Annotated in this window: 94 protein-coding genes; 39 read left to right on the forward strand and 55 right to left on the reverse strand. The window is 66.6% G+C overall.

Annotation, left to right across the window (positions count from 1 at the left end; all coding sequences use genetic code 11):
- The 3 genes from FG95_RS01920 to FG95_RS20425 all read left to right on the forward strand — a co-directional run.
- The coding region (locus FG95_RS01920) for a hypothetical protein (RefSeq protein ID WP_235211423.1) at window positions 1-998 on the forward strand (998 nt) is incomplete at its 5' end.
- Window positions 995-1,312 carry a hypothetical protein gene (locus FG95_RS01925; RefSeq protein WP_037553580.1) on the forward strand — a complete coding sequence of 106 codons (318 nt, stop codon included), beginning with the start codon at window positions 995-997 and terminating at the stop codon, window positions 1,310-1,312. The genes FG95_RS01920 and FG95_RS01925, both read left to right, overlap by 4 nt.
- Window positions 1,255-1,779, forward strand: coding sequence for a hypothetical protein (locus tag FG95_RS20425; protein WP_152567553.1), 525 nt, complete (start codon window positions 1,255-1,257; stop codon window positions 1,777-1,779). Before FG95_RS01925 ends, FG95_RS20425 begins: the two co-directional genes overlap by 58 nt.
- A 5-nt stretch (window positions 1,780-1,784) precedes the next feature.
- On the opposite strand, the gene lepA is transcribed toward FG95_RS20425, so the two are convergent.
- From lepA to FG95_RS20705, 7 genes are all read right to left on the reverse strand, one after another.
- On the reverse strand, window positions 1,785-3,608 hold the full coding sequence (gene lepA / locus FG95_RS01930; protein ID WP_037553581.1) for a translation elongation factor 4: 1,824 nt from the start codon (window positions 3,606-3,608) through the stop codon (window positions 1,785-1,787).
- 274 nt (window positions 3,609-3,882) lie between these two features.
- Window positions 3,883-6,066, reverse strand: a complete 2,184-nt coding sequence (locus FG95_RS01935; RefSeq protein ID WP_152567554.1) for a DEAD/DEAH box helicase — start codon at window positions 6,064-6,066, stop codon at window positions 3,883-3,885.
- Entirely contained in the window at window positions 6,067-6,432 is a 366-nt protein-coding gene (locus FG95_RS19755) for a hypothetical protein (RefSeq protein ID WP_052181998.1), read from the reverse strand.
- Window positions 6,422-7,825 carry a site-specific DNA-methyltransferase gene (locus tag FG95_RS01940; RefSeq protein ID WP_052181999.1) on the reverse strand — a complete coding sequence of 468 codons (1,404 nt, stop codon included), beginning with the start codon at window positions 7,823-7,825 and terminating at the stop codon, window positions 6,422-6,424. The genes FG95_RS19755 and FG95_RS01940 overlap by 11 nt, the downstream gene beginning before the upstream one ends.
- Window positions 7,826-7,896: 71 nt before the next feature.
- Window positions 7,897-8,781 carry a transposase gene (locus FG95_RS01945; RefSeq protein WP_200880129.1) on the reverse strand — a complete coding sequence of 295 codons (885 nt, stop codon included), beginning with the start codon at window positions 8,779-8,781 and terminating at the stop codon, window positions 7,897-7,899.
- On the reverse strand, window positions 8,769-9,845 hold the full coding sequence (locus FG95_RS19760) for a HEAT repeat domain-containing protein (RefSeq protein WP_052182000.1): 1,077 nt from the start codon (window positions 9,843-9,845) through the stop codon (window positions 8,769-8,771). Before FG95_RS19760 ends, FG95_RS01945 begins: the two co-directional genes overlap by 13 nt.
- 52 nt (window positions 9,846-9,897) lie before the next feature.
- Complete coding sequence (locus FG95_RS20705; protein WP_161786524.1) at window positions 9,898-10,044, reverse strand: hypothetical protein; 147 nt, start codon at window positions 10,042-10,044, stop codon at window positions 9,898-9,900.
- A 173-nt stretch (window positions 10,045-10,217) separates the two neighbouring features.
- Between FG95_RS20705 and FG95_RS01955 the strand changes: the two genes are divergently transcribed.
- Window positions 10,218-11,267, forward strand: coding sequence for a YncE family protein (locus tag FG95_RS01955; RefSeq protein ID WP_037553582.1), 1,050 nt, complete (start codon window positions 10,218-10,220; stop codon window positions 11,265-11,267).
- Window positions 11,218-11,634, forward strand: a complete 417-nt coding sequence (locus FG95_RS20070) for a DUF4279 domain-containing protein (RefSeq protein ID WP_081932964.1) — start codon at window positions 11,218-11,220, stop codon at window positions 11,632-11,634. Before FG95_RS01955 ends, FG95_RS20070 begins: the two co-directional genes overlap by 50 nt.
- A 43-nt stretch (window positions 11,635-11,677) precedes the next feature.
- On the opposite strand, the gene FG95_RS01960 is transcribed toward FG95_RS20070, so the two are convergent.
- The 4 genes from FG95_RS01960 to argH form a co-directional block, all read right to left on the reverse strand.
- Window positions 11,678-12,457, reverse strand: a complete 780-nt coding sequence (locus tag FG95_RS01960; protein ID WP_037553583.1) for a precorrin-2 dehydrogenase/sirohydrochlorin ferrochelatase family protein — start codon at window positions 12,455-12,457, stop codon at window positions 11,678-11,680.
- A gap of 157 nt (window positions 12,458-12,614) precedes the next feature.
- On the reverse strand, window positions 12,615-13,880 hold the full coding sequence (gene lysA, locus FG95_RS01965) for a diaminopimelate decarboxylase (protein WP_037553584.1): 1,266 nt from the start codon (window positions 13,878-13,880) through the stop codon (window positions 12,615-12,617).
- 122 nt (window positions 13,881-14,002) lie between these two features.
- Window positions 14,003-14,251, reverse strand: coding sequence for a hypothetical protein (locus tag FG95_RS01970; RefSeq protein ID WP_052182001.1), 249 nt, complete (start codon window positions 14,249-14,251; stop codon window positions 14,003-14,005).
- The gene (gene argH / locus FG95_RS01975) at window positions 14,248-15,657 is read right to left on the reverse strand and encodes an argininosuccinate lyase (RefSeq protein ID WP_235211424.1); all 1,410 of its coding nucleotides are present in this window, start codon (window positions 15,655-15,657) and stop codon (window positions 14,248-14,250) included. Before argH ends, FG95_RS01970 begins: the two co-directional genes overlap by 4 nt.
- 37 nt (window positions 15,658-15,694) lie before the next feature.
- Between argH and FG95_RS01980 the strand changes: the two genes are divergently transcribed.
- On the forward strand, window positions 15,695-16,279 hold the full coding sequence (locus tag FG95_RS01980) for a TlpA family protein disulfide reductase (RefSeq protein ID WP_037553585.1): 585 nt from the start codon (window positions 15,695-15,697) through the stop codon (window positions 16,277-16,279).
- Between the two features lie 58 nt (window positions 16,280-16,337).
- Here FG95_RS01980 and FG95_RS01985 read toward each other — a convergent pair whose 3' ends face one another.
- The 11 genes from FG95_RS01985 to zwf form a co-directional block, all read right to left on the reverse strand.
- Window positions 16,338-16,676 carry a hypothetical protein gene (locus FG95_RS01985; RefSeq protein WP_037553586.1) on the reverse strand — a complete coding sequence of 113 codons (339 nt, stop codon included), beginning with the start codon at window positions 16,674-16,676 and terminating at the stop codon, window positions 16,338-16,340.
- A gap of 118 nt (window positions 16,677-16,794) precedes the next feature.
- Window positions 16,795-17,796, reverse strand: a complete 1,002-nt coding sequence (locus tag FG95_RS01990) for an NAD(P)H-dependent glycerol-3-phosphate dehydrogenase (protein ID WP_037553588.1) — start codon at window positions 17,794-17,796, stop codon at window positions 16,795-16,797.
- A gap of 202 nt (window positions 17,797-17,998) precedes the next feature.
- Window positions 17,999-18,931: an alpha/beta fold hydrolase gene (locus FG95_RS01995; RefSeq protein ID WP_037553590.1), complete on the reverse strand. Its 933-nt coding sequence runs from the start codon at window positions 18,929-18,931 to the stop codon at window positions 17,999-18,001.
- A gap of 46 nt (window positions 18,932-18,977) precedes the next feature.
- The gene (locus FG95_RS02000) at window positions 18,978-19,826 is read right to left on the reverse strand and encodes an alpha/beta hydrolase (protein WP_037553592.1); all 849 of its coding nucleotides are present in this window, start codon (window positions 19,824-19,826) and stop codon (window positions 18,978-18,980) included.
- Between the two features lie 2 nt (window positions 19,827-19,828).
- Window positions 19,829-21,277, reverse strand: a complete 1,449-nt coding sequence (locus tag FG95_RS02005; RefSeq protein WP_037553678.1) for a DUF3336 domain-containing protein — start codon at window positions 21,275-21,277, stop codon at window positions 19,829-19,831.
- 23 nt (window positions 21,278-21,300) lie between these two features.
- Window positions 21,301-22,869 carry a wax ester/triacylglycerol synthase family O-acyltransferase gene (locus FG95_RS02010; RefSeq protein ID WP_037553594.1) on the reverse strand — a complete coding sequence of 523 codons (1,569 nt, stop codon included), beginning with the start codon at window positions 22,867-22,869 and terminating at the stop codon, window positions 21,301-21,303.
- Between the two features lie 115 nt (window positions 22,870-22,984).
- Window positions 22,985-25,327: a glycerol-3-phosphate 1-O-acyltransferase gene (locus FG95_RS02015; RefSeq protein WP_037553596.1), complete on the reverse strand. Its 2,343-nt coding sequence runs from the start codon at window positions 25,325-25,327 to the stop codon at window positions 22,985-22,987.
- 3 nt (window positions 25,328-25,330) lie between these two features.
- Window positions 25,331-26,896 carry an HAD-IB family hydrolase gene (locus tag FG95_RS02020; RefSeq protein WP_037553598.1) on the reverse strand — a complete coding sequence of 522 codons (1,566 nt, stop codon included), beginning with the start codon at window positions 26,894-26,896 and terminating at the stop codon, window positions 25,331-25,333.
- 61 nt (window positions 26,897-26,957) lie between these two features.
- Entirely contained in the window at window positions 26,958-27,581 is a 624-nt protein-coding gene (gene eda, locus FG95_RS02025; protein ID WP_037553600.1) for a bifunctional 4-hydroxy-2-oxoglutarate aldolase/2-dehydro-3-deoxy-phosphogluconate aldolase, read from the reverse strand.
- A 123-nt stretch (window positions 27,582-27,704) separates the two neighbouring features.
- The gene (gene edd / locus FG95_RS02030; RefSeq protein WP_037553602.1) at window positions 27,705-29,546 is read right to left on the reverse strand and encodes a phosphogluconate dehydratase; all 1,842 of its coding nucleotides are present in this window, start codon (window positions 29,544-29,546) and stop codon (window positions 27,705-27,707) included.
- Window positions 29,547-29,743: 197 nt separating this feature from the next.
- Window positions 29,744-31,147, reverse strand: a complete 1,404-nt coding sequence (zwf, locus tag FG95_RS02035) for a glucose-6-phosphate dehydrogenase (RefSeq protein WP_052182008.1) — start codon at window positions 31,145-31,147, stop codon at window positions 29,744-29,746.
- Between the two features lie 184 nt (window positions 31,148-31,331).
- On the opposite strand from zwf, the gene glpD reads away from it, so the two are divergent.
- The gene (gene glpD, locus FG95_RS02040; protein WP_052182009.1) at window positions 31,332-32,882 is read left to right on the forward strand and encodes a glycerol-3-phosphate dehydrogenase; all 1,551 of its coding nucleotides are present in this window, start codon (window positions 31,332-31,334) and stop codon (window positions 32,880-32,882) included.
- Between the two features lie 6 nt (window positions 32,883-32,888).
- On the opposite strand, the gene FG95_RS02045 is transcribed toward glpD, so the two are convergent.
- Window positions 32,889-33,626: an SDR family oxidoreductase gene (locus tag FG95_RS02045; protein ID WP_037553605.1), complete on the reverse strand. Its 738-nt coding sequence runs from the start codon at window positions 33,624-33,626 to the stop codon at window positions 32,889-32,891.
- 93 nt (window positions 33,627-33,719) lie between these two features.
- On the opposite strand from FG95_RS02045, the gene FG95_RS02050 reads away from it, so the two are divergent.
- Window positions 33,720-34,682 (forward strand): AraC family transcriptional regulator, encoded by a 963-nt coding sequence (locus FG95_RS02050; RefSeq protein ID WP_081932966.1) that lies wholly within the window; start codon window positions 33,720-33,722, stop codon window positions 34,680-34,682.
- Between the two features lie 75 nt (window positions 34,683-34,757).
- Here the strand turns inward: FG95_RS02050 and FG95_RS02055 are convergent, their stop codons facing one another.
- The 3 genes from FG95_RS02055 to FG95_RS02065 are packed head-to-tail and all read right to left on the reverse strand — an operon-like array spanning window position 34,758 to window position 37,670.
- The gene (locus FG95_RS02055; RefSeq protein WP_037553686.1) at window positions 34,758-35,417 is read right to left on the reverse strand and encodes an MOSC domain-containing protein; all 660 of its coding nucleotides are present in this window, start codon (window positions 35,415-35,417) and stop codon (window positions 34,758-34,760) included.
- Between the two features lie 40 nt (window positions 35,418-35,457).
- Complete coding sequence (locus FG95_RS02060; RefSeq protein WP_037553606.1) at window positions 35,458-36,621, reverse strand: MFS transporter; 1,164 nt, start codon at window positions 36,619-36,621, stop codon at window positions 35,458-35,460.
- A 14-nt stretch (window positions 36,622-36,635) separates the two neighbouring features.
- Window positions 36,636-37,670 (reverse strand): aldo/keto reductase, encoded by a 1,035-nt coding sequence (locus tag FG95_RS02065; RefSeq protein ID WP_037553688.1) that lies wholly within the window; start codon window positions 37,668-37,670, stop codon window positions 36,636-36,638.
- A gap of 89 nt (window positions 37,671-37,759) precedes the next feature.
- Here FG95_RS02065 and FG95_RS02070 point away from each other — a divergent pair, with 89 nt between their 5' ends.
- From FG95_RS02070 to FG95_RS02080, 3 genes are all read left to right on the forward strand, one after another.
- Entirely contained in the window at window positions 37,760-38,674 is a 915-nt protein-coding gene (locus tag FG95_RS02070) for a LysR family transcriptional regulator (protein ID WP_037553607.1), read from the forward strand.
- 369 nt (window positions 38,675-39,043) lie between these two features.
- A complete protein-coding gene (gene fdhD / locus FG95_RS02075; RefSeq protein WP_037553608.1) occupies window positions 39,044-39,847 on the forward strand; it encodes a formate dehydrogenase accessory sulfurtransferase FdhD in 804 nt (267 codons plus the stop codon).
- Complete coding sequence (locus FG95_RS02080) at window positions 39,844-40,362, forward strand: molybdenum cofactor guanylyltransferase (protein WP_037553609.1); 519 nt, start codon at window positions 39,844-39,846, stop codon at window positions 40,360-40,362. The genes fdhD and FG95_RS02080 overlap by 4 nt, the downstream gene beginning before the upstream one ends.
- Window positions 40,363-40,503: 141 nt before the next feature.
- Here FG95_RS02080 and FG95_RS02085 read toward each other — a convergent pair whose 3' ends face one another.
- On the reverse strand, window positions 40,504-42,774 hold the full coding sequence (locus FG95_RS02085) for an FdhF/YdeP family oxidoreductase (RefSeq protein ID WP_037553610.1): 2,271 nt from the start codon (window positions 42,772-42,774) through the stop codon (window positions 40,504-40,506).
- Between the two features lie 30 nt (window positions 42,775-42,804).
- A complete protein-coding gene (locus tag FG95_RS02090) occupies window positions 42,805-44,481 on the reverse strand; it encodes a carboxylesterase/lipase family protein (protein WP_235211425.1) in 1,677 nt (558 codons plus the stop codon).
- An 87-nt stretch (window positions 44,482-44,568) separates the two neighbouring features.
- On the opposite strand from FG95_RS02090, the gene FG95_RS02095 reads away from it, so the two are divergent.
- Complete coding sequence (locus tag FG95_RS02095; RefSeq protein WP_037553612.1) at window positions 44,569-45,858, forward strand: hypothetical protein; 1,290 nt, start codon at window positions 44,569-44,571, stop codon at window positions 45,856-45,858.
- Window positions 45,859-45,861: 3 nt separating this feature from the next.
- Here the strand turns inward: FG95_RS02095 and FG95_RS02100 are convergent, their stop codons facing one another.
- From FG95_RS02100 to pip, 7 genes are all read right to left on the reverse strand, one after another.
- A complete protein-coding gene (locus tag FG95_RS02100) occupies window positions 45,862-47,535 on the reverse strand; it encodes an MFS transporter (RefSeq protein WP_037553613.1) in 1,674 nt (557 codons plus the stop codon).
- 73 nt (window positions 47,536-47,608) lie between these two features.
- Window positions 47,609-48,508, reverse strand: coding sequence for an SDR family NAD(P)-dependent oxidoreductase (locus FG95_RS02105; protein WP_037553614.1), 900 nt, complete (start codon window positions 48,506-48,508; stop codon window positions 47,609-47,611).
- 223 nt (window positions 48,509-48,731) lie between these two features.
- Complete coding sequence (locus FG95_RS02110) at window positions 48,732-49,424, reverse strand: TetR/AcrR family transcriptional regulator (RefSeq protein WP_037553615.1); 693 nt, start codon at window positions 49,422-49,424, stop codon at window positions 48,732-48,734.
- Between the two features lie 55 nt (window positions 49,425-49,479).
- Window positions 49,480-51,135 (reverse strand): AMP-binding protein, encoded by a 1,656-nt coding sequence (locus FG95_RS02115; RefSeq protein ID WP_327195716.1) that lies wholly within the window; start codon window positions 51,133-51,135, stop codon window positions 49,480-49,482.
- The gene (locus FG95_RS02120; protein WP_037553616.1) at window positions 51,072-52,706 is read right to left on the reverse strand and encodes a carboxylesterase/lipase family protein; all 1,635 of its coding nucleotides are present in this window, start codon (window positions 52,704-52,706) and stop codon (window positions 51,072-51,074) included. The genes FG95_RS02115 and FG95_RS02120 overlap by 64 nt, the downstream gene beginning before the upstream one ends.
- 25 nt (window positions 52,707-52,731) lie before the next feature.
- Entirely contained in the window at window positions 52,732-55,008 is a 2,277-nt protein-coding gene (locus tag FG95_RS02125; RefSeq protein WP_037553618.1) for a TonB-dependent receptor, read from the reverse strand.
- Window positions 55,009-55,192: 184 nt separating this feature from the next.
- Entirely contained in the window at window positions 55,193-56,284 is a 1,092-nt protein-coding gene (gene pip / locus FG95_RS02130) for a prolyl aminopeptidase (protein WP_037553619.1), read from the reverse strand.
- Window positions 56,285-56,513: 229 nt separating this feature from the next.
- Between pip and FG95_RS02135 the strand changes: the two genes are divergently transcribed.
- The 3 genes from FG95_RS02135 to FG95_RS02145 all read left to right on the forward strand — a co-directional run bounded on the left by FG95_RS02135 (window position 56,514) and on the right by FG95_RS02145 (window position 60,311).
- A complete protein-coding gene (locus tag FG95_RS02135; RefSeq protein WP_037553620.1) occupies window positions 56,514-56,762 on the forward strand; it encodes a hypothetical protein in 249 nt (82 codons plus the stop codon).
- Window positions 56,762-58,078: a L,D-transpeptidase family protein gene (locus tag FG95_RS02140; RefSeq protein ID WP_081932967.1), complete on the forward strand. Its 1,317-nt coding sequence runs from the start codon at window positions 56,762-56,764 to the stop codon at window positions 58,076-58,078. The genes FG95_RS02135 and FG95_RS02140 overlap by 1 nt, the downstream gene beginning before the upstream one ends.
- A 79-nt stretch (window positions 58,079-58,157) precedes the next feature.
- Complete coding sequence (locus FG95_RS02145) at window positions 58,158-60,311, forward strand: S9 family peptidase (protein ID WP_037553622.1); 2,154 nt, start codon at window positions 58,158-58,160, stop codon at window positions 60,309-60,311.
- A gap of 127 nt (window positions 60,312-60,438) precedes the next feature.
- Here the strand turns inward: FG95_RS02145 and FG95_RS02150 are convergent, their stop codons facing one another.
- Window positions 60,439-61,152 carry a 2OG-Fe(II) oxygenase gene (locus tag FG95_RS02150; RefSeq protein WP_037553694.1) on the reverse strand — a complete coding sequence of 238 codons (714 nt, stop codon included), beginning with the start codon at window positions 61,150-61,152 and terminating at the stop codon, window positions 60,439-60,441.
- 193 nt (window positions 61,153-61,345) lie between these two features.
- On the opposite strand from FG95_RS02150, the gene FG95_RS19765 reads away from it, so the two are divergent.
- From FG95_RS19765 to FG95_RS02170, 4 genes are all read left to right on the forward strand, one after another.
- Window positions 61,346-61,870, forward strand: coding sequence for a hypothetical protein (locus FG95_RS19765; protein WP_052182003.1), 525 nt, complete (start codon window positions 61,346-61,348; stop codon window positions 61,868-61,870).
- A gap of 124 nt (window positions 61,871-61,994) precedes the next feature.
- Complete coding sequence (locus FG95_RS02160; RefSeq protein ID WP_037553623.1) at window positions 61,995-63,656, forward strand: M20/M25/M40 family metallo-hydrolase; 1,662 nt, start codon at window positions 61,995-61,997, stop codon at window positions 63,654-63,656.
- Window positions 63,657-63,920: 264 nt separating this feature from the next.
- Window positions 63,921-64,496, forward strand: a complete 576-nt coding sequence (locus FG95_RS02165; protein WP_037553625.1) for a phosphoribosyltransferase — start codon at window positions 63,921-63,923, stop codon at window positions 64,494-64,496.
- Window positions 64,489-65,514, forward strand: a complete 1,026-nt coding sequence (locus tag FG95_RS02170; protein WP_052182004.1) for an adenosine deaminase — start codon at window positions 64,489-64,491, stop codon at window positions 65,512-65,514. Before FG95_RS02165 ends, FG95_RS02170 begins: the two co-directional genes overlap by 8 nt.
- A 6-nt stretch (window positions 65,515-65,520) precedes the next feature.
- On the opposite strand, the gene FG95_RS02175 is transcribed toward FG95_RS02170, so the two are convergent.
- From FG95_RS02175 to FG95_RS02210, 8 genes are all read right to left on the reverse strand, one after another.
- Complete coding sequence (locus tag FG95_RS02175; RefSeq protein ID WP_037553627.1) at window positions 65,521-66,561, reverse strand: rod shape-determining protein; 1,041 nt, start codon at window positions 66,559-66,561, stop codon at window positions 65,521-65,523.
- Between the two features lie 171 nt (window positions 66,562-66,732).
- Window positions 66,733-67,221 (reverse strand): hypothetical protein, encoded by a 489-nt coding sequence (locus tag FG95_RS02180; RefSeq protein WP_037553629.1) that lies wholly within the window; start codon window positions 67,219-67,221, stop codon window positions 66,733-66,735.
- Window positions 67,222-67,302: 81 nt separating this feature from the next.
- Window positions 67,303-67,680: a reverse transcriptase-like protein gene (locus tag FG95_RS02185; RefSeq protein WP_037553631.1), complete on the reverse strand. Its 378-nt coding sequence runs from the start codon at window positions 67,678-67,680 to the stop codon at window positions 67,303-67,305.
- A gap of 17 nt (window positions 67,681-67,697) precedes the next feature.
- A complete protein-coding gene (locus tag FG95_RS02190) occupies window positions 67,698-69,791 on the reverse strand; it encodes a TonB-dependent receptor plug domain-containing protein (RefSeq protein WP_037553632.1) in 2,094 nt (697 codons plus the stop codon).
- A complete protein-coding gene (locus FG95_RS02195) occupies window positions 69,791-70,537 on the reverse strand; it encodes a hypothetical protein (RefSeq protein WP_152567555.1) in 747 nt (248 codons plus the stop codon). Before FG95_RS02195 ends, FG95_RS02190 begins: the two co-directional genes overlap by 1 nt.
- 114 nt (window positions 70,538-70,651) lie before the next feature.
- Window positions 70,652-72,376 (reverse strand): M56 family metallopeptidase, encoded by a 1,725-nt coding sequence (locus FG95_RS02200; protein ID WP_037553634.1) that lies wholly within the window; start codon window positions 72,374-72,376, stop codon window positions 70,652-70,654.
- Window positions 72,376-72,750 (reverse strand): BlaI/MecI/CopY family transcriptional regulator, encoded by a 375-nt coding sequence (locus FG95_RS02205; protein ID WP_037553635.1) that lies wholly within the window; start codon window positions 72,748-72,750, stop codon window positions 72,376-72,378. Before FG95_RS02205 ends, FG95_RS02200 begins: the two co-directional genes overlap by 1 nt.
- Before the next feature lie 210 nt (window positions 72,751-72,960).
- Complete coding sequence (locus FG95_RS02210) at window positions 72,961-73,689, reverse strand: Bax inhibitor-1/YccA family protein (RefSeq protein WP_037553637.1); 729 nt, start codon at window positions 73,687-73,689, stop codon at window positions 72,961-72,963.
- 166 nt (window positions 73,690-73,855) lie between these two features.
- On the opposite strand from FG95_RS02210, the gene thpR reads away from it, so the two are divergent.
- Window positions 73,856-74,470, forward strand: coding sequence for an RNA 2',3'-cyclic phosphodiesterase (gene thpR / locus FG95_RS02215; RefSeq protein WP_037553698.1), 615 nt, complete (start codon window positions 73,856-73,858; stop codon window positions 74,468-74,470).
- Here thpR and FG95_RS02220 read toward each other — a convergent pair.
- The gene (locus FG95_RS02220) at window positions 74,380-74,868 is read right to left on the reverse strand and encodes an arsenate reductase/protein-tyrosine-phosphatase family protein (RefSeq protein ID WP_037553638.1); all 489 of its coding nucleotides are present in this window, start codon (window positions 74,866-74,868) and stop codon (window positions 74,380-74,382) included. The genes thpR and FG95_RS02220 overlap by 91 nt on opposite strands.
- Window positions 74,869-74,974: 106 nt before the next feature.
- On the opposite strand from FG95_RS02220, the gene FG95_RS02225 reads away from it, so the two are divergent.
- Window positions 74,975-76,573: a spinster family MFS transporter gene (locus FG95_RS02225; RefSeq protein ID WP_037553639.1), complete on the forward strand. Its 1,599-nt coding sequence runs from the start codon at window positions 74,975-74,977 to the stop codon at window positions 76,571-76,573.
- 36 nt (window positions 76,574-76,609) lie between these two features.
- Here the strand turns inward: FG95_RS02225 and FG95_RS02230 are convergent, their stop codons facing one another.
- From FG95_RS02230 to FG95_RS02240, 3 genes are all read right to left on the reverse strand, one after another.
- Window positions 76,610-77,182: a superoxide dismutase family protein gene (locus FG95_RS02230; RefSeq protein WP_052182005.1), complete on the reverse strand. Its 573-nt coding sequence runs from the start codon at window positions 77,180-77,182 to the stop codon at window positions 76,610-76,612.
- 240 nt (window positions 77,183-77,422) lie between these two features.
- Window positions 77,423-80,317: a M16 family metallopeptidase gene (locus tag FG95_RS02235; RefSeq protein WP_037553640.1), complete on the reverse strand. Its 2,895-nt coding sequence runs from the start codon at window positions 80,315-80,317 to the stop codon at window positions 77,423-77,425.
- 43 nt (window positions 80,318-80,360) lie between these two features.
- The gene (locus tag FG95_RS02240; RefSeq protein WP_235211426.1) at window positions 80,361-81,506 is read right to left on the reverse strand and encodes a GGDEF domain-containing protein; all 1,146 of its coding nucleotides are present in this window, start codon (window positions 81,504-81,506) and stop codon (window positions 80,361-80,363) included.
- Window positions 81,507-81,677: 171 nt separating this feature from the next.
- Here FG95_RS02240 and FG95_RS02245 point away from each other — a divergent pair, with 171 nt between their 5' ends.
- Entirely contained in the window at window positions 81,678-83,666 is a 1,989-nt protein-coding gene (locus FG95_RS02245; RefSeq protein WP_052182006.1) for a lipoxygenase family protein, read from the forward strand.
- A gap of 90 nt (window positions 83,667-83,756) precedes the next feature.
- Here FG95_RS02245 and purC read toward each other — a convergent pair whose 3' ends face one another.
- The gene (gene purC, locus FG95_RS02250) at window positions 83,757-84,536 is read right to left on the reverse strand and encodes a phosphoribosylaminoimidazolesuccinocarboxamide synthase (protein ID WP_037553641.1); all 780 of its coding nucleotides are present in this window, start codon (window positions 84,534-84,536) and stop codon (window positions 83,757-83,759) included.
- Window positions 84,537-84,813: 277 nt separating this feature from the next.
- Between purC and FG95_RS02255 the strand changes: the two genes are divergently transcribed.
- Entirely contained in the window at window positions 84,814-85,737 is a 924-nt protein-coding gene (locus tag FG95_RS02255; protein WP_037553643.1) for a crotonase/enoyl-CoA hydratase family protein, read from the forward strand.
- A 42-nt stretch (window positions 85,738-85,779) separates the two neighbouring features.
- Here the strand turns inward: FG95_RS02255 and FG95_RS02260 are convergent, their stop codons facing one another.
- The 5 genes from FG95_RS02260 to FG95_RS02280 form a co-directional block, all read right to left on the reverse strand.
- The gene (locus FG95_RS02260; RefSeq protein WP_037553644.1) at window positions 85,780-85,998 is read right to left on the reverse strand and encodes a membrane protein; all 219 of its coding nucleotides are present in this window, start codon (window positions 85,996-85,998) and stop codon (window positions 85,780-85,782) included.
- A gap of 73 nt (window positions 85,999-86,071) precedes the next feature.
- Window positions 86,072-86,494 carry an SRPBCC family protein gene (locus FG95_RS02265; protein ID WP_037553645.1) on the reverse strand — a complete coding sequence of 141 codons (423 nt, stop codon included), beginning with the start codon at window positions 86,492-86,494 and terminating at the stop codon, window positions 86,072-86,074.
- Entirely contained in the window at window positions 86,491-86,814 is a 324-nt protein-coding gene (locus FG95_RS02270) for an ArsR/SmtB family transcription factor (protein ID WP_037553646.1), read from the reverse strand. Before FG95_RS02270 ends, FG95_RS02265 begins: the two co-directional genes overlap by 4 nt.
- A 55-nt stretch (window positions 86,815-86,869) precedes the next feature.
- The gene (locus tag FG95_RS02275) at window positions 86,870-88,498 is read right to left on the reverse strand and encodes an alkaline phosphatase D family protein (RefSeq protein WP_235211427.1); all 1,629 of its coding nucleotides are present in this window, start codon (window positions 88,496-88,498) and stop codon (window positions 86,870-86,872) included.
- Between the two features lie 55 nt (window positions 88,499-88,553).
- Complete coding sequence (locus FG95_RS02280; RefSeq protein ID WP_037553702.1) at window positions 88,554-89,705, reverse strand: DUF3667 domain-containing protein; 1,152 nt, start codon at window positions 89,703-89,705, stop codon at window positions 88,554-88,556.
- 79 nt (window positions 89,706-89,784) lie between these two features.
- On the opposite strand from FG95_RS02280, the gene FG95_RS02285 reads away from it, so the two are divergent.
- From FG95_RS02285 to FG95_RS02335, 11 genes are all read left to right on the forward strand, one after another.
- Window positions 89,785-91,071 (forward strand): glutamate-5-semialdehyde dehydrogenase, encoded by a 1,287-nt coding sequence (locus tag FG95_RS02285; RefSeq protein ID WP_052182007.1) that lies wholly within the window; start codon window positions 89,785-89,787, stop codon window positions 91,069-91,071.
- 31 nt (window positions 91,072-91,102) lie between these two features.
- Entirely contained in the window at window positions 91,103-91,375 is a 273-nt protein-coding gene (locus tag FG95_RS02290) for a CopG family ribbon-helix-helix protein (RefSeq protein ID WP_037553651.1), read from the forward strand.
- The gene (locus FG95_RS02295; protein ID WP_037553652.1) at window positions 91,372-91,659 is read left to right on the forward strand and encodes a type II toxin-antitoxin system RelE/ParE family toxin; all 288 of its coding nucleotides are present in this window, start codon (window positions 91,372-91,374) and stop codon (window positions 91,657-91,659) included. The genes FG95_RS02290 and FG95_RS02295 overlap by 4 nt, the downstream gene beginning before the upstream one ends.
- Window positions 91,656-92,309: a nicotinate-nucleotide adenylyltransferase gene (locus tag FG95_RS02300; RefSeq protein WP_037553654.1), complete on the forward strand. Its 654-nt coding sequence runs from the start codon at window positions 91,656-91,658 to the stop codon at window positions 92,307-92,309. Before FG95_RS02295 ends, FG95_RS02300 begins: the two co-directional genes overlap by 4 nt.
- Window positions 92,306-92,716, forward strand: a complete 411-nt coding sequence (rsfS, locus tag FG95_RS02305; protein ID WP_136173357.1) for a ribosome silencing factor — start codon at window positions 92,306-92,308, stop codon at window positions 92,714-92,716. The genes FG95_RS02300 and rsfS overlap by 4 nt, the downstream gene beginning before the upstream one ends.
- 141 nt (window positions 92,717-92,857) lie before the next feature.
- Window positions 92,858-93,286 (forward strand): 23S rRNA (pseudouridine(1915)-N(3))-methyltransferase RlmH, encoded by a 429-nt coding sequence (locus tag FG95_RS02310; RefSeq protein ID WP_037553657.1) that lies wholly within the window; start codon window positions 92,858-92,860, stop codon window positions 93,284-93,286.
- Window positions 93,283-94,500, forward strand: coding sequence for a murein hydrolase activator EnvC family protein (locus FG95_RS02315; protein ID WP_037553658.1), 1,218 nt, complete (start codon window positions 93,283-93,285; stop codon window positions 94,498-94,500). The genes FG95_RS02310 and FG95_RS02315 overlap by 4 nt, the downstream gene beginning before the upstream one ends.
- Window positions 94,501-94,752: 252 nt before the next feature.
- Window positions 94,753-96,141, forward strand: coding sequence for a S41 family peptidase (locus tag FG95_RS02320; RefSeq protein WP_052182014.1), 1,389 nt, complete (start codon window positions 94,753-94,755; stop codon window positions 96,139-96,141).
- Between the two features lie 127 nt (window positions 96,142-96,268).
- A complete protein-coding gene (locus tag FG95_RS02325) occupies window positions 96,269-96,751 on the forward strand; it encodes a disulfide bond formation protein B (RefSeq protein ID WP_037553660.1) in 483 nt (160 codons plus the stop codon).
- The gene (locus FG95_RS02330) at window positions 96,748-97,263 is read left to right on the forward strand and encodes a demethoxyubiquinone hydroxylase family protein (protein WP_037553661.1); all 516 of its coding nucleotides are present in this window, start codon (window positions 96,748-96,750) and stop codon (window positions 97,261-97,263) included. The genes FG95_RS02325 and FG95_RS02330 overlap by 4 nt, the downstream gene beginning before the upstream one ends.
- A gap of 80 nt (window positions 97,264-97,343) precedes the next feature.
- The gene (locus FG95_RS02335) at window positions 97,344-97,952 is read left to right on the forward strand and encodes a hypothetical protein (RefSeq protein ID WP_037553707.1); all 609 of its coding nucleotides are present in this window, start codon (window positions 97,344-97,346) and stop codon (window positions 97,950-97,952) included.
- Here the strand turns inward: FG95_RS02335 and FG95_RS02340 are convergent.
- Window positions 97,949-99,211, reverse strand: coding sequence for a SulP family inorganic anion transporter (locus FG95_RS02340; protein WP_037553663.1), 1,263 nt, complete (start codon window positions 99,209-99,211; stop codon window positions 97,949-97,951). The genes FG95_RS02335 and FG95_RS02340 overlap by 4 nt on opposite strands.
- A gap of 286 nt (window positions 99,212-99,497) precedes the next feature.
- Between FG95_RS02340 and FG95_RS02345 the strand changes: the two genes are divergently transcribed.
- The 5 genes from FG95_RS02345 (at window position 99,498) to rpsK (ending at window position 103,279) form a co-directional block, all read left to right on the forward strand.
- Window positions 99,498-99,896, forward strand: a complete 399-nt coding sequence (locus FG95_RS02345) for a hypothetical protein (RefSeq protein WP_037553664.1) — start codon at window positions 99,498-99,500, stop codon at window positions 99,894-99,896.
- A 51-nt stretch (window positions 99,897-99,947) separates the two neighbouring features.
- Window positions 99,948-101,291 carry a TldD/PmbA family protein gene (locus FG95_RS02350; protein ID WP_037553665.1) on the forward strand — a complete coding sequence of 448 codons (1,344 nt, stop codon included), beginning with the start codon at window positions 99,948-99,950 and terminating at the stop codon, window positions 101,289-101,291.
- A gap of 12 nt (window positions 101,292-101,303) precedes the next feature.
- Window positions 101,304-102,095 (forward strand): inositol monophosphatase family protein, encoded by a 792-nt coding sequence (locus FG95_RS02355; protein ID WP_037553666.1) that lies wholly within the window; start codon window positions 101,304-101,306, stop codon window positions 102,093-102,095.
- Window positions 102,096-102,418: 323 nt separating this feature from the next.
- Window positions 102,419-102,787, forward strand: a complete 369-nt coding sequence (gene rpsM / locus FG95_RS02360) for a 30S ribosomal protein S13 (protein ID WP_037553668.1) — start codon at window positions 102,419-102,421, stop codon at window positions 102,785-102,787.
- A gap of 102 nt (window positions 102,788-102,889) precedes the next feature.
- Window positions 102,890-103,279, forward strand: a complete 390-nt coding sequence (rpsK, locus tag FG95_RS02365; RefSeq protein ID WP_003040416.1) for a 30S ribosomal protein S11 — start codon at window positions 102,890-102,892, stop codon at window positions 103,277-103,279.
- The last annotated feature ends 76 nt before the right edge of the window (window positions 103,280-103,355 follow it).

A 103,355-nucleotide genomic window follows, 5' to 3' on the forward strand; every position in this document is an offset into this window, starting at 1 on the left:
TGTGGAGGGATAGGGCGGGCAGGGGGAGGCGCGAGCCCACCACGCGGGGGGGAGAGGTCATCCTCGAGCGCCGCCGCCCGCACATCCGCGCGATGCACCATATCGCCGCGCGCCGCTTTCCCGATAATTTCGCCGGCGTCGATCCCGTCGACGGCCGCCCCGCCAGTGCGGTGCCGCACGCGATCCGCCGCCTGCGCGAAAAATGGCGCGCCGAGTGGGAGGCCGAGCGGCAGGCGAAGCTGCTCGAACATCAGCAGCGCGCGAACCGGCAGGAGGGCGACCTCGACGACCGCCTGCGCATCATCCGCACCGCCTATCAGCGCCAAATCTCGCACGATCCGGTCAAGCGCGCCGCATGGGACATGCTCACCGGCCCCGGCACCGACTGGGACGCGGTGCGCCGCGAGGACGCCTATACCAACCCGCAAAAGCATGAGTGGCACATGCACCACCCCGACATGATCGTGCCGCTGGCCGCGGGCGCGGGCAATATCGACTGGGAGGCGCAGGAAGGCGGCGACCTGTCGAACCCGAGCCCGCCCCCCGCCGATCATGTCCCGTGGGCCGAGGGCGGCCGCGAGGACGAAATCTGGTTCGAACGCTACGAGGATTTCATGGTCGCGGGCGAGGCCGGCGAAAGCGACATTGCCGCCGGAAAAATCGCCCGTGGCGACATGCGCGCCGGCGCCAACCGCCTCCGCGAACGCGCCGAGGCCTGGCAGCAAGCGCGCCAGCCGGTGTACCGGCACCCCCACGGCTTCCTCGCCGACAAGCGCCTTCGCGGCGGCGGCACGGGAAGCGAACGCGACACCACCCGCCGCCGCATCGAACGCACGATCGCCGAGCTCGAACGCGAATGGAACGCAGCGTACAGCGAGGAAAGCTGGGCGGCGTGGAAGGCAGCGAAGCAGGCGCGGGAAGCCGAAGCCGCCGGCACCGCCGAAGCGGACGCGGACGCGACCGGAGCAAACCAGCCGCGGGCGGGAGGCGAAGCATGAGCCTCCCGGACGACATCCGCGCCAACCGCATCGCGGCCCGCTTCGGCCGCACCGTCGCGATCGAATGGATCCAGCCGCGCGAGCCCGAAGGCGGCTGGACCAGCTACGCCGACTTCGATCCCGGCGAGACGCAAGTCTGCCTGTCGGTCGGCCGACTGATCCACGACGACGATTGCGTGAAGGTCCTCGCCGGATCGGCCATGCTCGTCGGAGACGAGCATCTGTGGCTGAGCGGGATCATCGAGATTCCGGCGCGGTGCGTGGTGCGGATCGTGCGGTTGGAGGAGGAAAGAGAGAAAGAACCGCTCAGATAGATAGAGTCGCTCTTGCTTACACCTGTCACTACATTCCCAAGGATACAGGGAGCGATACGGTCGAACATTTTACGCCAAAGAGCGTAAATCCGGCACTTGCATATGAATGGAGCAACTTCCGACTAGTTTGCGGACGCTTAAATGGTCGGAAAGGAGATCATCAAGATGTCCTCGACCCCGCCAGCATAACGGCAAGTCCTTTTCAGATCGACTTCCCTTCTCTACAGCTTAAAATATCCGAAAATTTAAATAAAGATATTATCGATTTAGCAGAATCGACAATTGTCAGACTAAAGCTTAACGAGGAAAGATGCATAGAATCGAGACAAGAATACGTAGAAAATTACTGCAATGATATTGTCTCTTTAGCAGGCCTGCAGCGATATGCTCCATTTCTGTATTACGAACTAAATAGACAAGATTTGTCCAAGGACGAACTTAGAAAAATTATGTCTTACAGCTCTTAGCATAACTACGCATCATCCCCCATCCGCAGCGCGGCGATAAACGCCTCCTGCGGAATGTTCACATTGCCATACTCCCGCATCCGCTTTTTGCCCTCTTTCTGCTTTTCCAGCAGCTTTTTCTTGCGGGTCGCGTCGCCGCCGTAGCATTTGGCGGTCACGTCCTTGCGCAGCGCGGCGATGGTTTCGCGGGCGATCACCTTGCCGCCGATCGCCGCCTGGATCGGGATCTTGAACATGTGGCGCGGGATCAGGTCCTTGAGGCGCTCGCACATGCCGCGGCCGCGGCTTTCGGCGCTGCCGCGGTGGACGATCATGCTCAGCGCATCGACCGGCTCGTTGTTGACGAGGATGCTCATCTTGACGAGGTCGCCGGCGCGGTGGCCGATCTGGTGATAGTCGAACGACGCATAACCGCGGCTGATGCTCTTCAGCCGGTCATAGAAATCGAACACCACCTCGTTCAATGGCAGCTCATAGGTGATCTGCGCGCGGCCGCCCACATAAGTGAGGTTCTTCTGCACCCCGCGGCGGTCCTGGCAGAGCTTCAGGATCGGGCCGAGATAGTCGTCGGGCACGTAAATGACGGCCTCGATCCACGGCTCCTCGATCTCGTCGATGCGGTTGGGGTCGGGCATGTCGGCGGGGTTGTGGAGCTCGATCTCCTTCGCCGCCTCATTCTTCGTGTGGCCGAGCTTCAGCTTGTAGACCACCGACGGCGCGGTGGTGATGAGGTCGAGGTCATATTCGCGCGTCAGCCGCTCCTGAATGATCTCGAGGTGGAGCAGACCGAGGAAACCGCAGCGGAAGCCGAAGCCAAGCGCGGCCGAGCTTTCCATCTCGAAACTGAAGCTCGCGTCGTTGAGGCGGAGTTTCTGGATGCTCTCGCGCAATTTCTCGAAATCGTTCGCGTCGGTCGGGAACAGGCCGCAGAAGACGACCGGCTGGACTTCCTTGAACCCCGGCAGCGGCGCCGCGGCGGGCTTTTTCGCGTCGGTCACGGTGTCGCCGACGCGCGCCTGCGCGACGTCCTTGATCTGCGCGGTGATGAAGCCGATCTCGCCGGGGCCGATCTCGGTCAGCTCCTCGCGCTTCGGCGTGAAGCAGCCGACGCGGTCGATCAGGTGGGTGGTGCCCGCCTGCATGAACTTGATCTGCTGGCCCTTCTTGAGCACGCCGTCGACGACGCGGACGAGGATGACGACGCCCAGATAGGGGTCGTACCAGCTGTCGACGAGCATCGCGAGCAAGGGCGCGGTCGGATCGCCCTTCGGCGGCGGGATTTTGGTGACGATTGCCTCGAGACATTCCTCGATGCCGATCCCCGACTTCGCCGACGCGAGCACCGCGTCGTCGGCGGGCAGCCCGATGATATCCTCGATCTCGGCCTTCACCTTGTCGACGTCGGCCGCGGGCAGGTCGATCTTGTTGATCACCGGCACGATTTCGTGATCATGCTCGATCGACTGATAGACGTTCGCGAGCGTCTGCGCCTCGACCCCCTGCGCCGCGTCGACGACGAGCAGCGCACCCTCGCACGCCGCGAGCGACCGCGACACTTCATAGGCGAAGTCAACGTGCCCCGGCGTGTCCATCAGATTGAGCTCGTAGGTTTCGCCGTCCTTCGCGGTATATTTGAGGCGCACCGTCTGCGCCTTGATCGTGATCCCGCGCTCCTTCTCGATGTCCATATTATCAAGGACTTGCGCCGACATCTCGCGCGCGGTCAGCCCGCCGGTGAACTGGATCAGCCGGTCGGCGAGCGTCGACTTGCCATGGTCGATGTGCGCGATGATTGAAAAATTGCGGATATGCGAAAGGGGAGTCGTCATCGGGCGCCGTTAGCAGGGGTTTGCGGCGCTGTCAGCAGGGAGTGACGCCTTCCCGGCCGCACGGCGGAAGTTGACGAAGTTGACGCCCCATCGCGTGCGAGGGACGGCTGGGCCAAGATCGCAAAGATTGCCCACGGTGCGGACGGGCGAAAGATCGCAAAGGTCGCACGCGGGCGCGATGTTTCGCGCGGGCGGCGGGGCAGCGGTTGCGGACGAGTCAAAGAGCCGGAAACGCGAGGCTGGCATGGCGGGATAATGTAGGAAAGGGGTTTGTTCAGGCCGTCGCCTGCCGAAGCTTCGTCCGCCAGTCGGCCTCCTGCATCAATATACGAAAACGGATACTGTCGGCCGCATCGTCGAACAGGTCGACCTCGCCGGGCGCGGGTTTGGTGTAAGCCCTTTCTAGCAATTCCATCAGGTCGCGCTTGAACGCCGTATCGAGATTATCGAGCTGCTTACCCTTGGTTTCGAGCAGCATGAGCCGCTGCCCTTCCCCATCGAGACGCAACAGGAAGTCGGGATAGACCCTGTGCCGGCGCCAGCCCTGAACACCCCATGCCCCGCGCGAAGCGAGCCGCCACCACCATGCGATCGCATTTTCGCCGTCGAGATAGAGCGCGACATCGCGCTCGAAGCCGTTGAGATCGCCCTGCTTGATCGCATCAACGAACAGGCTCCGCTGCAGATCGTGATCGTCGTTGTTACGCTGCCACAGATCATGGCCGGGCCGGAACTCGATCTCCTCCCACTGCGGCATATCCCAATCGGCCTTGCTGCCGGTCAGCCTGAAGGCGATGGTGCCGTCAGCCACCTTCGCCTCGAACACCGCGCGCGCCAGCGCGTCGATCTTTGCTTCCAGCTCGGTGCGCATCGAATCGAGCAGATCGAGCCGCCCCTTCGCAATCTCTTCGTCAGCGATTCCGCGCGCGCGCAATGCCACAAGGCCCTCGTCGACGAGGCGGATTCCGATCCACGGATTGGGAATGAGGCCGAGCAAGCGCCGCGCGAGGTCGGGCCGGTCGATCGCATTGGCGAGTTCTTCGCGCATGACGGCGCCACGGCGTTCGATCGTTTCGGCCGCGCCATAATCGAAGCTCGCGCGCGCGCGCCGCGCGCCGGCGGCGTCGAGGTCGAGCGCCGCGCCGCCGTCATAATGCAAGGCGTCCCAATCGAGCGCACCGAGAATGTCGGCGTCGAAATCGAGCGCGCGGCGTCCGCCCCTGCCATCGTCGTGCGTGACGCTCGGGATCAGAATGCGTTCGCCCTTGAAGGCATCGCGCCGGTCGGCGCGGCGGATTTCGGCCACGACCTCGTCGCCTGCGCGGACCGAGGATCTGATATCGCCCATCCCCTCTTCGTCGAGCCCCTTGCGCACGCCCTCGACGGCATCCTTGACCGACAGGTCGGAGCAGAAGACCCACGCACTGTCGAGATCGTCGACACCGGTGCGCTTCGCGCCCGGCTGGCGCAGCACGCGCCCGATCATCTGGGTGAGCGCGGTCTTTGCCTGCGTCTTCGACAGCAGCGCGAGGACGTAGGCGAAGGGACAGTCCCAACCTTCGCGCAGCGCATCCTTGGTGATGATGACGCGCACCTGACTGGTTTCGTCCATCAGCGTGTCGTCGAGTTCCTTTTCGGTCGCGGTCTGGACCTTGATCCAGTCGGCCTGCATGCCGGGCTGGCTGAGCAGTTCCTGTCGCACATCCTCGGTATGGATATGGACACCGTCGCGCTGATCCTTGCCGGTCCGCTCGACGCGGACGAGCAGGATCGGGCGAATGAAGCGGTCGGTGCGGGCGTGATGTTCGCGCGCCTGCGCCTCCAGTTCGGCGCGCTTGTCGAGCGCGGCCTTGAGCGTGTCCTTCCAGTGCGCCCGTTCATCCGAAACGAGCTGGATCGGCAGCTTGATCATTTCAGCATCGCGCAGCCGCCGCCCGCCGACCTTGACGAGGATATTGGACTGTTCGCGATCGGGCGTCGCGGTGAGTTCGAGCAGGAAGCGCGGATTCATGCCGCCGAGTGTGCTCCTCTGCGTCTCGCTGTACGCCCGGTGGCCTTCGTCGAGGATTATCAGCGGGCGGACGAGGCGGAGCGTGTTGCCTAGACTCTGCCGCACCGAACCGGGGGTGCCGTCGGCGAGGTCGTTGGTTTCGAGATTGGGAACGCGCGCCAGCAGCGCCTGCGTCGCGGTGAGGTCGTCGGCGTCGGGATAGAAGGTCGCGTAATTGCCGCTGTCGCGGAACACTTTCAGCGTTTCCTTGTCACGGCGGCCTGCCGACTGGAGCATCAGCGTCATCACGACGAGGCCGTGTTCGATGTCGGCGCGGGTGAAATCATTCGCCTTTTCGGCGAGCTTGAGCCGCCCGCCGCTCGCGACTTCGAGCGCCTGTCGCACCGCGCTGCCGCGATCGCGAAGCTGCGCGCGCGTCTGTTTGTAGATCGCGTCGGACGGCATCACTCAGAGGACAAAGCCCGTCATCGCGCCGTCGAGACCCGACAGGATGCGGCCGACGGCATGGCCGGCGATCAGCGTCTTGCCCGAACCCGTCGGCAGGTTCAGACAGACGTGTGGAACCTGCGCGCCGTGTCCGTCGGCCAGTTCGCGCCACGGGTCGGGCGAGACGGCGATATCCTGTTCCTGCGCCTTTTTCCATGCCGTGATGGCGGGATCGACCTGCCCCTCCATCAGTTTTTCGCGCATCGCTTCCGGTGCGCTGGCGATGAAGGCGCGCGTGGCGGCCTCTTCGGCGCGTTCGGCCGCGAGCAGCGCGACGAAGGCGTCGAGCTTGTCCAGCGTTTCGAGCTGATACTCCTTAAGCCGCATCGACGCCCGCCACGCCCTCACTCCCGTCGCCCAGGATGCGGTGCACCGAGTAAGGCAATTGGCAGAAGGTGATGCCGAGATCGGTGAGCGCGCGCTGGCCCATCAGCTTGCCCGCGGCAAAGACAAGCACGGGCTTGCCGCCATCGGCCTGTGCCGCCGCCGCGATGCGTTCAGCGGTGGTGAGGTCGAGCATCGCGTCGTTCGAGCGCATCCATTTCGGGTCATCGCGGTAGAGGAGGTGCAGACGGTAGGGACCGGCATGGCCGGCGAAACCATCTTCGCCTTCCGCGCGCGTGAGCGTTTCACCCGTTGCGGTATAGGCGACATAGCGCGCGACCTGATCCCACGACGGCGCCTTCCCATCCTCGGCAAAGAAGCGCTCCATATCCATCGGTTCGCCGAGTTCGCAAAAGGTGAAGCTACCGCCGAGCCCGTCCTTCAGCGCCGCATCCTTCGCCCCCGGCACGCCCTTGATCACGCGGCGCACGCGCTCGGCGGTCAGCGCGTCGGCATAATCCTCGGTCTCGACGAGGATGAATTTGCGGTTGCCGCCGTCGGCCTTGTTGAGCGCGAGAACGGCGTGCGCGGTGGTGCCCGAGCCGGCGAAGGAGTCGAGAACTAAAACATTAGCATTGTCCGTCGGGTGAAACTTCGCTTCCAGAATCGTTGACAACAACGAAGATGGCTTGGGATAGGGAAACGCGTCTGGCCCCAAAATTGACCTCAATTCTGCGGATCCAGTCTGCGTATCATCAGTCCACTTATAGTAGCGCTCGATTTTTTCTGGCGTCAGTGGCCTGTCTATTTTCGTAATTACAGACTTTGATTTAGCATAAACCAAAACATACTCATGCAGATTTACAAAGAATTTTTCCTTTGGCCCTCCTCCATAGCGCTTCTTCCAAATAATATTCTCAAACCGGTTATCGCTACCGAATATTTCATCCATAGCACTGTAAAGCAGAGAGATTTCAGTCTCATCCATACTTACAAGAATAACACCGGTTTCGCTCAACAACTCCCGCAGCAACTGCAACCGCGGCCACATCATGCACAGCCATTTATCGTGGCGTTCCATATCGTCGGCGTCGACGGTCTTGCCGAGCCATGCCTTGAGCTGCGGGGCGTTGACATTGTCGTTATAGGCCCAGCCTTCGTTGCCCGTATTGTACGGCGGGTCGATATAGATGACATCGACCTTGCCCGCGTAGCGCGGGAGCAGCGCCTTCAGCGCCTCCAGATTGTCGCCGTGGATGATGAGATTGCCGTCGAGGCCGGGCGCCTCGCCCGCGGGCGGCACGCTTTTGCTCGCGTCGACCACCAGTTCGCGGAAGGGCACCGACAGATGGTGCGAATAGACAAATGGCTTACCCTTGAAATCGAGCGTGGGCACGCTTCACTCCTCCCGCGACGTGGTCCGCATCCTTGGCGGATGCCGTCGCGGGGCGCAACAGGGGGGCGCGGCTAAATCGCAAGCCATCTTAGGCAATCATCGCGCACCCGCGCGTCGCTATCCCCCATCCCCCGTTCCAGCACTGTCGCCCTGCCCTTGCCTTCCTCCACCGCCGCCAGCGCGGCGATGGCGTTCGCGCGCACGCGGGGCATCGGGTGCGCCTTCGCGAATTGCTCGGCCACGTCCCTTCCATTGTCGGTCAGATGCACCGCGCAGCGGAGCAGCATTTCGCCGCTGGTCAGCGTCGGGCGGCGGGCGATCGTGCCGCCTTCGAGGTCGACGATATATTGGTCGCGCCAGGGGACGTGCTCGCCCTCGTCCATGATGTTGAGGCTGACCGACAGGCTTTCGGGCGGGAGCTGGCTGTGGATGTCGCGGTGGGCGCGGTAGAGGAGCATTTTGCCTTCATCGAGCTGGCTGCGCTCGACGAATTGGAGGTTCAGCGGTTCGCCGAGGCGGCCGTCGACGGCCTCCGCGTCATAGTCATAATAGTCGCTGACATAGCCGGGGCCGAAATAGCCCGTCGTGAGGAAGCTGAAATTATGGTCGTGCGGGACGCCGTAGGAGAAGGCGGCGGCGCCGCTCGCGGAATAGACCGCGTCGGTCGCGGCGGGCCAGAGGTTGGCGCGGAGGTAGAAGCCGCGCGTGCCGCGATGGAGGAGGAAGACCTGCGCCGAATGGCGGTTGATTTCGAGCTGGTCGGCGTGGCTCGCCTTGAGCGCGGCGATGACGCGGTCGGCTAGAAACAAGCGGTTGCGCCCGAGCCCGGCGAGGAGCGCGGCGCAATGCGCGACGCTTGCTTCGTCGGCGAGGTCGACGCCGCTTTCGTCGAGGCGCGCGGCGACTTCGGCGAGGTCGAGCGGCGGGCCGGCGGGCGGGTCGATCAGGCGGGGCATGGCGCGCTTAAGCCCCCCCCTTCAGGGGAGGGGTTGGGTGGAGCATGTTCGCCGGCATGGACCGAAACAGGCCCTCCCCCAACCCCTCCCGCCAGCGGGAGGGGGGTTAAGAGCGTCAGCGTTGACGCGGCGGCGCGGCGCACTTCGGGATGCGGATCGCTCGCCGCCATCGCCGCGAGATGCGGGCGCGCGGCGGCGGGATCGAGGGCGACCAGTTCGCGCATCGCGTGCCAGCGCGCAGCGAAATCGCCGGCCGTGGTTTCGGCGGCGAAAAGCGGCGCGGCGTCGGTGCGGCCGAGGTGGCGGAGCAGGGTCAGCGCCATGGCGCGAAAGCTGCTGTCGCGGCGCGAGGCGCTGATATGGATCAGCCGGCCGCTCGCGACGTCATAGGCGCGGATCGGAAGCGGCGACGGCGGCTGGACGGCGAGTTCGAGCAGCAGCACGTCGCGGCGGGCATCGGCGAGGCTGTAGCTTTGGCGCGCGGTGTCGAGCTGGAGCAGCTCGCCGGGACCGAGCGCGCGCGGCGGGTGGCTGTGGCACGGCGCGGCGGCGGCGGCGGTGAAGCCGCCCGCTTCCTCGGCGGCGCCGACGGCGACCTCGTGCGTGACGAGCGCGGCGCCGCCGCTTGCGAGGACGCGGATCGCGGCGCGGCCGGGGACGAAGACGGCGGTCGCGGGCGGCGCGATGCAGCTGCCCGCCGGGCGGACGAGAAGCGTCAGCCGAACGCCGCCGCGATCGGCGAGGACGAGCCCGCCCGCGCCGCCATCACCGCCGCCGACGAGCCGCAGCGGCGGGCGCGCGAAGGGGTCGGCGGCGACAAGCGCGAGCGCGGCGTCGAGCCGGACCCGCAGCCACGCCGTGTCGGCAAGCCAGGGGAGGAGGCGCGCGACCGCGACCGCGGGCGCTTTGCCTTGGGCCGCGTCGATCGCGGCGAACAGGCCGCCGGGCGCGCTATCGGCGCGGCGCCATGCCGCGTCGTCGGCGGCGACCGCTTCGCCGATGCGCTGGCGGCGCGCGGGGTCGGTGCGGGGGAAATGGTCGTGGCGCGAGCGGGCGGCGGTCATGCGAAAAGCGCGGGAGCAGGCGGCGGAACGCGCCGCCTGCCCCCGCCCGCGATCAGTCGTGGACGATCAGCGCGATGGTGACCGCGATCTCGAAGACCGACGGCCCCGACGTGACGCTTTCGCCCATCAGCGACCCGAACAACCCGACCGCGGTATCGAGCAACGGCAGCGCGGCGATATCAATGGGCGGCAGTTCCATATTCCCCCTCCTGTCCTGACCGGCGGCGCGACCTGCCGCCGCGGTCTGGGCTAGGCGGGCGCGTGCCGATCGCCGAGTTAACTTTACGTAATTTGCGTATGCCGTCGGTCGAAGCGCGGTTGCGGCGCCGCGCCGGCGGGATAGGATGCGCCGTCACAACCGGGAGATTGCTCATGCGCCGCGCCGTCCTCGCCGCCCTTTCCGGCGTCCTCCTCGCCAGTCCGGCGGCCGCCGAAACGCTGCTCGTCGGCAACAAGGGCGAGGACACGCTGAGCGTCGTCGCGCTGGATAGCGGCGCCGAACTTGCGCGGCTGCCGACGGGCAGAATGCCGCACGAGATCGCGATTTCGCCCGACGGCAGGCAGGCGGCGGTCGTCGCTTATGGCGGGACGACGATCGATATATTCGACGTCGCGAAGCGCACCAAGCTCCGGACGATCGACATCAGCCCCAACGAGCGGCCGCACGGGCTGCTCTGGCTGGCCGACGGGCGGCTCGTCGCGACCGCCGAGGGCAGCGAGTCGGTCGCGGTCGTCGCGCCGGACGGCAAGCTCACATCGATCGCGACCGGGCAGAAGGGCACGCATATGATCGCCGTCGCGCCCGACAATCGCACCGCCTACACCGCCAATATCGGGTCGGGGACGGTGAGCGTGCTCGACCTCGACGACGGGAAGAAGCTGCGCGACCTGGCCGTCGGCGGCAAGCCCGAGGGGCTGGCGCTGACGAAGGGCGGGCGCGAGCTGTGGGTCGGCGACCTCGATGCGCCGCGCGTGTCGGTGTGGGATACGAAATCGGGCGAGAAGATCGCCGAATTGCCGGTCGACCCGGTCGCGATCCGCGTGCTCGCGAGCCCCGACGGCAGGCTCGTCGCGACGAGCAATATCGCGTCGGGCACGATCGATCAGCCTGTTCGACGCCGAAACCCGCGCACCGCTGAAGACGATCAAAGTGTCCGGCGAGGCGGCGAAGGGGCAGGTGACCTTGCTGTTCAGCCCCGATTCGAAGCGGCTCTATGCCGCCGAGACGGGGCACGACAAGGTCGCCGAGATCGACGTCGCTACGGCCAAGGTGCTGCGCCGGATCGCGGCGGGAAAGCAGGGCGACGGGCTGGCGATCGCGCCCTAGGCGGTTTTGGGGTGGAAAGCGGACGTCCAAATGTTACCAGCGTGCATGGCCATCTTGCACAAATCCGCCGCCTCGCTTGGGTTCTACGGCGATGATCTTGATCCAACCGAGATAACCGATCTGCTAGGCGGTGAACCATCAGTAGGTGTTCGAAAAGGCGGGACTTGGCTTACTTCCTTGGGTGCCGAGAAGGTTGCTCGCACCGGGTCATGGCGATTGAAAGCGCACCCCCATGAACCCGCAAATCTGGATTTCCAGATAAGCTGGCTGTTGAACGGCCTGACGAAGGACCTTGGTCCATGGCGATCATTATCAAAACGCTATCGAGGCAGGATTTTCTGCGGTTTGTTCCTAGCGAGCGGGAACGAAGGCCTCACCCTCCAGCCTGAAACCCTTGTTTGCGTTGGTGAACGGGGTCTGCTTATTGATCTCGATATCTACGGGCAAGATGTCCCTGATTGAACGGCAGCAACCGGTCGATTCCGGTCGTTTCCGGTCGTTGCGACTATTCGGTTCGTGGGGGCATCAACCATAGCGACAAGCCCGCGGGCGGGTTGGCGGGCGGCGCATCGGCGACGTAGCGCACCGCGTCGGCGCGCGCACGGTCGAGGATCGCCGGCGCGACGGTTGGGGGATGGAAGACATGGTCGGCCTCGCCGAGCAGGCGCGCGGCGCGCAGCGTGAGGTCGTCGGGATCAGCGCTCGTCAGGCGGATCGTTTCGAGGCGCGATGGCGATGCGGGCGTTTCGTCCGCAAGCCAGCCATCGACCTTGTCGGCCGCATCGCCGTCGAGCGGATCGAGCGCGCCGCCCGGCGCGAGCGCGGCGTCGATCGCACGTCGGCGGCCGGCGGCGTCGGGCCAGCGCGCCTTCATCGCGCCCCGTGCGGCATGGAGCGCCGATGCGAGCGCGCCCAGCCGCGTGGGCAGCAGAGCTTCGATGCGCTGCCGGATCGCTTTCGCGAGCCCCGCCGACGCGCCGCCGGTGCCGATCGCGATCGTCACCGGCGCGCGGTCGACGATCGCGGGAGTGGTGAAGTCGCAGAGGTCGGGGCGGTCGACGACGTTGACGAGGAGTCCGCGCGCGCGCAGCGCATCGGCGGCGGCGCGCGCTTCGGTTCCGTCATCGGGCGCGACGAAAGCGATCGTCGCGCCCACTCCCCACGACGCGACGATCCGCCCGCCGGCGCGGGCGATCAGCCGCGCCTTGGCGTCGGCGGCTTCCCCCTCCCCGACCAGCACGACCGTGCGGCCGGCGAGGTTCAGGAAGACGGGGAGTTGGTGCATGGAGCGCCTATAGCAAGCCCCTCCCCTTTAGGGGAGGGGTTGGGGTGGGGCCTCGAAACATGGAGCAAGGCCGATAGACCCCACCCCGCTCGACCAAGACCCGGCTATGCCGGACCAAGTCTCGCTGCCCTTCCCCCGAAGGGGAGGGGTTTAAAGGCTAGTCGATCCAGTCGGGGACGCGCTCGGCGGCCATGATCGTGCCGGCGGCGATGCGGTCGGCGACGACGACATAGCGGTCGCCGTCGACGAGTACCTCGGGAACGAGACTGCGGCTGTTGTACGTCGACGCCATCGTCGCGCCATAGGCGCCCGCACTGCGGAAGATTGCGAGGTCGCCCGACTCGACCTTGTCGATCAGCCGGTCGCGCGCAAAGGTGTCGCCGGTTTCGCAGACCGGGCCGACGATCGAGGCGGTCATCGTCTCGCCCGAGGGCTTTACCGCGGCGAAATCGTGCCAGGCGTCGTAGAGTGCGGGCCGTGCAAGATCGTTCATCGCAGCATCGACGATCACAAAGGGGTGGGTTGCACCGGGCTTGACCCACAAAACTTCCGTCAGCAGCACCCCCGAATTGCCCGCGATGGCGCGGCCGGGTTCGAACATCAGCGTGACGTCCCAATCGCGGGTAACCCGCGCGACCATCGCGCCATAGTCGGCGGGCGACGGCGGAAGGACATTGTCGCCCGCGCGATACGGCACGCCAAGCCCGCCGCCGAGATCGACATGGGTGATGCTGTGCCCCGCGGCGCGAAGATCGGCGACGAGCTCGCCCACGCGCTTGAACGCCGCCTCGAACGGCGCGAGACTGGTGAGCTGGCTGCCGATATGCACCGCGATGCCGCGCATGTTGAGCCCCGGCAGCCCCGCGAGGCGCGCGAAGATTTCGGGCGCGACGTCGATGCCGACCCCGAACTTGTTCTCGGCCTTACCGGTCGAGATCTTGGCGTGGGTGCCCGCGTCGACGTCGGGGTTGACGCGCAGCACCGCCGGCGCGGTCATTTCCTTGCGCAGCGCAATCTCGGCAAGCGCGACGCCCTCGGGTTCATGCTCGATGTTGAACTGGCCGATGCCGCGGTCGAGGCCGAGCGCCAGCTCGGCGCGCGTCTTGCCGACGCCCGAAAAGACGATGTCCTCGGCCGCCATGCCCGCCGCGAGCGCGCGTTCGAGCTCACCGCCCGAGACGACGTCGGCGCCATAGCCCTGCCGCGCGAGCACGCGCAGCACGCCGAGGTTGGGATTGCTCTTGATCGCGAAGGCGAGGTGCTTCCTGGGCACATCCTTCAACCCGTCGCGGAACGCCTGCGCATGGCGCTCCAGCGTCGCGCGCGAATAAACATAGACGGGGGTGCCGATTTCCTCGGCGATACGCGGCAGCGGAATATCTTCGGCGTGCATCACGCCGTCACGAAGTTCAAAATGGTCCATCGAAGGAAAGTCCTGATTATCATGTCCGTTCGCATCGAGCGAAGTCGAGATGCCCCGAAGGTCAGAGCCACACCGATGGGTGTCTCGACTTCGCTCGACACGAGCGGATAAACTAGCTTTGCTCAGCCCGGGGGCGGCAAGTCGAAATCGTCGGGTTCGCGTTGTTCGGACCGTTTGAGAAGTTCGTCGCTGCGCGCGGGCCGGGCCTGCGCGTCAGGCGTCGTAAGCTCCTCCGTGGTCGGGGCGCGGGTCGCGCCGACGGGAATGACCGGGTCGGGCTGACCCGCCACCGGCTTCAGATCCTGCTTGCTGCCGCACGCGCCGAGCAGCGCGGTCGCAGCCAATGTCGCGATGACGAGGTGGTTCTTCACCGTAAATTCGTCCCTTCGAGCGCCGCGCGGACCGCGGCGACGGCCTGCCTTACCCGTTCGGGCGCCGTGCCGCCATAGCTCATGCGGCTGGCGACCGACGCTTCGACGGTGAGCGCGGCGAGCACATCGGGCGTGATCGCCGCATGGATCGCGGCGGCGTCGGCCGCGGGCAGCGCCGACAGTTCGACGCCGAGTTCCTCGGCGCGCTTGACGCAGGCGCCGACGACATGATGCGCCTCGCGGAACGGCAGGCCGTTTTCGCGCACCAGCCAGTCGGCGAGGTCGGTCGCGGTCGAATAGCCCGACGCGGCGAGCGCGCGCATGCGGTCGGTGCGGAAGGTCAAGGTTTCGACCATGCCGGTCATCGCGGCGAGCGACAGCGCGAGCGCATCGAAGGCGCCGAACACGGTCTCCTTGTCGTCCTGCAGATCCTTCGAATAAGTGAGCGGCAACCCCTTCACGATCACCGACAGGCGTTGGAACGCGCCGAGCAGCAGCCCCGCGCGCCCGCGCACCAGTTCGGCGGCGTCGGGGTTGCGCTTTTGCGGCATGATCGAGCTGCCCGTCGACCAGGCGTCGGGCAAAGCCACGAAACCGAAGGGCTGGCTCGCCCAGATCACCACTTCCTCGGCAAGCCGCGACAAATGGATCGCGGCGATCGACGCCGAGGCACAAAATTCGAGCGCGAAGTCGCGGTCCGACACCGCGTCGATGCTGTTCGCCATCGGGCGGTCGAAGCCGAGCGCCGAGGCCGTCGCATCGCGATCGAGCGGGAAGCTGGTTCCGGCGAGCGCCGCGGCGCCGAGCGGCGATTCGTTGAGGCGCGCCCGCGCATCCGCGAAGCGCGAGCGGTCGCGGGCGAACATCTCGACATAGGCGAGCAGGTGATGGCCGAGCGTGACCGGCTGTGCGACCTGCAGGTGCGTGAAACCCGGCATGATGCTGTCGGCATGTTCGTCGGCGCGCGTCAGCAGCGCCGTCTGGATCGCCTTCAGCCCCGCATCGATGCGTTCGCACGCGGTGCGCGTCCACAGGCGGAAATCGGTCGCGACCTGATCGTTGCGCGAGCGCGCGGTGTGGAGCCGCCCGGCGGCTTCGCCGACCAGCTCCTTCAGGCGCGATTCGACGGTCATGTGGATGTCTTCGAGCGCGAGGTCGACGGGCACGCCATCGCGTGCAAATTCGTCTGCGATCTGGGCAAGGCCGCGGTCGATTTGGGCGGCGTCCTCGGCGGCGATGATTCCGGTCGCGCCGAGCATCGCCGCATGCGCGCGGCTCGCGGTGATATCTTCTTCCCACAGGCGCTTGTCGACTGGGATCGATGCGTTAATCTCTTGCATGATCGCCGCGGGTCCGCCACCGAAGCGGCCACCCCACATGCTGTTGCTGTCCGGAGTATTCGCCATCCGCCGCGTTCCAAATCCGTCCCTTGCGATCCTCGCCGTGTTTCTGGCCGGATCGATCGCGGGCTGCGATAGGGAAAAGCAGCCGGGCGGGCAAGCGGCGCAGGGCCAAGCAAATGTTTCGGCGGGCCAAGCGAAGGGCATCGACCAGTTCGAATATGTGATCGATCGCAGCCACAAGGGCGAAGCGGCACCCACCGCGGCGTTTCGCGGTCCCGACGACGCGCCGGTGACGCTGGCGTCGTTCCGCGGCAAGCCGCTGCTCGTCAACCTGTGGGCGACCTGGTGCGCGCCGTGCGTCGCCGAAATGCCGACGCTCGACGCGCTCGCGGCGAAGAATGGCGAAACGATGCGCGTGATCGCGGTCGCGCAGGATCTGAAGGGCGCCGAGGTCGTCGATCCCTGGTTCCAAAAGGCGGGGCTGAAAGCACTCCAGCCCTATCTCGATCCCGAAAACGGGCTGCTCGACGCCGCGAACAGCGCGCTGCCGACGAGCATCTATTACGACGCCGAGGGCCACGAAATCTGGCGCGTGATCGGCGCGATCGACTGGCAGGGCAAGGAGGCGGCTGTGCTGCTGGCTGAGGGGGGCGATGGGAAAAAAGAAAGGGCGGGTGCCCCATGACACCCGCCCTTCCCTGCGACCCGAGCAGGGCTCGGGGAACTCGAGGAAATCGAAGGATTTATCCGCCGACCGTCACGCGGCCGACGCGATAGCCCTTTTTGCGCATTTCCTTCACATAATCCTTGTCGGCATCGACGACCTCGACCGTCCATTCGTCCCACGCGTCCCAGCGGTCTTCGCGGTCGGTCGCGCGGTGAAGGTCGCTGCGCAGCTCCTTCTCGGCTTCGAGGATATCGGCTTTATAATTGTACCAATATTGGTTCACGATGCCGGCGATGGGTTCGGCGCGGATCGGCGGCGCTTCGAAGCCGGGGGGCATCGCATGATAGGGAACGGCGGCAACCGCGGCCGTGGCGGGGAGAGCGGCGAGCATCGCCAGAGTCGTCCATTTTTTCATTTTTCGTCTCCTTCTGGATCCTGTTGGACAGGAGAGAAACGAAGCAGCGGCGCCTTTTATTCCCGGCTCGACGACGATTCGGCACGCTTCGCGGTAGAATCGCCGAAACCCACGGATTTCAGCCGGGATGCGCCTCGTCGCCGACGCTCGATTTGAGGAGCCCGCGAAACACGTCGAGCGCGCTGCGCCGGCCCTGCGTCACGTCGAACACGTCGCGCGCGATCGGCATGTCGACATCATATCGGTCGGCGAGCGCCATCACCGTCGGCGCGCTCTTCACCCCCTCCGCCACCATGTTCATCCCCGCGATGATCTCGTCGATCGGGCGCCCCCTGCCGAGTTCGACCCCGACGTGGCGGTTGCGCGACAGGGGGCTGGTGCAGGTCGCGATCAGGTCGCCCATGCCGGTGAGCCCCGCGAAGGTTTCGGGGCGTCCCCCCATCGCCACCCCGAGCCGCGTGATCTCCGCGAGCCCGCGCGTCATCAGCCCGGCGCGGGTATTGTCGCCCGCGCCGAGCCCGTCGCCCATGCCGACCGCGATCGCGATGATATTCTTGAGCACCCCGCCGAGCTCGCAGCCGAGCAGGTCGGTGTTGGTGTAGACGCGGAACAGCCCCGAGTGGAACACGGGCTGCAGCGCGCGGACGACGATCTCGTCCTCCATCGACAGCACGCTCGCCGCAGCCTGCCCGGTCATGATCTCGCGCGCCAGATTGGGTCCGGTGAGCACGCCGACGGGGTGGCCGGGGAGCACTTCCTCGATCAGCTCGGTCATCCGCTTGCCCGAGGCGAGTTCGAGGCCTTTGGTGAGGCTGATCACCGGCACCCACGGGCGCAGATGGTTCCGCGCTTCCTCGAGCACGGCGCGAAAGCTGTGCGAGGGCACCCCCATGACGAGCACATCGGCGCCCGCGACGACCTCGGCCATGTCGTTCGTCGCGCGGAGCGCCGAAGGCAGCTTGATGCCGGGAAGATATTTGCGGTTCTCGCCCGCGCCGTTGATGCTCTCGACCGTCTCGGCATCGCGTGCCCAGAGCGTGATCGGCGCGTTGCGCGACACCACCGCCGCGACCGTCGTTCCCCAATTGCCCCCGCCGAGCAGCCCCACCTTCAACCGCATCGCGCTCTCCCGCTATTTTGGAGGGAGAGTGGCGGGGTATTCGGGGCTTGGCAAGCTTGCCCGATCCTCCCTGTGCCGAAGGCATGGGGAGGCGGCAGCGGTGCAGCCGCTGACGGAGGGGCTAATAGCGCTACCGTCGCGGCCCCTCCACCATCGCCTACGGCGACGGTCCCCCTCCCCATCGCTTCGCCACAGGAAGGATCTAATGCTCCGCAAGGAAGGCGCGCTGAACCTCGGCGGTCGCTTTCGGATCCTCGATCATCGGGACGTGCGCGACGTGATCGAAGATGTGGCTGCGGCTGCCCGCGATCCCCGCCTCGAGCACCGCGACGCAGCTGACGTCGATCAGCTTGTCGTGGCGGCCCCAGAGGATCAGCGTCGGCACCGTCACCTTGCCAAGCTCGTCGTTGAGCGGCTTTTCCTCCATCTCGTCGGCGATAACCCAGAAAATCTTGTCGAGCAGGTCGCGGTGGCGCAGCGCGTCGGCGTAGATTACGGGCTTCAGCCGGGCGGGAACGTAGGTCGGCTTGCGCACGACGAAGGCGACGAGGCGGTCGGCATCCTCGAGATTGGCGAGCACGAGCGGATTATAGTCGCGGTCGGCCGCCAGCCTTTGGAGTTCGCTTTCGTTGGTTCCGAGGATGCCGGCATTGTTCATCAGCGTCAGCGTGCGCAGCGCGCCCGGATAATCGATCGCGAAGCGCAGCGCGATCCAGCCGCCCATGCTGTTGCCGCCGAGATGCGGGCGCTCGATCCCGAGCGCATCGAGGAAGGCTTTCAGCCGCGCCGCCTGGCTCGCGACGTCGAAGGGCAGTTCGCCGTCGCGGTCATTCTCGCCGAACCCCGGAAGGTCGGGGGCGATCAGCCGGTAGTCGCGCGTCAGCCACGGCGCGTAGAAAGTCCAGTGATCCTTGTCGGCGCCGAAGCCGTGGACCATCACGAGGACGGGCTTCGACGGGTCACCGCCTTCGAGATAGGGCCAGACACGGCCGTCGACCGTCACCGTCTTGCGCACCACGCGCGCGCGGCGACGCATCAGCCAGCGCATCAGCTGGACAAGCTGTTCGGGAAAGAGAAAATAGAAGAGCGCGAGCGTGATGAGCGGCGCGAAGATGAGGACGAGAAGGATTTTCATGGCGTCTCCTTAGCCCCTCCCCTTCAGGGGAGGGGTTCGATCAGGCCTAATCCCCCACATGCGTATCGAACCAGCCGACCAGATCGCCCAGCACCGCATCGCGCTCGGGCTCGTTGTAGATTTCGTGGAATAGCCCGGGGTAGATTTTGAGCGCCTTGTCGGTCGAGGCGACGTTCGCGAACAGATAGCGCGAGCCCGCCGGGGCGGTGAGACGGTCGGCCTCGCCGTGCTGGATCAGGATCGGCAGGCGGATCTTGGGCGCATCGGCCTGCGCGACCGCCATCGCGTCCATGAATTCCTTGCCGAGCCGGGCGCCGATCTTGCCTTCGTAGACGAGCGGGTCGGCGCGATAGGCCTCGACCACCGCCGGATCGCGGCTCACGCCGTTCGCATCCAATGACAACACGCCGAGGCGCGGGAAGAAGCGCGACAGGAAGCGGCTAAGCCAGACGGTGACGCGCGAGGGCGGCTCGGCGGGCAGGATCGCGGGGCCCGAAAGCGCGGCGGCGGCAAAGGCCTGCTGGCGTTCGACGAGGAACAGCGCCGCGATCAGCCCGCCCATGCTATGGCCGAGGAGCAGGCGCGGCGTGTCGCCATGGTTGATCTCGACCAAAGTCAGCAGCTCGGCCATGCCGTCTAGAAAGGCCGAGAAGCGCGGGACATAGCCGCCCTCGCCGTCCGACCGCCCGTGCCCCCAATGATCGACGGCGTAGACGGCATAACCCGCGTCGTTGAGCCGCTTGGCCACATGTTCGTAGCGCCCGGCATGTTCGGCATGGCCGTGCGCGAGCAGCACGATTGCCCTCGGCGGGGCTTCGGGCAGCCAATGGGTGACATGAAGCACCGCGCCCGCGCCCGCCGACCCGTGCGGCAGAACGAGCGCGCCGCTCGCCATATTCAGCGCACCGCCTTTTTGAGCGCCGCGCTGCGATGTCCGGGGCCGTCGTCGCCCGCCTTGTCGATCCTGGCCAATATCGCTTCGAGCGCGCGGCTGATCGCGGTCTGGGTGCGCACCATTTCGATCTTCGGCCAGGCGGTGCGCATGCCGGTGTCGATCAGCTCGTCGATGTCGTCCTGCCCGAGGTCCGAGAGAATCTTCGCGGGCGACCAGAATTTGGGCGGGCGGATGATGTTGATGTCGCCGGTATATTCCTGGTTGATCACCGAGCGCGCCATATTGGCGATGCTGTTCAGGGGCGGGATCAGCTCGAGCGGTTTCTGGAAGATCACCATATTGGCGTTGAGCCACGCCTTGAAGGTCGTCATCGACGCATGTTGAATGGCCTCGATCGGCGCCATCTGCTTGCGCGTGTCGGTGGCGAAGGGCAGCGCGATCGGGTTCGCCTGACTGACGATATGATGGTTGACGCCATAGAGGCGTTCGAGCCGCTTGGTCGGGATGTCGTGCGTCACCGATCCGTCGACCCAGCGCCGGTCGGGCTGATAGGGGATGCGATTGCCGTCGTCGTCGCGCGCCATCAGCATCACCGGCGGGAACACGCCGGGCACCGCGCAGGAGGCGAGCACGGCTTCGCGGATCAGCACGTTCGGCGCGGTGATCGCGTTGAGCAGGCGGCCATTCTGATGCTTCTCAGCAGGCGCGACCGAGACGTTGAGGTGGCGCCCGCTGACTTCATAGGCTTCCTGAAAGGTGAGGTCGGGGATCAGTTCGGCGAGGCGTTCGCGCACCTCGTCGGACGCGAGGCGGCGTCCCTCGGGACCGCGATCGGGGTTCGCGAGCCGCTCGCTTTCGAGGAAGGCGCCGATGTCGGCATTCTTGCGCGTGCAGACGATCGCGGCGACGATCGACCCGCCGCTGGCGCCCGACATGATCGACGGCAGCACGCCTTCGGACCAGAGCGCCTTCACAACGCCGATGTGGAAGAAGAGGAAGCTGCCCGACCCCGAGAGCAGCAGCGCCGAACGGCCGTAGCAATGCTGGGCGCGGCGGAAGAAATCGCGCTTTTCCTCGCGGCCGATGCTGCGTGCTGCGGCGATCTTGTCCAAGGATGCGACGACCTCAGCGACATAATCCTCGACCAGCTTTTTCGTGCCGAAGCGCGCCTTCTGGTACAGCCGCTCGTGCCCCATGCCGTCGATATTGCCGTGGATGCCTTCGTTGAGCACGAAGAGCAGCCCCTTGACGTCGTCCGCCGCCGACAGCTTGCGCAGCTTTTCGAGCCGCACGCGGATCGCCTTGTAATCGAAATGTTTGCTTTCGTCGGCGTCGCGCCACGCCTGCATACCCGATTTTCGGTCATGCTCGTGCGCCGCTTTGGTCCAGGCAGCATAATCGGGCGCGGTCACAAGGTCGCGGTCGGCGCTGAGCGTCGGGGTGAAAAGCATTCGGTAGTCCTGCGAGAGCATCGTTATTTTTTGCGAGTCTTGCCGGTTGCGTTCGCTTTAGCAACCGGTTTCACCCTGCTCTTTGTCGCAGTTTGGGCCGCAGTTCTTGGTTTCGCCTTGGGTTTCGGAGCAGGCTTAGCCGCCGCTTTCGGCTTTGCCGTAGCGGCTTTCGGCTTTTCGGGCTTCGGCACCGCCGCCATCAGGTCGGCAAAACTTTCATCGATACATTCGCGAAAGAAAGCGATGTCGGGCATGATCGAGCGCTCGCCGATGATCGAAAAGGCGATGCGGCCGTTATAGCTCGGCGTTGCGACGAACAGTCCCATATTGTTGGCGAGCGGCGCCATGCCGTGCTGCTGCACGAGCTGCGCGCCCGCGAGGTAGAGCGGCACTTGCGCGCCGGGGACGTTCGAGATGAAAAGGTTGGTGCCACGCACCGCGAACCGCTCGCTGGTGACGAGCCGCGCGACCGCCGCCATCGTCGCGCCGGGGATGTGCTGCGACAGGTCGGTCATGATCCGCGCGCTGACGCCCGCTTTGGCCTCCTTCGCCTCGACCGTATAGTCGCGCACCGCCGCGAGCCGTTCGAGCGGATCGGCGATATCGGTGCGGATCGGAACACTCATCGCCGAGACCTGATTGCCCGGCGTACTGGCCTTGCCGCCCTTGCCGCGCAGATTGACCGGTGCCACCGCCACAAGGCTCTCTTTCGGCAATTCCTTATGCTTCTGAAGATATTTGCGCAGCGCGCCGCCGACGGTGGTGAGCACGACGTCGTTGACGGTCGCGCCGGGCACTTTCTTGCGGATCTCCGCCACGTCGGTCAGCGCGACCGTCGTCGCGTCGAACATCTTGTGCGGGCCGACGGGCACGTTGAAACGCGTTTCGGGAACCCCTGCGGTCATCCCGCCCTCGGCGATCGACTTGCGCGCCGACGCGACGATCGCGGGCGACATCTTCATCAGCGCGTTGATGAATTTGACCGGCGACTGCATCGACGCCGACCAGGCGCGCGAGACGATTTCGGCGCTCGACGGCGGATCGCCGAGTTCCTCGACCGGCGGCGGTTCGGGAATAGCGGGGGTGCCCTTCGCATCGATGTCGCTCATCGCGATGAAGGCGTGCGCGCCCGACGCGCCATCGACCGCGGCGTGGTGGACGCGGTGGAGCATTGCGAAACTGCCCTTGGGGATGCCCGGAATGCGGTCGAGCCCCTCGATGATATAGATGTCCCAGAGCGGGCGGTTCATATCCATCGGTTTCGAGAACCAGCGCGCGACCGCGATGCAGAATTGCCGCCAGTCGCCGGGCTCGGGCAGGCGCGCGTGGCTCATATGCGCCTCGATATCGAAATGCTCGTCCTCGACCCAATAGGGATGGTCGATGTCGAACGGCAGGCGGTGAAGGCGGCGCTTGAACAAGGGCGAGGTGTCGACGCGGCTTTCGACGTGGCGGATGATATCCTTGAAGCGCACGAAGCCGCCCGGCGCGGTCGAGGGGTCGTAGATATAGACCCCCATGATGTGCGTCAGGTTGTTCGCGGTCTGGGTGTAGAGGAACTGGGCGTCCTGTGCGCTGAGCTGTTTGAGCATTTATCCTCCACCTAAAATCGTCATCCCGGCGAAAGCCGGGATCTCGCCATTGCGTCAGATTGCCACGATGAGATCCCGGCCTTCGCCGGGATGACGGAAGAAATGAATGGGAATGTCAGGCATCATTCGTTCCCGGCAGCCGGTCCGCCAGCGCGACGGTCGACAGCCGCATCGTTTCCATCACGTTGGCCAACCCCCGCAGTTCCGTCAGCAGCGCGCGGCGCCCGGCGAGCGTGTCCGGCGTCGCCTCATCGGCGAGCCCCATATGGCGCATCAGCGACAGGCCGCCCGCAAAGAGCAACTTGCCGATCGCCGCTTCGCTGCTGATCCGGCGGAGCAGCCAGGCCTGCCGCCCCTCGACCAGCGCGGCGTCGAGCAGCGCCTTTTCGTCAACCGTCTCGCCGGGCTTCGCGCGTGCAAGCTGTTCGGCGACGACCGAATAGGCTTCGGCAAAGGGCAGCAGGATCGCGTGACCGACGACGGGCTGGCAGCGGCGCAGGAGCTGCGCGATGCCGCGGTCGCCGCTTGCAAGCCGCCGGTCCCAGACGGGATCGATGCGCGCCAGTTCGGCTTCGATCGCAGCAAGATGCTCGCCCCGCGGCGGGTAGAAAAATTCGAATTTGAACAGGTCGCGCAGACGATCGATCTTTGCCCAGAAGGCGGCGGTCGCATCGCCCTTGTCGGCGTCGCGCAGTTCGAACAGCGCCAGTTCGATCATCGCGCGATCGAGGAAATGATGCGCGATGATGTTGCGATAATAGCTCGCCATCGGATGCTTGGCGGGATCGATCGAATAGATCGTCTCGCTGCCCGCCTCGTAGCGCGTCAAAAGCCCGCTCGCGACGAGCGTGTCGACCGTCGCCGACAGCGCGGCATCATCGCCGCTTTCGAGCTCCTTGCTGAGCCTTATGCTGCGCGCCCGCGCCCAGTCGGTCACCGCGCCGATCGCGCCAAGCAATTCGGCCGAGGTCGCGCCGCGCGGCGCCATGCCGAGCAGGATCAGGCACATCACCGAGGTGACGGTGAGCGGGGTGACGCGGTTCGCCTCGACCGCGACGGCAAAGGCGATGCGTTCGAGCGCGCGCTTGTCGTCGGGCCCCGGAGCGGTGGCAATGACAACGGGCTCGCCGATGTCGAGGCGGATACGACCCGAGGGTTCCTTGAGGCTTTTCATATAGCCGAGGAACCACGACAGGCTTTCGGGTTTCTTGTTCCGACCGGTCTGCTCGGCGGCATATTCCTCGACGTCGCGGATCAGATCGAAGCTGGTGACGAAGGGCACGAAATGCACACCGCGCGTCCCGGTCGCATGCGCCGCGTCGAGGACATATTTCATCAGGCCATATTTGGGCGGCATCAGCTTGCCGAGCCGCGAGCGCGTGCCCTCGAACGCCCAGCTCAGCGGGAAACGCTTGGCGAGCAGCCAGGCGATATAGTGGCGCAGCACGAGCTTGTAGAGCGGCTGGTCCTGAAAGCTGCGGCGGAGGAAGATCATCCCCGATCGCCGGAAGAATTCGCCCATCACCGCGAAGTCGAGGTTGGCGCCGCCGAAGCTGTGCAGCATCGGCAGGTCATTCTCATAGGCGAGCCGGCTCGGCGTCGCGCCGTCGATATAGGTTTTGTGCGTGAAGAGGATCGCGGTGGGGTGCTCGCGCAAAATTACACGCAATTTCAATAGCTCGGCGGCATCGACCTCCATCTCGGGCGCATAGCCGCCGAACATCATGCGATCGAGACGTGCGCGAAGATCGAGAAAAAGCGCCGACGGCCGCGCTATGACTTCCTTCATCAGCGGCCGCGCCTCGCGGAACAGGTCGGCGACCGGACGCTCCGTCTTCTCCGCCAGCTCGGCGAGCGCGGCGCGAAATTTGGGACTGGTGCGCAGGCCATCGGCGACGAAGCGCGGCACCTTGTAGCGCGTCCCCCGAATCCCGCGTTCGGCGACGTCGAGCGCGAGCGCCGCCTGCCGCGCGACGAAGCCCGCGAATTCGGGGCTGTCCGCCCCCTCGCCGTCACCCCCGCCGGTCTGCGCGCAAAAGCGGTCGCGAAGCGCGTCGAGCGTCGCCGCCTCGCCGACCAATATCTGCGCGCGGCGGCGGTCGCGGAGCAGGATCAGCCGCGCGCGCAGCGGCCCCGGATGGCGCGGGTCGCCGAAGATCAGGTGGCGGAATTTGAGCGCGCGGCCCTTGTCGAAACCCGGGATGCGCCATGCGACGCGCAGCGGCACGACTTGCCGCGACGCCGCGCCGCCGAGCCGCGCCTGCAGCACGTCGACGGGAAGCGCATGGTCGCCATCCTCGATATCGAGGCTCGCCCATGCGGGCTCGTCATCGCCGCTCGTCGCATGAATCCAGTCGAGCAATATACGCCGTTCGACGCCATGCCGCGCGTCGATGATGTAAAGCCGGTCGGCCGCCTGCTCCGCCACGATCGGGTTGCGGGGCGTTCCGTCGGCCACCGCTTAGCCGGTCTTTCCCTTGCGCGCGGCGGTTTTTTTTGCTGGCGCCTTCTTCTTCGCCGCAGGCTTCTTGTCGGCCGCCTTTTTCGGCTTGGCTTTCACTGGCTCCGCCGCCACCGACTCCGCGACGCTCTCCTCCGCCTGGCCCAGCGTGCGCAGGAACATGTTCCGGACGTCGCGGACGTGCGAATTGATCGTCTTGACGCTCCACCCCGACGTATCGACCGGCGGCAGCACGGTGACGCGCACCGTCGCGGGGCGCATCACGAACTCATTCTTCGGCGCGACGTCGGTCGCGTTATGGATGACGATCGGGACGATCGGCACCCCCGCCTGCATCGCGAGGTGGAATGCGCCCTTCTTGAAGGGTTCGAGCTTCGGGGTCAGGCTGCGCGTCCCTTCGGGCGCAATGCAGATCGATTTGCCTTCCTTCTGGATCGCGTCGACGAGCGGCTCCATCGCCCTGATCGCGCTTTTGCCGTCGGCGCGGTCGACGAAGACCGTGCCGCCCCATTCCATCAGCTTGCCGAGGATGGGGATGTCCTTGATCTCTTTCTTCCCCACCCCGCCCATATCGCGGCGGATGAGCTTGGCGAGGATCATCACATCAGCCTTGCTCTGATGGTTGAAGATGAAGACGCAGGGGCGCGACGACCAGAGGTGGCGCTCGTCCTCGACCTCGAGCTCGACGCCCGTGATCGCGGTCGCGAAATCGCCGAACAGCCCCATCGAGAAATTGACCGCCTCGCGCTGCGAACGCGTCAGCGCCCAGATCGGCAGCCCCGCGGCGAAGGCGCCGACGAGCGAACCGGTGGCGTAGATGGTGCGCGTGTAATCGACCCAGCTCGGCGTGCCGCGGCTGGCGAAGCGCTGCACCGGCCAGTTCCGTTCGTCGGCGATGGCTTTCAGTTTCATGTTCGGGTTGAGCGGGCGCGGCTTGCCGACGCGTTCGAGCAGCTCGATATCGTCGTCGCTGTCCGAGTAGAAAAAGCTCTGGTCCAGATCGAGGCCATATTCGGCGGCGAGTTCCTCGGCGGCGAGAACCTTGCCCTCGCCGAAACAGAGCGGGCGGATGATGTCGCCGGTGAAGACGCCATCCTCGATCTCGTAGGACGAGCATTTGATGTCGGTGATGCCAAGGTCGCGCGCGGTCGGTTCGATCTGATAGATCGTCGCCGACGAGATGATCGCGACGCGATGCCCCTTTGCCTGATGCGCTTCGATGATCGCGCGCGTCTCGGGATAGATTTTGCGCGCGATATGCTTCTTGTAGAGTTCCTCGCCGAACTCGACAAAGCTTTGCTCGTCGACGCCCTTCATGAATTTGGCGGCGGCGGTCATCAGCCCCGAAAAGCCGATGCTGCCGAGACTGTGCTGCGCGAGGACGTTCGCGGTCTCGGCGATTTCCTCGACCGACATTTCGCGGCGCTGGAATTTCTCGCGCAGCATCGCAGTCGCCGAATAGCCCGAGATGATCGTCCCGTCGAAATCGAAGAGCGCGGCGACATGCGGTCCGGGTTCGGACGCCAGGACTTCTTCCAAATGCGGCTGCGGCCTCGGCACGCGCATCTCCCCACCAACGGCTTATTGCCGCCTTATCCCTGCACGATGACAGGTAAGATGGGGTTAATCAATGGCCCGAAAGTGCCGATGCCTCGCGCGCCAACGCCTCGATCTTCACCGTGTCGAGCGGCCCCGACGGAACGACCCAGCTGCCGCCGACGCAGAGCACCGGATCCAGCGCGAGCCACTCGGGGGCGGTGGCGGCGCTGATCCCGCCGGTCGGGCAGAAATTGATCCCGCCGAACGGACCCGCGAGCGCCTTCAGCGCCGGGATGCCGCCGCTCGTCGCCGCGGGGAAGAATTTGAAGCTGTCGAGCCCGAGGTCGAGCCCCGCCATGATGTTCGACGCATTGGCGACGCCGGGCAGGAAGGGAATGCCGCTTGCGACCGCCGCCTCGCCCAGGCTGTCGGTGAGGCCGGGCGACACGATGAATTCGGAGCCCGCGTCGATCGCGTCCCTGAGCATCCGCGGGTTGAGCACCGTTCCCGCGCCGACGACCGCGCCCGGGACCTTCTTCATCGCCCGGATCGCGTCGAGCGCGGCGGGGGTGCGCATCGTCACCTCGAGCACCGTGAGCCCGCCCGCGACGAGCGCCTCGGCCATCGGCACCGCATCCTCGACGCGGTCGATGACGATCACCGGGATGACCGGCGCTAGCGCCATGATCTGTTCGATACCGCTGTCGGACATTCTATCTCACTTTCTTCGTCATCCCGGCGAAAGCCGGGATCTCACCCTATCGTTATAACGCACCGTCGAGATCGTGTTTCAGAGTGACGTGCCTCTGAACACCCTTCGCCGGGATGACGGAAATTAAATGACGGCTTCCATCGCCGCGAGCACCGCCGAGCCGCCCTTCTCCGCCTCGTCGGCGTGATGGCGGAACAGCGCGAAGAGTTCGCGGCCGACGCCGACAGCCGGCGGGGGCGCGGCGGCGGGCTGGCGCGCCGCCCATTCGGCTTCGCCCACCAGCGCGACGACTTCGCCCTTCACCGCGCACACGCGGACGATGTCGCCGTCCTGCAAATAGGCGAGCGGGCCGCTGATCCCGCCGGGGCCGGGCAGCGCCTCGGGAGACAGGTGGATCACCGCCGGCACCTTGCCGCTCGCGCCCGACATGCGGCCGTCGGTGAGAAGCGCGACGCGAAAGCCCTTGTCCTGCAAAACCCCGAGCGCCGGGGTCAGCTTGTGCAGTTCGGGCATGCCGTTGGCGCGCGGTCCCTGGAAGCGGACGACGACGACGACGTCGCGTTCGAGCTCGCCCGCCTTGAATGCGGTGAGCACCTGATTCTGGTCGTCGAAGATCCGGCACGGCGCCTCGATCGTCCAGCGATCCTCGGCAACCGCGCTCGTCTTGATGATCGCGCGGCCGAGATTGCCCGCCAGCAGCCGCATCCCGCCGTCGGGCGAGAAGGGCGCCGCGACAGGGCGCAGCATCGTATCGTCGCGGCTCGTTTCGGGCGCCGCCTGCCAGTGGAGCTCGTCGTTCACGAGCACGGGTTCGGCGGCATAGTCGGCCATCGTCCCGCCGACGGTAAGCACATCGCCGTGAAGCAGCCCGGCGCCGAGCAATTCCTTCACGACATAGCCGATCCCGCCCGCGGCGTGGAAATTGTTCACGTCGCCGGCGCCGTTCGGATAGACGCGCGCGAGCAGCGGCACCGCATGGCTGAGCTCGTCGAAGTCCTGCCAGTCGATGACGATCCCCGCCGCGCGCGCGATGGCGGGCAGATGGATCGCATGGTTGGTCGAGCCGCCGGTGGCGAGCAGGCCGATCGCGGCGTTGACGATCGCCTTTTCGTCGATACAGCGCGAGAGCGGGCGATAATCACTGCCGTCCCAGCCGATCCCGGCGATCCGGTGAGTCGCGGCGCGCGTCAGTTCCTGCCGCAGCTTGGTGCCGGGGTTGGTGAAGGCGCTGCCGGGGATGTGCAGCCCCATCAGCTCCATCATCATCTGGTTCGAGTTCGCGGTGCCGTAGAAGGTGCAGGTGCCCGCGCCATGATAGGAGGCGGCCTCGGCCTCGAGCAGTTCGTCGCGGCTTGCCTTGCCCTCGGCATAGAGCTGGCGGACGCGCTGCTTTTCCTTGTTTGCGAGGCCCGATGGCATCGGCCCCGCGGGGACGAGGATCTGCGGCAGATGGCCGAAGCGCAGCGCGCCGATCAGCAGCCCGGGGACGATCTTGTCGCAGATGCCGAGCAGCAGCGCGCCTTCGAACATCGCGTGGCTGAGCGCAATCACCGTGCCCTGCGCGATATTGTCGCGGCTGAACAGCGACAGGTCCATGCCCGCCTGCCCCTGCGTCACGCCGTCGCACATCGCGGGAACGCCGCCCGCGACCTGCGCGGTAACGCCCACTTCGCGCGCGAATAATTTAATCTGCTCGGGGTAGCGGCCATAGGGCTGATGCGCCGAGAGCATGTCGTTGTAGCTGGTGACGATGCCGATGTTCATCGCCGTGCCGGTGCGAATGGCGGGCTTGTCCTCGCCCGACGCCGCGAAGCCGTGCGCGAGGTTACCGCACGACAGGTTGCCGCGGTTGGTGCCGGCGTCGCGCTGGCGCTCCATCAGGTCGAGATAGGCGGCGCGGCGCGGCGCGCTGCGGGCGATGATGCGGTCGGTGACCGCGGCGATGGTCGGGTGGAGATCAGTCATAAGAAAATCCAATCCCCTCTCCCCTTGAGGGAGAGGGTTGCGCAGACTTGGCAGCTTGCTGCCTAGTCGAAGCTGGGTGAGGGGTCCGGACGTGGCGTGCGAAAGCGGCGGTGGAACCCCTCATCCAACTACGCCTAGTCGCTGAGCGCCGAGGCTTCGTATCCTTCTCCCCCAAGGGGAGAAGCTTTGGGGCGGCCTCAATCATGCCAACTCGCTCCGTCGCGTTCGATCAGCGCGATCGCGCTCGACGGGCCCCAGCTGCCCGCGGTGTAATTCTGCGGCGCCATGTCTACGGCAGCCCAGGCGTCGCGGATCGAATCGATCCACTGCCACTGCGCCTCGACCTCGTCGCGCCGTACGAACAAAGTCTGGTCGCCCTCGATGAAATCGAGCAGCAGCCGCTCGTAGGCGATGCGGCGCCGCTCGCCGGCGAAGCTGTGCGAGAGCGAGACGTCCATCGTCACTTCTTTCAGCTTCACGCCCTCGCGGTCGAGCCCCGGCTGCTTCGCCATTACCTTGACCCGGATATTCTCTTCGGGCTGGAGGTTGATGATCATGCTGTTCGCATTCAATTTGCCCGCGCCGACGCGCGCGAAAATATTGTGCGGCACCGGCTTGAACTGGATCAGCACCTCCGACTTGCGCTGCGGCATCCGTTTGCCGGTGCGCAGGTAAAAGGGCACGCCCTTCCAGCGCCAATTGTCGATGAACGCCTTGATGGCGACGAAGGTTTCGGTGTTCGACGGATTGCCGAGCTCGTCGGCATAGCCCGCGACCGCGCCGCCGCCCACCGCGCCGCTTGTATACTGCCCCTTCACGCTATGCGTCTTCACATCGTCGGCGGTCATCTTGCGCAGGCTGCGAAGCAGCTTGACCTTCTCGTCGCGCACCGCGGTCGACGAGACGCTCGCGGGCGGCTCCATCGCGATGATCGCGAGCAGCTGGAGCATATGGTTCTGCACCATGTCCTTGAGCGCGCCGACGCCGTCATAATAGGAAACGCGGCCTTCGAGCCCGACGGTCTCGGCGACGGTGATCTGGACATGGTCGATCGCCTGCGCGTTCCACAGCGGCTCGAAGAGCATGTTGGCGAAGCGCAGCGCGAGGAGGTTCTGGACCGTTTCCTTGCCGAGATAATGGTCGATGCGGAAGACGCGGTCCTCGGCGAAGGCGTCGCCGACCTCGGCATTCACCGCGCGCGACGAGGCGAGATCGTGACCGATCGGCTTTTCCATCGCGATGCGGCAGTCGGCGCAAGCGATGTTCGCGCTTTTAAGCCCCTGCGCGATCGGGCCGAACATCGATGGCGGGGTCGAAAGATAGGCGCCGATCGGGCGGCCGAGGCGATCGCCGAGCTGCGCCGCGAGTTCGTCATAGCCGGTGCCCGCGCCCGCATCGACCGCACAATAATCGATGCGGCCCAGGAAGCCGGCGATCTGCCCATCATCGAGCCGGTCGTCGGCCAGATGGTCGGCGAGCGCCTCGCGTACCATCGCATGGCAGCCGTCGCGATCCATTTTCGACCGCCCCGACGCGACGATCGTCAGCGCATCTTCGAGCAGCCCGTCGACATGAAGATTGTAGAGCGAGGGGAAGAGCATGCGCTGCGCAAGATCGCCCGTTGCGCCGAACAGGATCAGGGTTTCGACTTTCACGCTCACTATAGTCCCCTTGGATGGTCTTTCAGAATTGGAGGATGCACCCCGCGAATGCAACGCGCATACGTAAGCCGCATACGATGTCGGGAGCTTGGCAAATCGGGTAACGCTGCCATAGGGAAAAATGATGCCCGACAGCGCCCCCCCTTATGATGTCATCGTCGTCGGCGGCGGCGTCAACGGCGCGGGCGTCGCGCGCGATGCCGCCGGCCGCGGCGCGCGGGTCTTGCTGATCGAGGCGGGCGACCTTGCGCAGGGCACATCGTCGAAATCGACCAAGCTCATCCATGGCGGGCTGCGCTATCTCGAACATTATGAATTCGCCCTGGTGCGCGAGGCGCTGAAGGAGCGCGAGCGATTGTGGGGGATCGCGCCGCATATCATCCATCCGATGCGCTTTGTCCTGCCCTATCGCGACGGGCTGCGCCCGCGCTGGCTGCTCAGGCTCGGACTGTTTCTCTACGACCATATCGGCGGCCGCGAGAAACTGCCCGCGACGCGCTCCATCGATCTCCGCCGCCATGCCGCGGGCGGACCGCTCCAGCCGCAATATGTTCGCGGGTTCGAATATTCGGACGGCTGGGTCGACGATGCCCGGCTCGTGGCGCTCAACGCGCGTGACGCCGCCGACCATGGCGCGCGGATACGCACGCGCACGCGCGCCGAAATGCTGCGCTGCGAGAACGGGCTGTGGATCGTCGATGCGGTGGGCGATCAGGGGCAGCATTATCGCTTCACCGGCCGCAGCGTCGTCAACGCAGCGGGGCCCGCGGTGCTCGACGTGCTGCGGCGCGCCGATGCCGAACCCGATCACCGGATGCGCCTCGTCCGCGGCTCGCACGTCGTCGTGCGGCGGCTGTTCGAGCATGACTATGCCTATTTCTTCCAGCTCCCCGACGGGCGCATCTTTTTCGCCATTCCCTATGAGCGCGATTTCACCCTGATCGGGACGACCGACCAGGACCATGACGGTCCGGCGAGCGAAGCGGAGGCGAGCGACGAAGAGATCGCCTATCTCTGCGAAGGCGCGAGCCTCTATTTCCGCACGCCCGTCACCCCCGCCGATGTCGTCTGGACCTATTCGGGCGTCCGCCCACTGATCGAGGACGGATCGGGGCGCCCCGAAGCCGCGACGCGCGGATATCGCATCGACCTCGACATGGATGAAGGGGCGCCCCTCCTCACCATCTATGGCGGCAAGATCACCAGCTATCGCCATGTCGCCGAAGAGGCGGTCGACCGGCTGGCCGGCCATGTTTCCGCGCTTTCGGGAAAGCGCTGGACGGCGAAAGCCCCGCTGCCCGGCGGCGATTTCCCCGCCGATGGCGCCGCCTTGCTGAAGGCCGAATATAAACTCGCTTACCCATTTCTTCCCGCCGCGACGGTCGACCGCATCGTCAAGGCCTATGGTACCGATGCGCGCGAATGGCTGGCGGGGGCGACGGGCTGGGACGATCTCGGCGGCGAGATTGCGCATGGGCTGAGCGTCGCCGAAGTCCGCTGGATGGTTCGGCACGAATGGGCACGTACAACCGACGACATTCTCTGGAGGCGGAGCAAGCTGGGGCTGCATTTCACGCCCGGCGAGGTCGCACGCCTTGCCGAACAGGCCGAGCGGCTCGTCGTCGAAGCCCGGGTCGCCGACCCCGCTCATTTCGACGAACGCTCGACGGTTTGATCGCTCTCATTCGACCAGCGCGAGCGCATCGGCACCTGCCGGAAAATGGGGACGGCCGTTCCGGTCGTGCACCGCCTGCCACACCGCCTCGGCAACATCGGCCTCGGTCGTGAACAGCGACGGTTCGGTCATGCCGGCCAGGATCGGCTGCGCATAGGACCAATAGGGTTCGGGCAGCACGTCTTCGAGCCGGCTCTCGGTGTTCTGCGTGAAAGCGGTGGTCGGGCCATAGCCGGGCTCGACGAGTTTCACCGCGATGCCGAGCGGCGCCAGTTCGTGCGCAAGGCTGCGCGTGAAGCCCTGAATCGCGGTCTTGCTGCCCGTATAGGCGGCAGCGAGCGGAAAGGGCGCGAGCGTCGCCGACGAGGTGATGTTGACGATGACGCCCGAACCGCGTGCCCGCATCCGCGGGATCGCCGCCTGCGTCATCGCAATCGTGCCGAGCGTATTGGTTTCGAAAATATCGCGGATCTTCTGAAACGGCGAATGTTCGAGCGCGCCGAACAGGCCGATGCCGGCATTGTTGACGAGCACGTCGATCGGGCCGGCCAGTTCGAGCGCAAGCGCGATGCTGTCGGGATCGGTGACGTCGAGCGCGACGACGCGAAGGCGCTCCGACGCCGGGAAGAGATCGCGGCGCGGCTTGCGCATGGTGGCGACCACATTCCAGCCGAGCGCGTGGAAATGGCGCGCGGTTTCGAGGCCATAGCCCGACGAACAGCCGGTGATGAGGATGGTCTGCATGGGTCTTCCCTTCGTGGTTGGTGAAAGGAACCTAGACGGCCATTTGCGGACGATCTATAATCTGAAATCCGTATTTCATGTGAGATAGTCCATATGGCTGATCCCCTGTCCGATCTTATCGCGCTGCTGCGCCCGCGCACGGTGTTTGCGAAAGCGATCAGCGGCGCCGGACGCTGGGCGGTGCGCTATGGCGATTTCGGACATCCGGGGTTCTGCACGGTGACCGAGGGACGCTGCCGCCTGTCGGTCGATGGCGCCGATCCGGTGACGATCGAGGCGGGCGATTTCGTGTTCCTGCCCGCGACGCCCGGCTTCACCATGGGAGGGTTCGAGCCCGCCGAGCCGGTCGAGATCGATCCGCACGCGGCGACGGACCTGACCGGCGAAGTGCGCCACGGCCGGCAGGAGGGCGCGCCCGATGTGACGATGCTCGGCGGCTATTTCGTCTTTGAATCGCCCGACGCCGCGCTGCTGGTGTCGCAGCTTCCCGCGCTCATTCATCTCCGCGGTGCCGAGCGGCTGGCGACGCTGGTACGGCTGGTGCGCGAGGAGGCGGGCGAAGAGCGGCCGGGATGCGACCTGATCCTGTCGCGGCTGGTCGAGGTGCTGATCGTCGAGGCGCTGCGATCGGTCGAGGGCGACGATGCGCCGCCGGGGCTGCTGCGCGGCCTTGGCGATCCGCGGCTGGCGGCGGCGATCCGGCAGATCCACGGCGCGCCCGCGCGGCCGTGGACGGTCGCGGCGCTCGCGAAGGAAGCCGCGCTGTCGCGCTCGGCTTTCTTCGAGCGCTTTGCACGCACCGTCGGCGTGCCGCCGATGGAATATCTGCAGGGCTGGCGGATGAGCATCGCCAAGGATTTGCTGCGCCGCCGCGCGGGCAAGCTCGACGAGATTGCCGCGCGCGTCGGCTATGGCTCGGCGAGCGCGTTCAGCACGGCCTTTACCCGCCATGTCGGATTGCCGCCGAAGCGCTTTGCGATAGCGAACGGGGCGACTGAGAACCATCAACCGTTCGCCCTGAGCTTGTCGAAGGGCCGTCCTCTCTTTCAGCCTTAGCGGAGAAGAACGGCCCTTCGACAAGCTCAGGGCGAGCGGAAATAAAGGACGTAATCCGGGTCTAACCGCGATGCCCTAATCCGCGCCGAACTGCTCGGCGAGCTTGGCGCGGCGGACCTTCCATGTTTCGGCAAGCACGGGCACGTCACGGAGTGCGCGGAGATCGGCGACGCGATCCTTCGCCTCGCCACCGATCAGCAGGCCGAAGAGCGAGGCGAGCGGCCATTCGGGATACGGCCGGTCGACCAGCTCCAAATCGTCGCCCGCGCGAACGGTGCCGGGTTCGAGCACACGGTAATACCAGCCCGAGCGTCGCGTCTTCACTACCCCCGCCATCACGCCCTTGGTTTCGAAACGATGGTCGAGCTTCCAGCACGGCTGGCGCGCCTGCGTGACTTCGACCAGCGCGGTGCCGAGGCGGAAGCGGTCGCCGAGGAAGACGCTGTTTTCGTCGAGGCCGATGGTCGAGATATTCTCGCCGAACGCGCCCGCCGCATCGAGCAGCGGCGCGGTACCGAGCTGACCGCGCCACCAGTCATAATGGTCGGCGGGATAATGGTGGATCGCCTTGTCGATGCCGCCATGGACGCTGCGGTCGGCCTGTTCATCGCCGACGAGCCCCATCGCGTCGACCGCAACCGCATCGGCAACCGGCAGCTTGCCGATCGCGCTCGGCTCGTCGCCGCGAAAGGGGCGCGCCTTGCCCGTCAGGACGGCGAGAATCGGGATCTTCATGTCGCCGATTGCATAGGCCAAGCGGCGGGAATGGCAATCGTCAGGCTTGCGCGAGCGAGGCGGCGGGCCGCGCCCGCGTCGCGAACACGATCGCCAAACCGCCAAGCGCCATCGCCGCTCCCGCGAACGATACCGCCGGATAGCCGAGCCCGAGGCCGATTACCCCGCCCCCGACCGCGGCGCCGACGGCGTTGCCGAGGTTGAAGGCGCCGATATTGACCGCCGAGGCCAGATTGGGGGCGTCGGACGCCGCCTCCATCACGCGCATCTGGAGCGGCGGGACGATGGCGAAGGTCGCGACACCCCAGACGAAGATGGTGACCGCCGCCGCAAGTGGCTGGAACATCGCGCCCGCGAAGATGACGAGCGTCGCGGCGAGCCCGGCGAGCGAGACGATCAGGGTGCGGTCGATCGACTTGTCGGCAAAGACACCGCCGAGCCAGTTTCCGGCGGTGAGGCCGAGCCCGTAAATCACCAGCATCGCGGTCACGAACAGTGTCCCTGCATGCGTCGCTTCGGTCAGGATCGGCGCGATGTAAGTGAAGACCGTGAACATCGCCGACGAACCGATCGCGGTCAAAGCGAGCGCGATCAGCACCTCGCGGCGCTTCAGCACGCCGAGTTCGGCGAGCATATTGCCGCCCGTATCGCGGCCGATGTCGGGAAGCGCAAAGCGCAGCGCCGCCATCGTGATCAGGCCCCAGACGGCGATCGCGCCAAAGGCGGTGCGCCAGCCGAACGTCTCGCCGACCCAGGGCGCGAGCGGCACCCCGATGACATTGGCGAGCGTCAGCCCCATGAACATCGCCGCGACCGCGCTCGCACGCTTTTCAGGCGCGACAAGACTCGCCGCGACTACCGAACCGACGCCGAAAAAGGCGCCGTGGTTGAGCGAGGTGATGACGCGCGCGACCATCAGCGTCGTGTAATCGCCCGCGACGGCGGAAAGGAAATTGCCGAGCGTGAAGATCGCCATCAGCCCGATCAGCAGGGTGCGGCGGTTCATCCGCGCGGTGGTGAGCGTCATCAGCGGCGCGCCGAGCATCACGCCGAGCGCATAGGCCGAAACGAGCAGCCCGGCGGCCGGGATCGAAACCCCCAGCCCTTCGGCCATGTCGGGGAGCAGCCCCATCGGGGCAAATTCGGTGATGCCGATACCGAAGGCACCGGTCGCGAGCGCAAGGAGGGGAAAGTTGATTTTCATGTCGGTTGTTCCGATCAGACGAGCGGCGGATTGAGGCGCGCGAAGCCCGCCTGTTGCCGGTAGGGTGTGTGCGGATAGGGCGGCAGGACATCGCTTGCGGCGTCGAGCGCCGCCACTTGGTCTGCGGTCAGTTCCCAGCCGACCGCGCCGAGATTCTGGCGAAGCTGTTCCTCGTTGCGTGCGCCGATGATCACCGACGACACGGTCGGGCGCCGGAGCAGCCAGTTGATCGCGACCTGCGGCACCGTCTTGCCGGTTTCGGCAGCGACGGCCTCCAGCGCATCGATCACGCGGTAGAGCAGATCTTCGCTCACCGGCGGCGCGAACTGTTCGGTGTCGTGGAGGCGGCTGCCCGCAGGGAGCGGACGCCCGCGCCCGATCTTGCCAGTGAGGCGTCCCCAGCCGAGCGGGCTCCAGACGAGCGCACCGATACCCTGATCGGCGGCGAGCGGCATCAGGTCGGCTTCATAGGCACGCCCGATCAGCGAATAATAGACCTGATGCGCGACGAAGCGAGGGGTGCCGAACCGGTCGGCGGCGGCCTGTGCCTTCATGAGTTGCCAGCCGGGATAGTTGGAGACGCCGGCGTAGCGCAGCTTGCCCGCCGCGATCAGCGTCGCGAGCGTATCCATCAATTCTTCGACCGGGGTCGAGGCGTCGAAGGCGTGGAGCTGGAGCAGGTCGATATGATCGGTGCCGAGCCGGCGGAGCGCATCCTCGACCGCGCGGATCAGCCGGCTGCGCGACGCACCCCAGTCCTGCGGCCCGTCGCCCATCGGTAGCCCGGTCTTGGTCGAGATCAGCACTGCATCGCGGCGCCCCTTGATCGCTTCGCCCAAAATCTCCTCCGACGCGCCATTCGAATAGACGTCGGCGGTGTCGAACAGCGTGACCCCGGCATCGAGGCTGATGTCGATCAGACGCCGCGCCTCGGCCGCATCGCTGGTGCCCCACGCGCTGAACAGCGGCCCCTGCCCGCCGAAGGTCCCGGTTCCGAAGCTCAAGGCCGGAACGCGCAGCCCCGACGATCCCAATTGGCGATATTCCATGATCTTGCCCTTTCGATTGCGTGTCGAACGCATAGATGGACGCACGTGCATGGCCGGAGTAGCGTCGCGCAAAGCGAAGGATTTTTGAAATGAACGCAAAGATGGACGGAAGCGGCGACCGCGCGCGATCGATGGAAGTTTTTGCCGCGACGGTGGCCGAGGGCAGTTTTTCGGGGGCCGGGCGCTGTCTTGGCCTGACGCCGTCGGCGGTCAGCCGCACGATCGACCGGATCGAGGCGCGGCTGGGCGTCCGCCTGTTGCTCCGCTCGACGCGCTCGCTGACGCTGACCCCCGAGGGCGAGGCCTATCTGCGCGCGGCGCGGCGCATCCTTGCCGACCTCGGCGATGCCGAACAGGCGATCGCCAATCAGGGCGCGCCGCGCGGGCGGCTGCGCGTCAGCGCGGCGCAGGCGCACGGGCGGCTGACGATCGTGCCGCTGATCGGCGAGTTCGTGAAACTCTATCCGCACATCCTCGTCGACATCAGCCTTGCCGACCGGCTGGTCGATATCGCGGCGGGACAGGCCGACGTCGCGATCCGCTTCGGCCCGCTCGCCGACAGCCCACTGACCGCGCGCAAGCTCGGCGAAAGCCGCCGCGTCATCGTCGCCTCCCCCGCCTATCTGGCGGCGCACGGTACGCCGCGCGTGCCCGAGGACCTGCACGACCATAATTGCCTGAATTTCAACTTCCGCCGCGCTGAGCCGGTGTGGCCGTTCCGCGACGGCGACCGGGAATATGCGCTGTCGGTGCAGGGCAATATCGAGGCGAATAATGGCGAGACGTTGGGGCAATTGGCGGCGGCGGGGGTCGGCATCGCGCGCGTCGGGGCGTTCAGCATCGCCGACCAGATCGATTCCGGAGCCTTGGTGCCGATACTTGAGGATTATAATCCGGGCGATATCGAGGCGATCCATGCGGTGTTCGCAGGCGGCGCGAACACGCCGGCGCGGGTGCGGGTGTTCGTCGACTTCCTTGTCGAGCGGCTGGGGCGTGGGGGGTGATTGGGGTTGGCAGGGAACGGCCGGAAGTTGCCATCAGGCCATTATTGAGATTCGCGCAGAATTAAGATTCTGCGCAGAGAGCGCAGAGATTTTCATGCCGATTCTCTGCGTCTCTGCGCAAAAAAATTGGGGGGACGGGTTGCGACCGGTTGCGGCCATTTGCTCCTCCCTGTCGCGTAGCGATGGGGACGTGGCAGCGCGAAGCGCTGACGGAGGGGGCTATGGCGCAACGTCGTCGCCCCTCCACCAACCACTCCGCGGTCGGTCCCCCTCCCCACGGCTTCGCCGCAGGGAGGATATTAATGACAGCTCCCCGCCCCGAAGCCGCCCGGTCGGGACAAGCCGATACCGATGGGCTATCGTGCATCCATGACCAACGATACAATCGACCTCCCCGTCCGCCGTCTCGGCCTTGCCGAACCCGGCGACGCCGAGCTGACGCGCAGTATTGCAACTGAGGCGCCGGTGTCGGTCGAGGTCGGCGGCATCGCCTATGCGGTGATGATGGCGACTCCCGCCGATCTGGAGGATTATGCGGTCGGCTTTGCGCTGGGCGAGGGGCTGATCGAGACGCCGAGCCAGATCGGTCGCGTCGATGTGCATGCGATCGAGGGCGGCCGGGCGCTGCGCATCTGGTTGCCGCCCGAGCGCAATGCCATCGCGCTAGACCGCGCGCGCAAGCGGGTGAGCGAGAGCAGTTGCGGGCTCTGCGGGATCGAGAATATCGAGGAGGTGCTGCGCCCCTTGCCTGCGGTCGCGGCGCGGATCAGGACCGACCGCCGCGCCATCGCGGCGGCGCTCGCGGCGCTCGGCGAACATCAGCCGCTCGGGCGCGCGACGGGTGCGGTGCATGCCGCGGCTTTCTGTTCGCCCGACGGCACGATCCGGCTCGTGCGCGAGGACGTCGGGCGGCACAATGCGCTCGACAAGCTGGTCGGCGCGCTGGCGCGCGCGGGCATCAATCCGGGGGCGGGCTTTTTCCTGCTGTCGGCGCGCTGCAGTTACGAGCTCGTCGAAAAGACGGTGCGCGCGGGGTGTCCGATGCTCGTGACCATCTCGGCGCCGACGAGCCTGGCGGCGGAGCGCGCGGCGGCGGCGGGGCTGACGCTCGTCGCGCTGGCGCGGCCGGATTCGGCGCTGGTGATCGGCGATCCGCACGGGATGATCGCATGAGAACGCTCGGCGCAGTGCTCGCGGGCGGGCGGTCGAGCCGCTTCGGGTCGGACAAGGCGTGCGCGATGCTGGCTGGGCGGACGCTGCTCGATCATGCGTCGGGGGCGCTTGCGCCGCACTGCGACGCGCTCGTCATCGTCGGCCGCGACGGCGGGATCGCCGACTGGCCACGCCCTGGCATGGGGCCGCTCGGCGCCTTTGCGGGCGCGCTCGGCCATGCGGCGGCCGGCGGGTTCGACCAGTTGCTGACCGTATCGGTCGACTGCGTGCGCCTGCCCCCCGATCTGCGCGCGCTGCTCGAACCCGCGCCCGCCTTTCTGGACAGCCAGCCGGTGATCGGACTGTGGCCGGTTTCGGCGCTGGAGACGCTGCGGGCAATGCTCGAGAGCGAAAGCGACCTGGCGGTGCGTGCCTTTGCCCGGCGGATCGGCGCGCGCGCGGTGACGTGCGATTTCGTGCCGCCCAATATCAACAGCCCCGCCGATCTGGACCGGCTGGCGGGTGAGAAGGGCTAAAGTAGGAGCGGGTTAGACTGAAATACCGCTTCCCTTGTCTCGTCATCCCGGCGAAGGCCGGGATCTCATCGTTGCGATATGACTCACCGGCGAGATCCCGGCCTTCGCCGGGATGACGATCAAGTCAAAAATGATCATGCTCTAGCGCGCCGCGACGACGCGCACGGGAACCGATTTTGCCGCCGGACAACCGCTGACCTTGTCGTAAAAGCCCAGCGGCATCAGCGGGTTGAGTTCGGGGTAATAGCCCGCGACCGACCCGCGCGACATCGGATAGTCGATGATCGTGAGCCCGTCGACGCGGCGCGCGATGCCATCGGTTCCGATCGTTTCGAGCGCAACCTTCGCGCCTGCCTCGAGTCCCCGATCTGCGATGTCGTCGGCGTTCATGAAGAGGATCATGCGGTCGTTATACACGCCGCGATAGCGGTCGTTGTAGCTGTAGATCGTCGTGTTGAACTGGTCGTGCGAACGCACCGTCGCGAGCCGCAACATGGCGGGATCGGCGACCGGCGCGTTGACGTCGAGCCCCGGCAGGACGAGAAAATTCGCCTTGCCGTCCCGCGTCACCCAGACGCGGCGGCGCGGCGGAATGTCGAGGTGAAACCCCATCGGCGCCTTGATGCGTTCCGAAAATCCTTCGTAGAGCGCGGGATAGACCTCGGCGATCTTGTCGCGGATCAGGCCGTAATCGTCGATATAACTGGCCCAATCGACCTTGCTCTCCGGCAATGTCGCCATCGCCATCCGGCAGACGATCTCGGTCTCGGGCAACAGATGCTCGCTCGCGGGGTCGAGCACGCCGCGCGAGGCGGTGACGTTCGACATCGAATCCTCGATCGTCACGAACTGCTCGCCCTTCGCGGTCTCGATGCGTTCGGAGCGCGCGACGACGGGCAAGATCAACGCATCCCTGCCGTGGACGAGGTGCCCACGGTTGAGCTTGGTCGCGATGCCGACGGTGAGGTCGAGCCCCCGCATCGCGGCATATGAGCGGTCGGTGTCGGGCACCGCGCGGACGAAATTGCCGCCGAGGCCGATGAAGACCTTTGCGGTGCCTGCCAGCATCGCCTCGACCGACTCGACCGCGTGGTGACCGTGCCCGCGCGGCGGCTCGAAACCGAAGACGTCGCGCACCCGGTCGAGATAGGCCTGAGCCGGTTTCTCGTCGATCCCGACGGTGCGGTCGCCCTGCACGTTCGAATGGCCGCGGATCGGCGAAATGCCCGCGCCGGGCTTACCGAAATTGCCCTTGAGCAAGAGCAGGTTGGCGATCTGCTGGACGAGCTCGGACCCCCGCTGATGCTGGGTCACGCCCATGCCGTAGCAGATGAGCGTCGCGTTCGAGGCGATATAGATTTCGGCGCAGCGGCGGATCTGTGCCTCGCCGATCCCCGCCGCGGCGACGAGGTCGGGCCAGCGCTGCGCCTCGATATCGGCCTTGAGTGCGTCGAAACCCGACGTATGTTCGGCGATGAAGGCGTGATCGAGCACCGGCTCGCCCGCCGCTTCGCGCTCGAACAGCACTTTCATCATGCCCTTGAGCAACGCGAGGTCGCCGCCGACCTTGATATGGACGAATTCGCTGCTGATCTCGGTCGAGCCGAAGGTCGCCATCTGGACGATGTCCTGCGGCTCGGTGAATTTGATCAGCGCGCGTTCGGGCATCGGGTTGACCGCGACGATCGGCACCCCGCGTTTTCGCGCCTCGACGAGCGGGGTCATCATGCGCGGCGCGTTGGTCCCGGCGTTATGCCCGATCAGGAAGATCGCCTCGGCATGTTCGAAGTCGCCCAGGATCACCGTGCCCTTGCCGACGCCGATCGACGGCGGCAGCCCGCGGCTCGTCGGTTCGTGGCACATGTTCGAACAGTCGGGAAAATTGTTCGTGCCATATTCGCGCACGAAGATCGAATAGAGAAAAGCGGTCTCGTTCGCGGTGCGGCCCGAGGTGTAGAATTCGGCCTGATCGGGGCTTTCGAGCGCGCGGAGATGGCCGCCGATGAGCGCGAAAGCGTCCTCCCAGCTTACGGGTACATAACGATCGGTCGCCGCGTCGTAACGCATCGGTTCGGTCAGCCGGCCCTGCATCTCGAGCCAATAATCCGACTGTTCCATCAACTCGGTGACGCTGTGCTGCGCGAAAAATTCGCGTGTCACACGGAATTTCGTCGCCTCGTGCGCGAGCGCCTTCGCACCATTTTCGCAGAATTCGAGCTTCTTGGTACAGCTCGCATCGGGGAAGGCGCAGCTCGGGCATTTGAACCCGCCGGGCTGGTTCATCGAGAGCAGCGCGCGCGACCCCTTGGTGACGACGCTCTGTTCGAGCAGAACCTTCGCGGTCGCCGCCGCGGCGCCCCAGCCGCCGGCGGGGCTGTCATAGGTTTTGTACCGGGGTTTCTGCTCGGCCATTGCGCGCCGATTAAAGCATAGCGGCGGGTGCTAATCCATGAGTCTTTGGTTCGGGAGGGGGCTCGTGTTGGTGAACCATTGCTCGCCGGCGCCGCGGCGGCGCTGCATGACCTCCTCCTGAAATTCGAACATGCCCGGCAGCATATCGCGCCCAGCTACCGGACGAGCGCCGAACCGCATGAAATTCTCCGCCTTGCCATAGGCGGGCCATGCCGGCGCACCGTCCGCCGAAGGGGCGCCGTGCGCGGCGAAGGCCGCCCAATAGCCGACCATCTGCCGCGCCAGCGCGCGATCCTCTTCGCCGGCCGGCATCGGCCAATTGGAGAGGCCGCCGAACGGACGTCCTGCAACGCCGAAAACGAAGGGCAACTCGCCGGCGTGAAAAGCGCAGAGAGACCGCGCACGCGCCGCGGCGTAGCAATGATCGAAAAGATAGAGATAGGCGGGCTGACCGGCGCGTGCCTGCTGCCGCACGAGCCGCTCGGTCGCCCAGCCATAGACGGCGTCGCGCGTCGCGGCGAGCAGACTCTCTTCGCGGTCCGACGCGGGATAGAGCCGCAGGAAAGCGGGCGCGAGATCGCCGAAGCGCCGCGCGATTTCGGCCTCGTAGGTCGCGGCATCGGCGGGAACCGGAGGGACCAGCGCACGCTGGCTGCGCACCTCGCCGCTGTTGAAGCCCGCGAGCACGGGCACTTTCGCTTGCTCCCCGCGGTCGAAAATATCGACGAGTTGACCGGGCACGACGGCGCCGTCGATCACCGGCTGCGCGACGAAGCGCGCACGCAGCCCGGCGGCGACAAGCGCCTTTGGATCGGCGCGGCGGAGCGCCGCGAGGTCGGTCACGCCCAGGCTGGCGACAAGCGCGGTTCCGGTCGCCTCGGCGGACGGCATGCCAAAGGCCGCATCGCGGAGATGCGGTACGGCGCGCATGTTCGTGCTCTGGACGATCGCTTTCGCGAACAACCCCTTCGCGCGCGGGCTGGCGAGCAGATAGGTGGCGCTGAGCGCGCCCGCGGACTCGCCCATCACGGTGACATTCGCCGGATCGCCGCCGAACGCGCCGATATTGCGCCGCACCCATTGCAGCGCCGCGATCTGGTCGAGCAGGCCGTAATTGCCCGATACGCCTTCGGGCGATTCGGCGCTGAGCGCGGAATGCGCGAGCCAGCCGAGGACGCCGAGCCGGTAATTGATCGACACGAAGACAATGCCGCGCCTCGCAAATTCGCCGCCGTCGTACATCGGGCTGGCGCTCGATCCGAATTGCAGCGCGCCGCCGTGGATCCAGACGATCACCGGCGCGCCGTCGGTGCTTTCGGGCGCCCAGACATTGAGCGTCAGGCAATCCTCGCGCATCGGACGCGGCGGCTCGAAATAGACGCTCGCGGCGGGATAGGAGGGCTGGACGCAGTCGGGACCGAAGGCCGGCGCTTCGCGAACACCCTCCCATTTTTCCGGAGGCGCGGGCGGGCGCCAGCGGCGTTCGCCGACCGGCGGCGCGGCATAGGGGATGCCGCGAAAGACGCGCAGCCCGTCCTCGCGGACGCCCGCGACGCGGCCCTCGGCGACCGTCACGGCCGGCGCTTCGGCGGCGAAGGCTGTGCTGCCCCCAACGGCCGCGAGCAGGAAAAGGGTCACGGCGACGTGGCGGCGCAATGCCGCAATATCCTTCATCAACATGGCTCTCCCGTCGGCGATGCTTGCCATCGTCCTGCGCCCGACTTACGCTCACACGCGAGTGAATATCAAGCACGGACAGCGCGCGATCGATCGAATGGATGCGGGAGAGCCGAGATGACGAAACCCACGCGGCGCGGCTTTCTGGCCGGGGCGACGGCGTTGCCGATCGCGACGGCGGTGCATGTTGACGCAGCGACCGCGCCGAATGCGATCGCCGCCGACCTCTCGACCTATATCGGCTTCGGCAACAAGCAGTCGGGCGGTGCGGGCGACACCGCCTGCGGCCATTGGCTGGCGACCGAGCTCGACCGTGCGGGCTTCGCGGTCGAGAGACTGCCGATCTCCGTCCCTTGGTTCGAAGGAGAAGGCTGCGAAATCGTGGCGGGCGAAAGGCGCGCGCCGCTGCATCCGCAGCCAATCGTCACCCCGACCCCCAACGGAGGCGTATCCGGACCGCTCGTCCGCGTCGATGCGCATGGCCAGACCGACGCGCCGCTTGCGGGCGCGATCGCGATCGTCGACCTGCCCTATGGGCGCTGGTCGTCGGCGCTGCCGAAGCCGGTACGCGCGCCGGTCGATGCCGCCTTCGCGGGCGGTGCACGAGCTGCGGTGATCGTCACCAACGGCCCGACCGGACAGGTGATCGCGCTCAACGCCGACGGCCGCGCGCCGATGTTCGCGGGACCGGTCGGGCTGCTTGCCCCTGCCGAGGCCGCGCCCTTCCTTGCCGCCGCGATGCGGCGCCAGCCCGCGCGCGTGACGCTGGCGGGCCGCGGCGGGCGGCGCGCGGCGTTCAACGTCATCGGCCGGCTCGACCGCGGCAAGCGGCGCTGGCTCGTCGTCTCGACTCCGCGTTCGGGCTGGACCGTCTGCGGCGGCGAGCGCGGCGGCGGCGTCGCCGCATGGCTCGATCTCGCGCGCCGGGCGCCGGCGGCCTTTCCCGACCATGACATTGCCTTTCTGTGCAACAGCGGACATGAGTATGAAAATCTGGGCGCCGAAGAATCGCTGAAGGCCGTAGCGCCCAAACCCGCCGAAACGCATTTCTGGCTGCACCTCGGCGCCAATCTGGCGGCCCGCGACTGGCACGAGGGGCTGTTCGGCCTTGCACCGCTTCCCGGCACCGATTCGCAGCGCTATCTGGTGGTCAGCCCGCCGCTGCTACCCGCGGCGCGGCGGCTGTTCGCGGGCCTTGCGGGTCTCGAGGCGCCCTATGCCAGCGACCGGATTTCGGCCGGCGAACTGACCGCGATCATCAAGGCGGGCTATCCCTCGGTGGCCGGGCTGTTCGGGGTGCATCGCTTCCACCATGTCGAAGGCGACGACGCGCGCTGCGTCGATGCGGCGGCGGTCGCCGCAACGATGGCGGCGTTTAGGCAATTGCTCGTCACCGCCGCCGCCTGACTTCTACGCTTCGATGTCCCGCTTGAAGGTTTCGGGCAGGAAGAGGATACCGACCACTGCGGTGACCGCCGCGATCACCACCGCATACCATAGACCCTGATAGATATTGCCCGTCGCCGCGACCATCGCGAAGCCGATCGTCGGCATGAAACCGCCGATCCAGCCGTTGCCGATATGATAGGGCAAGGACAGCGAGCTGTAGCGGATGCGCGCCGGAAACAGTTCGACGAGCAAGGCCGCGAGCGGGCCGTAGACCATCGTCGCGAGCAGGCCGAAGATGCAGAGGATCAGGATCACCTTCGTCTTGTTCACCTGCGCCGGATCGGCCTTGTCGGGATAGCCCGCGGCGTCGAGCGCGGCCTTGGCCTCGGCGCTAAAGGCGGCGACCACCGCGGCGCGCGCGCCCTTGTCCAGCCCCGCGGGGTCGGGGACCGCGACCGCCCGGTCGCCGACCCGCACCGATGCGCGCGTTCCCGCCGGCGCCTCGACATTCGCATAGTTGATGCCATTCCTGGCGAGATAGGATTTGGCGATGTCGCAGCTCGTGGTGTCGAAGCTGTTCTTGCCGATCGGATCGAACTGGAACGAACATTCGCCGCCATCGACGACTACGGCGACCGGCGCGCGCTCGATCGCCGCCGCCATCGCCGGGTTCGCCGCGACGACGAGCGCCTTGTAGAGCGGGAAATAGACAAAGACCGCGATGACGCAGGCGGTCATCATGATCGGCTTGCGCCCGATCTTGTCGCTGAGCCAGCCGAAGAAGACGAAGCTCGGGATGATGATCGTCAGCGCCGCGGCGACCAGGAAATTGGCGGTCGCGCCGTCGACCCGCGCGATGCGTTCGAGATAGAAGAGCGGATAGAGATGCGCGGCGAAGCCGATCACCGCCTGCCCCGCGACCGCGCCGAAGAGCGCGATCAGCACGATCTTCAGGTTGCGCCATTCGCCGAAGGCTTCCTTGAGCGGCGCCTTCGACGTTTCGCCCGCCGCCTTCATGCGCTGGAAGACCGGGCTCTCTTCGAGCTGGAGGCGGATCCACAGCGCGACCGACAGGAGGACGATCGAGAAGATGAAGGGCAGGCGCCAGCCCCAGTCGTTGAACGCGTCGGCATCCATGAACAGCCGCAGCGACACGACGAAGGTCGAGGCGAGGATGAGCCCGATCATCGCCGTGGTCTGGATGAAGCTGGTATAGAAACCGCGCTTTCCGGGCGGTGCATGTTCGGCGATATAGACCGCCGCGCCGCCATATTCGCCGCCGATCGCCAGCCCCTGGAGCAGCCGCAGGATCATCAGGATGATCGGCGCCGCGACGCCGATCGTGTCGTAGCCGGGCAGGAAACCGACGGCAAAGGTCGACAGACCCATGATCGCCATTGTGACGAGAAAGGTGTTCTTGCGCCCGACGATATCGCCGACGCGCCCGAAGACGAGCGCGCCGAACGGCCGCACCGCAAAGCCCGCGGCAAAGGCCATCAGCGCGAGGATGAAGCCCGTCGTCTCGTTCACGCCCGAGAAGAAATGGTGCGACAGGGCGCTGGCGAGCAGCCCGTAGAGGTAGAAATCATACCATTCGAATACCGTCCCCAGCGACGACGCGCCGATGACGAGCTTTTCATTCTGCCCCTTTTGCACCGCATCCGCGGCAGGCAAGGCTTCGCTGTCGGTTGCCATATCCTTCTCCCATTTTGCCCGGCGACGGCGGCGGGCTCTTCATCGGCCCGTCCGCCATGCCCCCGGGGAATCCCTAGCGTGCGGCCGCCATCGTCGGCGCGGTGAAGCCGGCGCTTGCCAGCTCGCGTTCGGCCTGCGTGAAGCCATAGGCGGGGACGCTTTCGCCCGCGCGGTCCGATACTTCGTCCCAGGCCGCGACCAGCCGCTGGGCCGCATCGTCGCCGCGCCCGATGAAGACGCCTTCGGTCAACGTGATATTTGCGGTCGCGAAATGCCCCGCCCCGGCGCACAGGATCGCGCGCGTCGGCGCATCGTCGCCGACCAGCGCCAGCAGCCCCGGGCTCACCGCCTCGGGCGCGAGCCGGGCGAGCGCGTCGGGCGCGAGCACGCCGTCGGTCATCGCGGTGGCGGCGGTCGGCGCGAGGCAGTTGACGCGGACATTATATTTCTCGCCCTCGATACCCAGCGTCTGCATCAGCCCGACGAGCGCCATCTTGGCCGCGCCGTAATTGGCCTGCCCGAAATTGCCGTAGAGCCCCGACGAGGAGGTCGTCATCACGATGCGGCCGAAACGGCGCTCGCGCATCTGGTCCCACACCGCCTTCGAACAGACCGCCGCGCCGATCAAGTGAACGTCGACGACGAGGCGGAAATCGTCGAGGTCCATCTTCGCGAAGCTCCTGTCGCGCAGGATGCCGGCGTTGTTGATCAATATATCGACGCCGCCCCATGCGCGCGCCGTGTCCTCCACCATCGCCGCGACCTCGGCCTCGTCGGTCACCGAGGCGGCGACCGCCATCGCATCGCCGCCAGCCTCGGCGATCTCGGCCGCGACGCGCGCGGCGGCGTCGCCGTCGCGATCGTTGATCACGACGCGCGCGCCGTGCCGCGCGAGCATCAGCGCATGCGCGCGGCCAAGCCCGCCGCCCGCGCCGGTCACGATCGCCACCCTGTCCTTGAGTTCGTCCATCATTCCGCTTTCCTCATTATAGTAACTCACTTGTGAGTGAATATTATCCATCTCGCAGTCGGGCCGATGTGCCCTGCCGCCAAGCCCTTTATGGCTTGGGTCAGCCCGAAACTGCCTTCCTTTCCCGTCATCCGGCGAAGGCCGGGATCTCGCCGGCGCGTTATCCCGATACGGTGAAATCCCGGCCTTCGCCGGGATGGCGGGGCCAAGGTAGAATGATCATCCTCTAGATACTGTCCTGCTTGCGTTGGTCGCAGATTTCGCGGAAACCCGCGGCCATGAAGCGCGCCATGCGCGCCTTGACCGCTTCATAATCGTCCGAATGGCACAGGCCGTGCGACAATTTGTCGATGCGCCCGGTGCGCGCGAGCGTCAGCATCAGCGCGCCGGTGACGAAATGATAACCCCAGAAAATATCTTCCTCGGCGGCGTCGGGCAGCGCCTTTTTCAATATCTCGATCAGGCGGAGCACGACGGGGTCGAAATATTTGTCCATGAATTCGGCGCCCTCGGGGCTGTTCGACGCCTGCGCGCCGAACGCACCGTAATTCTTCCAGCCCTCACCGCCCTGGATATAGAGATCGAGGTCGGTGTCGAGGAAGGCGTGCAGCGCGCCTTCCACCGTCGGCTTGCCGCCCGCCGCGCGGTCGTAATCGTCGAGCGCCTGCATCCGTTTGTCGATCGTCACCACAGCGCGCCGCGCGAATACCGCGTCGAACAGCGTCCTTTTGTCGTCGAAATAATAGTTGAGCAAAGTGTGGTGGACGCCGACCTGTTTCGCGACATCCTTCAGCGTCACGCCGTGAAAGCCGTGCTTCGAAAACAGGAGTTCGGCGGTGTCGAGGATCTGCTCCATCATTTCGGCGCGCTGTTCCGCCTTCGACGGGCGCTTCACCGCACTCTTTGCCTTCGACGCCAAATTCCTGTCCTTCCGCACTTGATCTGTTTCGTCATGCCGCCGCGACGCGACGGGCCTACACCTGACCGTAATCGGCCCGCAATTGCATTTTGTCGATCTTGCCCGTCGGCGCGAGCGGCATCGCGTCGAGCCGCACAATCGCGTCGGGAATCCACCAGGAGGCGACGCGTTCCCGCAGCGGCGCGAGCAGGTCGTCGTCGCTGACCGATCCGTCATTGGTCTCGACCAGCAGGATCGGCCGCTCGCCCCATTTGGGATCGCTGCGCCCGATCACCGCCGCGAGCGACACCTGCGGCAACGCGCCGACCAGCGCCTCGATCTCGGCGGGATTGATCCATTCGCCGCCCGATTTGATCAGATCCTTCGACCGCCCGGTGATCGTCAGATTGCCGGCGCGGTCGAGCCGCGCGAGGTCGCCGGTGTCGAACCAGCCGTCACCATCGGTCGCGGGCGCGTCCTGCCCGAAATAGCGTTCGACGACGCTCGGCCCGCGGACGCGCAAATGTCCCTCGGCGCCGCGCTGCTCGGCGAGCGCGCGCCCCTCGGCATCGGTCAGCAGCAGGTCGACGCCGATCGCGGGCTTTCCCGACACGCCGGCGGTGCGATCGGGATCGCCCGGGACCGCCGCGGTGCCGAGCGGCGACAGCTCGGTCATGCCCCAGCTCGTCTGCACCTCGGCGCCCAGCCGCCGCTCGATCCGTTCCATCAGCGCCGGGGGCATCGGCGCGCCGCCGACGAGGATGCGTTCGAGCGTCGGCACCTCGCCCCCCTCGCGCTCGAGATGTTCGACCAGCCCCAGCCACACGGTCGGCACGCCGACCCCCGCGGTCACCCCTTCGCCGCGGATCAGCGCCGCCAGATGCGCGCCGTCGCTGTGGCGGCCGGGCAGCACGAGCTTGCCGCCCGCCGCGGGCACCGAAAAGGGCAGCCCCCAAGCGTTGGCGTGGAACATCGGGACCACCGCAAGCACCGCGTCGCGCGCGCGCACGCCCATCACATCGGCCTGCAACTGGCGCATCGTGTGAAGGTAGCAGCCGCGATGGGTGTAGGTGACGCCCTTCGGTGCGCCGGTGGTGCCCGAGGTGAAGCAGAGCCCCGACGGGCTGTTCTCGTCGAACTCGCCCCAAGCGACATCGGCTGATGCCGCCGCGAGCGCGGGTTCGAGCGCAGCGACCGCGATGCGGCCGGTCCCCTCGCCCGCGTCGGGTTCGGCGGTGTCGGCGTCGAGCAGCAGGATCCGCCGCACGGTCCCGACATTGCGCGTTGCCGCCTCGGCGAGCGGCAGCAGCTCGGGGCTGACGAGCAATATGCCGGCTTCCGACTGCACCAGCATGGCGCCGATCTGCCCGGGCGTCAGCCGCGGGTTCAGCGTGTGGCACACCGCGCCCATGCCGATGATCCCGTACCAGCTTTCGAGATGCCCCTGCGTATTCCACGCGAGCGTCGCGACGCGGTGCCCCGCGCGCACGCCCATTGCATAGAGCGCGCCCGACACCGCGCGCGCGCGTTCGTAAAGCGCGGCATAGCCGATCCGCGCGATGCTTCCGTCCGCCCCAGCCGATACGGTTTCGGCTTGCGCGTGCCATTTGGCGGCGTGGGAGAGGAATTTGTCGAGCGTCAGGCCATAGGACTGCATCGAACCGTCGATCATTGGCACCCCGCGGCTTTCGGCGGCAGCGGCGGCGAAATGACGCCGACGTTCCAGTTCCATGGAATGTCGCCCGCCGCGCGGCGGCGGCACATCACCGTTTCGTGCAGCGCCGCGGTGCCGGGAAGCAGGCGGTGCCCGGCTTTCGGCGCATCGGCGATGTGGAGGAAACCGGCGTCGTCGGAATAATCTGGCCAGTCGGGCTGGCCCTTCGCCTGCGGCCGGCCGCCGCGCGCGAAACTCGCCCAATAATCGCCCATCGCGCCCGCCAGCTTGCGTTCGGTGAGGTCGTCCGGAATTTTCGGCCACAGCGGCGGCGTCTTGCCCGCGGTACCGAAGATATAGGGCAGCTCGGCGGCGTGGAAGGCGTGGAGCTTCCATTCGGCGGTCGCCGGATAGCCATGGTCGAAATAATAGAGATAAGCGCCCTGCCCGAGCGCCGCCTGGTTCGACACCAGCCGTTCGGAGGTCCAGCCATACATCGCGTCGCGCGTCGCCGCGAGCATGCTTTCCTCGATCGTCTTCGCCGGATAGCGCGCAAGGAAGGCGTCCGCCAACTCGCCGTAATTGGCGCGGATCGCGGCGTCATAGGCCGCGGCATCGGCGGGCGGCTTGGGCAGCAGGAAGCGCAGCGAGCGGATTTCACCGGCGTTGAAGCCCGCGAGGATTGGCACCGGAGCTTGCTCGTTCCGGTCGAAGCTGTCGACGAGCTGACGCGGCACGATCTTGCCGTCGACGACGGGGAAAGGGAAATAGCCCGTCGCCGGCGCCTTTTCGGCGATGTCCTTTGCGGGCAGCGCGCGCAGCGCCGCGAGGTCGGCGGCGCCGAGCTTGGCAGCGAGGTCGGCGCCCTGCGCCTCGGCGGGCACCATGCCGTTCAGCGGCGCATGCAGCGCCGGCGCCGACACCATATAGGCGCTCTGCGCGACCGCCTTGTGGAACAGCCCGCGCGCGGCGGGCGCGGTCATCAGATACATGACGCTGAGCGCGCCCGCCGACTCGCCCGCGATCGTCACATTGCCCGCGCTGCCGCCGAAGGCGCCGATGTTGCGCTTGACCCATTCGAGCGCCGCGACCTGGTCGAGCAGCCCATAATTGCCCGACACGCCCTCGACCGATTCGGCGCTGAGCTGCGGATGCGCGAGCCAGCCGAGCGCGCCGAGCCGGTAGTTGATCGACACGACGACGATACCGCGTTCGGCGAGCGCGCTGCCGTCATAGATCGGATCGCCGCCCGACCCGCCGGTTAGCGCGCCGCCATGGATCCACACGAATACGGGTGCGTCCTTCGCATCTTTGGGTGCCCAGATGTTGAGCGACAGGCAATCCTCGCTCATCGCCGGCAGGTCCCAGGCATAGATGCTGGGGCCGCGCGGCCCCGGCTGCATGCACGCCGCGCCGAAGCGCGTCGCATCGCGGACGCCGTCCCAGCCCTCCGCCGGCTGCGGCGGCGCCCAGCGCAGCTTGCCGACCGGCGGCGCGGCATAGGGAATGCCCTTGAAGGCGCGGATGCCCTTCGTCTCGCTGCCCTCGACCTTGCCCGCGGGCGCGTCGATCACCGGCCCCGCCGCCATGGCCGGCGCCGCACAGACGGCGGCGGCGACAACGGCGAGACGGGACAGGCGGCGGATCATCGGACCTTTCATCTCCTCGCGCCGATCAGAAGCGGTAGTTGGCGCGGACGCCGATGGTGCGCGGACGCATGCGGGCGTAACGGCCGTCGAGGAACGCCTCGGGATGGACATAGGTGACCTTGCTGTCGTCGAAGAGATTTTCGACATAGACGCCGAGGTCGATCGCCCCCAGTTTTGCCCCGGCATAGAGGTTCACGTTGGTCCACGCCTCGGTGAAGTCATAGGTCGGGGCGACGGCATTCGGATTGCCCGGCACATTGGGGAACTGGTTCGGGAAGGCCCCCGCGTGCGACACATTGACCGCGGCATAAGCGGTATCGGCACCGCCGATCGCGAAATCGTAGCGCAGCGTGCCCGACCCTTGGAAATGCGGCGAGGCAAGGCGCGTGCCGAGCTCGGCGCCCGAAATCGCGGCTTCGCCCGGGGTCAGGTCGGTCACCTTCGCGCGGTTGAACGAACCGTTGAGCGCGAGGCTCAACCCCTGCACCGGCCGCGCGATGAACTCGAATTCGAGGCCGTAGCTTTCGGCACCGCCGATATTCGTCGCGAACTGGATCGAGTCCGAAACGCGGTTCGCCTGAACCTGAATATCCTTCCAGTCGATATAATAGGCGGCGATATTGGCGACGAGATCGCCGCCGAGCCAGCGGCCCTTCAGCCCTAACTCATAATTGGTGACGCTGTCCGATTTCGCGCCGTCGGGGATGATCAGGTCGTCGGGATCGATCGCGCTGACCAGCCCGGCGCGCGCATTGACGACCGGGGTGCGAAAGCCCGTCGAGACGGTCGCATAGGTGGTCAGGCTGTCGACCGGCTTCCACGACACGCTCGCCTTCCACGACAGGCGGTCGTCCTTGACCTTCAGCCCTTCGGCATAGGCGATCGGCGTGACCGTGAGCGGGATGTTCTCCAGACCGAGGAAAGCGGCGGTCAGATAATTGCTGTTGTATCCGCCGCCACGAGTGAAGCTCTGCACTTCGGTGCTGCCGTAGCGCAGGCCGCCGGTGACCCAGAAACTGTCGCTGAAGCGCCCGGTCACCTCGCCGAAGCCTGCGATTTCCTTCTGGTCGGTATAGCTGTTGAAGCGCTGGTAATATTCGTCGGGCAGCCCGGTCAGACCATTCTCGGCCAGATATTCGAGGCTCGACCGATAAGCGAAATCAACGGTACGGCGCTTGTCGTAATAGAAAAAGCCCGCGACCCATTCGATCGGCCCGTCGTGGCGCGAGACAAGCCGCGTTTCCTGCACGAACAGGTCGTCATAGCCATAAGCGTCGAGCGCAAAGGGAAAGGCCTGTGCAAAGGTGCCCGCGAGGTCGACATAGAAGGAGGCGTCATAGTCCGACAGCGTCGTCGAGCTGATCAGCTCGGCGAAATCGAACTCGTAATTGATCGTCACATTATAATTGGTGAGCTTGCCCTGGAACAGGTCGGGACGGTCCGAGCGGCGCACGAACTTGCCGAGCAGCGGGTTGGTCAGCCCCGAATCGGCGGGCTTGCTGTTCTCGTACGACGCGAGCAGCTTCACCTTCATGCGGTCGGTCGGCTGGAGGAGCAGGATCGCGCGGCCGCCGAACGCCTCGAGGCTGTTCGAATCCTCGATCCCGGTGCCGATATTGTCGACCCAGCCGTCCTCGTTGCGATAATAGCCGGTGACGCGCAGCCCGATCTCGTCCTTCATGATCGGCAAATTGACCATCGCATTATAGCGCTGGCGCACCGAGCTCGACCCGGTGAGGCCGAGGTCGATACTCGCCGAGGCCTCGAAATCGTCGAGGTCGGGGCTCTTGGTGATGATCCGCATTGCACCCGCGAGCGAGTTCGACCCGAACAAGGTGCCCTGCGGCCCGCGCAGGAACTCGACGCGCTCGACGTCGTAGAGATTGGGATCGAGGATCGTCGAATTGCCGTTCGCCGAAATCGGCAGCTCGTCGACATAGATGGCGACCGCGCTCTGCAGGCCGGCCGAATAGCCGTTGGTGTTGATCCCGCGCGCGGTGAAATTGTTGAAATTCTGCGTCGGACGGTTGACGACGATGCCCGGCGTATTCTGGGCGATGCCCTCGAACCCGACGATGCCGAGATCGTCGAGTTCCTCCTGCCCGAACGCGGTGACGCTGAGCGGCACGTCCTGCAGGCGGGCGGTACGGCGGGTCGCGGTGACGATGATGTCGTTATCGTCCCTCTGCTGATCCGATGCCGCCGTATCGGCGGGCGGCGCCTCGACCCCTTGGGCCATGACGGCAACGGGCGACGCGAACAGCGCGGCGGCCGAGGCGGACGCAAAAAGCTGAGCCTTCATATCAAACTCTCCCTCCCGTCAGCGGTCATTGCCGCCGATCTGGGCCCAGCTTATCGGCAAGATTCTCGCGCGAGTCAATATTCACTATCGCGTGTGTGAATAAAATGAGAGAGAGGAGGAAAGCCTTGCTACGGAGCGAAATTTGAGGAGGATTGCCGGGCGATTTGCCGGGTAGGCGGCTTTGTTACGCCCCGATCCGCGCCAGCCCGTCCATCACCGCGGTCAGGGCGAGCGCATTCTCGCGCTCCATCGCGCTATGCCCCGCATTGGTGACCACATAAGTGTAGGGTCCCCCGCCCGCTTCGCGCAGCGCCGCGACGAGCCGCGACGCCTGCGTCAGCGGGCACACCTCGTCAAAGCGGCCATGGACGATATGGATGGGGATGCCGGCGAGCGTGGCGATATTGTCGAAGAAATGCCCCGCGGGGAGGAACAGCGCGTTGGCGAAATAATGCGCCTCGATCTGCGCGAAGCAGAGCGCGAAATCGGCCTCGCCGAACTTGCCCGTGTCAGCCGTCTCGGGGATCATGTTCGAAATCACGCCCTCCCACAAGGACCAGGTCAGCGCCGCCTTGAGCTGGCGTTCTTTCTCGGCCGGGGTCTCGGGGACCATGTCGAAGATCGCCTTGTAGGATTTCATCACGTCGCCGCGCTCTTCGGGCGTCAGCACCGACAGCAGTTCGGCCCACTCGCCAGGATATTTCATATAGGCGCCGGGTTCGGTGAGGGCATAGGGATCGTCGGCCCACGTCGCGGCATTGCCCTGATAGAGATAGAGCAGATCCTCGGGCGCCCCCAGAAAGATGCCGCGCAGGATCAGGCTTGCGCAATGCTCGGGATGCGCGATGGCATAGGCCATCGCAAGCGTGCTGCCCCAGCTGCCGCCGAAGACGTGCATCGGCCCCGCGATCTCCAGCTTGTCGCGCAATTTCTCGATGTCGCCGATCAGGTCGGCGGTGGTGTTTTTCGCGAGCGCCACCGCGGGTCCCGTCGAGGCGACATTGGGCTCGCTCTTGCCGCAGCCGCGCTGGTCGAACAGGATGACGCGATAGCGTTTCGGGTCGAAGAAGCGCGCCATGACAGGCGCGCAGGCGCCGCCGGGACCGCCGTGGAGGAACATCACCGGTTCGCCCGCCGGATTGCCATATTCCTCCCAATAGATGCGGTGCGCGGGATCGCGGTCGACCTCGAGCCAGCCGAAATTCAGGCAGGGCGGCTGCGGGTAGACCCAGTCCTCGCCGATCTTGCTCGTCGCCTGCAATCGCGAAAAATCCATGTCTTTCCCTTCACTTATGATCGGGCTGTATGGCCCGCTTAGCGATGCGCGCCGGCATGTCCACCGCGCGGGGCGAAACGCCGGGAACTTATGGCGCAGATCATCGTTCAAAAACCACCCCTGATCGCGGGATGGTCGGCGCATATTTGCTCGTCCGCATGACTCAAGTCCCGGGGTTGGGCGCTCGCGCCCGGAAAGCGATTCCGGCCGCATCAAAAGGAGTGGTCTCATGCGTTTCCAACCCGTCTTGATAAGCGCGCTCGGCGCGCTCGCACTCTCCGCCTGTTCGCAGCAGGAAGAAATCGCCGCGGCCCCGCCGCCTCCGCCGCCGGGCGCGGTTCCCGGGAGCATCGCCGCCGACCGCGACGGCGACGGCATCATCGACGGCTATTACACCGCCGACGGTATCTATCATCCGAACTACACCCCGCCGCCCCCGCCGCCGCCCGCCCCGACGCAGGTGGGAGAACGCGGCTGATGACGTCCGTTCGGGGGGCGCGGCGCCGCTGCGCTCCCCTGTTCCTGACCCTGCTGGCGCTCGGCGGGACGCTCGCGCCGCCCGCGCTCGCCGCCCCTGCCGCTCAAAGTGCCGTTCCCTTGCTCGCGAACGCAATTCGCGAAGAGGCCGGCGGCGACGTCAAACGCTTTTACGCCGCGCGCGGCTACCGGCCGTTGTGGGTCCGCGCGGGCAAGGTCGGGCCCGAAGCCGCGATGCTGCTCGGCTATCTTTCGACCGCGCGCTTCGACGGCCTCAAGCCCGCGCCAGGCGATGTACGCGATCTCGAACAGGCGATCGCGCGCGCCCGCGACGGCGATCCGCGCGCTCTTGCGCGCGCCGAGGTCGAGCTGTCCACCGCCTTCGCACGCTATGTCCGCGACATGCGCCGCCCGGGCGATGCGAAGATGGAATATGCCGACAGATCGCTGAAGCCGAAGAAGGCCGATACCGAAACCATCCTCCGTGCCGCCGCCTTTCCCAAGGATTTTGGCGCCTATATGAAAAATATGGGCTGGATGAGCGAACATTATGTCCGCCTCCGCGGCCTGATGCGCCGCGCGCAGGGCGGCGGCGTGCCCGAGGAGGCGATGGACCGCCTCCGCCTCAACCTCGACCGCGCGCGCATCCTGCCGGGCCCCTACACGCATCATGTCGTCGTCGATGCCTCGTCGGGCCAGCTCTGGTATTATGGCGCGGGCAAGCGTGTGGGCATGATGAAGGTCGTCGTCGGCGCCCCCGAAACGCCGACGCCGATGCTCGCGGGCAAGCTGCAATGGGCGATCCTCAACCCCTATTGGAACGTTCCCGACTATCTCGCGCAAAAAAGCATCGCGCCCAAGATACTCGCGGGCCGCAGCCTCGCGTCGCTGCGCATGGAAGCGCTCTCCGACTGGGGGCCCAACCCGCGCAAGCTCGAACAATCGGAGATCGACTGGCCCGCGGTCGCCGCGGGCGACCGGCTGCTGCGCCTGCGTGAACTTCCGGGCGGCGCCAATTCGATGGGCAAGGTCAAATTCCTCTTCCCCAACGACGAAGGCATCTATCTGCACGACACTCCCGACCGCGCGCTGCTCGGCAAGCCCGACCGCCATTTTTCGAACGGCTGCATCCGCCTCGAAAATGCGGCCAAGCTCGGCCAATGGCTGCTTCACCGCTCGATCAACACCAAGTCGAAGGCGCCCGAACAGGCGGTGCCGCTGCCGGTCGAGGTTCCCGTCTACCTCACCTATATCACCGCGATGGTGACCGAGCGCGGCATCGCCTTCCGCAACGACGTTTACGGCCGGGACGGATAGCATCCTGTCGTCAGGCGGTTGACCCGCATCCCCGAAAAGTTCAGACCACCCCCAAACCAAAAAAAAGGGGAAATATTTCATGCGCAAACTGGCATTGTTCGGGGCGAGCCTCCTCGCTCTTACCTCGCAGATCACGCTTGCGCAGGAGGAACAGCCGCCCGCCACGCCGCCCGCGGAAACCGCACCCGCCGAGACCCCGGCCGCCATGTCGGCCTCCGCCGTAGGGAGCGCCAGGATCGCCCCCAACCGCCGCTTCACCGGCGCCGACCTTTTCGACCTCGCGATCGCCGCAGATCCGCAGATCAGCCCCGACGGCCGCCACATCGCCTATGTCCGCCGCGCGAACGACATCATGACCGACCGCGCGGTCAGCTCGATCTGGCTGATCGACACCCGGACCGGTGCGGAAATGCCGGTCGCCGGCCGGCAGGGCGGCGCCTTTTCGCCGCGCTGGTCGCCCGACGGCAAACGCCTCGCCTTCGCCTCGACCGAGGGCGGCGGCGCGCAGCTCTGGGTGCGCTGGATGGACGGCGGCGAGACGGTACGCCTCACCGGTCTGCCCACCAGCCCGTCGAGCATCGCCTGGTCGCCCGACGGCCGCTCGATTGCCTATACGATGCTGGTCAAGGACGAAGGGCCGAAGTTCGGCAGCGCCCCCGCGAACAAGCCCGAGGGCGCGAAATGGGCCGAACCGCTCGAGATCCGCGACCTCCTCACCTATCGCGCCGATGGCGAGGGCTATGTCGAGCCGGGCTTCGAGAAGATTTTCCTCGTTCCCGCGACCGGCGGCGCGCCGCGCCAGCTCACTTTCGGGCCCTATCACGACGGCGGCCCGCTCAGTTGGTCGCGCGATGGCCGCACACTCTATTTCGCTGCCAACCGCCGCCCCGACTGGGAAAGCGATCCGGTCGAAAGCGAAATCTATGCGCTCGACGTGGCGAGCGGCGGGGTCAGCGCGCTTACCGACCGCAACGGTCCCGACGCGAGCCCGCTCGTTTCGCCCGACGGCGGCAAGATCGCTTACCTTGGCTTCGACGACAAATTGCGCGCTTATGAAAACACGCAGCTCTACGTCATGAACCGCGACGGCTCGGGCAAGCGCAGCCTGACCGCCGATTGGGACTATGGCATAGATGCGATCGAATGGGCCGGTGACGGCAAGTCGGTCTATGCGCAGTACGACGATCATGGCGAAACCAAGGTCGCGCGCATCGGGCTCGACGGAGGCGTACGCACCGCCGCTACCGGTTTGTCGGGCGGCGGGATGGACCGGCCGTACACCGGCGGCAGCTTCACCGTCTCCGACGGCGGCGCGATCGCCTTCACCGGCGGCACCGCGACCCGTCCGGCCGAGGTGCAGCTGACACGCGGCGGCGACGCGCGCATCCTCACCGACCTCAACCGCTCGCTGCGCGAAGTGAAATCGTTCGGCGAGGTCCGCAAGATCACCGTCGCCTCGAGCCACGACGGCAAGACGATCGAGGGCTGGCTGACCCTGCCGCCCGGCCATGTCGAAGGGCAGCGCGTGCCGCTGATCCTCGAAATCCACGGCGGACCTTTCGCCGCCTATGGCCCGCATTTTTCGACCGACAACCAGCTTTATGCCGCCGCGGGCTATGCCGTGCTCTCGGCCAACCCGCGCGGCTCGACCAGCTATGGCGCGGCCTTCGCGAACGAGATCGACAAGGCCTATCCGGGCAATGATTATTTCGACCTGATCAGCATTGTCGACCGCGCGATCGAACTCGGCGTTGCCGACCCCAACGCGCTGTTCGTCACCGGCGGCTCGGGCGGCGGCGTGCTGACGAGCTGGATCGTCGGCAAGACCAACCGTTTCAAGGCCGCTGTCACGCAAAAACCGGTGATCAACTGGACGACGCAGGCGCTCACCGCCGACGGCCCCGCCTTTTTCGGCCGATACTGGCTCGGCGCGCAACCATGGGAGAATCCCGAACTTTACTGGTCGCGCTCGCCGCTGTCGCTCGTCGGCAATGTGGAGACCCCGACGATGGTCGTCGTCGGCGCCGAGGATTATCGCACCCCGGTCAGCGAATCCGAACAATATTACACCGCGCTCCGCCTCCGCGGCGTGCCCACCGCGCTGGTCAAGGTGCCCGGCGCCAGCCACGGCAGCATCGCCGCGCGCCCCTCGCAATCGGCCGCCAAGGCCTCGGCGATCCTCGCCTGGTTCGAAAAATACCGGAAGGGCTGGACGCGCCCGGCGGGGGAATAACCGGGTCATCGAGCAGGTTGGCTATGGGGTGGAAGCGGGCGTTTCTTTAACCGTCGCCCCTGCGAAGGCGGGCGCCGCTAGCGGCCTTACTCAGCAGCGTTGCGTAAACCAACAGCCCCCGCGGCCCTCACGCCGCGTCGTGAAAGATCAGCCCCAGCGTGTGCCGCCGTCCCGACCGGATGGCGCTCACCCCGTGGCGCATCGCCACGCGATAGTTCCCGCGCGAACCGCGCACCGGCCGCGTATTCACCGCGAAGACGACCGCGTCGCCCTTCGCCAGCGGCACGACCGCGGCCCTCGATTGCATCCGCGGGCGCTGCTCGGTCAGCACGAACTCGCCGCCGGTGAAATCATCGCCGGGCGCCGACAGCAGCACCGCAACCTGCAACGGAAAGACATGCTGGCCATATAGATCCTGGTGCAGGCAATTATAATCGCCCGCGCCATATTGCAGCAGCAAGGGGGTCGGTCGCCTTTGTCCCGCTTCATGGCACCGTGCGAGAAATTCGGCATGATCGGCCGGAAAGCGCGCCGCCATCCCCATCCGTTCGTGCCAGCGATTGGCGATCGGTGCGAGCCGCGCATAGAGCATCCCGCGCAGCGCCTCGACCAGCGGCGGCAGCGGATAGGCGAAATAGCGATATTCGCCGCGCCCGAAGCCGTACCGCGCCATAATCACATGGCTGCGAAACTCCGCGTCCTGGGCATAAAGTGCCGCAGTGCCGTCGCAATCGGCGGCGTTCAGCAACCCCGGCAGCACCGCCCATCCGTCGCGATCAAGCGCCGCGGCGATCGGGTCTTCATCCGGCACGTCGATATGCGCGCCGATGCGTGTTTCCATCGTCTTCGTCATGCGCCGGCAATGCCATGGCGCACGCCGGTGTGCGCTCCGTTTCTTGCTTTCAAACTGAAGTCCCCGATCTCGCCACCGTCCGGCGCATCCGGGGCACAGCGGGCCTGATCGGGGCTTCCGCGCCCGCGCATTTTCTCTCTAGTCGATCCCACAGGGGCGGGTGAAGGCAGGAGCAAGGATCATGAGCGCCCTTTCGACCCGGCACGAGCCCGACCCGGTCCGTCACGGCGGCCCGCCGGCGGCGGAGGATTACGCGCTGGGGCTCCAGTTCTGCCGCGTGGGTTTTCTGTCGTTGACGCGGCTGCAACTCGCGCTCGAACGCGGCGACCGGTCGCGCGCGATGGAGGCGATCGACGACCTGCACGCGCTCGATAGCGAGATCGAACGCCTCGTCGGCGCGCTCCCCGTCTCGTTCGACGATCCGCGACAGGGGCGCGTCGCCCGTCTTCTCAAGGAAGGGAAGATGGCGGTCGCCTTCGAAAAGCTTGCGCTGGCAAGCGGGATCAGCGGGCCGGATCTGTCGTCGCGACCCGGCGTTCCGGAGCGCATCACCGGCGTGCGGGACGAAGCCGAGCCCGCCGGCATCGCCGATTGGCCGCCCGCCGAGCCTCGAACGGCGCATCTCGTGCGCATCTATGGACCGCGCGTAGCGGTGCTGTTCGCGATCGCGGCCGCCACGCTGACCGCATTGGTGGCGGCACTCTAGCAGGCTTCCATCCCACCGCACGCCGCCCGCGCTCGATAACCCGCGCCAGCGGTTCACAATGCGCGTCGCCGTGCTAAGACCCGGCTTTCGAACTGCCTCGACCGCTACCAAACCGGAACGCCTCATGAAAACGCATCTTGCCGCCGCCTTTTTCCTCGCCGCCATCGCCGCCATCGCCGCGCCGGCGGCGGCGCAAACGGGCATCGACGCCGCCAATCTCACCGAGACGGTACGCACGCTCGCGTCCGACCAGTTCCAGGGCCGCGCCCCCGGCACGGTCGGCGAGGAACGCACGGTCGGCTATCTCATCGGGCGGCTCGAGGCGATGGGGCTCGAACCCGCGGGCGTCGATGGCGGCTGGACCCAGCCCGTGCCGTTGCTCCACACGCGCCTCGGCAGTCCCGAAAAACTTGCCTTCGATCGCAAGGGCGCGGCGACGCCGCTGAGCTTCGGCACCGACATCTATGTCTCGACGCTCCAGCCGAAGGCGCGCGCGGTGGTCGCGAACGCGCCGATGGTCTTCGTCGGTTATGGCGTCAGCGCCCCCGAACGCGGCTGGGACGATTTCAAGGGACAGGATTTGAAGGGCAAGGTCGCGGTCTTTCTGATCAACGATCCCGATTTCGTCGCGGCGAAGGGCGAGGATGCGTTCGGCAAATTCGGCGGCCGGACGATGACCTATTATGGCCGCTGGACCTACAAATTCGAGGAAGCCGCCCGCCGCGGCGCGGTCGCAGCATTGATCGTCCACGACGCCGAGGGCGTCGGCTATGGCTGGAATGTCGTCAAAAGCGCCGGCGGCGAAAATTACGGCCTCGTCGTTCCGCCCGAAAAGGTGACGAGCCTCGCACTGCAGGGTTGGATCTCGGGCGAGACGGCGACGAAACTCTTCGCCGATGCCGGGCAGGATCTGGAGGCATTGCGCGTCGCGGCGCGGCGGAAGGATTTCAAGCCCGTCGACCTCGGCACGAGCTTCGACGCCGAGGTCCCCGTGACGCAGGAGGTCGTGCAAAGCCAGAATGTGCTCGCCAAGATTTCGGGCTCGAAGCGGCCCGACGAGGTCGTCATCTATGGCGCGCACTGGGACGCCTATGGAGAAGGTCCGCCCGACGAGCAGGGCCGCATCTATCGCGCGGGCGCGAACGACGATGCGCTCGGCGTCGCGGGGCTGTTCGAGATCGCGCGGTTGTTCAAGGCCGCGCCGCCGCCCGACCGCACGATCGCCTTCGCCTTCTGGACCGCCGAAGAGCGCGGCCTTCTGGGGTCCGAAGCCTATGCCGAAAAGCCTGTCTTCCCGCTCGAAAAGACCGTCGCCAACCTCGGCCTCGACATCCTCCAGACCGCCGGCCGCGCCAAGGATGTCGTCCTCGTCGGCAAGGGGCAGGGCACGCTCGAAGACGATCTCGCCCGCGTCGCCGCGACGCAGGGTCGCACGGTCAGCGTAGAAAGCCTTCCCGAACGCGGCCTCTTCTATCGCGCCGACCATTTCAGCCTCGCCAAACGCGGCGTTCCCGTCCTGTTGATGATGGGCATCGCGGGTGCGTCCGATCTGGTCGAGGGCGGCAAGCACGCGGGGCAGGCGTGGGTCGATGCTTATACGGGCAAATGCTATCATCAGGCGTGCGACGCTTGGGCCCCCGACTGGAACCTCGAGGGAGCGGTGCAGGATATCGAGATTTTCCACCAGATCGGCGATGAATTGGCGCGCTCGGCGCGCTGGCCCGGCTGGAGGGCCGGCAGCGAGTTCAAGGCTATCCGCGACCGGAGCGCCGCGTCGCGGAAATAGGGGCGCGATGCGCGGAGGTGACGGGTTTCGACCGGCAGCTTCCTTATAATCCTCCCTCCGGCGAAGCCGTGGGGAGGTGGCAGATCGTAGGGCTGACGGAGGGGCTGTTGCGCGAGGTTGCTGCCCCTCCACCATCGCCTGCGGCGACGGTCCCCCTCCCCATGGCTTCGCCACAGGGAGGATATGCCCTCCGTCTAATGGCAGTTCCCCACCCAAATCCGTCGCGTCTTGCGACCTTTCGCCCGGAGGATTACTCCGCATCTCATGACCGCGGAAAAAATCTTCATCAGCGCGAACGATCTGCTCGCCGATTCCCTGCGCCTCGGGATGCAGGTCATCGACAGCGACTTCAGGCCGACACACCTCGTGGGCATATGGCGCGGCGGCGCGCCGGTCGGGATCGCGGTGCAGGAATTGCTCGACTATCACGGCCACCATTGCGACCATATCGCGATCCGAACCTCGTCCTACAAAGGCATCGACAGCCAGGACCCGCAGGTGAAGGTCTTTGCTTTAGGCTATCTGATCGACACGCTGAACCCCGACGACCGGCTGCTCATCATCGACGACGTCTTCGACAGCGGCCGCAGCATCCGCGCCTTTATCGCCGAACTTAAGGCGCGCTGCCGCCACAATATGCCGCGCGACATCCGCATCGCCACCGTCTGGTTCAAGCCCGGCCGCAACGTCACCGACCTCCGCCCCGATTTCTTCGTCCGCGAAACCGACCAGTGGCTGATCTTCCCGCACGAGATCGACGGGCTGACGGTCGAGGAAATCCGCCGCCACAAGCCCGAGGCGGCGATCATCCTTCGGCAAGAGGAGGTGCCCGGTGCCTGACGGCTTCGCTTCGCGCGACGAGCGCGCCGCCTTCATCGCGGCGCTGCCCAAGGCCGAACTGCACCTCCATATCGAAGGTTCGCTCGAACCCGAACTGATGTTCGAGCTCGCGCAGCGCAACAATGTCGCCATCCCCTTCGGATCGGTAGAGGAGGTGCGCGCCGCCTATGCCTTTTCGAACCTCCAGGATTTCCTCGACATCTATTATCAGGGCATGGGCGTGCTTCACCGCGAGCAGGATTTTTATGACCTGACCGCCGCCTACCTCGCGCGCGCCAACGCCGACAATGTCCGGCACGTCGAGATTTTCTTCGACCCACAAGGGCATACGGAGCGCGGCGTTGCGTTTGAAACCGTTGTCACCGGCATCACACGCGCGCTCGATGATGCCGAGGCCAGTTACGGCATGACGTCGAAGCTCATCATGTGCTTCCTCCGCCACCTCAGCGAAGCCGAGGCCGAAGCGACGCTCGACGCGGCGCTGCCTTATCTGGACCGCATCGACGGCGTCGGGCTCGACTCGTCCGAAGTCGGGCACCCGCCCGCCAAGTTCGAACGCGTCTTCGCGCGCGCCCGCACCCTCGGGCTCAAAATCGTAGCGCACGCCGGCGAAGAAGGCCCGCCCGAATATGTGCATGAGGCGCTCGACCAGCTGAAGGTCGACCGCATCGACCACGGCAACCGCAGCCTCGAGGATCCCGCGCTCGTCGCGCGCCTCGCGGCCGAGGGCATGACGCTCACCGTCTGCCCGCTCTCGAACCTCAAGCTCTGCGTCGTGGGCGATATCGCCGACCATCCGCTGAAGACCATGCTCGACGCGGGCCTCAAAGCCACGGTGAACAGCGACGATCCCAGCTATTTCGGCGGCTATGTGAACGCCAATTACCAGGCGGTCGCCGACGCGCTCGACCTGTCGAAAGCCGAACTCCTCGCGCTCGCGCGCAACAGCTTTACCGGCTCGTTCCTCGACGACGCCGCGAAGGCGCACCACCTCGCCGCGATCGACGCCTGCGCCTGACCCGCGTCAGGCGGCAATCAGCACGCCATGATAGGTGCGGTCCTCGAACGCGCGCCCCGCGCCCATCGCGACGCAGATCAGCGCGTCGTCGGCGACCACGACGGGCAGCCCGGTGGCGCGCGCGATCGCTTCGTCCATGCGGCGCAGCAGCGCGCCGCCACCGGTCAGCGTGATGCCTTCGTCGATGATGTCGGCCGACAGTTCGGGCGGCGTCTGTTCGAGCGCCGCGCGCACCGCGCCGACGATCTGCCCGACCGGTTCGGCGAGCGCCTCGGCGACCTCGGCCTCGGTCACCCGCACCTCGGCCGGGCGTCCGGTCACCAGATCTCGGCCCTTGACCCCCATGACCATGCCGTCGCCCGTCGGCGGGGTCGCGCAGCCGATCGTGAGCTTGACGCGCTCGGCGGTCATTTCGCCGACCATGAGGTTGTGTTTGCGGCGGATGAACGACGAAATCATGTCGTCCATCTTGTCGCCGCCGACGCGCACCGAATTGCTGTAGGCGATGCCACTCAGCGACAATATCGCGACCTCGGTCGTACCACCGCCGATGTCGACGACCATGGCCCCTCTGGGCTCGGCGACCTGCAAGCCGGCACCGATCGCGGCGGCAAGCGATTCCTCGATAAGCTGGACCGATGCCGCGCCCGCATTGCTCGCCGCGTCGCGGATCGCGCGGCGCTCGACCATCGTCGACCCCGACGGCACGCAGATCACGACATGGCTGCGCTGGACGAAACGGCTCGGCCCGCCCTGCGCCTTGTCCATGAAATGCTTGAGCATCTGTTCGGCGACGTCGATGTCGGCGATGACGCCGTCGCGCAGCGGGCGGATCGCCTGGATATTGTCGGGGGTCTTGCCCATCATCGGCTTGGCTTCGTTGCCGACGACCTTGACCCGGCGGATGCCGTCGCGCGTTTCGAGCGCAACGACCGACGGTTCGTTGAGGACGATGCCCTTGTCGCGCACATAGACGACGGTATTCACGGTACCCAGGTCGATGGCCATATTGTGCGCGGCCGACGCAAACCGATTAAAAAACTTCATATGCGGGGCAAATGCCTTCGGGAATGAACGGAAGGATCAGGCGTGCCGGCCCTTCGGCGCCCACAACGTCTGGTCTCATGATCGACTGCGTCGAACCCGCCGACGCGTCAACGAAAGCCGCCGCCAATACTGCCAGAACGGTTGTTTCTCAGGTTCGGTTGATCGAACGGTTCAAAATTCGGGGTCAGCCGAGCCCGGAAGGCGCAATTTGAGGCCCTGCAGTTTCACGATCCGATCGCCCTCGCACACCGGCGCCGCAATCAGCCGCATCCAGCGGCGCGGCGCCTGCGCAGGGCAAATTTCAACGTCGAGCGTGAAGCCGCGCCGGTGGCGGATCGCATAAGCGCGCAATTTCTCCATCGCCGCGCGCGATCCCTCGGCATACAGTGCTGCCGCCTCTTCGCGCGCGATCGCCGCGCCGCGCGGAATACCGAAGATATCATAGACCTCGTCCGACCAGCTCAACCGGTTGTTGTCGGTGAGGTCGCATTCCCAGTGCCCGATCCCGATGCGCCCCGGTCCCAGCCGCGCTGCGACATCGACGACGTCGGGAATCGGGTCGAGCGTCTCGCACCGGTGCAGCTGCCCCAGTTCGAAAAAGCGCGCTCGCTCGTAGAGCGGCCAACTGTGGTGGACGGGTAAGGGATAGGTCGGCTTCAACGCGCTGGTCTTTCGCTGGATCCGTCAAGATGGGCGGCCAGCACTTAACAACTGGTGAGGCTTTTTGACAGCCTTTCGGCGCTATCGTCCGCGCGCCAGCGCGATCCCCGCCAGATTCTGCGTCCGCTTGATATGGCGCACGGCGGGCGCCGGCCCGTCGCCGGCGAGCGCACGAAAATGGGCGAGATGCTCCGCCGCTTCGCCCCGGGCGCGCACCGTGCCGTTCGCCTGCGCCCCCCCCCCCGCCGCGTCGCCGAGCAGGATGAAATTCGCCAGCCCCAGGTCGCGCGCAAGCCGCAGCGCCGCGATCAACGCGAGCCATTCGGCATCCTGGCTGCTGCCGATCCCCGCGTCGCGCACGACGACGGCCGCGCCGCCGGTCACCACGGCGGTTTCCATCTTTCCCGGATTGGGCCGGCATCCGCCGTCGAAATAGATTTTGATGCGTCGCTTCGTCACCGGGAGTTCCTATCGCGTCAGAATGTCCCGCGCACCGAAAAGACGAAGATCGGCCCGATCAGCCGGTCGCGCTGCTCGATGAAGGAAACCGGGCTGCCGCCGCGCACGCCGGTATAGACGATGCGGTCGCGTTTCGACCGGGCGTTCACCATGTTGGAGATCTGGGCGCGAACGGTGAGGCCGAACACGTCCTTGTTCTCGACGAACAGCGACGCCCATATGGGCCCTTCCCAGACCTTGTCGGTCTGGTTGCGGCGGTAATTGGGCTGGTAATGCGAATATTCCAGGTCGCCGCCCCACGCCCAGTCGCTCGCGGGAATATCGTGGCGCAGGCCCAGCTCGACTACGGTGTCGGTGAAACCGCTCCACTGCCGCTTCTCGCCGGTGAAGGGATCGCGCAGCGAGCTTTTCTGCAGCAGCAGACGCGTGTTGAGCCGCACCCCCTTCAGCCCCGCCGGGTCGAGATTGATCGTCGATGTCCAGTCGATCGCACCCGCCTTGGCCTTCGCGATATTGCCGACCGCCTCACCCGTCTCGCCGATCGGGATCACGTCGACGCGATCCTCGACGTCGCGGTAGATGAAGATCAGCTTGGTCGACCCCCAAGGGCCCAGCTTTTTGTTGATCTCGCCCTCATAGGTCCAGTCCTGCTGGGGACGCAGGTCGTTGTTGCTCGCATTCTGGTTGCCGTCGTTGAGGAAGGCGCGCGCGAGAAAATCATAGAAGGAGAGCTGTAGCACCCGCCGCCGGAGCTTCACCGATATGTCGAAATCGGCCGATGGCGCCCAAGCGAGCGAAATCGACCCCTTGGGCCGGAAGAAGCTGCGCGTGAGGCCATTCACGCCCGTCTGGGTGATCGTCGAATGCTCGGCGCCCGCGATGATCTGGAAATTGAGCTTGTCGGTGAGCTTGCGCCCGAAGCTCAAAAGCCCTTCGTAGCGATCCTCGCTCACCCCGCCGGTGCCGCCTTCGAACGGAATGTCGACGAAGTCGCCCGAGGGACCCAGCACCGCGAGCGACGCGACATTGTCGAGCGTGTTGAACGCCGCCTCGCCCGACAGTTGCCAGTCGCCGCCGAACATCTTCCACTGATATTCGCCGCGCCCGATCGTCTCGCCAAGGTCGCCGGTCTGCATGAAGCGGTCGCCCGTCGCGATGCCGCCGTCGGGCGTTGTCACGATTTCCTGTGAATAGGGTTCGTGGCTGAAGCGCCTCAGCCCGATCAGTTTCAACTTCCCCGGCCCGAGCCCGAACTGATAATCGCCGCCGATCTCGTAATTCCAGCTGTCGGCCTTTTCGCGCACGGTGCGGATGCGGTCGGGCAGCCCGGGACCGGTGCGCACGCCATCCTCGTAATAGCGGTCGTATTTGCGCTGATAATGGCCGCCAAGATTGGCGACGGTGTCGCCCGCCGGATCCCATGTGATGCGCCCCGACAGCTTCGGCGTGTCAAAATGGGTGTGCCAGATGTCCTTGCGCCGTTCGATGATATTGCCCGCGCCGTCATAGATCAAAGTCGGGCCGCCCGCGCCGCTGCGCGCCGAATCGTCGTTGTTGAGCGAGGCCTCATATTCGATCTCGCCCGACCGCCCGCGCACCGACACGTCGGCGCGCGTGAACAGCGGGTCGGTGTAATGCGGCCGGAACTGCGGCTTCCACGAAAATTGCCCCGAAATGCCGTCGGCGCGATAGACGATATTGGCGACCTGTCCCGACAGTCCGGGGATGTCGAGCGTCGCGCCGTCGACGATCTCGATCCGCTCGACATTGCCGCCGGGGATACGCGACAGCTGCGTATACATGTCGTCGGCCTTGTTCGACGGCCGCTTGCCGTTGAACAGCACATTGCCCGTCGCCTGCCCCAGCCCGCGCAGCTCCTCGCTGTCGCGGATCTGGAACCCCGGCACCTGGATCAGCATGTCATAGGCGTTGACGGGCGCGTAGCGCGCGAAGTCGGCGGGAGTATAGACCTGCCGCGCCGGGGTGGTCGCGGTGGGTGCGACCTCGGTCGCGGCGGGCGGCGGCGTATCGCCGCTCGGCACGGGCGTTCCCTGCGCGAGCGCCGGGTTGGAAAGCGCGGTGGCGATCGCCGCGAAGCTGGTCCATCGCATCACTTGGCTTTTCCCCCCGCCGCGCGGTTCATCGCCTGCGCATATTCGCCCGTCACGCCCATCGCCTTCATGCCGACGACCTCGTCGGCGCTCAATTTCCGGTATCCCGCAGCGGCGAGCCCGCGCACATAGGCGCCGTCGACGCCGAGCGCCTTGCAGGCGATCGCATCCTCGACGTCGGTCAACACGAGCGCCTCGGACTTCAGGTCGCGCACATATTCGGGCCGCACCTCGAGCGCGGCGGCGGCGATCAGGTCGTCGGCATCCTTGGGCCGCACCCCCTCGCGCGTCAGCCCGTCGGCCAGCTCGATCGACGCGTCGACGAGAAGCATCGCGAGCAGCGACGAACGCTGGTCGGGCGCGAGGCCGCGCTCGCCGAGCGCCCTTTCGAACGAGGGAGCGGAGGTAAAGCGGCACGCGCCTTGCCCTTCGAAGGCTCCTGTCAGTGTGCCGGTGCACGACAGCGTGCCCGCGTCGTGCGCGATCTGAAAGCTGACGGGTCCGGGTGTCTTGCGGCGCAGCGCCGCTTCGGCACCCGCGAAGTAACGGCGCGATCCGTCGAAACTCTGATCGCTGCTCGACTGCCGGTGCTGGATGCGGATGCGCGGCGCGCTCTTCTTCCCGCTCGCGGGCTCGGCGATCCAGCGCACGTCGGTCAGCACCAGCGGATCGGCGGCGGCGGTCGGCGCCGAACAGGCGAGGATCGACAGCAGCGCGGTGCCGCCAGCAAAAAACAGGGCCTTCATATGGTGCACTCCTCCCTCCGTGCGCCAGGCGAGCGCCATCGCTCGCCGCCGCAGCGGCGTTTTTCAAACAAGGTTTCGATCAATCGTCGGTGCGTCCGGATGAACGTCCGGGCGTCAGTCGTCGGGCGCCCTCGGCGGCGCCGGCGGCTCGGGGGTCGCCGGTATTTCAATCCGGGCGGTGCGGCCATCGGCGCGGCGCGCCTCGATCACGCCGCGTTCCATGTCGAGGATCGCGACATCGCCGCCGCGCACCGCCTTCGTGACCGGCCGCGACTTCGCGGGGGAGCGCGATTTCGCCGCGGGCCGGAATGCGCCGATCGCTCGCAATTCGATCGCATCGTCGGCGTCGCGCATCCTGACACCCGACCGCTGCATCTCGGTGACGAAATCGCAGTCGACCCCCATTGCCTTCAGCGCAATCAGATCGTCGATACCCACATCCGGGAAATGCGAGCGCATGTCGCGGGCGAAGGCCGCATCGATGCCGACGTGGCGTGCGCCCACCAGATCGTCAAACCCGGCGCCGGGGATGATGGCGCGCATCTGCCGGATATAGGCGGGATCGATCCCGCTTGCCTTGGCCGAGATGATGTCGTCGGCATCCATCGACCCGCCATTCTCGCGCAGTTTCTCGACATATTCGGGGGTCACGCCGACCGCGCGCATCCCGACGAGCTGTTCGGCGGTCAGTGGCTTCGACGTGGCTGTCGCGGCCCCATCGACCTCAGCGTTGCTTGCAACCGCAGCCGCCCGCGACGTCACGCTTGCCTTTGTTGTGGTGGAGGCGGCGACAGTGTGGACTTCCGCCGCCGCCTCGGGCTTCGCCGTCGCCGAAAAGGCGGCGAGCGGCGCGGTGACGCCGGCGAGCAGCACGAGGCTCATCAGCATCCAGCTTGCGCTCGCCGGGCCGCGCCGCAGGCTGCCGTCGAGCACGCGGGTGATGCGGCGTTTCAGGCTGTCCTTGCCCGGCGCGACGCCGTGCGCGGCGAGCAGCGCGCCCTGATTGTCGTGGCGCGCCGCGCCGACCAGCAGCGTCGCATAGTCGGGGCCGTCGATGTCTGCCATCAGCACCGCGTCGTCGGCCGCTTCCTCGCGCAATTGATGGCTTTCACGCGCCAGCACCCACACCAGAGGATTGAACCAGAAGACCGCGCAGGCGACCCGCGCACCGAGCAATTTCGCCCAGTCGAGCCGCGCGACATGCGCCAGTTCATGCGCGATGATCGCCTCGGCTTCACCCGAAGCCGCGACGGCCTTCGGGCTCAGCACGATCGTCGGGCGCAGCACGCCCCAGCTGATCGGCGAACGCAGCTCCTTGCTCACCAAAAGCGCGGTGCCATGCTTGAACCCCATGCGCCGCTGCGCCTCGGCGAGCGCCGATAGCCACGAACGTTCGACCAATATTTCGGCGCGCCCGCGCATCGCGAACAGCCGCACGACCGCCAGCGCCATCACTCCGCACAGCAGGACGAGCGGGACAAGATAGAGAAAGGGGGCAAGGTCGCTCCAGTCGACAACGATCGGCGTCGATCCGGCCCCATCCACCACGACAGGGACCGGGGCCGTGGCGACGGCCGGATCGACCGCCGACCCCCCGGTTGCCTGTGTTTCGAGGGCGAGCGAGGCTGGCGCCGCGAACCAGTTCGCGGGAAGCGGCGCCCATTGCGGCAACAGCAGGATCGCGGCGGGCAGCGCGAGCAGCGCGGCAAGCCCTGCATGCGCGATCATCGACCGCTCGCCCGCCGAACGCGCCCGCGCGAGGCGGAGCAACGCCAGCGTCAGTGCCGCAATGACGGCGGATTTCCAGGCGAGGCCCAGCAACATGGCGGTGGTCAGCATCACCCTCTCCCTTCGCGTGCCTTGGCGATCATCTTTTCGAGCTCGTCGAGTTCGTCGCCCGTCATCTCGTCCTGCATCCCGAGCAGCGCTGCCGCGGCGCTCGTCGCCGATCCGTTGAAGAAGACGCGCACGACCTGGCTCAGCGCCGACTTGCGCGCGGTCTTGTCCGACACGCTCGGCGCATAGACAAAGCCGCGCTCCGACCCTTCGCGTGCGACGAAGCCTTTGGTCTCGAGCCGCTTCAGCATCGCGCGGATCGCCGAACCCGACAGCGGGTCGGCGAGCGCGTCGCCGATCTCGGTGACCGTAGACGCGCCGCGCTCGTACAATATGTCGACGATTTCGCGTTCCCGCGGGGGCAGACTGGACAGCATTCGAATCACCTCATGCGCTACATTTGTAGCGTGCTACATTTGTAGCGCGTGCTTGGCAAGGGGTTTTATTCGAATAATACACATCGTTCGTCGAACGATTGTCGCGGGCGGGGGCGCAGGCATAACGACACGCCCGCGCGCTCCCCCAAAAAGAAAGAGCCCGGCGGATCGCTCCGCCGGGCTCGTTGATGTCGTCCGTGTCCGGTCCGCTTATTCGCGGCTGCCGAGCAGGTTGAGCAGGAAGGTGAACATGTTGACGAAGTCGAGGTAGAGCGTCAGCGCGCCCATCACCACCGACTTGCCGACGAAGTCGGTCCCGCGGACATAGAAATACATGCTCTTGATCTTCTGCGTGTCATAGGCGGTGAGGCCCGCGAAGAGCAGCACGCCGATGACGCTGATCGCGAGGCTGAGCGCGCTCGACTGCACGAACATGTTGATCAGCATCGCGACGAGGATGCCGACGACGCCCATGATCAGGAAGGTGCCGAAGCCCGACAGATCCTTCTTGGTCGTATAGCCGTAGAGGCTGAGACCGAGGAAGGCCGCCGCGGTCGCGAAGAAGGTCGTCGCGATCGAGGTCGCGGTAAAGGCGAGGAAGATCGTCGACATCGACAGACCCATCACCGCGGCATAGACCCAGAACAGCGCCTGTGCGGCGCCGGTCGAGAGCTTGTTGATGCCAAAGCTCAGCACCAGCACGAAGGCCAGCGGCGCGAGCATCACCACCCACATCAGCGGGCTGCCGATCATCGAGGCGGTAAAGCCGCTGTTGAACGCAAGCATTGCGACGATGCCGGTCAGCAGCACGCCAGAGCCCATATAATTGTAAACCGACAGCATGTACGACCGCAGACCGGCATCGACGGCCTGGTCCATTGCGTTCGCGCCGGCGCCGAAACCGGAAGCCGCCATATTGGGGTCGTTCCAATTCGCCATTTTTCATCTCCATAACTGGCCAGCCCATACCGGCCGTATCGACAATATCGGGGGTTTGCCCGCGCGTTTCAAGCGAAACCGGACATCAGCAATATTCCAGCAATATTATTGTCCCGTGTGCAAACAGGGGTCGCGGCGCGGAACATCGCCGCTTATGCTCACCGGCATGTCCACGCACCGCCTGTTCGTCGCGCTGCGCCCGCCGCGCGCCATCCGCGAAATGCTGATTTCCGCGATGCACGGCGTCTCGGGCGCGCGCTGGCAAAGCGAGGAGCAACTTCACCTGACCCTGCGCTTCATCGGCGAGGTCGATCGCCACCGCGCAGAAGATATCGCGGCGGCGCTCGGCGCAATTTACGCGCCCGCCGTCACGGCGCGGATCGCCGGCGTCGACCTGTTCGAACGGCAGGGGCGGCCGCATATGCTGTGGGCGGGAGTCGAGCCGCACGAGCCGCTTGGCGCGCTGCACCGCAAGGTCGACCAATTGCTCGCGCGCGTCGGGGTCGCACCCGAAACGCGCGCCTTCTTGCCGCACATCACACTGGCGCGGCTGAACCGCGGATCGGGACCGGTCGCACCCTTTCTTGCGCTCAACAGCGACCTTGCGAGCCCGCCGTTCGAATTCGGCCATGTCACGCTCTATGAAAGCGAGATGGGACATGGCGGCTCGCGCTACCATCCGGTGGCGCGTTACCCCTTGGCCGAAAATTCGGCGACAAGCGCCGACGCGATCGCTTCGACGTCGTCCCACGTCGACGCGAAGCCGTCGTCCTTGCCATAATAGGGGTCGGTCACGCCCTGCCCTTTGCGGCCGGGGAGGAGGTCGAGCATCAGCATGAGGTCCGCCGTCGCACCGGCGGGGCGGATCGCCCGCGCATCGCGCAGGTTCGTTTCGTCGGCAGCGAGGATCAGGTCGAAATCGTAAAAATCGTCGGGCGACAATTGGCGCGCGCGCAGCGCCGGAATGTCGATGCCGCGGCGGCGAGCCTCGGCCTGCGCGCGGCGGTCGGGGGCGTGGCCGACGTGCCAGTCTCCGGTGCCCGCCGAATCGAGCTTGGCGTCGATGCCGGCGCGCGCGAAGGCGGCGCGTGCCGCGCCTTCGGCGAGCGGCGAGCGGCAGATGTTGCCGAGGCAGAGGAAGAGGATCGCGGGTTTCGCAATTTCACCATCTTCACGCATATTCGATTTGCCTCCGTATAAAGTTGAACCGACTTTCAACTTGCGCCCGCGTCCGGCTCTGCTAGCCATGGGCCGCAACGATAAGGAATGAGGGAGAGGGTTGCCAATGGCCGAAGATGACACGCGCGGTGCGCCGGTGGCGACAGAGCCGAAAGCCACCGGTTACAGCTGGTACGTCCTGTCGGTGCTCGTCGTCGTCTATATCCTCAATTTCATCGACCGGCAGATCATCAGCATCCTCGCGGTCGACATCAAGGCCGACCTCGGCCTGTCCGACGGCGACATGGGCTTCCTCGGCGGCGCGGCCTTCGCGGTCTTCTACGCGCTGTTCGGCATTCCGCTCGGCCGCCTCGCCGACAATTGGAACCGCGTGAAACTGCTGTCGATCGGGCTGACCTTATGGTCGGCGATGACCGCCTTTTCGGGCCTCGCCTATAACCAGTTCACGCTGACGCTCGCGCGCATGGGCGTCGGGGTCGGCGAGGCGACCGCGAGCCCGACCGCCTATTCGCTGATCTCCGACTATTTCCCGAAACGGCAAAAGGCGACCGCGCTCGCCATCTATTCGTCGGGGCTTTATCTGGGCGGCGGCGTGTCGCTGTTCATCGGCGCGCTGATCGTCGAGGCGTGGAACAACGCCTATCCCGCCGGCGGTCCGCTGGGGCTCGTCGGCTGGCAGGCGGCCTTTCTCGCGGTCGGCATTCCCGGGCTGCTACTCGCGCTGTGGGTCGCGAGCCTCCGCGAGCCCGTGCGCGGCGCGATGGACGGGACCCCGAGCCCGAGTTCGCCGGCGCCCTTCCGCGAGTTCGGCAAGGATCTGGCGATGATCGTGCCGCCGCTGACGCTCTGGGGAGCGTGGAAGCGCGGTCCGGCAGCGTTGGCGATCAACCTCGGCTTCGCCGCCGCCATCGCCGCTTTCGCGTGGTGGATGATCGAGCTGACCGGCAATTTCCCGCAATGGTCGGCGGTCGCGCTCGGCTATTATGCGGTCTTTTCCTGGGCCTGCACGCTGCGCGCGCACGACCCCGCGACCTTCCGGCTGATCTGGGGGACCCCGGCGTTCCTCTGCACGACGCTGGGCTATGGCCTCGTTGCGCTCGCCGCGTACGGGCTCGCCTTCTGGTCGGCGCCCTATGCCGAAATCGTCCTCGGGCTGCCCAAGCAGGAACTCGCCTTCATCCTCGGCGCCAATGGCGCGCTCGCGGGCTTCGTCGGGGTGATCATCGGCGGCCGCATCGCCGACGCGCTGCGCGCGCGCAACCCCGCCGGGCGCATCCTGATGATCCTGTTCGGCGTGATCGCGCCGATCGCCCCGATCTGGATCGGCTATACCACCGCGAACGGCACGCTTTTCTATGTGATGAACTTCCTCGCCGGCATGTTCGGCGCGGCGGCGCTGGGCGCGGCGGCGGCGACGACGCAGGACCTGGTATTGCCGCGGATGCGCGGCACGGCGACCGCCGCCTTCTTCCTCGGCACCACGCTGGTCGGGCTGTCGTTCGGTCCCTATCTGGTCGGGCAGATTTCGGACCTCGCGGGCACGGTCGTCGACGGCAAGCCCGTCGGCGACCTGCGCACCGGCATCCTGTCGCTGATCGGCGTCGCGCCGATCGCGGTCGCGCTACTGCTCTATGCCTATCGCGCGGTGCCGGAGGCCGAAGCGACGATCGCCGAGCGCGCGGCCGCGGCGGGCGCGCCAGCCTAGGGTCAGGAACCTAGAGCCGGCGCGCGGGCGGCGGCGTTACTCGCTGTCGCCGCGAACGATCACGCCGCAGGCGACGCGGCCGCCGCTGTTGCCGCTGGGGTCGGTCTTGTAATCGTCGGGCCCGGCGTGGATGACGAAGGCGGCGCCGTCGGCGTCGAGCAGCCCGCCGTCGCCCTCGAAGCGCGAGCCGACGAGACGCAAGGTCGCACGGCCGATCTGGTCGGGTTCGACGACGAGATTGGGAAGGTCGCCATGGTGCGCGCCCATCGGGTTTTCGCGGCCGTGCTGCGCGCCGGTCGGGTTCCAGTGCGGGCCCGCGCTCGCGAAGTCGGGCGGCGTGCACTGGCCGACCGCGTGGACGTGCATGCCATAGGTGCCGGGGCCGAAGCCGCGCGCGACGAGTTCGACGCGCAGGCCGCTGCCGTCGCGGTAAATGTCGGCGCGGCCGCGGTCGGCACCCCTCGAATCGGTGAGCTGGGCATAGGCGTCGGCGGGCGGTAGTGTGCTCGTCGCCTTCCCGCCCATCCCGGCGCACCCGGCAAGCGCCAGCGCCCCGGCAAGAGCAAGGCCCCCGGCGATGAAATGCTTATGGTGCGAACGCGTCGTCATCTTGCTGCTCCCCTGTCTTGACCATCGGAATCGCGCGCCGGCGCGTTTCGACCCGTTCGCCGACGATGCCCGTATTTGTTGTCCGTTCCAAGGGGATAGTCGGGTTTGGGAGACAGGGCAGTATCGGCGGTGCCGATTGGCTGGCGCCGATATGCTGTAACGGCGGCTTTGGGGTGGGTTTCAGTCATCCCCTCCCGCAAGCGGGAGGAGAGACGGCAATAATCGGCCGAAACCGGCCGCTCAGCTTCCCGCCTTGTCGCTCACCGCCCTGATCACCAGCGCCTTGTCGTCGACGAGGTAGCGTTTCGCCAGCGCCTGAAGCTCGGCGGGCGTCGCCGCCTCGACCTCGCCGATCCCGTTGCGGCTGCGGTCGAGGCGGTCGGCGTGGGTCGCGGCCTCGGCGACATAGTTCAGCCAATAGCTGTTCTCGCGCCGCGCCTTGACCATCGCCTCGACCAGCGGCCGCCGCGCGCGGTCGAGCAGGTCGGCGTCGACGGGCTGATCGCGCAGTTCCCTCGCGATCGCGAAGATCGCGGCGCGCGTCGTCACGAGATCCTGATAATCGACATTGCTCGCGGCGAAGAGGTGGCCGTAGCCCGGAAATTCGTCCGACAGGCTCGCCGCCGCGCCGGGGCTGTAGCTTTCGCCGAGCCGCTCGCGCAGTTCCTCGGTGAGCTTGAGCTGCATCACGCGCGCGAGCAGGTTGAGTCGCATCGCCTCGGCAAGGTCGCTGTCGTCGCGCGCGGGCCAATAGACGCGCAGTTCGGCCTGTTCGGCCGGCCCCTTGTGGATCAGCGTGCGTTCGCTGCGGTCGGTCGCATATTGGCGGACGCGCGCCTCGGCCCGGGGGTCGAAGGCGGCGCGCCGTTCGGGCAAGGCGCCGAAGGTCGCCGCGATCGCGTCGATCGCCGCCTGTTCGCCGATGTCGCCGACGACGCCGATTTCGATCGCGCCATGCGCGAAGCTGTCGGCGACCACGGGTTTGAGCTGCGCCCAGTCGAGCGCCATCACCTTGGCGAGCGGCGGGGTCTGCGATCGCGGGTCGTCATTGGCGAGGATGCCGCCCGCGTCGCGGCCGATCACCGCCGCCGGGGTCGCATCGTTCGCGGCATATTGCTGCGGCAGCACGCGGCGGATCAGCGCGAGCCCGTCGGCGCGATAGCCGGGGTGCGTGATATAGGCGGCCATCAGCTTCGCCTGCAGCGCGAAATCCTCGGGCGAGGTCACCGCGCTGCCACCGAAGCTATCGGTGGCGTTGCCGAAGACCGGGCTGATCGTCTTGCCCGCGAGGATCGAGCGCAGCTCGTCATAGCTGTGCGCCTCGAGCCCGCCGAGCATCAGCGACCCCGCGAGCGACACCTTCGTCGGATCGCCCTTCGTCGCGAGCAGGTTGCCGCCGTCGACGCGCAGCGACAGCATGACCTTGTCCTTCTGGAAATCGGTCGTCTTGATGTTGAGCATCACATTGTTGGCAAAGCGGATGCGACGGATATTGAGATCCTCGACGCGTTCGTCGCTGACGATTTTTCCGGGCGTGCCGAAATCGTCATAGGCGAAGGCGGCATTCGCGGCCTCGGACGGCGGCGCGACCGCGACCTCGGCCGAAGCCTGCAGGCCGGCGAGGATCGCGGCGGTGCCGCCCTCGACCGGGACCTTCGTCGTCACGCGCGCGAGCGGCGGGCTGAGCCCCTCCATGCGCGCCCGAAAGGCGGCGGTGACCGCGGCGGCATCGAGCGGCGCCGCCGCCGCTTCGAACAGCGCCTGCGAAGTTTCGGGGCGCGTGAAGACGAAATCGCCCTCGGCCGCCGCGACCAGCGCGTCGGCGAGCGTCTCGCTGCGCCGCGTCGTCACGCCCGCGACGGCATTGCGGAATGCGGTGCGGCGGATCGCGAACTGCTCGTCGACCTCGGCCTGGGTGAAGCCATGCTCGACGGCGCGGCGCTGTTCCTGCTCGACGAGCGCGAGCGCCTCTTTCCACGCGCCTTCCTTGGCGACCGCGCCGACGGTGACCTGATCGAAAATCTTCCAGCCCTCGGCGTCGCTGAAATAGCCGGTGAGGATCGGCGAATCTTCCTTCAGCGCGATCTTCGCGAGCCGGCGGCTGACGATCGCCTCGCCGACATCCTCGGCGAGTTTGCGCGCGCGTTTCGCCTTGGTGTCGGGTTCGAGGGTCCACCGCTTGAAGCGCGCGATCGTCACCGAATCCTGGATCGCGGGGTCGACGAAATCGTCGGCGGCGGCGGCGCGGCTGTAATTGACATCGCCGATATCGGGATCGGCGCCCGCGGGGCCGCGCCCCTGCCAGTCGGCAAAGCGCGCCTTGATCTTCGCCTCGACCGCCGCGGGATCGAAATCGCCGACCATCACGAGCGTCGCGCGCTCGGGCCGGTAATAGCGGTCGTAAAGATCGCGGATGCGCGCCGCGGGCGCGGTGCGGATCACCTGTTCGGTGCCGACGGGGATGCGGCTCGCGACCGTCATTCCCTGCATCTGGAAGTCGAGCTGGTCGATCAGGCTGCGCAGCTGATAGGTGTCGCGCGCGCGGCGTTCGGAGAGGATGATGCCGCGCTCGCGGTCGACCGCGGCGGGATCGATCGTCAGCTCGCTCGCGGTCTCGCGCATCAGCATCAGCCCCGTGTCGATCAGATCGTCCGAGGCGTTGGGCAGGTCGAGCTTGTAGACCGTTTCGTCGAAGCCGGTCGAGGCGTTGGTGTCGGCGCCGAACGCCAGCCCCTTGCGTTCGAGCAGCTTGATCATCTCGCCCTCGGGCACATTGGTCGATCCGTTGAACGCCATATGTTCGAGGAAATGGGCGAGCCCGCGCTGATCGTCGGCTTCAGCGAAGCTTCCGACGTCGAAGCGCATGCGGAGCACGACGCTGTCCTTGGGCGTGCTGTTTTTGAGCAGCGCATATTTCATCCCGTTGGGGAGCACGCCGAAAAGGATGTTCGGGTCGACCGGGATGTCGCTGGCGGCGAAATTCCATGCCTTTGCCGCCGCGTCCTGCGGATCGACCGCCGCGGGCGCCGCCGCTTTCGCGGGCGTTTCCCTGGCGTAAGCGGGCGCGGTGCTGGCGATGAGGAGGACGAGGGGCGACAGCGCGGTTGCGGCGCGCCGAACGAGGTTTTTGGTCATGACCCTCGATGTGGAGGCCGCCCGGCGGGCGGTCAAGCCGTCGTCATGCGACCCGGCCGACGCTTTCGACAGACGACGTCGGGGGGCGACTGGCGGCCTTGGCGGCATAGAGCGCGCGGTCGGCGACTTCGAGCAATTGGCGGGCGCTGTCGCCATGTTCGGGCCAATAGGCGGTGCCGATGCCCGCCCCGACACCGATCGAACGCCCGTCGATGCGGTAGGGCGCCGCCAAGGCGGCGAGGATATGGTCGGCGAGCGCGGTGCCCAGCAGCGGCGAGCCCGCAGGCACGAGGATGGCGAATTCGTCGCCGCCCTGACGCGCGACGATCGCGTGGTTTCCGCAGGCGCGGCGCAGGCGGTCGGCGAGCTCGCAAAGCACGCCGTCGCCGATCGCGTGGCCGTGCCGGTCGTTGATCGGCTTGAACCCGTTGAGGTCGAGCAGCGCGATCGCGAACCGGCCGGCGCCGTCGGCCCTGGCGATCTCCTCGTCGAGCCTGAGGTCGAATTCGCGGCGGTTGGCGAGGCCGGTGAGCGGGTCGGTGTGGGCGAGCTCGCGCATCTGGCGCTGCAGTTCGAGCAGGTCGATCACCTGCCCGTGCTGCTGGACGACCATGCGCAGCAGGAACAGCGTCGCGATGACGAGGCTGGTGCCCGCCGCGATTTCGGGCGGATTGCCCGAGGTCAGCATCAGCGCCGACACCGGCGCGAGCCCGACGCCGAGGTTGAGGAAGGTCGCGAAGCGGATCGACGACAGGCAGTAAGCGGTCGCGAGCGACCCCATCGCCATGATCATCGCATAATAGCTGTGCGCCTCGGGCGGCGCGGCGAGCCAGTTGGTCACCGTCCACAGGCTGCACATCGCGCCGGTGATGCCCGACACCCAGCTCGCTTCGCGGATGACGCGCCGCGCCCGGCGCGGGCTCATCCGGCGGCCGCGATTGTGGCGCAGGAAAAGGAAGCCGAGCACGCCGACGATGGCGAGGGTGACCGGAAAACCGATGCGGATCACCGGATGCACGGTATCGACCCCGGCGTAGATGGCGGTCGGCGTCGTCGCCGCGAGCATCAGGAACAGCATCGGCGTCAGCGTCTCGACGCGATTGGCGCGCAGCACCGCGACATCGTCCCGAATCGCATCCGGAATCGGCGGAAAGAAGCGCGCCTGCAGCGTGTGATAGACCCCCGTCATGGGGGCGGGATAGCAAGGCCGGGTAAAGCAGGGGTTAAGGAATGAAAGTCCGTCTTATCACGGCTCTAAGGACCTATCGGGGTCGGATGGCTTGCGAAATATTAACCATGTTCGCCGATATGCGCGGTCCAATAATGCCCTACAAGTTTCGCGCCCGACAGGAGCCACGCCATGTCTTATCCGATGCCGCCGCTTGCCCCCTCCACCGCCGCGCCGGCGGCGGCGATGCCGTCCGCGGCGCCCACGCTGCCGCAGGACGACACGCCCGCAGAACAGGCGGCGCGCGCGGCGCAGCTCGTCGCGACGCAGGCCGTCTATACATGGACCACCGACATCCCGACGCTGCCCGGCGTGCCGCTCGCGACCAACGTGCCGAAGAATGACGAGCCGACGATCGCGTGGCTCGTGATCCTGATCGGCGTCGGGCTGGACATCGTGCGCAACGCGCTGGCGGTGAAGCTTGGCGGGGTCGATAAGGGCGAGCTCGATAGCCCGCGCGCCGATTACGAGGCCGCGCTCGCCGAATGCAACGCGATCGAAGCCTCGACCGCCAAGATCGCGGCCGAGCATGGCGTGCACAGCGGCGGCAACATCTTCGAACGGATGATCGGCGACGTCGAAAATGCCGTCGCCGTAGCCGAGCGCGATGCGCATGTGGCGTTGCTCAAGGGCTATAAGGAGCGGCTCGAGGAATTGATGAAGGTCGACGAAGCGCTCGGCCTCGGCAGCAAGACGGTGCGGAGCGTCGAGGCGTATCGCGCGCTGTTCGCGACGCTGCCCGTCCCGGGGGTCTCCTATATGTTCGAGAGCGATGACGAGTTCGCGCGGCTGCGCGTGCAGGGGCCGAACTGCATGCTGATCGCCGCGGTCGAGGGCGCCCTGCCCGCCAACTTCCCGCTGAGCGCCGCCCGATATGCCGCGGCGGTGAACGGCGACACGCTGGCGGCCGCGCTCGCCGACGGGCGGCTGTTCCTGCTCGACTACAAGCCGCTCGAGGTGCTCGACCCCGGAACTTACGGCACCCTCGCCAAATATGCCTGGCAGCCGATGGCGCTGTTCGCGGTGCCGCCGGGCGGATCGTCGCTGGTGCCCGTCGCGATCCAGTGCGGACAGGATCCTGCCGAATGGCCGATCTTCACCCCCTCGCCCGCCGCCGACAAGCTTTGGGGCTGGGAAATGGCGAAGTTCGTCGTCGAGGTCGCCGATGGCAATTATCACGAGCTGTTCACCCATCTCGCGCGCACGCATCTGGTGATCGAGGCGTTCGCGGTCGCGACGCATCGCCATCTGGCCGAAGTGCACCCGGTCTGGGCGCTGCTCGTCCCGCATTTTGAGGGCACGCTCTTCATCAACGAAGCGGCGGCGACCTCGCTGATCGCCGCGAACGGCCCGATCGACCATATTTTCGCGGGCACGATCGTATCGAGCCAGCTCGCCGCGGTCGACGCGCGGCTCGCGTTCGATTTCTATGGCAAGATGCCGCACGCCGATTTCGCCGCGCGCGGCGTCGGTGTCGATTCGGCGCTCGCAGACTATCCCTATCGCGACGATGCGCTGCTCGTGTGGGATGCGATCCACGAATGGGCGCGCCAATATGTCGATCTTTATTATGCGCATGACGCCGACGTCGTCGCCGACACCGAGCTTGCCGCATGGGCGGCGTGCCTTGCGGGCGAGGCGAAGATCAAGGGTTTCGGCGCGATCGCGACGCGTGCGCAGCTGGCCGAAGTGTGCGCGATGGTGATGTTCACCGCGAGCGCGCAGCATGCCGCGGTCAATTTCCCACAGAAGGACATTATGGCTTTTGCGCCCGCGGTGACCGGCGCGGGCTGGCAGGCGGCGCCGAACGGCCAGCGCGGGCATGACAAGGCGGGCTGGCTCGCAATGATGCCGCCGATGGCGCTCGCGCTCGAGCAATTGAATGTGCTCGAGCTGCTGGGCTCGGTGCATTACCGCCCGCTCGGCGATTATCGCAGCAACGCCTTTCCCTATCCGCTATGGTTTCAGGACCCGCGGGTGACGGGCGCCGAAGGTCCCCTCGCCTGGTTCCAGGCGGCGCTGCAGGGTGTCGAGGCGGAAATCGTGGCGCGCAATGCGCAGCGGATGCAGCCCTATCCCTATCTGCAGCCGAGCCTGATCCCGACGAGCATCAATATCTGATCGAACCGGTCGCCCCCGCGAAGGCGGGGCCGCTGGCAACCTTGCGCTACACCAATAGCGGCCCCCGCCTTCGCGGGGGCGACGATCTGGTCAGCTGCCCTTTTTCTTGCGGTGGCTCTCGAGGTCGAGCACAGCATTTTCGCCGCCCTCGGGCATCAGGCCCAGCCGGCGCGCGACTTCCTGATAGGCCTCGACCTCGCCGCCGAGGTCGCGGCGGAAGCGGTCCTTGTCGAGCTTTTCGTTCGTCGTCATGTCCCACAGACGACAACCATCGGGGCTGATCTCGTCGGCGAGGATGATGCGGCTGAAATCGCCTTCGTAAAGACGCCCGAACTCGAGCTTGAAGTCGACGAGGCGTATGCCGACCGCGGCGAACATGCCGCTCATGAAGTCGTTGATGCGGATCGCCATGTCCTGAATGTCGTGAAGCTCGTCCTGGCTGCACCAGTTGAAGCAGGCGATATGCTCCTCGGCGACGAGCGGATCGCCGAGCGCGTCGTCCTTGTAGCAATATTCGATCAGGGTGCGGGGAAGCTGCGTCCCCTCCTCGATCCCGAGCCGCTTCGACAGCGTGCCCGCGGCGACGTTGCGCACGATCACCTCGATCGGCACGATCTCGACCTGACGGATCAGCTGTTCACGCATGTTGAGGCGGCGGATGAAGTGCGTCGGCACGCCGATGTTACCGAGCAGCGTGAAGACATGCTCCGAAATCCGGTTGTTGAGCACGCCCTTGCCGTTGATCGTGCCGCGCTTTTGCGCGTTGAACGCGGTCGCGTCGTCCTTGAAATATTGGATGAGCGTGCCCGGTTCGGGGCCTTCGTAGAGGATCTTGGCTTTGCCTTCGTAGATCTGGCGGCGACGGGCCATGGCGGTCAACTTTCTGTCGGAACCAAATGAATGGCCCCGGCAAAGCGACTCAAATGCGAGCGCGACGCCGGGGCGGTTGGGGCGCCTATAGCGACAAAGCGAGGGCGCGTCATCATTCACGTCGCCCCCGCGAAGGCGGGGGCCGCAATCGGCCTCGCGCAAGGTTGCCAGCGGCCCCCGCCTTCGCGGGGGCGACGATTGATTTACGTTTACGTAAAGTGCTTGCCATCACCCTCCGCGCTTGCAACCATGACCATAAAGCCAAGGAGAGAGATGGATGAGCTTCGACCAGATTCGCCTCGACCGCCACGAAGGCATCGCGCTGCTGACGCTGTACCGGCCCGACCGGATGAACGCCTTTACCGGCGAGATGATGCTGGAGATCATCGCCGCGCTCGACGAGTGCGACGCCGACGACGGCGTGCGCGCGGTGATCTTCACCGGGCATGGCGACAAGGCCTATTGCGCGGGCGCCGACCTCGGCGGCGGCGCCGCGACCTTCGATTATGACAAGCGCAGCGACAAGCTGGCGATGCTGCCCGAGGGCATGTCCGCGAGCCCCGTCGCCGAGGACGGCACGATAAACTGGTCGCACCCGCTGATCCGCGATGGCGGCGGGCGCGTGTCGATGCGTATCTTCGAGGCGAAAAAGCCCGTGCTCGGCGCGATCAACGGCGCCGCGGTCGGCATCGGCGCGACGATGACGCTGCCGATGGATGCGCGACTCGCGAGCGACACCGCGCGCTACGGCTTTGTCTTCGCACGGCGCGGAATCGTGCCCGAGGCGGCGTCGAGCTGGTTCCTGCCGCGCCTCGTCGGGATCGCGAACGCGGTCGACCTTTGCTATTCGGGGCGCCTGATTTCGGCCGCCGAAGCGAAGGAAAAAGGCCTCGTCCAGTCGGTCCACGCGCCCGGCGACCTCATCGACGCCGCGATCGCCAAGGCGCGCGAGATGACCGTCGACAGCGCCCCGGTGTCAGTCGCGCTGACGCGCCACATGCTATGGCGGATGCTGGGTGCGCCGCACCCGATGAGCGCGCACCGCTGGGACAGCCGCGTGATCTTTTCGCGCGGCCGCAGCCCCGACGCCGCCGAGGGCGTGACGAGCTTCCTCGAAAAGCGCGCGCCCAATTTCACCGCGAGCGTCGCGAACGACTATCCCAGCTTCGACGAGTTCGAGGACGCGCCGCCGTACAGCTGACCTATCCCCCTGCGTTATCCCGGCCTTCGCCGGGATGACGCTTCAGGTGATGGTCGCGCCGCCGCGTTTCCTGAAATACGGCCGGAAGAACATGTAGAGGCCCGAGACCATCAGCAGGAAGAGCGGCGGCAGCGGCAGATAATAGACCCACTCGGCCGGCTGCTGTCCCGCGCCAAGCATTGCGAAGATGGCAATGACGATCGCGGTGAAAAGAATCGATACCCAGCGGTGAAACTGCCGGATCCACGGGCTCCAGTTCATTACTCTCTCCCCTTGGTTTCAATCCGTCATCCCGGCGAAGGCCGGGATGACGCAAGAAGAATGTCACGACGGCTCAGTCGAGCGTCGCTACGACCTTCTCGAGATTTTCGAGGTGGATCTTCCAGCCGCCCTTGGCACCGCCGAAGGCCTGCTTCTGGTCGGGACGGAAGCCGACCTGTTCCATGCGCAGCAAGGTGCCGGCGGCGGTGGGTTCGAGCGTGAAGATGACTTTGCTGTCGAGCCGGTAGGCCGGGTCGTCGTGCGCGTGATTCCAAGTGTAGGAAAGGCTCCGCCCCGGATCGACATCAAGGATCTCGCAATCTACATGCCCCCAGTCGCCGCGCAGCTGGAAACGATGACCGAGGTCGAGGCCGAAGTCGTTCTTCATCAGCCATTCCTCGATCAGATGCCGCGTCGTCAGCGCGCGCCAGATTTTTTCGGGCGGGTGCGAAATCTCGCGCTCCACGGTCACGCACCGCACGTCGCTATCGGTCATTGATCCATCCTTTTCAGCAAATCTTCGAGATCGTCGAACCGCGCTTCCCAGAAGCGGGTCATGCGCCCGGTCCAGTCGACCAGCGGCGCGAGCGCGCGTTGCTGCGCGCTGTAATGCGTCTGGCGGCCTTCGTGCCGATCGTGCACGAGCCCCGCCTGTTTGAGCACGCCGAGGTGTTTAGACACCGCGGGCTGCGAAATTCCGGCTTCGGCGGTGAGCGCGCCGACCGTCTGCTCGCCTTCGAGACAAAGCCGCTCGAACAGCGCGCGGCGCGTCGGGTCGGCGAGCGCTCTGAACAGCAGGTCGGGAGACGACGTCATTTAATCCATAACTCCGTGGCTATGGATTTCTCATAACCATCGAGTTATGAATGTGTCAAGCGTCGTATTTCCTGCGCCCGCGCGTCGCCGTCATGCTGTGCGTGCCCTTGAGCCCCGGCCTATGGCTGCGGATCGTTTCGACGCTGTGCCAGTTCGCGGTCACCCGGTCGCGGGTCATCTGCACCGTCACATAGCCGCGATCCGCGGTGTTCGCCCATTTGAGCTGCGGCGATACGGCGCGCAGCGCCGCCACGCGCGTGGCGTCCGATATGCCGGGCGTATAGGCCTCGAACCCCGGCGAGGTGACGCTGTGGCCCGCGATCTCGATACCGGCGGGGCGGTGGTCGTGCGTCAGGTCGAACGCCCACGCGTTGTGGCTGTCGCCCGACAAGGTGACCAGATCGGCGTCGGCGCGCTGCGATGCCGCGAGCAGGCGCGCGCGCGCCGCGGGATAGCCGTCCCAGCTATCCATGTTGAGCGGCAGGCCGGCGCGCGTCGCGACCTGCGCCGTCTCGACGCGGCGCCGGACGGTATCGGGCTGGTCGGCGCCGAACCAGCCCCGCGATTCGGGCGGGGTGAACAGGCTGCCCATCACGATCTGCTGCGCGCAAATCTGCCAGCGCGTGCCGCCCTTCACCGATTGCGCCAATCCGTCGAACAGCCATCGTTCCTGATCGGCGCCCATCAATTGGCGCGCCGGGTCGCGGTAATCGCTTTCGGCGAATTGCTTCAGCGCCGCCGCGGGATCGGCCTTGCCTTCCAGTATCTCGCCCAGCTGAAAGGGGCGGTCGCGGGCGGTGATGCGCGTTTCGGGCAGGAAGATCGTCGCGAGATCGCCGGCCTGATAATGGCGCCACCGCGTTTCGGCGACGGGCATCCATTCGCGATAGGCGCGTTCGGCGGCGGCTTCGCGGACGCGCCAGTCACCCTCGCCTTCACTGTGATTTTCGGCGCCGCCCTTCCACACATCGTTCGCGAACTCATGATCGTCCCACTGCGCGATCATCGGGAACAGCGCATGGAGGCGCTGGAGATCGGGGTCGGCGCGATAGGCGGCGTAGCGGAGCCGATAGTCGGCGAGGCTGACCATCTCGTGCGTCGGCTGGATGTCGCGGCCTGGCAGCGCATCCTTCAGCGAGGGATATTCGCCGACCCGATATTCGTAGAGATAGTCGCCGACGTGCGCCACGAGGTCGATGTCGCTGCGCGCCGCGGCGTGGGCATAGGCGTTGAACCAACCGAACGGCAGGTTCGAGCAGGAGAAGAGCGCGATGGTGAAGGCGCTCGTCGGTCCGGCGGGAAGCGTGCGCGTGCGGCCGGTGACCGACTTAGCCCCGTCGGGCGCGACGAAGCGGTAGAAATACCAGCGGCCGGGTTCGAGCCCGTCGATGGCGATTTTCGCGGTGTGATCGCGCTCGCCCTTCGCGGTGACGCTGCCGCCCGCCGCGATGCGCGCGAAGTCGGCGCTTTCGGATAGCTCGACGGTCAGGAGCGCGTCATTCGCCGCGGCATAGCGCGTCCACAGCAGCACCGAATTGGCGCCGGGCTCGCCGCTCGCGACGCCGTGGGTGAAGCCCTGCGCCATCGCGGCGGCCGCGGCGCCGGGCAAGGAAAGCGCGGCAAGCCCCGCGGTGCCGAGTTTGATGAGCAGACGGCGATCGATCTCGTGCCACAATGGATGCACTGCATATCCTCCCGCATCGCCGGGTTTGTGGCCGGTCTTTGTTACAGCTTCACCTCTATCCGCTGATCCCGAGCGCCAGCAGTAGCAGCATGAACCAGATCACTGCGAACAGGCTGAAAAAGAGCAACAGATTCGCGCGCACAAATGCGCCGAACCGCGACGAGCGATAGGCGCCGCGCAGCTGGCGATACATGTGGAATGGCACATAGAGCATCGCGAAAAAGATCGCGAGATCGCCGAAGATGGTCAGGTTCAAAAGCCGCACGACCACGAACAGCAGCAGCATGAACGAAATCGAGTAAGTGACGAAGACGAAATGGTCATAAGTGTGGAATCGGCGGCTGAACGGAAACAGCAGCCACATGAAGGGCAGCGACAGCGGGATCAGCGCCCAGGCGAATTTATAGGCGTTCGCCTGGAGTTTGTAGAGCACCAGCGCGGGGTTCGCGAAGGCCTTTTCGAGCCCATGGTCGATGAAGAGCACCCCCGTATCGACCTTGTTGCGCGAGATGAAGTCGGCGCTCGTCACCACCTGCTCGACCGGATTTTCGAGAACGGGCGGACCGGCAGCGCGGTCGGCGGCACGTTCCTTCTTGCTGCGGGTGCGCGCGACGCCGAGATAGCCGGCGCTTTTCTGGAGGATGTCGCGTTCGGTTTCGAGTTCGCTGCGCCGGGCGGCGGGCAGATCGGCCTTTGCGAGTTCGGCGTCGATCCGGTCGACCTCGACCTGCATGCTGTCCTTGATCGCCGCGGTGCGCGTTTGCTCGGCAGCCTCCTTCGCTATCACCTCGCCGAAGCCGCCGCCGCTGCCGACCATCGCGAGCACCGCATAGGTCAGGAAGACCGCGAACAGGAACAGCGCGAGCGGCGAAATGAAGCGCGCACGCTCGCCGTGAATATAGCGCCGCGTCAGGTCCCCCGGCCGCCAGGTCAAAAGCGGCAGCGTGTTCCAGATCTTGCCCTCGAAATGGAAGATCGCGTGGACGAGGTCGTGCCCGATCGCGCCGAAGCTGCGGTGGACATCGGCGCGCTGTCCGCAATGGTGGCAATGCGAACCCGTCAGGCTGGTGCCGCAATTGAGGCAGCGCAGCGGCGCATGGCCGTGCGCTTTACCCTCGCCCCGAACGCCCCCATGCCGCGATTCGACCGCGCGCGCCGCGAGGCCCGCCGTCACCGCGCTGCCGATACCCTCGATATCCCCTGTCATGGCGCCCTGCCTAAAGATGCGCGCGGCGCCGCGCAACGGGGCTTTCGAGAGTTACGAAAAACATGGTAGTGGCCGCGCCATGAACGCCGAAGCCCTCACCGTCCCGCCGCTCCCCGGCGATGCCACCGCCCTGATCGCCGACATGGGCGCGCGCGCGCGCGCTGCGGCGAAACGGCTGGCGTTGACGCCGACCGCCGACAAGGCGGCGGCGCTGCGCGCGGCGGCGGCGGCAATCCGTTCCCGCGCCGCCGACATCCTCGCGGCGAACGAAGAGGATATGGCGGCAGGACAGAAAAACGGTCTGTCGGGCGCGATGCTCGACCGGCTGCGGCTCGACGAGGCGCGGCTCGGCGCGATCGCCGATGCGATCGACGCGGTCGCAGGGCTTCCCGATCCGGTGGGCGGCGAGATCGACCGCGTCACCCGCCCCAACGGGCTGGTGCTGAGCCGCGTGCGCGTACCCTTGGGCGTCGTCGGCATCATCTATGAAAGCCGGCCCAATGTGACCGCCGACGCCGCGGCGCTCGGGCTGATGTCGGGCAATGCCGTGATCCTGCGCGGCGGCAGCGAGGCGGTGCATTCGAACCGCGCGATCCACGCGGCCTTCGCGGTGGGGCTGGTCGAGGCCGGGCTCTCCGCCGATGCGGTGCAACTCGTCCCGACGCAGGACCGCGCCGCGGTCGGCGCGATGCTGCGCGCGCAGGGGCTGATCGACATCATCGTACCCAGAGGCGGCAAGGGCCTTGTCGCTCGCGTGCAGGACGAGGCGCGCGTGCCCGTGCTCGCGCACCTTGATGGCATCAATCACCTTTATATCGACGGCGCCGCCGATCCCGAAAAGGCGGTGGCGCTGGCGGTGAACGCCAAGATGCGCCGCACCGGCGTCTGCGGCGCGACCGAGACGATCCTGATCGACCGCGCCTATTCCGCCCCGCTCGCGATCATCGACGCGCTGATCGCCGCGGGCTGCGAAGTGCGCGGCGACAAGGGCGTCGCGGCGCTGAGCCCGCATGTGGACCCTGCCTCGGCAACCGACTGGGACACCGAATATCTCGACTCGATCGTCTCGGTCGCGATGGTCGGCGGCATCGCGGGCGCGCTCGCGCATATCGACACGCATTCGAGCAGGCACACCGATGCAATCGTCACCGAGGATGCGGGGGTCGCCGAGCGCTTCTTGACCGGCGTCGACAGCGCGATCGTGATGCACAACGCCTCGACGCAATTCGCCGACGGCGGCGAATTCGGATTGGGCGCCGAGATCGGCATCGCGACGGGACGGCTGCACGCGCGCGGGCCCGTCGCATTGGAAGGGCTCACCACCTATAAATGGCTGGTGCGGGGGAGCGGGCAGACGCGACCTTGAATCATTTGTATACAAATGATATAAGCCGTCTATGGAGTCTACATCACCCGTTACGGCGCGCCTCGACGCTGCCACGCGCGAAACGCTCGACCGGCTGGCCGAATATTATGACCGTTCGCGCTCATGGCTGGTCGCTCAAGCGGTTCGGGAATATGCCGAACGTGAGAGCGAAATGCTCGCCTTCATTGAGGAAGGCGAACGGTCGGCGCGGGAGGAACCTCTGATTTCTTCGGACGAGATGCTGGACTGGATTGCCGCCAAACGAAAAGAGATACAAGCCAAGCGAAATAAAGAAGCGGCGTGACGCCGGTTCGCTGGTCGCGTCTTGCACGCGAAGATCTGAACAACACTGTCGATCGAAAAGTCGATGCGGATTTCGAGACGGCCCAGGCCCTGCTCGAAGAAGCCGCCAAAGCAACCATTTTCCTCGCGACCTCACCGCGGGCCGGAGCACCGCTCGGCGCGCAAGGCGGCCGCAAGTGGCGCTTGGGGAAACTGCCCTATGCCTTGCTCTATCAAGTCGATGCGAAGCGGGTTCTGATCCTGCGTGTCGCCCACCTTCGCAGCGACTGGCAAACCCTCCTGTGAGCCCCACCGGCCTCCTCGGCGGCAGCTTCAACCCCGCGCACGGCGGGCATCGCGCGATCAGCCTGAACGCCATCGACGCGCTGGGGCTCGATGAGCTGTGGTGGCTGGTGTCGCCCGGCAATCCTTTGAAGCCCAAGGCGGGCATGGCCCCGCTCCCCGCGCGGCTCGGTTCGGCGCAGCGCATGGCGCGGCGCGCACCGATCCGCGCGACCGCGATCGAGGCCGAACTCGGCACGCGCTATACGGTCGATACGCTCAAAAGGCTCGTCCGGCGTTACCCGAACCGCCGGTTCATCTGGATCATGGGCGCCGACAATCTGGTCCAGCTGCCCCAATGGCGCGACTGGCGGGAGATCGCGCGATTGATGCCGATTGCGGTTGTTGCGCGTCCGGGCTATAACGACCGCGCCCATGCAAGACGTGCGATGGGATGGCTGCGGCGCTTTGTCCGGCCCGCAGACCAGAAAAGCCATTGGACAGACTGGAGACCGCCCGCCCTCGTGTTCTTGCGATTTTCGCCCGATGTGCGATCCGCGACTGCGATACGGCAGGCCAACCCCCGCTGGTTCGAACGCCATGAAGGCCGCGCGCTGCGCGACCCCGTGACGCGTTCGTGGCTGGTGGAACCGACCGAGAAAGGACGCATTTGATCTCCGCCGACAAGGGTGACGCGCCCGGCGCCGCACCCGCCCCGACGTCTTCGGACGACAGCGTGGACTCGCTCCACGCGCTGATCCTCCACCAGCTGGACGAGGATCAGGCCCAGGAAACCATCTCCATCCCGCTTGCCGGCAAGAGCAGCATCGCCGACCATATGGTGATCGCGAGCGGCCGTTCGACGCGCCATGTCTCGGCGATCGCCGAGAAGCTGGCGCAGCGGATCAAGCAGGAAGCGGGCCGCAGCGTTCGCGTCGAAGGCCTGCCCAACGCCGATTGGGTGCTGATCGACGCGGGCGACGTCATCGTCCACCTGTTCCGCCCCGAGGTGCGCAGCTTCTACAACCTCGAGCGCATGTGGTCGTTCGGCGACGCGCCGCCGGTCGCGGCAGCGAATTGACGGCGCTATTCTGTTCGGACTAACGTCCGAACCCAAGCGGTACCAGCCCGCTCCCCCACCCGGCCACCCACAGGGTAAACTGGTTTGGGAGGCCGGGTGGGGGAGCGGGCTGGTACCGCTTCCGCCAGGAACGAATATTCCATGTTGCTGCACATCATCGCGCGCGGGCGCATCGGGCGCGGGCCCGAGGCCGAGCTGGTCGACCGCTATATGAAGCGCGTGACCTGGGCGCAGAAGATTTCGGAACTTCCCGACACCGGCGGGCGGATGCCCGCCGCGGCCGACAACAGCCGCACCATCCTGCTCGACGAGGGCGGCGAGCAGATGTCGTCGCTCGAATTCGCAAGGCTCCTCGAAAAGTGGCGCGACGGCGGGGTGCGCGAAGCGCGTTTCTGCCTCGGCGCCGCCGACGGCTTCACCGCGCAAGAGCGCGAGGGTGCCGACAAGGTCATCGCCTTCGGCCGCGCGACCTGGCCGCATTTGATGGCGCGCGCGATGCTCGCCGAGCAATTGTGGCGCGCGACGAGCATCGTCGCGGGCCACCCCTATCATCGCGAAGGCCGGCAATGAGACGCGCGCTCGCGGGGCTTGCGGCGGTCGCCGTCTTCGCGGGCGGCGCACTCGCGCTGGCGCAGGGCGATATTTTCGATCCAACGGCGATCGCCGCGCACGAACGCGAACAGCTGATCGACGCGAAGCAGCAGTCGGCGGCGGCGATGGCGCGGAGCGCACTGCTCGAAAAACAGGCGGAAGCCGCGAGCAGCGAGGCCGACCGGCTCAAGAAGCGCAGCGCAGCGCTCGCCGCGCGCATCCAGTCGGCCGAGGCCGACATCAGCGCGGGCGAGGCGCGCGTCGCGCTCGTCAACCGCCGCCTCGCGGGCCAGCGTGCGCGGCTCGCCGAGCAACAGCAACCCTTGCTCGAACTCGCCGCCTCGCTCCAGCAATTGAGCCGTCAGCCGCCAGTCAGCGTCCTCGCGCAGCCGGGCTCGCTGTCCGACATGGTCCACGCGCGCGCGGTGATCGACGCCGCGATGCCGGTGATCGAACGGCGCACCGCGGGCGTCCGCCGCGAGCTGACCGCGCTGGACACGACGCGGCGGCAGCAGGCGATCGCACTGAAGGCGCTGTCGACGAGCAAGGCGCAGCTCGCGCGTCGCCGCGACGCGCTCACCCGGCTCGAAAACGAAGGCCGGCTGCGCTCGCGCGAGCTGATGAGTAGCGCGCAGCTCGAGGCCGACCGCGCGCTGGGGCTCGGCGAGAAGGCGCGCGACATCGTCGAACTGATGGATTCGCTCGAAGCCGACGGCGCGGTACGCGCCCAACTCGCTGAGCTCGCCGGGCCGATCCCGCGCCCCCGCAACCCCGAAGCGAGCGTAACCGGAAGCGTCGCGCCGCCCGCCACCGCAGAGGCCGAGCTGACCCGCGGCGCCTATCGCCTGCCCATCGTCGGGCGCATCGTCGCCGGGCTTGGCGAGGTCAATGAAAGCGGCGTGCGATCGCGCGGGATCACGATCGCCGCGCGTCCCGGCGGACAGGTCGTCGCTCCCGCACCCGGCCGCGTCGGCTTCGCCGGCGATTATCGCGGCTATGGCAAGATCGTCATCATCGACCATGGCGGCGGCTGGGTCTCGCTGCTTACCGGAATGATCGCGCTGTCGGTCGGGGTCGGCGATACGGTCGATGCCGGCGCGCCGGTCGGCCGCGCGGGATCGGACGACAGCCGCATCACCGTCGAACTTCGCCGCGCCGGCCGCCCCGTCGACGTCGTCGCGATGATCGGCTGATCCTTGGGACTTGATCATTCTGGATCGAAGCGCCGCCTCTACAACTTCGTCATCCCGGCGTAGGCCGGGATCTCGCCGGCGCATCAGAAGGCAAGGTCGAGATCCCGGCCTACGCCGGGATGACGATTCAGACGTGCTTCCTTCCCTGCCCCGCAATAGGGATGCGCCGCTTGACGCCCGCAGATTTGCGTAGGAGGATGGCGCGCCGGGGATTATAAGGCAAGATTGATCTCGCCCGCGTGAAAGATGGAAATGACCGACTCGACCAAGACCGCCGCTTCTCCGAAACGCCGCTTCGCCTTGTGGCAGGGCGCCGCCGCGCTTTCGACGCTGGCGCTCGTCCCGCTCGCGACCGGCGCGATGGCGACCGTCGATTCGAAGACGCAGGAAGAAATCGCGCGCTTCATGGACGTCTACCTCGAAGTGAAGTCGAATTATGTCGAACCGGTCGAGGATTCGAAGCTGATCGAAGGCGCGATCAACGGCATGCTCGCCAGCCTCGACCCGCATTCGGGCTATCTCGACGCGCGCGGTTTTTCGAACCTCAGAACCCAGACCGACGGCGAATATGGCGGGCTGGGCCTGTCGGTGACGATGGAGGACGGCGTCGTCAAGGTGATCGCACCGACCGCCGACACCCCGGCCGACAAGGCGGGGATCAAGGCGGGCGATTATATCACCCATATCAACAAGGAACTGATCTTCGGCATGACGCTCGACGAAGCGGTCGAGCAGATGCGCGGCCGCCCGGGCACGCCGATCGAGATCACGGTCGTCCGCGAGGGTCAGGACAAGCCGATCGAAATGACGCTGACGCGCGAGATCATCGACCTGAAACCCGTGAAATGGGAAGTCAGCGGCGACGTCGGCGTGCTCACCGTCACCAGTTTCTCGGCCGATGCGACCGCCGACCTCAAGGCCGCGATGATGGCGGTCGAAAAGTCGCTGGGCAAGACGCCGCGCGGCTGGATCCTCGACCTGCGCTCGAACCCCGGCGGGCTCCTCGACGAAGCCGTCGGGATCAGCGACCTGTTCCTCGAACGCGGCGAGATCGTGTCGCAGCGCGGGCGCAAGAAGGGCGACATCGAACGCTATTTCGCCGAACCGGGCGACGCCGCCGGCGGCGCGCCGGTGATCGTGCTGATCGATTCGGGATCGGCCTCGGCCTCCGAGATCGTCGCGGGCGCGCTGCAGGACCAGCATCGCGCGGTCGTGATGGGCGAACGCAGCTTCGGCAAGGGATCGGTACAGACGGTGCTGCCGCTGACCGACACCACCGCGCTGCGCCTGACCACCGCGCGTTATTACACGCCGTCGGGCCGCAGCGTGCAGGAAGGCGGGATCGACCCCGACATCCAGGTGCCGCAGCTCAGCGACCCCGATTACGCCTCGCGGCCCAAATTCCGTGAAAGCGACCTGCGCCGTCACCTGATCAACGAGAAGAAGGTCGATGACGGCCTGCTCGAACAGGACGAAAAGGCCGACCCGCGCTTCACCGCGACCGCGGAGGAGCTGAAGGCCAAGGGCATCGAGGATTTCCAGCTCCACTATGCGCTGCAGACGATCGGGCGGATCGGCCCGGGAACGGCGCGCATGGCGCAGGCCGGCAAACCCGGCGCCAAGCCTGCGCGCCGCAACTAGTCAGCGCCTTGGCCATGTCCTCCTATTCGTCATCCCGGCGCAGGCCGGGATCTCGACCTCGCAACCTGACGCACCGGCGAAATCCCGGCCTGCGCCGGGATGACGATCTGATTTCCGGGGTTCTTATATGCTGAAATCGCGCCTCGCCGCGCCGCTCGTCGCATTCGCGGCGCCGCTCCTGCTCTATGGCGGCGCGCTCGTCTCGCAATATGGCTTTGGCCTCCACCCTTGCGAGATGTGCTATTGGCAGCGATGGCCGCATCAGGCGGCGATCCTGCTGGCGCTCGCCGCGCTGCTGATGCGCCGGAACGACAAGGCGATGCGCGCGCTCACGCTGCTCGCCGCCGTCGCCATTACGGTCAGCGGCGCGATCGGCGTCTTTCACGCCGGGGTCGAATATGGATTCTGGGAAGGCGTCACGACCTGCGCGACGGGTGCCGGCGGCCCCGTCACGCTCGATTCGATCATGAACGCGCCGCTGATCCGCTGCGACGCGGTGCAATGGTCGCTGTTCGGCATCTCGCTCGCGGGCTTCAACGCGATCTTCTCCTTCGCGGCGGCGGCGTTGGTCTTGACCTTGCTGCGCCGGAAGACCACATCGGTGACATGACAAACAGGCGCACCGCATCGATGATCCGCGTCGACCAGGCGGGCGAATATGGCGCGACGCGCATCTATGCCGGCCAGCTCGCGGTGATGGGCGACCGCCACCCGATGGCGCGCGAGATCGCGCATATGGCCGAACAGGAAGAGCGGCACCGCAAATTCTTCGACGCGATGATCGCGCGGCGCGGCGTGCGTCCGACCGCGCTTCAGCCGGTCTGGAACGTCGCGGGCTTCGCGCTCGGCGCGGTGACCGCCGCGATGGGGCCGCGCGCGGCGATGGCGTGCACCGCCGCGGTCGAGACCGAGATCGACCGCCATTATCAGCATCAGCTGAACGAACTCGGCGACCGCGACCCCGAACTCAGCGCCGCGGTCGAGGATTTCCGTGCCGAAGAGCTCGAGCATAAGGAAGCCGCGCTGAAGGCTGGCGCCGAAAGCGCCCCCGGATACCCGATCCTGAGCCTGGCGATCCGCGCGGGTTGCCGTGCAGCCATCGCGCTGTCGAAACGTATCTGATACAGGAAAGCCCCCGCGTCGTTCATGACCGATGCAGGGTCGCGGTGCCACGCCGCGTCAAATTGACAAAGGAAGATCCGATGACCCGCCTCCCCCTGTTCGCGCTGATCCTCGCCGGCAGCGCCGCCGCCCTGCCCGCCGCCGCCCAGGAAGCCACGGTCGACGCCGAAAAGATCAACCAGGTCATCGTCTACGGCAACGACAAGTGCGAACAGTCGAGCCCCGACGAAATCGTCGTCTGTAACCGCCTGCCCGAAACCGAACGCTATCGTGTGCCCGAGATGCTCCGCGGCGACCCGCTCGATCCGCGCAACGAAGCCTGGGCGAACAAGGTCGTCGCACTCGAACGCGTCGGCCGCTTCGGCACCGACAGCTGCTCGCCGACCGGCCTGGGCGGCTTTACCGGTTGTACGCAGGCGCTGCTCGCGGGTGCACGCGCCGAACGACGCGCCGCCGACAAGACCGACTGGCAGGCGATGATCGCCGACGAGCGCGCCAAGCGCCTCGCAGGTATCGACGCCGCGGCCGAAGAGGTCGAAGCCGCCGTGGTCGCCGAAGAGCGCGCGCTCGCCGAACGGCAGAAGGCGGCCGAGGAACTCGAGCGGCAGGCGAATGGCGAGGCTCCGGCGGCGCCGACCGCCCCCGACGAAGCCGACGCCGAGCCGCTTCCGACCCCGCCGCAGCCCTAACGCTCGCGCGGGGTCCAGAGCCTCGCGCCGCGCCCCTTCCACCAGCGCAGGATGAAACCGAGCGCGACGCCGGTACCGATCGCGATCGTCAGGTCGGCGAATATTGTCAGCAGCAAGGTGACGAGCAGCAGCAACAGTTCGTCCCGCGGCAGCGCCGCATGCTCGCGCCATTTCTCGGGCTCCGCCATATTATAGGCGGTCACCAGCAGCACCGCCGCCAGCGCAGGCAGCGCGAGCGCGCCCGCGAGCCCTCCGGCGGCGAGCACGACGATCAGGATAACCGCCGCATGGACCATGCCCGCGACCGGCGTGCGTCCGCCCGCGCGGACGTTGGTCGCCGTGCGCGCGATCGCGCCGGTGACCGGCAGTCCGCCGAACAGCGGCGTCACGACATTGGCATAGCCCTGCGCGAGCAGTTCGGCGCTGGGGCGGTGGCGGCCGTCGAACATGCGGTCGGCGACGATCGCCGACAACAGCGATTCGACGCCCGCCAGAAAGGCGATCGTGATCGCGGACGGGAGCAAGGCGACGATCCGGTCGGTCGTCACTTCCGGCCAGTGCGGCGCCGGAAATCCGCTCGGCAACGCTCCGAAACGCGAACCGACCGTATCGACCGGCAGGTGGAACAGGAGCACCGCGAGCGACGCCGCGCCGACGGCGATCACCAGCACCGGCCAGCGCGGGCGCCAGCGACGCAGCAGCAGGATGGCGGCCACCGTCGCCGCGGTCACCCCCAGCGCCGCAAGGCTGAGCGTGGCGCGCGCCGCCCACAGCGCCTCGAGCTTCGGGATCATGTCGGCGGGGACCTTGCCCGCCGACAGGCCGAGCGCGTCCTGAAACTGGCTGGCGGCGATGATCCCTGCGATGCCGATGGTGAAGCCGTCGATCACCGGTTCGGGGACCAGCGCGATCAGCCGGCCGGCGCGAAAGAAGCCGGCGACAATCAGCAGGATGCCCGCCATGATCGTCGCGACGATCAGCCCGTCCATGCCATGATCCTGAATCACACCATAGACGACGACGATGAAGGCGCCGGTCGGCCCGCCGATCTGCACCCGGCTGCCGCTGGTCGCCGAAATGACGAAGCCACCGACGATCGCGGTAACCAGTCCGACAAATGGCGTGCTGCCCGATGCGATGGCGATCGCGATACAGAGCGGCAAGGCAACGAGCGCGACGCTGACCCCGGCCAGCGCATCGGCGCGGAGGAGCGGCCAGCTATAGTCGTTTGCCGTATCGAGCAATTTGGGCCGGCGCATCGCGTCTCCGTCGATTGAGGGAACGCCATGGCGCTACGCCGCAGCCCGCGGCGCGGTCAAGCCCGCCGCATCCATTCGGCTGATGGCATTTTCACCCTTCCCGTCGTGCCGGACGGAGCAAATGGTGCCAGATTCGTAGTGATTTCAGCGATCGGGCGCGATTTTGTTACGAATCCGCGCCGAACCGAGTGCAAAAATTAACGAATCACGGGCAAGCTGTCTTGACTTGGGAATTTTTGGGGCAAAACGTGCGGTTCTGGGAATCGCCAGCCTAGGGGGCTGTAACATGGCATCAGCATTCGAACCGCGCCTGTGGAGGCGCACGGCAGTCAGCGTGCCGCCGGCACGAAGCCTCGGCCGCCGAATGACGTGGCATGCCGCCGCCGCCCTCCTCGCCTTCGCCGCGCTGCAGATCTGGCTCGTGATGAGCGTGGTCGCCGCGGGCGCGCCGTCCGCCTTCATCGTCGTCGCGCTCGTCATCCTGCTCGCGCTCGCACTTCCGGTCGCACGCTCGACCGAACGCCACTGGTATCATCTGAGCCGCCAGGCGCTCGCGAGCTGGGGCCTGCACGCACGCTTCCGCCGCGACGTTCGCCGCCTGTGGTTCGCCGCGCTGACGCTGCCCTTCCTGTGGATCAGCGGCGCCATCGCCGCCACCGACGCAATCGCGGCAATCACCGGCTGATCGCCCGCAGCCAGGTTTGACGCTGGCCCGCGCGCCGTATAGGGCGCGGCAATGCTGACCGTTTCCGAAGCTCTCGACCGCGCGCAGATGCTCTGCGACGCCGCGACCCAAGCCGGCGCCGACGCCGCCGATGCCCTCTATTATTGCAATGCCGCGACCTCGGTTTCGATGCGGCTCGGCGCGCTCGAGGATGTCGAGCGGTCGGAGGGGCAGGATATTTCGCTGCGCGTCTTCGTGGGGCAGCGCAGCGCGAGCGTGTCGACCGCCGACATGGACGCGGGCGAGCTTGCGAAACTGGTCACCCGCTGCGTCGCCATGGCGCGCGAGGCGCCCGAGGATCCCTATGCCGGGCTCGCGCCTGAAGAGTTGCTGTTCAAGGGCCCCGTTCCCGATCTCGACCTCGACGACGGCAGCGACGCCGATCCGCAGGCGCTGCGCGAGGCCGCGCTTGCCGTCGAGGAAGCGGCGCGCGCCGTCGCCGGGGTCACCAACAGCGAAGGCGGCAGCGCGAGCCACAGCCGCACGCGCTTTGCGCTCGCGACCAGCCACGGCTTCGCCGGCGGCTATGGATCGAGCGGCCACAGCCTGTCGGCGAGCGTCATCGCGGGCGAAGGCGCGGCGATGCAGCGCGATTACGGATGGCACAGCGCGCACCATCTGTCGGATCTAGAAAGCGCCGCCGACATCGGCACCCGCGCCGGCACGCGCGCGGTCGCGCGGCTGAACCCCGGCAAGGCGCCGACCGGCAAGCTTCCGGTGCTGCTCGACCCGCGGATCAGCAGCAGCATCGTCGGCCATCTGCTCGGCGCGATCGCGGGGCCGGCGATCGCGCGCGGGACGAGTTTCCTGCTTGGCAAGGAAGAGGCGATGTTGTTCGACAGCGGCATCGTGATCCGCGACGAACCGCACCGCGCACGCGGGTTGCGCAGCCGCGCCTTCGACGGCGAGGGTGTGCCGACCGCGGCGCGCGACATCGTGGCGGACGGCCGGATTACCGGCTGGCTGCTCGACACCGCCTCGGCGAAGCAGCTCGGTCTGACACCGACCGGCCACGCGAGCCGCGGCGGCGGCGCCTCGGGGGTCGGCGCGAGCAACCTCCACCTCGCCGCGGGTAGCGCGACGCCGGCGGCGCTGATGGAGGGTGTCGCCGAGGGCGTCTATATCACCGAACTGATCGGCCAGGGAGTCAATCCGGTGACCGGCGATTACAGCCGCGGCGCGTCTGGTTTCCTGATCAAGGACGGCGCACTCGCGGGGCCGATCGCCGAATTCACGATCGCGGGCAATCTGATCGACATGTTCGCCGCGCTCACTCCGGCGAACGACCTCGAGTTTCGCCACGGCACCAACGCGCCGACGCTGCGCATCGACGGCATGACCGTCGCGAGCAGCTAAAGGGGCGAGGCGATGCCCGCGCGCAACCTCGAAGCCGTAATTGCCGCGACACGCGAGGTCGGCGACATGGCGATGGCGCGCTGGCGCGGCGAGGGGCGGCCGGTCGACGTGTGGCACAAGTCGCACGACAATCCGGTGAGCGACGTCGATCTCGCCGTCGACGCGCGGCTGAAGGCCGTGCTGGGCGCGATGGTGCCCGAGGCGGGGTGGCTGTCCGAGGAAACCGCCGACAATGAAGACCGGCTGGCGTGCCGCGCGATGTGGTGCGTCGACCCGATCGACGGCACGCGCGACTTCATCCGCGGCCGTCCGGGCTGGTGCGTGTCGGTCGCGCTCGTCATCGATGGCGCGCCCGAACTCGGCGTGCTCTACGCCCCCGCGCTCGACGAGCTGTGGGTCGCGCAAAAGGGCAAGGGCGCGACGCTCAACGGCGAGGCGCTGCGCGCCAGCCGCCGTATGATCTTCGACGGGTCGCGCGTGCCCGCCGACAGCCTGCCAAAGATCGACCGCGACCTGATCATGGTGACCAAGCCGAACAGCATCGCGCTCCGCATGGCGCTCGTCGCCGACGACCGCGCCGACCTCGTCGCGACGCTGCGCTGGGGTTTCGAGTGGGACGTCGCCGCGGCGGCACTGATCGCGGCCGAGGCGGGGGCGGCGGTGACCGATGCCTTCGGCGAGCCACTGCGGTTCAACACCCCGCGCGCGCAGGCGTTCGGCGTCATCGCCTGCGCCCCCGGAATCCATCGGGCTGTCGTGAGCCGCTTGCACGACCGGGCGGTCGCGCTGACGGCGCAGCCCTAACGATCCTCCCTGTCGCGCAGCCATGGGGAGGGGGGCCGCCAAAGGGGGTGGAGGGGCCGCAACCTCGCGTCACCGCCCCTCCGTCAGCGGCTGCGCCGCTGCCACCTCCCCATGGCTTCGCCGCAGGGAGGACTCACCGCCATTCACCGCAGTTCGCTTGACTTTCTACGCGACTCACCCTAACTGCCCGAGCATTCCGACAGCCTGACCGGACGGCGAAGCGTTTTCGTGCGCATCGTGGTCCGTTTTTTGCGTTGGAAATTCAGACGCTTTGAGATGGGGCCGATTGCCAGCGCGCCCTGTGGAGCAGGAGAAAGTTACCAATGGCACGTATTGCGGGCGTCAACCTGCCCACCAACAAGCGCGTGATCATCGCGCTCACCTACATCCACGGCATCGGTCGCAAGACCGCCGTCGACATCGCCGACAAGCTGGGCATCGACCACAGCCGCCGCGTTCAGGACCTGTCGGACGCCGAAGTCCTGCAGATCCGCGAAACGCTGGACGCCGACCACACGGTCGAGGGCGACCTGCGCCGCAACACGGCGATGAACATCAAGCGCCTGATGGACCTCGCCTGCTATCGCGGCCTGCGTCATCGCAAGGGCCTTCCCGTCCGCGGCCAGCGCACGCACACCAATGCGCGCACCCGCAAGGGCAAGGCGAAGCCGATCGCCGGCAAGAAGAAATAAGGTCGAGCGCGCCTTCATGGCGCGCTTCCTTGTTTCTTTCCCTGCCGGAGAGCGGCGATCCGTCCGCCACCGGCCATTTAGGATACAGGTTAGGATTTCATCATGGCTCGTGAACCGCAGCGCCTTCGTCGGCGCGAACGCAAGAATATCTCGTCGGGTGTGGCCCACGTCAACGCGACCTTCAACAACACGATGATCACCATCACCGACGCGCAGGGCAATGCAATCGCATGGTCGAGCGCCGGCATGATGGGCTTCAAGGGCAGCCGCAAGTCGACCCCCTATGCGGCGCAGGTCTGCGCCGAAGACGCCGGCAAGAAGGCCGCCGAGCACGGCGTCCGCACCCTCGAAGTCGAAGTCAAGGGCCCCGGCGCCGGCCGTGAATCGGCGCTCCGCGCGCTGCAGGCTGTCGGTTTCCACATCACGTCGATCCGCGACGTGACGCCGATCCCGCACAATGGCGTCCGCCCGGCCAAGCGCCGCCGCGTCTGACGTCTTTTCGGGCGCGTCCCCCCGCCGGGGCGCCGCCCGCATAAAACTCCTCGCTGGACAGGTGGCCGACCCCGCC

Source organism: Sphingopyxis sp. LC363 (genome assembly GCF_000756385.1).
Lineage (GTDB): Bacteria > Pseudomonadota > Alphaproteobacteria > Sphingomonadales > Sphingomonadaceae > Sphingopyxis.

Excerpts from the sequence above, each read along its gene's own strand:
- FG95_RS01925 (WP_037553580.1), top strand. The coding sequence starts at position 995 with ATGAGCCTCCCGGACGACATCCGCGCCAACCGCATCGCGGCCCGCTTC.
- lepA (WP_037553581.1), bottom strand. The coding sequence starts at position 3,608 with ATGACGACTCCCCTTTCGCATATCCGCAATTTTTCAATCATCGCGCAC.
- FG95_RS19755 (WP_052181998.1), bottom strand. The coding sequence starts at position 6,432 with ATGCGGCTTAAGGAGTATCAGCTCGAAACGCTGGACAAGCTCGACGCC.
- FG95_RS01945 (WP_200880129.1), bottom strand. The coding sequence starts at position 8,781 with ATGCCCCGCCTGATCGACCCGCCCGCCGGCCCGCCGCTCGACCTCGCC.
- FG95_RS19760 (WP_052182000.1), bottom strand. The coding sequence starts at position 9,845 with ATGACCGCCGCCCGCTCGCGCCACGACCATTTCCCCCGCACCGACCCC.
- FG95_RS20705 (WP_161786524.1), bottom strand. The coding sequence starts at position 10,044 with ATGGAACTGCCGCCCATTGATATCGCCGCGCTGCCGTTGCTCGATACC.
- FG95_RS01955 (WP_037553582.1), top strand. The coding sequence starts at position 10,218 with ATGCGCCGCGCCGTCCTCGCCGCCCTTTCCGGCGTCCTCCTCGCCAGT.
- FG95_RS20070 (WP_081932964.1), top strand. The coding sequence starts at position 11,218 with ATGGCCATCTTGCACAAATCCGCCGCCTCGCTTGGGTTCTACGGCGAT.
- FG95_RS01960 (WP_037553583.1), bottom strand. The coding sequence starts at position 12,457 with ATGCACCAACTCCCCGTCTTCCTGAACCTCGCCGGCCGCACGGTCGTG.
- lysA (WP_037553584.1), bottom strand. The coding sequence starts at position 13,880 with ATGGACCATTTTGAACTTCGTGACGGCGTGATGCACGCCGAAGATATT.
- argH (WP_235211424.1), bottom strand. The coding sequence starts at position 15,657 with ATGGCGAATACTCCGGACAGCAACAGCATGTGGGGTGGCCGCTTCGGT.
- FG95_RS01985 (WP_037553586.1), bottom strand. The coding sequence starts at position 16,676 with ATGAAAAAATGGACGACTCTGGCGATGCTCGCCGCTCTCCCCGCCACG.
- FG95_RS01990 (WP_037553588.1), bottom strand. The coding sequence starts at position 17,796 with ATGCGGTTGAAGGTGGGGCTGCTCGGCGGGGGCAATTGGGGAACGACG.
- FG95_RS01995 (WP_037553590.1), bottom strand. The coding sequence starts at position 18,931 with ATGAAAATCCTTCTCGTCCTCATCTTCGCGCCGCTCATCACGCTCGCG.
- FG95_RS02000 (WP_037553592.1), bottom strand. The coding sequence starts at position 19,826 with ATGGCGAGCGGCGCGCTCGTTCTGCCGCACGGGTCGGCGGGCGCGGGC.
- FG95_RS02005 (WP_037553678.1), bottom strand. The coding sequence starts at position 21,277 with ATGCTTTTCACCCCGACGCTCAGCGCCGACCGCGACCTTGTGACCGCG.
- FG95_RS02010 (WP_037553594.1), bottom strand. The coding sequence starts at position 22,869 with ATGCTCAAACAGCTCAGCGCACAGGACGCCCAGTTCCTCTACACCCAG.
- FG95_RS02020 (WP_037553598.1), bottom strand. The coding sequence starts at position 26,896 with ATGCGCGTGCCGAGGCCGCAGCCGCATTTGGAAGAAGTCCTGGCGTCC.
- eda (WP_037553600.1), bottom strand. The coding sequence starts at position 27,581 with ATGTCCGACAGCGGTATCGAACAGATCATGGCGCTAGCGCCGGTCATC.
- edd (WP_037553602.1), bottom strand. The coding sequence starts at position 29,546 with ATGACTGATCTCCACCCGACCATCGCCGCGGTCACCGACCGCATCATC.
- zwf (WP_052182008.1), bottom strand. The coding sequence starts at position 31,147 with ATGCTCTTCCCCTCGCTCTACAATCTTCATGTCGACGGGCTGCTCGAA.
- glpD (WP_052182009.1), top strand. The coding sequence starts at position 31,332 with ATGCCCGACAGCGCCCCCCCTTATGATGTCATCGTCGTCGGCGGCGGC.
- FG95_RS02045 (WP_037553605.1), bottom strand. The coding sequence starts at position 33,626 with ATGCAGACCATCCTCATCACCGGCTGTTCGTCGGGCTATGGCCTCGAA.
- FG95_RS02050 (WP_081932966.1), top strand. The coding sequence starts at position 33,720 with ATGGCTGATCCCCTGTCCGATCTTATCGCGCTGCTGCGCCCGCGCACG.
- FG95_RS02055 (WP_037553686.1), bottom strand. The coding sequence starts at position 35,417 with ATGAAGATCCCGATTCTCGCCGTCCTGACGGGCAAGGCGCGCCCCTTT.
- FG95_RS02060 (WP_037553606.1), bottom strand. The coding sequence starts at position 36,621 with ATGAAAATCAACTTTCCCCTCCTTGCGCTCGCGACCGGTGCCTTCGGT.
- FG95_RS02065 (WP_037553688.1), bottom strand. The coding sequence starts at position 37,670 with ATGGAATATCGCCAATTGGGATCGTCGGGGCTGCGCGTTCCGGCCTTG.
- FG95_RS02070 (WP_037553607.1), top strand. The coding sequence starts at position 37,760 with ATGAACGCAAAGATGGACGGAAGCGGCGACCGCGCGCGATCGATGGAA.
- fdhD (WP_037553608.1), top strand. The coding sequence starts at position 39,044 with ATGACCAACGATACAATCGACCTCCCCGTCCGCCGTCTCGGCCTTGCC.
- FG95_RS02080 (WP_037553609.1), top strand. The coding sequence starts at position 39,844 with ATGAGAACGCTCGGCGCAGTGCTCGCGGGCGGGCGGTCGAGCCGCTTC.
- FG95_RS02085 (WP_037553610.1), bottom strand. The coding sequence starts at position 42,774 with ATGGCCGAGCAGAAACCCCGGTACAAAACCTATGACAGCCCCGCCGGC.
- FG95_RS02090 (WP_235211425.1), bottom strand. The coding sequence starts at position 44,481 with ATGGCAAGCATCGCCGACGGGAGAGCCATGTTGATGAAGGATATTGCG.
- FG95_RS02095 (WP_037553612.1), top strand. The coding sequence starts at position 44,569 with ATGACGAAACCCACGCGGCGCGGCTTTCTGGCCGGGGCGACGGCGTTG.
- FG95_RS02100 (WP_037553613.1), bottom strand. The coding sequence starts at position 47,535 with ATGGCAACCGACAGCGAAGCCTTGCCTGCCGCGGATGCGGTGCAAAAG.
- FG95_RS02105 (WP_037553614.1), bottom strand. The coding sequence starts at position 48,508 with ATGATGGACGAACTCAAGGACAGGGTGGCGATCGTGACCGGCGCGGGC.
- FG95_RS02115 (WP_327195716.1), bottom strand. The coding sequence starts at position 51,135 with ATGGAACTGGAACGTCGGCGTCATTTCGCCGCCGCTGCCGCCGAAAGC.
- FG95_RS02120 (WP_037553616.1), bottom strand. The coding sequence starts at position 52,706 with ATGATCCGCCGCCTGTCCCGTCTCGCCGTTGTCGCCGCCGCCGTCTGT.
- FG95_RS02125 (WP_037553618.1), bottom strand. The coding sequence starts at position 55,008 with ATGAAGGCTCAGCTTTTTGCGTCCGCCTCGGCCGCCGCGCTGTTCGCG.
- pip (WP_037553619.1), bottom strand. The coding sequence starts at position 56,284 with ATGGATTTTTCGCGATTGCAGGCGACGAGCAAGATCGGCGAGGACTGG.
- FG95_RS02135 (WP_037553620.1), top strand. The coding sequence starts at position 56,514 with ATGCGTTTCCAACCCGTCTTGATAAGCGCGCTCGGCGCGCTCGCACTC.
- FG95_RS02140 (WP_081932967.1), top strand. The coding sequence starts at position 56,762 with ATGACGTCCGTTCGGGGGGCGCGGCGCCGCTGCGCTCCCCTGTTCCTG.
- FG95_RS02145 (WP_037553622.1), top strand. The coding sequence starts at position 58,158 with ATGCGCAAACTGGCATTGTTCGGGGCGAGCCTCCTCGCTCTTACCTCG.
- FG95_RS02150 (WP_037553694.1), bottom strand. The coding sequence starts at position 61,152 with ATGGAAACACGCATCGGCGCGCATATCGACGTGCCGGATGAAGACCCG.
- FG95_RS19765 (WP_052182003.1), top strand. The coding sequence starts at position 61,346 with ATGAGCGCCCTTTCGACCCGGCACGAGCCCGACCCGGTCCGTCACGGC.
- FG95_RS02160 (WP_037553623.1), top strand. The coding sequence starts at position 61,995 with ATGAAAACGCATCTTGCCGCCGCCTTTTTCCTCGCCGCCATCGCCGCC.
- FG95_RS02165 (WP_037553625.1), top strand. The coding sequence starts at position 63,921 with ATGACCGCGGAAAAAATCTTCATCAGCGCGAACGATCTGCTCGCCGAT.
- FG95_RS02175 (WP_037553627.1), bottom strand. The coding sequence starts at position 66,561 with ATGAAGTTTTTTAATCGGTTTGCGTCGGCCGCGCACAATATGGCCATC.
- FG95_RS02190 (WP_037553632.1), bottom strand. The coding sequence starts at position 69,791 with ATGCGATGGACCAGCTTCGCGGCGATCGCCACCGCGCTTTCCAACCCG.
- FG95_RS02195 (WP_152567555.1), bottom strand. The coding sequence starts at position 70,537 with ATGAAGGCCCTGTTTTTTGCTGGCGGCACCGCGCTGCTGTCGATCCTC.
- FG95_RS02200 (WP_037553634.1), bottom strand. The coding sequence starts at position 72,376 with ATGCTGACCACCGCCATGTTGCTGGGCCTCGCCTGGAAATCCGCCGTC.
- FG95_RS02205 (WP_037553635.1), bottom strand. The coding sequence starts at position 72,750 with ATGCTGTCCAGTCTGCCCCCGCGGGAACGCGAAATCGTCGACATATTG.
- FG95_RS02210 (WP_037553637.1), bottom strand. The coding sequence starts at position 73,689 with ATGGCGAATTGGAACGACCCCAATATGGCGGCTTCCGGTTTCGGCGCC.
- thpR (WP_037553698.1), top strand. The coding sequence starts at position 73,856 with ATGTCCACGCACCGCCTGTTCGTCGCGCTGCGCCCGCCGCGCGCCATC.
- FG95_RS02220 (WP_037553638.1), bottom strand. The coding sequence starts at position 74,868 with ATGCGTGAAGATGGTGAAATTGCGAAACCCGCGATCCTCTTCCTCTGC.
- FG95_RS02225 (WP_037553639.1), top strand. The coding sequence starts at position 74,975 with ATGGCCGAAGATGACACGCGCGGTGCGCCGGTGGCGACAGAGCCGAAA.
- FG95_RS02230 (WP_052182005.1), bottom strand. The coding sequence starts at position 77,182 with ATGACGACGCGTTCGCACCATAAGCATTTCATCGCCGGGGGCCTTGCT.
- FG95_RS02235 (WP_037553640.1), bottom strand. The coding sequence starts at position 80,317 with ATGACCAAAAACCTCGTTCGGCGCGCCGCAACCGCGCTGTCGCCCCTC.
- FG95_RS02240 (WP_235211426.1), bottom strand. The coding sequence starts at position 81,506 with ATGACGGGGGTCTATCACACGCTGCAGGCGCGCTTCTTTCCGCCGATT.
- FG95_RS02245 (WP_052182006.1), top strand. The coding sequence starts at position 81,678 with ATGTCTTATCCGATGCCGCCGCTTGCCCCCTCCACCGCCGCGCCGGCG.
- purC (WP_037553641.1), bottom strand. The coding sequence starts at position 84,536 with ATGGCCCGTCGCCGCCAGATCTACGAAGGCAAAGCCAAGATCCTCTAC.
- FG95_RS02255 (WP_037553643.1), top strand. The coding sequence starts at position 84,814 with ATGAGCTTCGACCAGATTCGCCTCGACCGCCACGAAGGCATCGCGCTG.
- FG95_RS02260 (WP_037553644.1), bottom strand. The coding sequence starts at position 85,998 with ATGAACTGGAGCCCGTGGATCCGGCAGTTTCACCGCTGGGTATCGATT.
- FG95_RS02265 (WP_037553645.1), bottom strand. The coding sequence starts at position 86,494 with ATGACCGATAGCGACGTGCGGTGCGTGACCGTGGAGCGCGAGATTTCG.
- FG95_RS02270 (WP_037553646.1), bottom strand. The coding sequence starts at position 86,814 with ATGACGTCGTCTCCCGACCTGCTGTTCAGAGCGCTCGCCGACCCGACG.
- FG95_RS02280 (WP_037553702.1), bottom strand. The coding sequence starts at position 89,705 with ATGACAGGGGATATCGAGGGTATCGGCAGCGCGGTGACGGCGGGCCTC.
- FG95_RS02285 (WP_052182007.1), top strand. The coding sequence starts at position 89,785 with ATGAACGCCGAAGCCCTCACCGTCCCGCCGCTCCCCGGCGATGCCACC.
- FG95_RS02290 (WP_037553651.1), top strand. The coding sequence starts at position 91,103 with ATGGAGTCTACATCACCCGTTACGGCGCGCCTCGACGCTGCCACGCGC.
- FG95_RS02310 (WP_037553657.1), top strand. The coding sequence starts at position 92,858 with ATGTTGCTGCACATCATCGCGCGCGGGCGCATCGGGCGCGGGCCCGAG.
- FG95_RS02315 (WP_037553658.1), top strand. The coding sequence starts at position 93,283 with ATGAGACGCGCGCTCGCGGGGCTTGCGGCGGTCGCCGTCTTCGCGGGC.
- FG95_RS02320 (WP_052182014.1), top strand. The coding sequence starts at position 94,753 with ATGACCGACTCGACCAAGACCGCCGCTTCTCCGAAACGCCGCTTCGCC.
- FG95_RS02325 (WP_037553660.1), top strand. The coding sequence starts at position 96,269 with ATGCTGAAATCGCGCCTCGCCGCGCCGCTCGTCGCATTCGCGGCGCCG.
- FG95_RS02330 (WP_037553661.1), top strand. The coding sequence starts at position 96,748 with ATGACAAACAGGCGCACCGCATCGATGATCCGCGTCGACCAGGCGGGC.
- FG95_RS02335 (WP_037553707.1), top strand. The coding sequence starts at position 97,344 with ATGACCCGCCTCCCCCTGTTCGCGCTGATCCTCGCCGGCAGCGCCGCC.
- FG95_RS02340 (WP_037553663.1), bottom strand. The coding sequence starts at position 99,211 with ATGCGCCGGCCCAAATTGCTCGATACGGCAAACGACTATAGCTGGCCG.
- FG95_RS02345 (WP_037553664.1), top strand. The coding sequence starts at position 99,498 with ATGGCATCAGCATTCGAACCGCGCCTGTGGAGGCGCACGGCAGTCAGC.
- FG95_RS02350 (WP_037553665.1), top strand. The coding sequence starts at position 99,948 with ATGCTGACCGTTTCCGAAGCTCTCGACCGCGCGCAGATGCTCTGCGAC.
- FG95_RS02355 (WP_037553666.1), top strand. The coding sequence starts at position 101,304 with ATGCCCGCGCGCAACCTCGAAGCCGTAATTGCCGCGACACGCGAGGTC.
- rpsM (WP_037553668.1), top strand. The coding sequence starts at position 102,419 with ATGGCACGTATTGCGGGCGTCAACCTGCCCACCAACAAGCGCGTGATC.
- rpsK (WP_003040416.1), top strand. The coding sequence starts at position 102,890 with ATGGCTCGTGAACCGCAGCGCCTTCGTCGGCGCGAACGCAAGAATATC.